The sequence below is a fragment of the Pseudomonas sp. AC229 genome, assembly GCF_979254655.1.
In genome coordinates, this window is record NZ_CEEDHK010000011.1 from 1 (window position 1) to 113,508 (window position 113,508).

Below are 113,508 nucleotides of genomic sequence, written 5' to 3' on the forward strand. Positions count from 1 at the left end.
CTTGGCTCAGCAATCGCAAAAAACTCTCAAATTAACGAGTGTTACTTGTGATGCTGATAATCTGGTGACTATCAGTCTTACCTCACAAGCACCCACACGAATTGCTTGATTCAGTTGTTAAAGAACAGTTGGTTAAGCCTTTCGTCTCAACCGAGGCGCGCATTCTACAGCAGCCTCTTATTCCGTCAAGCGATTTCGAAAATTTCTTTTCAAACTCAACCGCTTGCGCTTCAGATCAACTTCAGTCTCTCGTCAGCGGGAGGCGAATTCTACAGCGTTTCAAACCGCTGTCAACCACCTCATTTACCGCCTTTCGATCAACTTACTCGACCGACCAACAAGACCGAACCTCAACCTTGTCAGCCCGGCGCATTCTACGCAGATCGCTCTGCTTTGCAACCCTCAATTTCTACCTAACCTATTGATTAGAAATAACTTTTAGGAGCCTTCCGCGCCGGAAGAGGTGCGCATTATAAGCACCCAGGAAAAGCCGTCAAGGCATTATTTGACCTTTTACTCAGCTTTCAGCGTAACGCGAGCAAAAGCCTTTTTGCCGGCCTGACAAACATGCGTTGCGCCGACCTTATATATAAAGGTGCGATCAACAACTTCGCCATCAATGCGCACACTGCCGGCATTCAGCAGATCACGGGCGCCTGCTGCGTTCTTCACCAGCCCCGCCTTATTAAGGAGGGAAGCGATCGGCAGATCTTCGCCCGAGACAACCTCAACCTCAGGCAAGTCATCTGGCAGCTCGCCCTCTTTCATTCGGTTGCCAGCAGAGCGGTGCGCGTTGGCAGCCGCCTCCTCGCCATGGAAGCGCGCGACGATTTCCTCGGCCAGTTTGATTTTGACGTCACGCGGATTCGCGCCCGCAACAACCTCAGCCTTGAACGTTTCAATTTCTTCCATTGAGCGGAAGCTGAGCAGCTCGAAGTACCGCCACATCAGCGAGTCCGGGATCGAAACCAGCTTGTTGTACATAACCCCCGGCGCTTCCTGGATGCCGACGTAGTTGCCCAGCGATTTGGACATCTTCTTCACGCCATCCAACCCTTCCAGCAACGGCATGGTCAGGATGGTTTGCGCTTCTTGCCCATAAGCACGTTGCAGCTCGCGCCCCATCAGCAAGTTGAATTTCTGATCGGTGCCGCCGAGCTCAACGTCCGCCTTCAACGCAACCGAGTCGTAACCCTGGACCAGCGGATAAAGAAACTCGTGAATCGCAATCGGCTGATTTGCGGTGTAACGCTTACTGAAGTCATCACGCTCAAGCATCCGCGCCACGGTGTATTGCGAAGCAAGGCGGATGAAGTCGGCCGGGGTCAACTGATCCATCCAGGTGGAGTTTAACGCCACCTCGGTTTTTGCCGGATCAAGAATCTTGAAGACCTGAGCCTTGTAGGTTTCAGCGTTATCCAGCACTTGCTCACGGGTGAGCGGTGGACGAGTGGCGCTCTTGCCGCTGGGGTCACCAATCATGCCGGTGAAGTCGCCAATGAGGAACACAACCTGATGCCCCAACTCTTGAAACTGGCGCAGCTTATTAATAAGCACGGTATGGCCAAGGTGCAGGTCCGGCGCGGTCGGGTCGAAACCAGCCTTAATGCGCAGCGGCTGACCGCGCTTCAGTTTCTCGACCAACTCAGCCTCGACCAACACCTCTTCTGCACCGCGCTTGATCAGCGCCAGCTGCTCTTCAACCGACTTCATACCCGCCCCGCTACCACCTGATTTTCGAAGGGAACCAACCATACAAGATCACCAACTAATTACAAGTTTGTGCCTGCCGCTTATTCCTACGCTAAAACCCAGAAAACCGTAGGCTTGCCTCGGGGTGATTTTGGTTATATTTTATACAGTTATTTCATATTCATGATTTTCTTCATCTCTTCTTTTCATCTTTTCAAAGTCAAAATCACCTTATGACCTCTATTTCTAAAGCGCCTCCGCCGTATCCAAAAAGTCATCTGCTTGCGGCCAGCGGCATTGCCGCCCTTCTAAGCCTTGCATTGCTGGTGTTTCCCTCTCGAGAAGTTGAAGCAAAAAAAACCACGCTTAATCTCGACCTCAACGCTAGTGAACAGCTTGAAACCAATCCAAGCGAACAGCAGCCACGCCTGCCAGGCGAGACGTCGGCGTCGCCTTTTGCTCAAGTTGACCCACAGAACTCCGAGACACAACAAGCCGAGCAGCCTGCAGAAAGGCAGCAAGCTCCAGTTGCAGTGGCCGCGCCGGTAGATCCCTACACCAAGCTCATCACCGTGGCGAACGGGGACACCCTATCGACCGTTTTCCAGAAGGCTGGCCTGACACCCGCTCACCTCCACGAAGCGCTGAGCAGCAGCAACGACGCCAAGCGTTTCGGCCAGCTAAAGATCGGCCAGGTGCTTGAGGTCAAGCTCACCCAAGACGGCGGCTTGCAGCACCTGCAAAGCAAACTCAGCGACCTGGAAACGATCACGCTGGCAAAAACCGACAAAGGCTTTGAGTTCAAACGCGAGCTGACCAAGCCCACTATCCGCACCGCCTACGCGCATGGCGTCATCGACAGCTCTCTTTTCGTATCGGCCAAGCGCGCCGGCCTGTCGCATAACATGACGATGGATTTGGCGAACGTGTTCGGCTACGACATCGATTTCGCGCAAGACCTTCGTGAAGGCGACGAATTCGAAGTGATCTACGAGCAGAAGGTGGTGAATGACAAGAAGGTCGGCGACGGCAACATCCTCGCCGCTCGCTTCGTAAACCGTGGCAAACCTTTCACCGCGGTCCGTTACACCAGCAAACAAGGCTCCACCAGCTACTACACAGCTGACGGCAACAGTATGCGCAAGGCGTTTATCCGCACGCCGGTGGACTTCGCCCGCATCAGCTCGCGTTTTTCGATGGGTCGGTTCCATCCGATTCTGAACAAGATTCGCGCCCACAAAGGCGTGGATTACGCCGCTCCGAGAGGCACGCCCATCAAAGCAGCCGGCGACGGTCGCGTGCAGCTGGCGGGCCGCCGTGGTGGTTACGGCAACACCATCATCATTCAGCACAACAAAACTTACACCACGCTGTACGGCCATATGCAGGGCTTCGCCAAAGGCATCAAAACCGGCAGCATGGTCAAGCAAGGGCAAGTAATCGGCTATATCGGCACCACCGGCCTGTCGACCGGCCCGCACCTACACTATGAATTTCAGGTCAATGGCCAGCACGTCGACCCACTGAGCCAGAAGCTGGCCATGGCAGACCCGATTTCCGGCCCAGATAAAGCGCGCTTCATGCAAATGAGCAAACCGCTGATGGCGCAGATGGATCAAGAAAAGGCCACCATGCTGGCCTTGAACAAGCGTTAAGCCGTGCCGCGCTATATAGGAGTGATGTCCGGAACCAGCCTCGATGGGCTGGACATCGCTCTGATCGACCAAAGCGACACCACTACCCTTCTCGCCACTCGCTACCTGCCCATGCCGGACAACCTGCGTGCCGACTTGCTAACGCTTTGCAGCGCCGGCCCGGACGAGTTGGCCCGAAGCGCAGTCGCCGAAAACCAGTGGGCGCATCTCGCAGCTGACGGCATCCACGCGATGCTTAACGAACAGCAACTCACACCAAACGATATCCGCGCCATCGGCAGCCACGGCCAAACGGTTCGGCATGAACCCGCGCGCGGCTTCACCATTCAGATCGGCAACCCGGCACTTCTCACCGAGCTGACCGGCATCACCGTCGTCGCCGATTTCCGCCGGCGCGACGTCGCCGCCGGCGGCCAAGGCGCGCCTTTGGTTCCCGCGTTCCACGATGCGCTGTTCAGCGACGGGCTCAGCCGTCAGGCCATCCTCAACGTCGGCGGCTTCAGCAACCTCAGCCTGCTTGATCCGCAGCAGCCGGTGCACGGCTTCGACTCTGGCCCTGGAAACGTGCTGATGGACGCCTGGATTAGTCGTCACCAGGGCGTAAGTTACGACCGCAATGGCGATTGGGCAGCAAGCGGCACGGTGTCTGACGCGCTACTCGGTGCGCTCTTGAGCGACCCGTTCTTCACGACCAAAGGCCCAAAGAGCACCGGGCGTGAGCTATTCAACCTGCCGTGGCTGGACCAACACCTGAGCGAGCGCCCAACCATCAGCCCGGCGGATGTGCAGGCCACGCTGCTAGAGATGACGGCACAGAGCATCGTCGGCGCGCTGACCAATGTCCAGCAGAATACGGAACGGCTTCTGGTCTGCGGCGGAGGGGCCCGCAACCTTACGTTGATGAAACGCCTCGGCGAATTGCTGCCGGGCTGCAGCGTGCAGAGCACGGATGAGCACGGCGTGCCAGCCGACTGGGTAGAGGCCATGGCATTCGCCTGGCTTGCCCATTGCTGCCTGGAAAACACTCCCAGCAATCGCCCAAGCGTCACCGGAGCCAAAGGCCTGCGGGTGCTAGGCGCCATTTACCCGGCCTAATTGCAGAAACGAAAACGCCGCGCAATCGCGCGGCGTCGTTGTAGCAACCATTACTCAGATCGAGAAGGAAGATCCGCAGCCGCACGTGGTCGTTGCGTTCGGGTTCTTGATCACGAAACGCGAACCTTCCAGGCCTTCCTGATAATCAACTTCCGCACCTGCCAGGTACTGGAAGCTCATCGGATCGACCACCAGGCTTACGCCTTCGCGCTCAACGATGGTGTCGTCATCGGCAACTTCTTCATCGAAGGTGAAGCCGTATTGGAAGCCGGAGCAACCGCCACCGGTGACGAACACACGCAATTTCAGACGTGGATTGCCTTCCTCATCGACCAGGTTTTTGACCTTGTTCGCCGCGCCGTGCGTGAATTGCAGCGGAGTGGGGGTGAAGGATTCGACGCTCATGCTGTCTTTCTCCCGGCCAGTGGCCGACGTGTTACTTGGGGACGCGAGCATTATCCGCTTCCCCTACCAAAATGGTCAACTATTGAACGGCGACCGCCAGCTGCATGCCGCTCGGTCGCTTGGTCTATTACGGCAGCAACGCAGCGTGGGACAGGCCCAAACGCTCGTCCAGCCCAAACAGAATGTTCATGTTCTGTACGGCCTGGCCCGACGCGCCTTTGACCAGGTTGTCGATCACCGACAGCACCACCACCAAGTCACCACCTTGTGGGCGGTGCACTGCGATACGGCAGACGTTAGCACCGCGTACGCTGCGCGTTTCCGGGTGGCTACCGGCCGGCATCACATCCACAAACGGCTCGTTGGCGTACCGCTTTTCAAACAATTCCTGCAGATTGACGGACTTATCCGTCACCGTGGCGTACAGCGTGGAGTGGATGCCGCGAATCATCGGCGTCAGGTGCGGCACGAAGGTCAGGCCCACTTCACCGCCCGCAGCGCGCCGCAGGCCTTGGCTGATTTCCGGCAGATGGCGATGACCTTTTACCGAATACGCCATCATGCTTTCGCCGGCTTCGCAGAATAGCGAGCCCACTTTCGCGCCGCGTCCGGCACCGCTAACACCGGATTTGCAGTCAGCGATCAAGCGGCTGTTATCGGCCAAACCGGCTTCCAGCAAGGGAAGAAAACCCAGCTGTGTGGCGGTCGGGTAGCAGCCGGGCACTGCGATCAGGCGAGCTGTTTTGATTTGCTCACGGTTCACTTCCGGTAGCCCGTACACCGCTTCGCCCAACAGATCCGGCGCGCCGTGGGGCTGGCCGTACCACTTGGCCCACTCCTCGGCATCTTGCAAACGGAAGTCAGCCGACAGGTCGATCACCTTGGTGCCTGCCGCCAGCAATTCGCCGGCCAGGGCATGGGCGACGCCGTGCGGGGTGGCGAAGAACACCACATCGCACGCACCCAGGGTGGCGGGGTCCGGAACGGTAAAGCTGAGGTTGTCGTAATGACCGCGCAGGTTCGGGTACATCTCATCGACGCGGGTGCCCGCTTCCGAGCGCGAGGTGATGACCACCACCTCAGCCTGTGGATGCTGTGCCAACAGGCGCAACAACTCGACCCCGGTGTAGCCTGTGCCGCCGACGATACCGACCTTGACCATCACGAACCCCCTGTAAAACTGAATGCCCACTGCGCAACAGCGCTGCAGTCCTCCCCGAGTCGGGGAAAGCTGCCGATGATACGGCTGCATCCGTCAACGGCCAACCGCCTTGGTGACGTATGACCGGGATAACCTGTTTAATACGGCCAATTCAGGCGCTCAACCGCCGCTTCCTTCCTCCGCTCAGGAAACCCCGAATGCTCTACCTTTGGGTCAAGGCCTTTCACATCATCGCCATGGTTTGTTGGTTCGCCGGGCTGTTCTACCTTCCCCGCCTGTTCGTCTATCACGCCATGAGCGAAGACAACGTCAGCAAAGAACGCTTCTGCGTGATGGAGCGCAAGCTTTATCGCGGCATCATGACGCCCTCCATGCTCGCCACCGTTGGCCTTGGCATTTGGCTGCTGTGGCTCAATCCCAGCCTGCTCAGCCAAGGCTGGATGCACGCCAAGCTGACCCTGGTGGTGGCGCTGATCGGCTATCACCATCTGTGCGGCGCCATGCGCAAACGCTTCGCTGCCGGGCAGCAAAGCCGCAGCCACGTGTTTTATCGGTGGTTTAACGAAGCGCCGGTGCTGGCCTTGCTGGCTATCGTCATTCTGGTGGTCGTGCGTCCGTTCTAACTGCCTCCGTTGTAACTGCCACCGCTGCTGCCGCAGCACCCATGCGACCGATTTGGAGAACGCCCATGTCTTTGCCCGCCCTGCTCGAACAACGCCTACGTTTACCGGTAGTTGCTGCACCAATGTTTCTGGTCTCCAACCCGCAACTGGTATTGGCGTGCTGTAACAACGGCATCGTTGGCAGCTTCCCCGCGCTGAATCAACGCGAGAGCAGCGGTTTCAAAGCCTGGCTGGACGAGATTAACGCAGGCTTGAGCAGCGACGCCGCGCCTTACGCCGTCAACCTCATCGTGCACAACACCAACCCGCGCCTGCAGGCCGATCTGGCCATCTGCGTGGAGCAGCGCGTGCCCATCGTCATCACCAGCCTCGGTGCAGTAAAAGAAGTGGTCGACGCGGTGCACAGCTACGGCGGTCTGGTATTCCACGACGTCACCACCCGCCGCCATGCCGAGAAAGCCGCCGAGGCCGGCGTCGATGGTCTGATTGCCGTCGCGGCTGGCGCCGGCGGTCATGCCGGAACGTGGAGTCCCTTTGCCCTGGTCGCAGAAATTCGCCAGTTCTTCGACAAAACCGTGCTGCTGGCCGGCTGCCTCAACCACGGCCATGAAATTCTGGCCGCGCAAATGCTCGGGGCCGACCTCGCTTACCTCGGCACCCGCATGATCGCCGTTAAGGAAAACGACGCGCCGCAGGCCTACAAAGACATGATCCTCGGCGCCAAAGCTGCCGACATCGTGCACACGCCCGCTGTCTCTGGCGTGCCCGCCAGCTTTATGCGCCAGAGCCTGGAGCAAGGCGGCTTTGACCTGGCCAAGCTGCAAGACAAGGGCGCGGTGAACTACGGCGAAAAGCTCAAACCCATCAACGACGAAGCCAAAGCCTGGAAAACCGTGTGGTCGGCCGGCCAAGGCGTGGGCGACATCAACGACCTGCCCAGCGTCGCTGAGCTGATTCAGCGCCTGGACAGCGAATACCGCGCCGCCCAGCAACGCACCGTGCAACTGGGTCAGCGCTGGCCGCGATGAACCGTCGCCACCTGCTGGGCCTGGGCGCACTGGGCCTGCTGGGGGCCTGGGCCGCGCGTCCAGGCGACAACGGCCGCCCTTACGACGACTACTTCGCCACGCTCAACCGCCTGCTGAAACAGGACGGCGGCGGCGTGCCGCAGTTGGTGGTCGACATGCAACGCCTGGACGCCAACGCCGAGTTGCTGGCCCAGCGGCTAGGCCCGGCGCTGCCATTGCGTCTGGTCGCCAAGTCACTGGCCAGCGATGGCTTGCTCGGCTATCTCGCGCAAAAACTCGCCACGCGGCGCTTTATGGTCTTCCACCAGCCGCAGCTCAATGGCCTGGCTCGGTTGTTTGCTGATGCCGACTTGCTCGTCGGCAAGCCACTGCCGGTGAGTGCGGCATTGAGCTTATATCAGCAACCGGACGCCGCCTCGTCCTTCGAGCCGACGCGCCAAGTCACCTGGCTCATCGACACGCCGCAGCGTCTGCAGCAATACGCCGACCTGGCTGCGGCCCTCAAGCAACCACTGCAAGTCGCTTTGGAAATCGACATCGGCCTGGCGCGCGGCGGCTTCTCGACCCCGCAGGCACTAGGCGAGGCGCTCGCTAGGCTGCGCACCCATCATGCTGACTTACGCCTACGCGGCCTAATGGGCTATGACGCCCACGTCGCGCACTCGCCGCCGTGGGTCGGCCGCGACCGCGCGTTCGCCGACAGCAATGCCCGCTACCGCGCCTTTCTCGCCGCCGCGCAAACCTTCACCGACCTCTGGCCCGCTCAGCCCTTGCTCAATGGCGGCGGCAGCCTGACGTACGCGCTGCACGCGCGCGGCGATACGCCGCTGAACGAGGTGGCCGTCGGTTCGGCCTTGCTGAAACCCAGCGAGTTCGACACCGACTTGCTCAGCGGTCACACGCCCGCCCTGTGGATCGCCACCCCGGTGCTCAAAGCGCAGGCCGGCGAATTGCCCTATTTGAGCGGTATGCAAACTGCGCTGCAGACCTGGGACCGCAACCGCCAACAGGCCTACTACTTATACGGCGGTCGCTGGCCGGCCGAACCGGTCGCCCCCGCCGGGCTGAGCTACGACAGTTTGTTCGGTCGCAGCGCCAACCAAGAGCGGGTGAACGGCTCGCGGGCCACAGACCTGCACGTCGACGACTGGGTGTTCCTGCGTCCGCAACTCAGCGAAGGCCTCATGGACGACTTCAGCGCCCTGCGTCTGCTGCGCAATAACCGCTTCGTGGGGCGCTGGTTGCCAGAAAACATGGGCTGAAGCGTGATGCGCATCACGCGCGCGCTTGTCTGAACCTCACTCGGGCCAGTACGCTGTGCCCACTTCATCTCTAGTGCTGACAGGGACGTACGAATGACCGATCCACGCTTCAAAATCGTGTTCACCGGCGAACTGATGCCGGCGGCGGCATTGGATGCCGTCAAAGACAACCTGGCCCGCCTGTTCAAGAGCGACCGCGACAAAATTGACGCGCTATTCACCGGCAACCCGGTGGCGCTCAAACGCGACCTCACCGAAGCCGAAGCGGACAAATACGTCACGGCGCTGCAGAACGCAGGCGCCAAGGTTTACAAAGAGGCTGACCTGGCTTCCAGCCTCAGCCTGGTGGAAACCGACGACCACCGCACCACGCCTGCCGAGCCCACCGAAGAAACCACGCGCATGACCTGCCCCAAGTGTGGCCATGAGCAAGCCAAGGCCATCGAGTGCAGCGCGTGCGGCATCGTGATCGACAAATACGTTGCCCGTCAGACCCAACTGGCCGAAACCGCTCCCGTTGTGCCAGCGCCGAGCGTGGGCGCAGCAGCCGTTGCCACCGCGTCGCCTTACGCCACGCCGCAGGCTCAGGTGGGCGAAACCCTGCCGGAGTATTGCGAGCTGAACCTGTTCGGCATCGAAGGGCGAATCGGCCGCGTGCGCTATCTGGGCTGGAGCATGGGCCTGACCTTGCTGGCTCTGCCGGTGCTCGGCCTCGTCTTCGCCGGCGCCATGATGATCTCGCAAGTGCTCGCCATCGGCCTGATGGTGATCGGCTGGATCGCCTTGATGGTGGTCAGCGTCGGTTTCGGCGCCAAACGCTTGCACGACCTGGGCTGGTCCGCCTGGTTGCTCTTGCTGCTGCTGGTCCCGATTGTCGGCAGCGTTTTCCCGTTGCTCATGCTTATTTTGCCGGGCACGCCTGGCGCCAACCGCTACGGCTCCCCGCCTCCGCCTAACAGCAAAGGCGTGGTGGTTATGGCGTGGTCAATGCTGATACTGCCAGTGGTGATCGGCATCCTGGCCGCGATTGCCATTCCGCAGTACCAGAGCTATATCCAGGGCACTGAGGATTCCAGCTACGCGCAGCCTTACTCCGACGAAGACAGCGAAGAAAGCGCCGAGCCGTCTGCCGATTACGCCGAACCTGCCGAGCCGGTCGAAGTACCGGTCGAGCCAGCCGAAGACGCTGAGTCTGGCGAAGAGTAAGCACGCACCGTTGCACATCCCACTCGCCGCGCGGAGAACGTTATGCCCCGTTATGCATTGGTAACCGGGGCCTCCAGCGGCATCGGTCTGGCCTTGGCGGAAGCCCTGGCCAGACGCGGTCGGAACCTGATTCTGGTGGCCCGCCAGCGCGACGTACTTGAAAGCGTCGCCTGTGAGTTCACTCAGCGCTTCGGCGTCGAGGTGCTGTTTCGCACCTGCAACCTCGCCCACCCCACCCAACTCACCGGCCTGATCCTTGAACTGGAACAGGGCGAGCTGCCTATCGACCTTTTGGTCAACAACGCCGGCCTCGGCACATCAGGCCCATTCCTGGACAGCGATTGGGGCCGCGAACAGCAGCAGCTAGAAGTTAACGTGCTGGCCCTCACCCGCCTCAGCCACGCCCTCGGCAACAGCATGGCCGCGCTAGGCGGTGGGCAAATTCTGAACGTGGCGTCGATCGCCGCATTTCAGCCTGGCCCCTGGATGAGCAGTTACTACGCCAGCAAGGCGTTCGTGCTGCACTTTTCCGAAGGCCTGCGTGAGGAAATGAAAGGACGCGGCATTAAGGTATCGGTGCTCTGCCCCGGCCCCACGCGCACCGCGTTTTTTCGCGACGCCAACATGGAGGTCAGCAAGCTGGCGAACAGCAAGTTGATGATGAGCCCAGAGGAATTGGCGCTCTACACCGTGCGGGCGCTGGAGAAAAACCGCGCGTTGATCATTCCCGGCTGGCGCAACCGACTGATCGCCAGAAGCTCACGATTCGCCCCGCGCTGGCTGGTGCGCAAGCTGGCCGGCGTGGTCAACAAGCGCTTCAGTCGCCAGCCTTAACCCGCTGAAACCGTACGCCCCGACGCCCACGCGCGAAGCGCCGCCAGGTCTTCGGCCATCACCACCGACAACGGCGCCGTGCTGCTGATGTTACGCAGCAGCAAAGCCTGGTCGACCGCCTGTTGCTGTGCCTGGCCGGCGTACAGCGCACTGACCACCACTTGCTCGATTTCCGCGCCAGTAAACCCGTCGCTCACGGTCGCCAGTTGCGGCAAGTCGAAGGCGTTAGGGTCCAGCTCGCGACGCAGCAGGTGGATGCGGAAAATGTCGGCACGGGTCTCCGCGTCGGGCAGGTCGACGAAAAATAGCTCGTCGAAACGTCCCTTGCGCACCAACTCTGGCGGCAGGCGGTCGATGGCATTGGCGGTCGCGACCATAAACACAGGCGCTTTGCGTTCGGCCATCCAGGTCAGCAAGGTGCCGAGCACGCGTTGGCTGACGCCGCCGTCCTGATCACCGCTAGCCAGGCCTTTCTCCACTTCATCCATCCACAGCACGCATGGCGCCATCTGCTCGGCCAGGCGCAGCGCTTCGCGCAGGTTGCGCTCGGTTTCCCCGAAGAATTTGTTGTACAGGCAGGCGAAGTCCAAACGCAGCAACGGCAACCCCCACAGCCCGGCAACCGCTTTGGCCGCCAGGCTTTTACCGCCGCCTTGTACCCCGACCAGCAGCATGCCCTTGGGCAAATCGGCGGCCTTGCCGGCGAGAAAAATGTCCTGCCGCTCAGCCAACCAGCGCTTGAGATTGAGCAAGCCGCCGACTTCGGCGAAGCGCGCGGTGTCGTGCTCGAAACTGAGTACGCCTTCGAGGTCGAGCAGTTTGAATTTGGTTTTGTTCAGCTCTGGCAGGTCTTCCTGAGTGATCGCGCCGTCATTGCAGATAACCCCGCGCGCCAGCACCCGCGCTTCGGCGTGACTCATGCCGCGAAGGTTTTTCACCACCTGCTGCAACGTGCGGTTATCAGTACGCACGCGGGCACCACGGTTGCGCTCGCTCCAGCGGCCCGCCTCCTCGCGCACGATGGCCAGCAACTCGTCTTCCGATGGCAACGCCAGGCTGAAGCGCGCTGCGTAGCGCTGAACTTCCGGTGGCAACTTCAAGGCGTGAGACACCAACACCACCGTGGGTTTGTGCGCGCCCTCGGCCATGGCAATTTCTTTAAGCAGCCGCACCAACTTGGGGTTGTCCTCCATAAAGGGATGCAGGTCGCACAGCACGTAAAGATTGGGCATGGGGTCGTGCTTGATCAGGCGCAGGGCCGCTTCCGGCTCGAAGCTCGGCGCGTCACCCTGCGGGTCGCCGCCAAAGCCAAGCTTCTGCATGCCCTCGGTGACCGCCCAGGTGAACAAGCCCAGCCCGCGTTTCACCGCCAGGCTGGTGAGGGTTTCCATCACACGCTGCTCGTCCCAGGACTCGATCACCACCAGCTTCACCTTGGAATCAAGCACCAGCCCCAAGTCATGGATATCGTTCTTCACACCTGCTCCCTATCGTTGCCCGCCGCACGCGCACTCGCGGTGCCGCACCGGCCTGGTTAAACTCCGGCTTCCTATCGCCAGCTGGAGACCTGTCCGTGGACTGTCTGTTCTGCAAGATCGTCGCCGGGGACATTCCCGCGCGCAAGCTCTATGAAGACGACCATGTTGTCGCGTTTCACGATATTGGCCCGCAAGCGCCCGTGCATTTTCTGGTGATTCCGAAAAAACACATCGCCACGCTCAATCACCTCACCGAAGACGACAGCGCCCTGACCGGCCATATGCTGTTCACCGCCCAGCGCCTGGCCAAAGAACAGGGCTGCGAGCAAGGCTTTCGCGTGGTGATGAACTGCAACGAAGATGGCGGGCAAACCGTCTTCCACATCCACATGCATGTGTTGGGCAAACGCCAACTGGCCTGGCCGCCGGGCTGATGCGCCGTTTCCTATTTGGGCTGGCGGCGCTGGTCGCCGGTCACGCTCATGCCGTTGAAGCGTTTCACGACATCCTTGCCAACAACGAACCCGGGCCAGAGCTGGTTGTGGTGCCGGCGGGCCAATTCGTATTCGGCGACAGCAGTGGGCGCGGCAACTACAACGAGCACCCTGCGCAGTCGATCACCATTGATAAACCCTTCGCCATCGGCCGCTTCGAGCTGACCTTCGCCGATTGGCAGCGCTACGCCAGCGCGACCGGCAAAGCGCTGCCAGACAACGAGGGGTGGGGCTTGTCTGACCAGCGGCCGGTGATTCACGTGTCCTGGTTTGATGTGCAGAGTTACCTGCAATGGCTGTCGAAAAGCACCGGACACCGCTATCGCTTGCCCACCGAAGCCGAATGGGAATACGCGGCCCGAGGTGGCAGCAGCACGTTTTACTGGTGGGGCGAGCAGCTCGACAGCCCGGAAGACCAACCGCGCGCCCATTGCCGGGGCTGCGGTTCGCCGCGTTCTGAGCAATACAAAACCAGCCAGGTCGGCCAGTTCGCGCCCAACGCCTTCGGCCTGTACGACACGGCCGGCAATGTGTGGGAATGGACGGCCTCGCGGTTTGTCACACCTTTTGATGGCAGCGAGCAACAGGTTGCCGGGCCGCTGGACCAAAGCCCCCGCGTGGTCCGTGGCGGCGCGTGGAACAGCGGGCCCACGTATCTGCGCAGTAGCTTCCGTGACCTGAAGCAGCCGGGCACCGACGACTATGCTCTAGGTTTCCGCGTGCTCCGCGAACTGCCCTAAGTAAGACGGCGCGCCTTGCCAGCCGCCCGTCTAGCAGAGGAATTGGAGTAAACTGCCCGCAGACTTTTCCGGAGGTAATCCTATGACTACCGAACGCCACTACTCCCCCGTCGACCGCCTGTTGCTGCAAGCCGACGCCGCGCTGCGCACGTTGCTGCCGTTTAGCGGCCATCCGTATCGCCCCTCGCCCGGCCTGAACCAGCCGGACACCGAGCTGAGCCGCGACGACACCCGCCACGTTGCCGGCCTGATGCGCGTCAACCACACCGGCGAGGTATGCGCCCAGGCGCTGTACCAGGGCCAGGCGCTGACCGCCAAGTTGCCCCATGTACGCAAAGCCATGGAGCACGCCGCCGAAGAAGAGATCGACCATCTCGCCTGGTGCGAACAACGCATCCGCGAACTCGGCAGCCACACCAGCATTCTCAATCCGGTGTTCTACGGTTTGTCGTTTGGTGTTGGCGCGGTTGCCGGCTTGATCAGCGACAAAGTCAGCCTCGGCTTTGTCGCCGCCACTGAAGATCAGGTGTGCAAGCATCTGGACGAGCACCTGACGCAGATTCCCGCCGAAGACGAAAAGTCGCGGGCGATTCTGGAGCAAATGCTCACCGACGAAGCGCAGCATTCGGCCAGCGCCCTGGATGCCGGTGGCTTCCGGTTTCCGGCGCCGGTGAAGTTCGGGATGAGCGTGTTGTCGAAGGTGATGACCAAAAGTACGTATCGGATCTAATTTCCTGCAGCATAAAAAAGGCCGTTCACTGAACGGCCTTTTCTTTTGTCTGTTTTTGACCTTTCGATCTCAGCGACTCATGCAAATCCAGAACGAGCGAACTAGAACGGGGCAAGGCCAAGACGGCCCGGGCAAAAACGTTTTTTGAAGCGCAGTGGGCTGTAGCCCATGAGCAGTCAAAAAACGTTTTTAACGCAGCCCCGCCGACGCGCAGCCGTTCGCTTAGCCCACCATGTTCCTGGCGTAGAAGATCTCTAGCATCTCGTGCTTGACCCGCTTGGTAACCGTCTCGCGCTGTTCGGCCGACAGGTTCTGCGTGGCGTCGCCAAACAGGTAGTTATCCAGCTCGAACTCTTTGAGCAGCATCTTGGTGTGGAACAGGTTCTCTTGGTACACGTTCACGTCGGTCATTTGATAGGCCGCTTGCGTGTCGTCCGAGAGGTAGTTCTGGATCGAGTTGATCTCGTGGTCGATGAAGTGCTTCTTGCCCTGCACGTCGCGGGTAAAGCCGCGGACGCGGTAGTCGACGGTGACGATGTCGGAGTCGAACTGGTGAATCAGGTAATTGAGCGCCTTGAGCGGTGAAATTACGCCGCAGGTCGACACGTCGATGTCCACACGGAACGTCGCGATGCCATCTACCGGATGAATTTCCGGGTAGGTGTGCACGGTAATGTGGCTTTTATCCAAGTGCGCAAGGATGGTATCGGGCAGCGGGCCGGGGGATTCCTCGATCTGGCTGTCAGTCGGGGTAACCGGTTGCTCGGAGATCAGAATGGTCACGCTCGCGCCTTGCGGATCGTAATCCTGGCGGGCGATGTTGAGGATATTGGCACCAATAATGTCGACAACATCCGTGAGAATCTGCGTCAGCCGCGCTGCGTCGTACTCGGTATTGATGTACTGAACGTAGGCCTGCTGGTCTTCCGGCGTTTCCGCGTAGCAGATGTCATAAATGTTGAAGCTCAAGGTCTTCGTCAGGTTATTGAACCCGTGGAGCTTGAGTTTGCTTTTCACCGTTAGGAACTCTCTTTTTAACGATGCGGCGTGGCCGCGTGATCGAGCATGCCCGTCAGTTGTGAACGACACAGCTGCGTAGGACGGTTAACACCTCTTCGCTTTGGCGATTTTGGGTATGGGTGCGCGGCGCCGTTTCCAATAGACGACGCCCCGGAAAAAGGGGCGCCATTATGCAGAGGTCGGTTACCGGCTGCCAGCACCGTGTGACCCGCGCAATGCGGACCAGTGTGCGCTGGTTGTGTGAACGCTCGGTGTCGCGTTTCAGCCCAGTTCGATGATTTCGTAGTCGTGGGTAATTTCCACGCCACCGCGGCTGAGCATGATCGAGGCCGAGCAGTATTTTTCAGCGGAGAGTTCAACCGCGCGCTTGACCTGCGCTTCCTTCAAACCGCGGCCCTTCACCACAAAGTGCACGTGAATTTTGGTGAACACTTTGGGCTCTTCGCTCGCGCGTTCGGCTTCAAGAAACGCCTCGCAGCTTTCAACCGGTTGTCGGGATTTCTTCAGGATGCTGACGACGTCGTAGTTGGTGCAGCCGCCTAAGCCGATGAGCACCATCTCCATGGGACGCACGCCCAGGTTGCGTCCGCCGCTCTCGGGCGGGCCGTCCATGACAACAACATGGCCGCTGCCAGACTCACCGAGGAAAAGAGCTTCGCCAGCCCACTGAATCCGCGCTTTCATTGCCACGCCTCCGCTGTTAAAAGGGACGGGAGCTTATCACAAGCTCATAGACCAACTAGTTCAAGCCAGAAACGCTGATAGATAGCTGCCACTGTTAGCCACGTCTCAAAACCGATCAACGGCCATGAGTGTCTGTTAAGCTGGCGACAATTTACTGGCACACTTGCTCGAATAACTTATAAAAAAATTGCTGCTAGACAAAGGGTTGCATCTTATTTTTCTTCGGGGCTAGGGCATGGTAGCTATAACTCTCACACCAAAAATCAAGAACATCGACAAACTGCTCGCGCATTGTCATCGCCGTCGTTACACCGCCAAAAGCACCATCATCTACGCAGGCGATCGCGGCGAGACGTTGTTCTTTATTGTTAAAGGCTCGGTCACCATTCTTATCGAGGATGATGACGGTCGCGAAATGATCATCGCCTATCTCAACTCGGGCGACTTCTTCGGCGAAATGGGCCTGTTTGAAAAAGACGGCATCGAGAAAGAACGCAGCGCTTGGGTGCGAGCGAAAACCGAATGCGAAGTGGCTGAACTGAGCTACGCCAAATTCCGCGAACTGACCCAGCAAGACCCAGACATCCTCTACGCCCTCGGCAGCCAAATGGCTGAGCGTCTGCGCAACACCACCCGCAAAGTGGGCGACCTGGCGTTTCTTGACGTCACTGGCCGCGTTGCACGCACGTTGCTGGACCTGTGCAAACAGCCTGACGCCATGACTCACCCCGACGGTATGCAGATTAAAATCACCCGTCAGGAAATCGGTCGCATCGTCGGTTGCTCGCGGGAAATGGTCGGACGTGTCCTCAAGGCGCTTGAAGAACAAGGCCTGGTCAACGTCAAAGGTAAAACCATGGTGGTGTTCGGCACCCGCTAAGCCCATAAGGCTCGGATAAAAAAACGGACAATAAAAAGGCCAGCTGCGAGCTGGCCTTTTTATTGTCCGGTTTTTATGTCTGTGGGAGCGGCTTTAGCTGCGATGCTTTTGACTTCAACCGCATCGCGGCTAAAGCCGCACGCACAAAAGCACCCAATCAATCGATGCTGACCGGCCCCTTACGCTCCGGGAAGAACAAACGCTGCAATTCCTGGCCCGGATTGGCCGCGCGCATAAACGCCTCGCCTACCAGGAAGCCGTACACGTTGCTGATTTCCATCAGCTCCACGTCGGCGCGATTCAGAATGCCGCTCTCGGTTACCACCATGCGGTCACGCGGAATGCGCGGCAGCAGATCCAGCGTGGTTTCCAGGCTAACTTCGAAGGTGTGCAGGTTGCGGTTGTTGATACCCACCAGTGGCGTATCGAGCACCTTCAGCGCGCGGTCGAGTTCTTCGCTGTCGTGCACTTCCACCAGAATGTCGAGGTTGACCGACTTGGCTACCGCCGCCAGCTCGGCCATGCGCACATCATCCAGCGCCGAGACGATCAGCAGGATGCAATCCGCCCCCAGCGCGCGCGCTTCGACAATCTGATATGGGTCGATCATGAAATCTTTGCGAATCACCGGCAGGCCACAGGCCGCGCGGGCTTGCTGCAGGTAATGATCGGCGCCCTGGAAGAAGTCGATATCGGTGAGCACCGACAAGCACGCCGCGCCGCCCGCTTCGTAACTCTGGGCGATGGCCACCGGGTCGAAGTCTTCGCGCAGCACGCCTTTGCTCGGCGACGCTTTTTTGATTTCGGCAATTACGCCGGGTTCTTTGCGCTTGGTTGCATCCAGCAAGGCCGCCGCGAAACCGCGCGGCGCATCGGCGGTCCGGGCTTGCTCCTCTAGCTCGGCAAGGCTCACCACGGCACGGCGCGCGGCGACTTCTTCAACTTTACGGGCCAGGATTTTTTCCAGGACGGTAGGCACACTCACGCTTGATTCTCCTGGCGGAACACCGCCGTAAAGGACGCCAACTCTTCCATTTTTTCCCGCGCCAAACCGGTGTGCAGCGCGTCGTGGGCCAACTGCACCCCTTCATGCAGGCTAGTCGCTAAATCGGCGGCATACAGGGCCGCGCCGGCATTGAGCACAATCAAGTCGCCGGCTTTCCTGCCTGCCTCGGTTTTACGGCGCCCCAGGGCATCGCGGATCAGCTCCAGCGACGCCGCCGGGCTGGCGACTTCCAGCCCCATCAGCGTTTGGCTGGTAATGCCGAAATCTTCCGGACGTACATCGTATTCGCTGATCTGACCGTCTTTGAGTTCGGCCACATGGGTGGGCGCGGCCAGGCTGAATTCGTCCAGCCCATCACGCGAATGCACCACCAGAATGTGCTCACTGCCCAGACGCTTGAGCACCTCGGCGAGCGGACGGCACAGTTCCTGACTGAACACACCGACCACCTGATGCTTCACGCCGGCCGGATTGGTCAGAGGGCCGAGCATGTTGAACAAGGTACGCAGCCCCATTTCACGGCGCGGGCCGGCGGCGTATTTCATCGCCTTGTGGTGCACCTGCGCGAACATGAAGCCAACGCCAACGCTGTCGATGCAGCGCGCCACTTGCACGGGCGTCAGTTCCAGATAAATGCCCGCCGCTTCGAGCAGGTCAGCGCTGCCGCTTTTACCCGATACCGCGCGGTTGCCATGCTTGGCCACCTTGCCGCCGGCCGCTGCAACGACGAACGCCGCGGCCGTGGAGACGTTGAAAATGTTGGCGCCATCGCCGCCGGTGCCGACTACGTCAACCACATGCTTAAGCGTCGGCAATTCAACGTGCGCCGCCAGCTCGCGCATGACCGCGACGGCGCCAACGATCTCGTCGATGGTTTCGCTCTTCATGCGCATGCCCATCAGGAAGGCACCGATCTGCGCGTCGGTGCATTGCCCGGTCATGATTTCACGCATGACGTCCTGCATTTCCTCAGTAGTCAGGTCGAGCTGAGCGACCACACGGTTGAGGGCTTCTTTGATGTTCATGCGCGCACGCCCCCGCTTTGTTTGAGGAAGTTGGCAAACAGCTCGTGGCCCTGCTCCGACAGAATCGACTCTGGGTGGAACTGCACGCCTTCGATATTCAGGGTTTTGTGACGCAGGCCCATGATTTCGTCCACCGAGCCGTCCTCGTGTTGAGTCCAGGCCGTCACTTCCAGGCAGTCGGGCAAGGTGTCCAGCTTGACCACCAGCGAGTGGTAACGGGTGACGGTCAGTGGGTTGTTCAGGCCTTCGAAGACGCCGGTGTTGTTGTGGTACACCGCGCTGGTTTTGCCGTGCATCACCTGGCGGGCGCGCACCACGTCGCCGCCGAACGCCTGACCGATGCTTTGGTGGCCCAGGCACACACCGAGAATCGGCAGCTTGCCGCCGAAGTCCTCGATGGCTTCGATGGAAATACCGGCTTCGCTCGGCGTGCACGGGCCGGGCGATACCACGATGCGTTCGGGTTGCAACGCTTCGACTTCAGCCACGCTGAGCTCATCGTTGCGCACCACTTTCACGTCCGCGCCCAACTCGCCCAGGTACTGCACGACGTTGTAGGTAAAGGAGTCGTAGTTGTCGATCATTAACAGCATGGCAAGTGCTCCTTAGGCGTCGGTGGTGGTGGTGGACGAAGTGGGGACGGTCTGTTCAGCCAGGGCGACCGCGCGGAACATGGCGCGGCGCTTGTTCAGGGTTTCTTCCCACTCCAGCGCCGGCACCGAATCGGCGACGATGCCGCCGCCGGCTTGCACGTGCAGCTCACCGTCTTTGATCACGGCGGTGCGAATGGCAATGGCGGTGTCCATGTTGCCGTTCCAGGCCAGGTAACCCACCGCGCCGCCATACACGCCGCGCTTGACCGGCTCCAGTTCGTCGATGATTTCCATGGCACGAATTTTCGGCGCACCGGACAACGTACCCGCTGGCAGAATCGCCCGCAGCGCATCCATGGCAGTCAGCCCGCTCTTCAACTGGCCGGTGACGTTGGAGACGATGTGCATCACATTGGAATAGCGCTCGATCACCATTTTTTCGGTGAGTTTTACCGTGCCGATTTCGGAAACCCGACCGGTGTCGTTACGTCCCAGGTCGATCAGCATCAAGTGCTCGGCAATTTCCTTGGCATCGGCCAGCAAGTCTTCTTCCAGCGCGCGGTCGGCCTCTTCGGTGGCGCCGCGCGGACGCGTGCCGGCGATGGGGCGCACGGTGATCAGGTTGTCTTCAACGCGCACCAGCACTTCCGGCGAACTGCCGACGACATGGAAATCGCCGAAGTTGAAGAAATACATGTAGGGCGTCGGGTTGAAGCAGCGCAGCGCCCGGTACAGGTCGATGGGCGCGGCTTTGAAGTCGATGGACATACGCTGAGACGGCACCACCTGCATGCAGTCGCCCGCCAGGATGTATTCCTTGATGGTGTCGACCGAGCGCTCGTAATCCTCGCGGGTAAAGCTGGAGCGGAAATTCGGCTCGATGCCCGACTCTTTGGTGAAGTCCAGACCACGACGCGGGGTGATCGGCTGGCGCAGTTTTTCCAGCAGTTCTTCGAGACGCGCCAGGCCGTTTTCGTAGGCATCGGTTTGCGCTGGGTCGGCCAGCACAATCGCGTGCATCTTGCCGGCCAGGTTGTCGAACACAACCACGGCGTCGGAGACCATCAGCAGAATGTCCGGCACGCCAATCGGGTCCGGGTTCGGACAAGCGCCCAGGCGTTTTTCCACATAGCGCACGCAGTCGTAACCGAAGTAACCGACGAGGCCGCCGTTGAAGCGCGGCAGGCCAGCGATGGTCGGCACGTTGTAGCGGGCTTTGAAGGTTTCGACGAAGGCCAGCGGGTCTTCGCTTTCCAGGCTTTCGATTTCGACGCCGTCGTGGGTCACGCTGATGTGATGGCCATGCACTCGCAGCACCGTGCGGCACGGCAGGCCGATGATCGAGTAACGCCCCCACTTCTCGCCGCCCTGTACGGACTCGAGCAAATAGGAGTTGGGCTGGTCGGCCAGCTTGAGGTAGATCGACAGCGGTGTGTCGAAGTCGGCCAGGGTTTCACAGGCAAGGGGAATGCGGTTGTAGCCGTCAGCGGCCAGGCGCAGGAATTCTTCGCGGATCATGTAAACAGCCTCATGGCTTGAGGGTAAAAACCTGGCCGGGATGGCGAGCCGCTCGGGCTATCGGCAGTTACTCACTGCGCGCCCTGTTGGGGTACTCGCATCCGTCTTGCTCAGGTTTAGGGTCGTAATGGCAAACACGCAGGCCTTGCGGCCAGGCTCGGATCAGGCGCGCCAACGCCAGCGGGCCAGGGCCTTGAGGATTTTCATCCCGGATTTGACGAACCAGTGTTTGCGGGTGACCACCACGATGGCATCTCTTTGGCGGGGGGATTTGACGGCGTCGGGCAACATTATCTCAGCGGCCGATTCGGCGCAATCGGGCAGCAGTTCGCGCAGATCGTCGATCACCAGTGCCGGTTCTTCCTCGGCAATCGGGCGGCCGTGGTTGTAGCCATAACTCAGCGCCACACACACCACGCCGGCGGCTTTGGCGGCGTGCACATCGCTACGCGAGTCGCCAACAAACACCGCTTCGCCCGGCGACACTTCGGCCATTTGCATGACCACATTCAGCGCAGCCGGATCGGGCTTTTGCTGAGGCAGCGTGTCGCCGCCAATGATCCAGCGGAAGTAACGGCCGATGCGCATTTCATCCAGCAGCGGACCGACAAAGCGCTCCGGTTTGTTGGTGATCAGCGCCATCTCGATGCCTTGGCTTTTCAACCATTTCAGCGTTTCGCGCACGCCTGGGTAGAGCTTGGACAGCGAGTGGTTGTCGGCGTACAGCTCCATGAAAATCGCCAACGCCTGCTCGGTCTCTTCATCGCTCACCGCTGTGTGGTCGATGTTGCCGGCCAGGGCGCGACGCACCAGCACACGCACGCCGTTGCCGACCCAGGTACGAACCTGCTCGGCGCCCGCTGTCGGGCGGTTGAGCTGAATAAGCATGTGGTCAACGGCGGCGGCAAGGTCGGGCACCGAGTCGATCAGGGTGCCGTCCAGGTCGAACATCACCAGGCGCGGCAAGCGCCCGCCGAGCACCTGCGCAAAGCCACTCATGGGCGCGCGAGCGCCAGTTCGGCGCGCATCTGGGCGATGACGGCCGCGTAGTCCGGTGTGTTGAAAATGGCCGAACCGGCTACAAAGGTGTCGGCACCTGCCGCCGCGATTTCGCGAATGTTCTGAACATTCACGCCGCCGTCGATTTCCAGACGAATGTCGCGGCCAGAGGCTTCGATCAGGGCACGGGCTTCGCGCAGTTTGTCCAGCGTGCCGGGGATGAACTTCTGCCCGCCAAAGCCTGGGTTCACGCTCATGAGCAGGATCATGTCGACCTTGTCCATCACGTACTTGAGGCTGTCCAGCGAGGTGGCAGGGTTGAACACCAGGCCCGCCTTGCAGCCGCCCGCCTTGATCAACTGCAACGAGCGGTCGATGTGCTGACTGGCTTCGGGGTGGAAGGTGATGTACGTGGCGCCGGCTTCGATAAAGTCGCCAATGATGCGATCAACCGGCGAGACCATCAGGTGCACGTCGATGGGTGCAGTAACGCCGTACTTGCGCAGCGCCGAGCAGACCATCGGGCCGATGGTGAGGTTGGGCACGTAGTGGTTGTCCATGACATCGAAGTGCACGATGTCGGCGCCAGCGGCTAGAACGTTGTCCACTTCCTCACCCAGGCGGGCGAAGTCGGCGGAGAGAATGGATGGGGCAATAGCGAAAGGTTGCATGGCGCACCTCGGACAAAAATCGTGGCGCATTGTACCCGAGGATTTCTGGATTTCGCCTGCTGAGTATCAGGCGGCACGCTGCTGCTTTGGTAGCACTTGCTGGCCGCGCCTTGCGTCAGCCCTGCCATTCTGGATTCCGAATCGTCGGACCGCCGCCTTCGCGGGAATGACAGTAGTGTTTGCAAAATCCTCCGTCATTCCCGCGAAGGCGGGAATCCAGAGTCTCAAGCCGGACGAATAGAGCCGACCCTTCCTACTCACTAGCCGAGGTCCGCAACTTCTCACTCCGCCCCCGCAACCACTCCAACGTCAGCAACAACACAATCGAGAAACCAATCAGCAACGTCGCCGCCGCCGCAATGGTGGGGCTGAGGTTTTCGCGGATGCCGCTGAACATCTGCCGAGGCAAGGTCGCCTGGCCAGGCCCGGCGAGGAACAGCGTCACCACCACTTCATCAAACGAGGTGGCAAAGGCGAACAACGCACCGGAGATCACGCCCGGCGCAATCAGCGGCAAGGTCACGCGACGAAACGCGGTAATCGGCGACGCACCGAGGCTGGCCGCCGCACGCACCAGGTTGTAGTTGAAACCCTGCAAGGTGGCCGACACGGTGATGATCACGAACGGCACACCCAACACCGCGTGCACCACGATCAGCGACAGGTAGCTGTTGCCCAAGCCCAGCGGCGCGAAGAACAAATAACTGGCCACGCCGACAATCACCACCGGCACCACCATCGGCGAAATCACCAGGCTCATCACCAGCGCCTTGCCGCGAAACTCGCCACGGGTCAGGCCGATGGCAGCGAGGGTGCCGAACACCATGGCCAGCACGGTGGCGGCCGGCGCTACGATCAGGCTGTTTTTCAGCGAGCGCATCCAGTCGGCCGAGGCGAAGAAGTCCTGGTACCAGTGCAGCGAGAACCCTTGCAGCGGGTACACCAGAAAGCTGCCGGAGTTAAACGACAACGGCACGATCACCAGCACCGGCAGAATCAGAAACAACAACACCAGCGCACACAGACCACGCAGCGTGTAGTACCAAACGCGCTCAATCGGCGACATATAAGGGCTTTGCATCAGAGGTTCTCCTAATCAGCTCAAGCGCAGGCGACTTGCGCCCACCAGCCAGCTGTACACCACGTAAAGGGCCAGGGTTGCGAACAGCAGCAGGCCGCCGAGCGCCGTGGCCATGCCCCAGTTGATGCTGGTGTTGGTGTAGAAGGCCACAAAGTAGCTGACCATCTGATCGCTCGGGCTGCCCAGCAGCGCCGGGGTGATGTAGTAGCCAATGGCGAGAATGAACACCAGCAGGCAACCGGCGCCGACACCGGCCAGGGTTTGCGGGAAGTACACGCGCCAGAAGCTGGCGAAGGGGTGGCAGCCGAGGGAAATTGCCGCACGCATGTAGGTGGGCGAAATGCCCTTCATCACGCTGTAGATCGGCAAAATCATAAACGGCAGCATGATGTGCACCATGGCGATGTACACACCGGAGCGGTTGAACACCAACTCCAGCGGCTTATCGATAATGCCAACCGCCATCAGCGCGCTGTTGATCAACCCGCCCGATTGCAGCAGCACGATCCACGCGGCGACGCGCACCAGAATCGAGGTCCAGAACGGCAGCAGCACCAGAATCATCAACAGGTTGCTCTGGCGCGACGGCAGGTTGGCCAACAGATACGCCAGCGGATACGCCAACACCAGGCAGATGGCGGTGATCACCAGGCCCATCCAGAAGGTGCGGGCGAAAATATCCAGGTAAATGGCTTGGTCCGGCGTTGCCGGTGCCACTTCGCCGACGTCGTCGATGCGGTGATCGACGGCCGCCAACAAGTAGTAAGGCGTGACGCTCGAGGTATTGCGGCGAATCACCTGCCAATAAGCCGGATCGCCCCAGCGCTCATCCAACCCTTCCAGCGCTTCTTTATAAGAGGCCGGCGCTTCGGCGAACGGCAGCGCGCGGGCAGTTTTCATCAGCAGGCTGCGGTAGCCGGCCGATTCCATATTCAGGCGCTTGGACAAATCGCCCAAGACTTGGTTTTTGCGGGCTTCGCCCAGATCTTCGCTGATGGCCTTGTACACCGGCTCAGCCGGCAAGCCTTTGCCATCCCACTCGGCCACCGCCACCACGGTGCGCGGCAAGCCATTGACCACTTCCGGGTTGGCGACGCTTTTGTAGAGCAGCGCAATGATCGGCACCAGAAACACCAGGAGCAGAAACAGCACCAGCGGCGCGATCAGTGCCTGCGCCTTGAGGCGATTGACCCGCTCGGCACGCGCGAGGCGTTGCTTTAAGGTGGTTTCAGGAATGGCGACGGCCATATGGGCTACTCCAGAGAAATGAAACTACTGCGCTCGGCTATGCGGCGTTAAAAACAGACTCGCAATGCTCATTGGCTACAGCCAACTCCGCTTACTCGCCTGTTTTTGCCTTGCCTATCCTTCGCTCGCTACGTTTCGCGAGCATCGCTTAAGCGTCACCTGCATAAATGCAGGCGGCGTGCTTGCTAATACCCAGCAGATTACTTGGCAGCCCACGAGTTGAAGCGCTGCTCCAACTGCTCGCCGTTGTCGGCCCAGAAGGTCACGTCGATCTGCACTTGATCGGCGATGTTTTCCGGTGTGGTCGGCATGTCTTTCAGGATGCCCTTGTCCAGCAGGGCAACGGCTTTGGAGTTGGCCGGGCCGTAGGCGATGTTTTCCGAGTAGATTTTTTGCTGCTCAGGCTGAACCGAGTAGGCGATGAATTTCTTCGCTTCTTCGACGTTCTTCGAACCCTTCGGAATGGCCCAGGCATCGAAGTCGTAGATGCCGCCGGTCCATACCACTTTCAGGTTGCTTTCTTTCTGCACGGCGGCGATGCGACCGTTGTAGGCCGAGCTCATTACCACGTCACCGGAGGCGAGGTATTGCGGCGGTTGCGCGCCAGCTTCCCACCACTGAATGTTCGGCTTCAGCTCGTCGAGCTTTTTGAACGCGCGGTTCTGGCCGTCTTTGCTGGCCAGCACTTTGTAGACGTCTTTCGGCGCAACGCCGTCGGCCATCAGGGCGAATTCCAGGGTGTACTTCGCGCCTTTACGCAGGCCACGTTTGCCGGGGAATTTTGTCGTGTCCCAGAAATCGGCCCAGCTGGTAGGCGCGGTTTTCAGTTTGTCGGCGTTGTAGGCCAGCACGGTGGACCATACGAAGAAGCCCACGCCGCAGCTTTGGATGGCGCCCGGCACGTAGTCGGCTTTGTTGCCGAACAGCGCAGGGTCGAGGGTTTCGAACATGTCTTCGTCGCAGCCGCGCGACAGTTCCGGCGACTCCACTTCTACCAGGTCCCAGGACACGCTGTTGGTGTCGACCATGGCTTTGACCTTGGCCATTTCGCCGTTGTACTCACCGGCCACGATCTTGCCTTTGCCGGCCGCTTCCCACGGCTCATAGAACGCTTTGACCTGCGCGGCCTTGTTCGCTCCCCCGAACGAGATCACGGTCAGATCGGCCGCCATGGCCTGGCTGGCAACGGCCAGACCGAGTGCCACGCTGACGAGTTTCAGTGCTTGTTTCATTGTTGTTTTCTCCACAGTGCTGGGTTGAATAACGCGTTAACAAACTGCGAACTTCAAAGCGGTCAGGCTGTTTCCAATAGCGGATCCAACGCCCTGACGTGCTCCACCTGCCAACCGAGCGGAACCACGTCGCCCACCGCCAGCGCCGGATCGAGATCGGCGATGGGTTGCTTGACGTAGAAGTCGGCCTTGCCACACACCTCCAGGCGCACACGCACGTGGTCGCCCAGGTAGATAAATTCGGCCACGCGGCCGGAGAATCGGTTGCTGCACACGTCGCTGGCGCTATTGATCAGCACGCGCTCGGGGCGCACCGACAAGGTCACCGGCTCGCCCGGCTGACCCACATTGACCGCCAGTGCATTGACCTTCTCGCCACGTGCCAGCTCGACCACGCACCGGTCACCGTCGCGGCTGACCAGGCGGCCGTTGAGGCGGTTGTTCTCGCCGATGAAGTTGGCGACGAAGGTGTTCTTCGGCTCTTCGTAGAGCTCACGCGGCGGCGCGATCTGCTGGATTTCGCCCTGGTGAAATACAGCCACGCGGTCGGACATGGTCAGCGCTTCGCCTTGGTCGTGGGTCACGTACACCACGGTGACGCCCAGGCGCTGGTGCAGGTGTTTGATCTCCATCTGCATGTGTTCGCGCAGCTGTTTATCCAGCGCGCCCAGCGGTTCATCCATCAGCACCAGTTGCGGCTCGAACACCAGCGCGCGAGCCAATGCCACCCGCTGCTGCTGGCCGCCGGACAATTGACCGGGATAGCGATTGCGGAACGTGTCGAGTTGCACCATCGACAACGCACGCTTCACGCGCTCGCTGACGTCGGTCTTGTTCATGCCACGCACGGTCAATGGAAAGGCCAGGTTTTCCGCCACGGTCATGTGCGGGAACAAGGCGTAGTTCTGGAACACCATGCCGATGTCGCGCTTGTGCGGCGGCACGTTATTGATGGCGCGGCCGGCCAGAAGAATTTCGCCACTGGTGGGCGTTTCAAAGCCGGCAAGCATCATCAGGCTGGTGGTTTTGCCCGAGCCGGACGGCCCCAGCAGGGTGAGAAATTCGCCTTTGCGAATGTCCAGGTTGAGGTCTTTGACGATGAGGTTTTCGCCGTCGTAGCTTTTCTGAACGCCACGAAAGCTGACCAGCACATCGTTCACTTGCGACTCGCCCATGACCCCACCTTTTTTGATTTTGTACGTCGTGCCTTAAGGCTAGAGAAGCCTGGCGCGCGCGCAAATCGGCGGCTATGAGAGATTGCTATAAGCGCAGCGGAAGTCTGAGGGTAAGGATTGCCCTACCCCCTTGGCGCGTTTGAGCATTGCCAAACGTGCACGCCAGGAGCCAGAGCGGCGGCGCGGTTTGCTGAGGTCGCAAACAGGTAAACCGTGCGCAAACGCGGCCTACCCCACCCGTTCCAATTCGGCGCGCAGCACGTGCAGGTGGTCGTCCAGCACATCGCGCAGCACCTCCAGGGCAATGTCGCCGCGCTGCGCGGCCAGGCTCTGACGCGCCAAACCGTGCAAGCCGAAGTTTGCCGCGCTGCCCTGCAAACGGTGCAGCAATGCACTGCGCCGCGCCTGCACCGCCTCACTGCTCGGCGCGGTTAATAACTCCTGCACGCCTTCACGCACTTCCTCCAGCGAGGCCAGGAACGAGGGCAGCAAACGGTCGAACAAATTGGCGCCCAGCCACTGGCGCAACTGCTCGAAGCGCGGCGCGGCCAGGGCGCGCTCGTCACCACTGGCAAGGTCCGCGGCCGACGGCGCGAACATGTCTTCACCGCTCAGCAGTGCCTGTAAATGCCGACGTTGCAGCGGCTTGGCCAGCACGCCATCGAGCCCGGCCTGCAGGCAAGCCTGGCGGTCGAGGTCGGTGGCGTTGGCGGTGAGCGCCACCATCAGCGGGCCAACGTCGCCTTGTTGCTGGCGGATCATGCGGCTGGCTTCCAGCCCGTCCATGTCGGGCAAGCGCATGTCCATCAAAACCAAGTCGTAGTCATGTTCCTGGCAACTGGCGATGGCGCCTTCGCCGTCGACGGCGGTGTCGACCAAACAGCCCCAGCTGAGCAGCAGTTCGCGGGTCACTTCGCGGCTGACCGGCACGTCTTCCACCAGCAGCACGTACAGGCCGTCCAACGGCACTTCCAGGTTCAGCTCGGGCTGATGCCGCAACAACGGCGGCCACGGCAACGCCAGGCGGAAACACGAGCCGACGCCCACGCTGCTCTGCAGGCTGATTTCGCCCCCGAGTAATTGCACCAGCCGGCGCACGATGTACAAACCCAACCCCACGCCCGGCTGGTGGCTGTGCTGGTCAAGCCGGGTGAAGGCGGCGAACACCTGTGACTGCAAGTCATCGGGAATCCCCATGCCGGTGTCGGTGACCACCAGAATGAAACCTTCACCCTGCGCATCGGCCTGAACCCGCACATTGATGCCACCCTGCTGGGTGAACTTGATCGCGTTACCGAGCAGGTTGTAGAGCACTTGCCGCACGCCCACGGGGCTGCCTTCCACCCAGCAGCGCTCGCCCAGGTCCATGTGCAAACTGAGCGTCAGCTGCTTGGCCCCGGCTTGCAGGCGCATCACCTCTACACACTCACGCACCAGCGCGGCCAGGTCGAACGGCACGCGCAGCGGCAATTTCGCGGTTTCGCTGCGGGCCAGCGCCAGCAGGCCGTCGAGCACATCGGTGAGGTTGCGCGAGGCGTTCTGCACCGTGTCGAGCCGTCGGCGCATCGCCGCCTGCAGTTCATGCTGATCGAGCAGCAGGGAAATGTGTCCCTGAATCGCCACCAGCGGCGTGCGCAGTTCGTGGCTCAGCGTGGCGAGCAGTTCTTCGTTCTGCCGCGCCTCGCGCACGGCCTGGTCGCGCGCCTGTTCCAAGGCGAGCTGCGCGCACACCTCGCGGTCGATGTCTTCAATCACGCCAATCCAGTAACGCGGCCGCTGCGCACGGTCGAGAATGCAGCGCCCGCGCAGCGACACCCACAGCCAGTCGCCGTTGCTGTGGGCCAGGCGCAAGGTGCATTGCAGCTCGCCTTTACCGCGCCTCGCGCGCAGCACTTCGGTCATCAGCCGACTGCGTTCCTGCGGATGACTCAGGCTGAGCAAGTTCGGTGGGGCAATGGCTTCGCGGTGATAACCGAGCATGCTCCAGCAGCGTTCCGTGCCCTCCAACTGGCGCTTGTGCACATCGAATTTCCAATGGCCAATGTCGCCGCCCTGCACGCCGAGTTCGGCCAGGCGCTGGCTGGTGACATCTTCAAAGGTCGACACCCAGCCGCCATCCGCCAGCGAGCGTCGGCGCACATCGATAATCAGCCGATTGGCCAGTGGCAAGTCTTCCCGGGCGCGCAGCTCCTGGCCGATGGCGGGCAATAACAACGCGCACTCGCACGGGTCCAGCGCCAGCTCGGCTTGCCCCAGGCGCTCCAGTAATTGCTCGCGGGTAGTGACCTCGGCCGACATACCGAACAGCCGTCGAAAGCGCTGATTGATCGCCAGAATGGTGCCCTGCCCGTCTACCGACAGCAGCGCGGCGTCCATGTGTTCGAGCGTGCGGTCGAGCAGATCGCGGTTCTGCCGCAGCACCGCGGTGCGCTGTTCCACGCGCTGTTCCAACGACGTGTTCAGGCGCTGCAAGTGGTCCGACAGTTCCACGTTGTGCCGCAGCGCAGCGAGCATGCGCTGCCCCAGCACCACGCCGTGGGACAACAGCAAACCGAGCACGCCCAGGGGAAATACGCTAACCGTCACCAGGCCTTCGGTGTACAGCAGCACGTCGTTACACACCGCCGCCGTGACCACCAACATGCCGAGCAAAATGCTCTGCGCGCCATCGCGATGACGCAGCACGGCGTGAATGATGTTGCTGAGAAAATAGATACACGAGCCCACCACCAACACCGCCGCCAACTCGCGCGTGCCGGTGAACAGCGCGGGCGGCGTGAGCAGAATCAGCAGCGTGATCACCACCGCAATCGCCAACAACGCGCGCGCCACAATCAGGCTCGATTCCTCAGGAAACAGCCGGCGCAGCAGCAGCGCATATATCGCCGGGTAGAGAATCTGGCAGATGTACTTGATGTGATAGATCAGGCTGGTGGGCAACTCGAGGCTGTCCATCAGGCTGCTGTTGGCCGCTGCGCTCATCGCCGCCAAACCGAGCATCAAACTGAACGGGCCGCTGAGCATTTGCTGGCTGTTCCAACTGCCCAGCAGCAACAGATAGAACGCCATCAGAATGCAGCCGCCCAGCGTGAACAACTGCACGCCTTGGCCGATGGCGGCGCGGTGTTCGAGGTAATTTCGCGCGCCCACCAGAATCGGCATGTCGATGCCGCCTTCGCGATGGAAATGGTTCGACACCTCGATGCGCACCAACACACTGTCGGCCCCGATGGGCAGAGGAATGAGCAACGGGCGGATGCGCGCCTGCTCGACATCAGCCTCACCGACACGGCCGGCGGTGGCCACCAGCTGACCGTCCACCCAAACGCGCCCGGCGGACTTCAATGCATCGATATACAACGCCAGCGGCTCGTTGGAGACCGGCAGCAACAGCTGCGTGCTGAACTCCACCCGGCCGAACCCAACCTCGCCCCACCAGGTCGGCGTGCCGTTGTGCCAGGTAAACGGCAACGTCACCCGCTGCGGCGCATGGGCACCGTCGCGCCAGGTCAGCAGCCATTGGCCATTCATAATGCGCATCGGCTCGGCGTCCGGCGACCAGGCGCGCAAATCCACCGACCCTGGATACCCGGCCCACGCAGAGGCAGAACACGCCAGCAACAGCGACAACAGCAGCAGACGAAGAGCAGCCACGGAGGCCTCGCAGCGTGGGGGATGTAGAGGGAATGCACGCTACGCAAAAGCGTGGGGGGTTTCAAATTGGCAATAGATCAAAGGCCCCTCTCCCCAGCCCTCTCCCGCAAGCGGGCGAGGGGGCCGACCGAGTTGGCATACGCTCTGGCGATCACATCTGTAACCGGAGAAACTCGGTCGCCGCCCTGCGTCACCCCTCGCCCGCTTGCGGGAGAGGGGCTGGGGGAGAGGGGCCTTTGATCTTGCCCGCAACGCTGCCTAGCTACCCCGCTGCTGCAACCACGTCAAAAACCCTTCCTCACTCAATGGCTGGCTGAAAAAGAAGCCCTGCCCCAACGCGCAATCGAGCCCACGCAGGCTCTCGTACTGCGCGGCACTTTCGATGCCTTCGGCTACGCATTCCAGCCCAAGGTTGCGGGCGATCATCAGGATGGTTTCGACCAGCATCATTCCGCTGGCATCGTCGGGCAGGTCGTTGACGAAGCTGCGGTCCACTTTCAGTCGGTCCAGCGGCAGGCGCTTGAGGTAGGTGAGCGAGGAATAACCCGTGCCGAAGTCGTCGATGGCGAAGCGCACGCCGAGCGCTTTCAGCGCCTGCATGGCGGCGATGCACTGGTCGACGTCTTCGAGCAGCACGCCTTCGGTAATTTCCAACTCCAGCACACTGGCGGGCAGGTCGTAGCGGTTCAGGCAGTCGGCCACCCGCTGCACCACGTCGAACTGGCGCAGTTCGTGGGGACTGAGGTTGACGGCCAGCACCAGCTCCGGCAAACGCCAGTGCCAACGCGCGAGCGCGGCGCAGGCTTCATCGAGTACCCAGGCGCCGATGTCCAGAATCAGCCCGGTTTCTTCGGCCAGGGGAATGAACTGCGCGGGCGGAATTTCGCCACGTTCCGGATGCGTCCAACGCAACAGGACTTCAGCGCCCACCACCTTGCCGGTTTTCAGGTCCAGCTGCGGTTGGAAGGCCAGGTGCAGTTGGTCGCGGGCAATCGCCTGGCGCAGTTCGCCTTGCAATTGCAGACGTTGGTCGATAGCGGCCTGCATGGCCGGGGCGAAGAAGTGCAGCGCGTTGCGCCCGCCGCGCTTGGCGCGGTACATGGCGGTGTCGGCCTGTTTCAGCACATCGGCCGCGCCCTGGTCGCCCACGGGGTGAAGGGCAATGCCAATGCTGGCGCTGATGGACAGTTCGTGGCCGTCGATGTGGTAGCTGCCGAGCAAGCTTTGCAGCAACTTTTCGCCGACGTCGGCGGCGTGTTCGCCGGCAATTTCCGGGTTGTCGCCAATGCTTTCCAGCAGCACCACGAACTCGTCGCCGCCCAGGCGCGCCAGGGTGTCTTCGGCGCGCAGGCAGCCGGCCAGGCGCGTGGTGACTTCGCGCAACAAGGCGTCGCCAACCGGATGGCCGAGGCTGTCGTTCACGGTTTTGAAGTGGTCGAGGTCGATAAACAGCAGCGCGCCAAACGAGCTGTCGCGAATTTCGCGGGTCATGGCGTGTTGCAAACGGTCGAGCAGCAAGCGGCGGTTGGGCAAGCCGGTCAATTCGTCGCTGTAGGCCAGGCGCTCGATTTCCCGCTGGTAGCGCTGGCGCTCGGAAATATCGGTGACGCTGGCGCGAATCAATTTCTGCTCGCCGGGCATGCGCACCAAGCGCACCTCGCACGGCAACTGGCGCCCGGCGCTGTCGCGGTGCAACCACTCGAATACCGGCGCCGCGCCTTCCAGCGCTGCTGTGGTGTAGCCATTGCCCGCTTGTACCGACAAGCGCCCATCGGCCTGGCGGGCCGGGCTCAGTTCCACGGGACGACGACCAATCAACTCGTTGCGGCTGAGTTTGAACAGGCGCTCGGCGTTTTCGTTTACATCAACCAGGCCGCCGTCTTCGGTGAACAGCAAGATGGCTTCCGGCGCGTGTTCCACCAGCGTGCGATAGCGTGCTTCGGCTTCGTAGCGGGCGGTGATGTCTTCGATCAGCGCCAGGCACGCTTCCAGTTGCCCCTGCGGATCGCGCACTGCGCGCAGGCTCAGGCGCGTGTAAATGACGCTGCCGTCTTCGCGCAGGAAGCGTTTTTCCAGTTCGTAGTCGTCGCGCTCGCCCAGGGCCACGCTTTCAAACAGCGGTTGCTCGATCAGCAAATCGTCGGCGTGGGTGATTTGCGCCCAGCCGCAGTTGCGCAGGTAATCGCGCCCGCGCCCGAGTATCTGGCAAAGCTTGCTGTTGACCTCCAGCCACATGCCTTGCGGGCTGATCATGGCCATGCCGATCAGCGGCGCTTCGAAGAACAGGCGCAGCCATTCGTCCCGTTCGCGCAGCTGTTGCTCGGTGAGCTTGCGGGCGGAGATGTCCTGAATCGCGCCATAGATGCGGATCACCTGGCCTTCGTCCATTTCCGCCAGGCCCATCACGCGCAGAAACCGCGAGTTTCCTTTGGCGGTTATCAGCCGCACTTCCACATCGAACGGTCGGCCATCACTGAGGGTGTCGGTGACAGTCCGCCGCGCAATGGCCTGGCCTTCTTTATCGAGGTAGCTGATGGCCTGCTCGAAGTTCGGCGTGGCGCCGGTGGGGTCGAGTTCGTAGAGACGAAAGCAGCCTTCGCTCCAGAACATGTCCAGACCCGGCACTTCGAGCACCCAGCCGCCGATATCGGCGATGGCTTCGGTCTGCGACAGCAGATGGGTTTGGCGCAGCAGTTCTTCGCGGCGTGCGGACACTTCGCTGGCCAGGCGCTCGCGGGATGTCACGTCGTTTTGCAGGGCGATGTAATGGCTGATGCCTTGATCGTCGCGTAACGGTGACAGGGTGATTTCGTTCCAGAACGGCGTGCCGTTTTTGCGGTAGTTGCGCAGGATCACCTGCGTGGCCTCGCCGCGTTGCAGGGCAGCGCGCATGCGGTGCAGATCGGCCTGGTTGCGGTCGGTGCCTTGCAGGAATCGGCAGTTTCGGCCTTGCGCTTCGCTACTGCTGTAGCCGGTGATGCGCTCGAACATCGGGTTGCAGTAGATCAGTGGCAGGTCGGGCTGGCGCGCGTCGGCAATGGTGATGCCCAGCGGGCTGGCTTCCAGCGCCAGGTTGGCCAGGGCCAGTTGCTGTTGCATGTGGGCGCTGCGGCTGAGGGCCAGGCGCAGATCGCTGAGGCTGCGGCCGATCAACAAGGTGGCGACCGTCAGCAGCAGCACGCTGAGGTGCAATTCGGTGAGCGGCGCGTTCAACAGGGCGGCGGGACTGGGGCGCTCTTGCAGCAGCGGCAGGGCGAGCACCACCAAGCTGCTCATGATGGCGCCGCACAAAGCGCCGGGATAACCCCAGAGCATGGCCAGGCTGAGCATCACCACGCCGAGCAACGGCAGTTGCAGGGGAGCCGGCAAGATGTCGAGCAGAAACGGCAAGCCGAACATCAAACTCACCAGCAGCCACCAGGGCGGCGAACGGCGCAGCGGTTCAGCCAGCAGCTCCACGCGGTGATCGCTGCCCGTGCCGAACGGCGCCACCCAGCCGAGCCGGCGCAAGTACAGCGTGAGGTAACTGAGCATGGGCGTGACGATAACCAGCGTGCTGAAGCTGTCGGCCAGCCACATGTTCAGGCTGTCCATCGCCCAGTCGGTTTTCGGCGCGTGGAAGCAGACAAACAAGGCGGCCTGTTTGAGCAGCGCCAGCAGTGACACCGGCACCAGAACGCCCAACAGCAGATAGCGAATCACATGACTAAGGTCGGGCAAGGCGAAATCGAAGGGGCGCCGGTTTAGCAACCACCAGCCGGAAGCGACGGCGATAACCTCGGGTAAGCCAAACACCGGCCCCCATTGCCACGCCACACCCCACAACGGCGCGCTGGCGGCGGAGTTGATGTAGACGGCCAGCAACACCCGCGGCCCCCACCAATAGGTGAACACCAGACCGAGCGCAAACGGCAGGTACCACAGCGCGAGACCCGGTGTGAATTGGGTAGACAGCGAACACCACGTCGCCAGGTGCAACAGTGGCAATGGCAGCCACCAGGTCCACTTCGGGGGATGATTGAAAACAGCCGGCATGCGGACCTCGGGACAAGACGCTGCCATAGCATAGAACAGCGCCACGAAAGGCGTGGTGCTGTTTTGCCAGTACCGATAAGTCCGATGGTTGCGACTATGCAAACCGTGTCGGGTCGCCGAGGTTTGCAGGGTTCGCCAGCAAGCTGGCTCCTACAAGGCGGCCCGTGTCGGTGTTACACCGCGTCGCGCGGCAGCAGCAGGCCCAAGGGCAAGCACACCCGCGCTTCCAGCCCGCCACCCGAGCGGTTGCGCAGTTCTACGCTGCCGCCGTGCTGGGCGGCGATGCGTTTGACGATGGCCAGGCCCAGGCCGGTGCCTTTGCCGCCACGGGCGCGGTCGCCTCGGATGAAGGGGTTGAAGATGTCGCCCAGTTCGGCCGGATCAATGCCGTTGCCCCGGTCGAGCACGCTGAGCACCACGTACGGCGCGCTGCTATCGCCCGACACATACGCCGCCACTTCCACCGCATTGCCGCCATGGTGCAGGGCATTTTCGATCAGGTTGTTGAGCAGACGCTTCATCGACACCCGACGCAACGGGAACGGCGGCACGGGTTCCAGGCACAGGCGCACGTTTTCCTTGTCGTGGTTGAACGGCGCTACGGCGTCCGCGACCAGGTCGGCCAGGTCCACTTCTTCCAGGCGCTCGTCGCGACCGTCGCGAATAAAGGCCAGGAATTGGTCGAGGATGGCGTCCATGTCTTCGATGTCGCGCACCATGTCTTCGACCAGCTCGGTGTCGCTGTTGAGCAACTCCAGGCCCAAACGCAAGCGCGTCAGCGGCGTACGCAAATCGTGGGAAACCCCAGCCAGCATCAACTCACGCTCGCGGGCGGCTTGCTCCAAGCCGTCGGCCATCTGGTTGAAAGCGCTGTACACCTCGGTCATTTCGCTGGGCGTGTCGCTGATCGGCAAGCGTACGCTGCGGCCCTGGCCCAACTGGCGCGTCGCCGATACCAAGCGCTGCAGCGGTTGGTTGAGTTGACGCACGAAAATCCACGCCGCCGCCGTCGACAACACGCCGATGGCAAGAAACCAGCCCAGCACGCCCCAGATTTTCTGCCCGCGCAGCGGATGCGGATACAGCGGCACTTCCACCCACCCATCGCCCAACGCCGGCGCCCGCACCCACAGCGCCGACGGCTGGTGAATGCGCAGCCGCACTTCGGTGTCTGGCCCCAACTCCATGCGCATTTGCCGCTGGAAGATGCCGGTGTACGGCCAATGCTGCTCGCCCGGCGGCTCTTCAGCGTCGGAGGTCCAGCGCAGGCCGGCGGCTTTTTCGATAACGGCGCGCTTGTCTTCCTCGGTCGCCCAATAGGCGCGCAGCGTCAGCGCGGCGCCGTGGCTGTACTGGCGGTCCACCAGCACATCCTCGTTCATCATCAGATAAACCAGGGTCAGCGCTTTGGAAAACAGCACCACCACCAGCACCAACCACAGGGTGCGGGCGAAGAAGCTTTGGGGGAACCAGACGGGGGTTTTCATGGGGGGACTGCGGGTTCCGGGTTGAACGTTGGAATAAACCCTCTACACCGTCATTCCCGCGCAGGCGGGAATCCAGAATTGTGAGGAGGAGTACCGTTGTCGCCTCTTTCACCGCACCTGGATTCCGCACCGGCGGATCGCCGCCTGCGCGGGAATGACGGGGGGATTTAATTAGGATGCAGCGTTACTTATTACCATCCGGCACAAACACATAACCCACGCCCCACACGGTCTGGATATACCGTGGCTTGGACGGGTCCGGCTCGATCAACCGGCGCAGGCGGGAAATTTGTACGTCGATGGAACGCTCCAGCGCATCCCACTCGCGGCCACGGGCCAGGTTCATCAGCTTGTCGCGGGTCAGCGGCTCGCGGGCGTGTTGCACCAGCGCCTTGAGAACGGCGAACTCGCCGGTGGTGAGCATGTGCACTTCTTCGCCGCGTTTGAGCTCGCGGGTGGCGAGGAACAGTTCGTAGTCGCCGAAGGTCACGGTTTCGTCTTCGCTACCCGGCGCGCCCGGAACGGAAACGGTCTGGCGGCGCAGCACGGCTTTGATGCGTGCGAGCAATTCGCGAGGGTTGAAGGGTTTGGCCAGGTAGTCGTCGGCGCCCTGTTCGAGGCCTTGAATACGGCTGCTTTCATCGCCTTTGGCGGTGAGCATGATGATCGGCATCTGGTTGTTGGCTTCGCGCAAACGTTTGCAGGCCGAAAGGCCGTCTTCGCCGGGAAGCATCAGGTCCAGTACCAACAGTTGGAAGAGTTCGCGCGAGAGCAGACGGTCCATCTGCTCCACATTTTCCACCGCCCGAACGCGGTAGCCTTGCTCTTCCAGGAAACGTTCCAACAGGCGTCGCAGACCGGGATCGTCATCGACGATCAGGATTTTTTCGCCTTCCAGCGGGGCCGTATTGCTCATAGGTGCTCCTTCAAATCGTCGCGCATTATGGCGCAGAGACCGCGCAGCAGTTGCGCACCATTCGTTAGCAGATTTTTCCCGGTTGCAACAAAAGGGCCTGGGTATAATGCCGGCCCTTCACGTTTTCATGTCAGCTCGTCTTATTAAAGTGGGTCTTTTATTAATGGATAGCATCAACAACCGTATCGCCCAGGAACTGGGCGTTCGCCCGCAGCAAGTCGCCGCTGCAGTCGCTTTGCTGGATGAAGGTTCCACGGTTCCCTTTATCGCCCGTTACCGTAAAGAAGTCACCGGCAGCCTGGATGACACCCAACTGCGTAACCTCGAAGAGCGCCTGCGCTACCTGCGCGAACTCGACGACCGCCGCGCCAGCATCCTGGCCAGCATTGAAGAACAAGGCAAGCTCACCCCGGAGCTGACCCGCGAAATCAACCTCGCCGACACCAAGACCCGCCTCGAAGACCTGTACCTGCCCTATAAGCAGAAGCGCCGCACCAAGGGCCAGATCGCCCTGGAAGCCGGCATCGGCGAGTTGGCCGATGGCCTGTTCAACGACCCAACCCTTACACCAGAAACCGAAGCCGCTCGTTTTGTCGACGCAGAGAAAGGCTTCGCCGATGTAAAAGCCGTGCTCGAAGGCGCCAAGTACATCCTCATGGAGCGCTTCGCCGAAGACGCCAAGCTGCTCGACAAACTGCGCAGTTTCCTCAAGCACGAGGCCATCCTCAGCGCCCGCGTCGTCGCCGGCAAAGAGGAAGAAGGCGCCAAATTTCGCGATTACTTCGAACACGACGAACCGCTGAAAAGCATGCCCTCGCACCGCGCGCTGGCGATTTTCCGTGGCCGCAACGAAGGCGTTTTGAGCTCCGCGCTGAAAGTCGGCGACGAGACGCCCGGCGCCTTGCACCCATGCGAAGGCATGATTGGCGAGCACTTCGGCATTCGTAACGAAAACCGCGCCGCCGACAAATGGCTGGGCGAAGTGGTGCGCTGGACTTGGAAGGTCAAGCTCTACACGCACCTTGAAACCGACCTGCTCGGCGAGCTGCGCGACGGCGCCGAAACCGAGGCGATCAACGTTTTCGCCCACAACCTGCACGACCTGCTGTTGGCCGCACCGGCCGGCCCGCGCGCCACCTTGGGCCTGGACCCGGGCCTGCGCACCGGCTGCAAAATTGCCGTGGTCGATGCCACCGGCAAGCTGCTGGAATACGCCACCGTGTACCCCCACGTGCCGCAAAAGCAGTGGGACCAGACCTTGGCCATCCTCGGCGCGCTGTGCATCAAACACCGCGTCGACCTGATCTCCATCGGCAACGGCACCGCCAGCCGCGAGAGCGACAAACTGGCCGCCGAACTGATCAAAAAACTGCCCGAGCTGAAAATGACCAAAATCATGGTCAGCGAAGCGGGCGCCTCGGTGTATTCCGCTTCTGAACTGGCTGCAAAAGAATTCCCGGATCTGGACGTCTCGATTCGCGGCGCCGTGTCGATTGCCCGTCGCCTGCAAGACCCGCTGGCCGAGCTGGTGAAAATCGATCCGAAATCCATCGGCGTAGGCCAGTACCAGCACGACGTGTCGCAACTGAAACTGGCGCGCAGCCTGGACGCCGTGGTCGAAGACTGCGTGAACGCCGTGGGCGTGGACGTAAACACTGCCTCGGTGCCGCTGCTGGCGCGTATCTCCGGCCTCAACACCACGCTGGCGCAAAACATCGTTAACCACCGTGATGCCCACGGCGCGTTCAAAACCCGCGATGCGCTGAAAAAGGTGCCGCGCCTGGGCGACAAAACCTTCGAGCAAGCGGCCGGCTTCCTTCGCGTGATGAACGGCGACAATCCGCTGGACGCCTCGGCGGTGCACCCGGAAACCTACCCGCTGGTGGAGCGCATTGCTGCGGACACCGGCCGCGACCTGCGCTCGCTGATTGGCGACGCCAGCTTCCTCAAGCGCCTTGACCCGAAGAAATTCACGGACGAAACCTTTGGTCTGGTGACCGTCAGCGACATTCTCGCCGAGCTGGAGAAGCCCGGCCGCGACCCGCGTCCCGAGTTCAAAACCGCTGAATTCCAGGACGGCGTTGAAACCCTGCAAGACCTGCAACTGGGCATGATCCTCGAAGGCGTGGTGACCAACGTCACCAACTTCGGCGCGTTCGTGGACATCGGCGTGCACCAAGACGGCCTGGTGCACATCTCGGCGCTGTCGGAGAAATTCGTCAAAGACCCGCGCGAAGCGGTGAAAGCTGGCGACGTGGTGAAGGTCAAGGTGATGGAAGTGGACATTCCGCGTAACCGCGTCGCCTTGTCCATGCGCATGGGCGACACCCCCGGCGAGAAAATCGACGGCCCGCGTGGCGGCGACAAACGTGGCGGCGGCAAGCCTCGCCCGCAGGCGCAACCGACCACACAGCCGGCGCCAAGCAACAACGCCATGGCTTCGCTGTTCGCCAACGCCAAGCAGCTACGGAAGTAACACCATGACCCAGCCAGCGGACACACCTTCCAACGCCGAAGAAATCGGCAGCACAAGCGCTTTTGCTCGCTTGCTGGGTTTACACATTCTCAAGGCCGACGGCGGCGAGGCGATCATTCGCCTGAGCATGCATGACGGCCTGCGCAACCTGCACGGCAAGCTGCACGGCGGCGCGCTGTTCTCGTTGATCGACACGGCCATGGGCCAAGCCAGCCACAGCGTGGTTGGCGGGCCGGGCACGGTGACGCTGGAGAGCAAAATCAACTACATCCGCCCGGTAGACGAGGGCGACATCCTCTGCCGCGCGTGGGTGGTGCACGCTGGTCGGCGCACGCAAGTGATCGAAGCCGAAGTGCATCAAGGCGACAAGTTGGTGGCCAAAGCCCAAGCGACGTTCGCCTGCCTGTAAACGCCCCGCTCAACGACCGGCTGATAGCGGCTAGGTGAGTTCCGCCGGCGGTGCGGGTAATCTGTTGCGAAATTGCGTAAACCAGGCGACCACGCCAGTTGTTTCCCATTGCCCTTGCAGACCGTTGATCTAGCCCCCATATAGGGCCGACTGACGCGAAGGAACACAAAATTGAGCGACCTCCTCTCCCGCCGCTTGGCACTGCTCAGCAATCCCGCCCACCTGAATTTGCTTACCCAGTGCCTGCACGGGATCGAGCGCGAATGCCTGCGTGTCGACAGCCAGGGCCAACTCGCCCTGACGCCGCACCCCATCGCGCTGGGCTCGGCGCTCACCCATCCGCAAATCACCACGGACTATTCCGAGTCGCTGCTGGAGTTCATCACTCCGGCTGAAACCGACCCGGCCGTCACGCTGGATGATCTGGAACAGATCCATCGCTTCGCCTACAGCAAGCTCGACAATGAGTACCTGTGGAGCCCGTCGATGCCGTGTCCGCTGCCGGAAGAGGAGGTGATTCCGATTGCCCGCTACGGCAACTCGAACATTGGCCGACTGAAATACGTGTACCGCAAAGGCTTGGCGCTGCGGTACGGCAAGACCATGCAGTGCATCGCCGGCATCCACTACAACTTCTCGCTACCTGAAGCGTTGTGGCCGTTGCTGCAAGTGGCCGAAGACGACACGCAGAGCGTGCGCGACTACCAGTCAGAGCGTTATATCGCCCTGATTCGCAACTTCCGCCGCTACAGCTGGCTGCTCATGTACCTGTTCGGCGCCTCGCCGGCGTTGGACGCCGGCTTCCTGCGCGGCCGCCCGCACAAGCTCGAGCAACTGGACGCCGACAGCCTCTACCTGCCCTATGCCACCAGCCTGCGCATGAGCGACCTCGGTTACCAGAGCAGCGCCCAGTCCGGCCTCACGCCTTGCTACAACGATCTGGCCAGCTACACCGATAGCCTGCGCCAGGCGGTGTCGACGCCTTATCCGGCCTACGCCGAAGCGGGCACCAAGAAAGATGGCGAATGGCAGCAGCTGAACACCAACATTCTGCAGATCGAAAACGAGTACTACTCGAACATCCGCCCCAAGCGCGTGACCTACAGCGGCGAGCGGCCGATTCAGGCGTTGATGGCGCGCGGCGTGCAATACGTGGAAGTGCGCTGCCTGGACATCAACCCGTTCCTGCCCATGGGCATCGACCTGACCAGCGCGCGCTTCATCGACGCCTTCGTGCTGTTCTGCGCCCTGCAACACAGCCCGGAATTGGGCGGCGGCGAGTGCAGCGGCTGTACCGACAACTTCCTGACCGTGGTGAAAGAAGGCCGCAAGCCGGGCCTGCAACTGTGCCGCAACGGTGAGGCCGTGAGCCTGCAAGCGTGGGCCACGGACCTGCTGGACCAGATCGGCAAGATCAGCGCCTTGCTCGACCAGAGTCATGGCAGCGATGTGCATATCCAAGCGCTCGAAGCCCAGCGCGCAAAAATCGCCGACCCGGCGCTGACGCCCTCGGCCCAGGTGCTGGCGAGCCTCAAGGCTAACAACGAAACGTTTGCCCAGTTCTCGTTCCGCCAGAGCCAGGCCCACGCCGAGTACTTCCGCAGCCAGCCGCTGAGCGATGAACAGCGCGCAGCGTTTGAGCAATCGGTGCAGCAATCGCTGGCCGATCAAGCCGCAACGGAAGCCGAACAGAGCGGCGATTTCGACACGTTCGTGGCCGCTTACCAGGCCAGTATTCTGGCCCTGGCGGTTTAGTCGATACCGTCACAAAAAAAGCCAGCGGGGTAAAAGCCGGGACCGACGGTCAGTCGCTCCCGGCCGGGCACGGCTAGCATTAGCGCAGTTCCCCAACGTGAGTTCACCCATGGCGCCGCCCGAGGCCATTCCCAAGGAAGACGAACCGCAATGGAGCCTGGAAAGCCTGAACAAGGCCTACCAACAGGGCTACATGGCCGGTTTGACTGGCAACCCGATCACCAACCAACCCCACGCCGCCGATGTACTGGCTGCAGCCTGGGAAGCGGGTTGGGATGATGGGGAAGAGCAGTATCAGCTGCTCGCGCAGAAGACGGCATAACAAACTCGAATGCTCTGCACCCCTCGCCCACTTGTGGGAGAGGGGCCGGGGGTGAGGGCCGGGCTTTACTCGATCCGCCCTATCTAAAAAGCCCCTCTCCCGCCCTTCGGGCACCCTCTCCCGCAAGCGGGCGAGGGGAAATTTCACCACCGTGCTCGGCCGTTCTCCCCTCGCCCACTTGTAGGAGAGGGGCATCAGGTACTCGCTCAATCAACGCTCACTTGTAGGAGCCAGCTTGCTGGCGAAAAATCTTCGCCAGCAAGCTGGCTCCTACAAGTGAAACGCGACCCCAGCAATTTCCGAATATGGCCGCTACAGCTGCTTCTCAAATATCTGCGAATTACGCTGATAGTTATAAAGCGAAGCCCTCGCCGCTGGCAGGCGCTCTACACCACTTGGCTCAAACCCGCGCTCGCGGAACCAATGGGCGGTGCGGGTCGTCAGCACGAACAAGGTTTTCAATCCCTGCGCCCGTGCTCGTTCTTCGATGCGTTCGAGCAGTTCGTCGCCGCGCCCGCCATGGCGGTATTCGGGGTTGACCGCCAAACACGCTAACTCGCCACTGTCTGAATCGGCAATTTGATACAGCGCGGCACAGGCGATGATCAAACCGTCGCGCTCGACGATGGTGAATTGCTCAATCTCGCGCTCCAGCACCTCGCGCGACCGGCGCACCAGAATGCCCTGCTCTTCCAGCGGGCTGATCAGGTCGATCAGGCCGCCGACGTCTTCAATGCTCGCTTCACGCAGTTGCTCGAACTGCTCCTGGTCCACCAGCGTGCCGCCGCCGTCGCGGGTGAACAGTTCGGTGAGCAGCGAGCCGTCTTCGCTGTAGCTGACGATATGCGCACGCTTCACGCCGCCCCGGCATGCCTGCGCCGCCGCATCCAGCAGCTCGGCCTGGTAGCTGTTGCCCAGGCGCTGCAAATGGGTCGGCACTTGCTGCGGGCGCAGTTCGCGCACCAGCTTGCCGGCGTCGTCCATCAGGCCTTGTTCGTTGCCAAACAGAATGAGTTTGTCAGCGCCCAGGTCGATGGCAGCGCGCATGGCCACGTCTTCGCAGGCGAGGTTGAAAATCTCGCCGGTCGGCGAATAGCCCAGCGGCGACAGCAGTACGATGGAGCGCTCGTCGAGCAAACGGCCGATGCCTTTGCGGTCGACCCGCCGCACTTCGCCGGTGTGGTGGTAGTCCACGCCTTCAACCACGCCAATGGGCCGCGCCGTGACGAAGTTGCCGCCCGCTACCCGCAGGCGCGAGCCCTGCATGGGCGAGGCGGCCATATCCATCGACAACCGGGCCTCAATGGCGATGCGCAACTGGCCGACAGCGTCGATTACGCATTCCAGCGTCGGGCCATCGGTGATGCGCATGTCGCGATGGTAATGCGGGGTCAGGCCACGGGCGGCCAGGCGCGCTTCAATTTGCGGGCGCGAGCCATGCACCAGCACCAGGCGCACGCCCAGGCTGTGCAGCAACACCAGGTCGTGAACGATGTTGCCGAAGTTAACGTGCGCAACGCCGTCGCCGGGCAGCATGACCACAAAGGTCCGGTCCCGGTGGGCGTTGATATAGGGCGAAGCGTGGCGAAGCCAATTGACGTATTCGGGCATAGCGCGAAGAGCCTTTTATTCGTGATGAGAAAGCCAGTGCAGGTACAGCGGTTCAGTCAGCTTTATCGTCGGAATTGGGGCTGCAACACGCGGGTGCTCCTTGTCATTGGGGTAACGGGGCGGTGGGGGTCAGGCAGTAATGCTGGATCAGTTCGCGCAGCACTTTCACGGTGGGCTGCAAACGTGACAATTCCAAGAATTCGCCCGGCTGGTGCGCACAACTGATGTCGCCGGGGCCGAGCACAATGGTCTCGCAACCAAGTTGCTGAAGATAAGGTGCTTCGGTGCCGAATGCCACTGCCTCGGCGCGATGCCCGGTCAGCCGCTCAGCCACGCGCACCAGCTCGGCATCGGCGGCTTGTTCGAAGGCCGGCACGTGGGGAAACAATGGGGCGAAGTCGATTTTCACCTGATGGCGCTCGGCAATCGGTTGCAGCTTCTCGCGAATGGCAGCGCGCAGGTGTTCGGCATCCATGCCCGGCAACGGCCGCAGGTCGAACTCCAATGAGCATTGGCCGCAGATACGGTTGGGGTTGTCGCCCCCGTGGATGCAGCCGAAATTCAGGGTCGGCTGCGGCACGCTGAATTGTTCGTTGCGGTACAGGCGTTGCCATTTCTGGCGCAGGTTCATCAGCTCGGCCATGGACGCATGCATCGCCTCAAGCGCGCTGTGGCCCAGGCTTGGGTCGGAGGAGTGGCCGCTCTGGCCGAGAATATCGATGCGCTCCATCATCACGCCTTTGTGCAGGCGAATCGGCCGCAGCCCAGTTGGCTCGCCAATCACCGCCGCGCGACCGAGTGGCCGTCCTGCGGCAGCCAAGGCGCGGGCACCGGCCATGGAGCTTTCTTCATCGCACGTAGCCAGCACCAGCAACGGCTGCTTGAACGGATGAGCAAGCAGCGGCAGGACAGCCTCGATAACCAGCGCGAAGAAGCTCTTCATGTCGCAAACGCCCAGGCCGACCCAAGTGCCGTCCACCTCCGTGAGCTTCAGCGGATCGCTTTTCCACAACGCTTCATCGAACGGCACGGTGTCGCTGTGTCCGGCCAGCACCAGGCCACCGGGACCGGAACCGAAACTGGCCAGCAGATTGAATTTGCCGGGAGAGACTTGCTGCACGTCGCAGCTGAAACCCAAGTCGCCAAGCCAGGTGCTGAGCAGATCGATCACCGCCTTGTTCGACAGGTCCAGGCTCGGCTGCGTACAGCTCACCGAAGGCGCGGCGATCAGCGCGGCGAATTGCTCTTTTAGGGTGGGTAGTGGCATGCCGGGTCTCCAAAGCGAGGCCCATCATAGAGGTATCGGTGATCAGATTTAAACCGTAACGGCGTGGCGCGACCCCGGCCCATTCCCTTGTACGTCTCCCACAAATCGAGATCGAGCGAGCTAGAGTGGGGCAAGGCAAAAACAGTTTTTGAAGCGCAGTGGGCTGTAGCCCATGAGCATTCAAAAATTGTTTTTAACGCAGCCCCGCCGACGCGCAGCCGATCGTTGCCGAACGTCCTGTACACTGCGCGCTCTCTTAAGTTCACCGCGTTTGGACTCCCCGGCCATGCAGAAAGAAACCGAAATTAAACTCCGCGTCAGCCGCGAAACCCTCACTGCCCTGCGCGACCACCCGCTGCTGAAAAAGCGCAACAAAGCCGGTTGGGAGCAGCGCGAACTGTTGAATCAATATTTCGATACCCCCGAGCGCGACCTGGCCAAGGCCCGCATCGCCCTGCGCATTCGCCGTGATGGCGATCAATTCATTCAAACCCTGAAAACCCGTGGCCAAAGCGTGGCCGGTTTGTCTGAGCGCAACGAGTACGACTGGTACCTGACCAAACCCAAGCTTGACCTGAAAAAGCTCGACGACAGCTGCTGGCCTGCCGCGCTGGCTGAGCTTGACAAGAAGACCCTGCAAGTCATTTTCACCACCGATTTCACCCGCCAACGCGCCGAAATCGCCTGGGGCCGTGGCAAGGCCAAGGTCGTGGTAGAAGCGGCGCTGGACCTCGGCAAAGTGGTCGCCGATGGAAAGGAAGAGGAAATCTGCGAACTCGAACTCGAGCTGCGCCAAGGCGAGCCGCAAGCGCTCCTGGAACTGGCCGCAGAGCTGGCCGCCGACGTGGCGCTGATGCCATGCGACATCAGCAAAGCCGAACGCGGCTATCGCCTGTTCGACGCCGGCAGCTACTCGCTGAACCTGCCGCAGCCCGAACTGACCGTTGAACAGCCGTTGGACTCCGCCTTCGCCGCGCTGGCCTGGAACCTGCTCGGCAGCAGCCAGCGCCTGGCCGAGCAATACCGTTTCAACGGCCACTGGCGTTTGCTGGTGGAATGGCTGGAAAACCTCGTGGACCTGCGCGCGCTGCTCAGTAGCTTGGGCCAGGCCGCACCGCGCGCCAGCAGCCATGACCTGCGCGAGCGCCTTGACGCGCTGCTGAACGACTGGCGCCCGCGCGTGGTCGCCGGCTTGAGCGACGATGACGCCCGTCAAGCCGCGCCTGCGCTGTTCCAAGCCGAGCTGCAAGGCACGCGTTGGGGCCAGTTCTCGCTCAATACCTCGCTATGGCTGATGACCAACGCCTGGACTGCCGAGCGCAACAACCGTGGCAACCGCCAAGGCGCGGCGCCGCTGGGCAACTGGCTGCCGACCTTGTTGGCCGAAGAAGCGCGCAGTCTGCAACTGGGTCGTTACCAGCAACAGCCGGAAGATTTAGCTGAGCAACTGCCGCGTATCGAGCGCATCCAAGTGTGGTTGCGACTGGCGCGTCAGGTGCTGGTTGAAGTGCCAGAAGTGGACCGCCTGTACGGCGAGCTGAACAAACTGCGCGACCTCGCCCACCGCCCCATCGAAGACGACTGCCTCGACGCGCGCAGCCAGCAAGCGCAAACGGTGCTGACCACAAAAGCGTGGAAAACCTTGCTGCGCGGTTGAGGCCCCCTCCGACATTCTGCCCCCCGCCGCTCTCGACCCGTTCCCCTCGCCCGCTTGCGGGGGAGGGTGCCCGAAGGGCGGGAGAGGGGCTCTTCCCTGCAAATGCCAATAGCGCGCCAAACCTGTGGACTCGGTTTGGCGCCAGCCCACGCATTCGGGCATGCTTGCGACTATTCTTGATCTACCCCGGCACCGCGTTTAACAGGAGTTTGCATGTCTGCCTTCGCTTCTCAGGCCCAGGATCGCACGCTGGATCTCAATGACCTGCTGCGCGAGCTGGTGGCCCAAGGCCGCGTCGGCCAGGACACCGCCGAGCAGTTGATGGCGATTCGCCGCAGCTCCAGCAATACGCAACTGCATCCCCTCGAATTCATTGCCGCGCAGCAAGTCGACGACCTCACCCGTCCCGGTAAAAAACTCGACCTCGAAACCCTGACCATCTGGTTGGCCAACCTCGCCGGCCAGCCATATATGCGCATCGACCCGCTCAAAATCAACGTGGCTGCTGTAACGCCGCTGATGTCGTACGCCTTCGCCCAGCGCCATAAAATTCTTGCCGTGGCGGCAGATAACGACGCCGTCACCATCGCCAGCGCGCAGCCGTTTGTGGCGAGCTGGGAAGCGAACCTGACCCACGTGCTCAAGCGCCCGATCAAGCGCGTGGTGGCCAATCCGGCCGATATCCAGCGCTTCACCGTGGAGTTTTTCCGCCTGGCCAAGTCGGTCAGCGGCGCTTCGGCGGTCGATACCAAAAGCACCAACATTGGCAACTTCGAGCAATTGCTCAACCTCGGCGCCAGCGATCAGGAGCCGGACGCCAACGACTCGCACATCGTCAACATCGTCGACTGGCTGTTCCAGTACGCCTATCAGCAGCGCGCCAGTGACATCCATATCGAGCCTCGCCGCGAGCAAGGCACCGTGCGCTTTCGCATCGACGGCGTGCTGCACAACGTCTACCAATTTCCGCCGCAGGTCACCATGGCCATTGTCAGCCGCCTGAAAACACTGGGGCGCATGAACGTGGCAGAAAAACGCAAACCGCAGGACGGCCGGGTGAAGACCAAGACCCCGGACGGCGGCGAAGTGGAGCTGCGCCTGTCGACGCTGCCCACCGCGTTCGGCGAAAAGATGGTGATGCGAATTTTCGACCCGGAAGTGCTGCTCAAGAACTTCGACCAACTCGGCTTTTCGCCTGACGACTTACGCCGCTGGCTGGAAATGACCGGCCAACCCAACGGCATCATTCTGGTCACCGGCCCCACCGGTTCGGGCAAAACCACCACGCTGTATACGTCGCTGAAAAAGCTCGCCACCTCCGAAGTGAACCTGTGCACCATCGAAGACCCGATCGAGATGATCGAGCCGGCGTTCAACCAGATGCAGGTGCAGCACAACATCGACCTAACGTTCGCCAGCGGCGTGCGCGCGCTCATGCGGCAAGACCCGGACATCATTATGGTCGGCGAGATTCGCGACCTGGAAACCGCCGAAATGGCCATTCAGGCCGCGCTCACCGGCCACTTGGTGCTCTCTACCTTGCACACCAACGACGCGCCGAGCGCGATTACGCGCTTGCTGGAATTGGGCGTGCCGTATTACCTGCTCAAGGCCACGTTGCTGGGCGTCATGGCGCAGCGCCTGGTGCGCACGCTGTGTCCGCACTGCAAAGAGCCGGTCGACATTAGCGAAGAAGATTGGCAATCCCTGACCCGCCCGTGGAGCGCACCGCTACCAACCGGGGCGCACAAGGCCGTCGGTTGCCTGGAGTGCCGCGACACCGGCTACCGTGGCCGTGCGGGCGTTTACGAAATCATGCAACTGAGCGACAGCCTGAAACCCTTTATCAGCGCCGACACCGATTTGCTGTCGCTGCGTCGCCAGGCGTTTAAGGAGGGAATGCGCAGTTTGCGTCTCTCCGGCGCACAGAAGGTTGCGGCCGGGCTCACCACCATCGAGGAAGTGTTGCGGGTGACGCCGCAGAGTGAACAAAAGTAAGGTTCGACGCGGAACATCACCCCCCCAACAACAAGGATCCGTTATGCAAATCGGCAGTGTGCTTTTCCTCTTCGTCGGCCTCGCGGTCGCCATTCTATTCATGGGTTTCAAAGTGGTGCCGCAAGGCTTCGAGTGGACGGTGGAGCGCTTTGGTCGCTACACCAACACGCTGCGCCCGGGCCTGAACATTATCGTGCCGGTGATGGACCGCATCGGGCGGCGCATCAACGTGATGGAAAACGTGCTGGATATTCCGCCGCAGGAAGTCATCACCTCGGACAACGCCACAGTGCAAATCGATGCCGTGTGCTTCTTCCAAGTGGTGAACACCGCCCAGGCGGCTTACGAGGTCAACAACCTCGAACACGCCATCCGCAACCTGCTCCAAACCAACATTCGCACCGTACTCGGCTCCATGGAGCTGGACGCCATGCTCGGCCAGCGCGACGTGATCAACGAACGCCTGCTGCGCACCGTCGACGAGGCCACGGCGCCGTGGGGCATCAAGATCACCCGCATCGAGATCAAAGACATCAGCCCACCCGCCGACCTTATGGCCGCCATGTCCGGGCAAATGAAAGCCGAGCGGGTGAAACGCGCGCAAATTCTGGAAGCCGAAGGCCTTCGCGCCGCGGCGATTCTGACCGCCGAAGGGAAAAAACAGGCGCAAATTCTTGAGGCCGAAGGCGAACGCCAGGCGGCGTTTCTCGAATCTGAAGCACGGGAGCGTCAGGCCGAAGCGGAAGCGCGGGCCACGCAAGTGGTGTCTGAAGCCATCGCCACCGGCAACGTACAGGCGATCAATTATTTTGTTGCGCAAAAGTACATCGACGCGCTCGGCAAGCTGGCTTCAGCTAACAACAGCAAAGTGATTCTGATGCCGCTGGAAGCGAGCCAGGTGATCGGCGCGGTCGGCGGTATCGGCGAAATCGTCAAAGCGACGTTCGATCAAAACAATAAAAAGGCCTGAGGACGCGCGTCAGATGATGGATTTTCTGCAACACCTGTCCTTCTGGGACTGGCTCGCGCTGGGCACCTTGCTGCTGATTCTGGAAGTGTTCGGCGCTGGCGGTTATCTGCTTTGGACGGGCATGGCGGCCGCTGCGGTCGGGGTCATCAGTTACGTGTTCCCGGCCCTGCCGTGGCCGTGGCAGTTCCTGCTGTTTGCCGTGCTTTCGCTGGCCACTGCGGTGCTTTGGTGGCAGCGGCTGCGCGCGGGCAATAAAACCTCGCAGCAACCGGGCCTGAATCAACGCGGCCAGGAATTTTTCGGCCGTACGTTTGCGCTGCATGAAGCCATCGTCGGCGGACGCGGCAAGATCAAAGCAGGCGACACGCTGTGGCTGGTCAGCGGGCCTGACTTGCCCGTCGGTACGCCGGTGGAAGTGGTCGGTCAGGACGGCGTGGTGCTGAAAATAAAAGCCTGCACCTGAGCGCCCCCTGTGAAGCAAGTGGAACTCGCGCGTTGGGCTGGGAGTCGTAACTTCAGGCTCCACACACCCACGCGTTATCCGCCAGTTATCGCAGGAGAACCACCATGCACCGCAAACTCGTTGTTGCGTCCTTGTTGCTGATCGTCCCGGTTGCTTCGGCCACGGCCGACACGTTCTGGCGCAATGTGCTGTCATCCGGCGCCACCACCGGCTCGTTTTATCTGACCTCGCGCGACGACCACAAAGTGATCGTGAACGCTCAGGAAGACGCTGGCAGCTATATCGCCAGCAACGGCGCCATTCGCGGCCCGTACCTGGAAGCGGCGCTGCAGAAAGTGCGTGCTGAGCACCCAGGCCTGAAAGCCTCGGACGATGAATTGGCCCAGGCCATTCTGACGGCCGACCCGGCAAACAGCGCGCAGTAAGCTGATCGGACTGGATTGCCTACCGCGTCCGGTTGCGGACGCGGTGAATATGCGAGCATCGCGCTTCACTTCTATCGACAAGGACCGTTGCCATGGGCAATCCCATCCCGACCCTCAAGGTCATTCTGATCCTGATCATTGCTGTGAACGCCATCTGGTTCACCGACCGTTTGGTGTCACTGATCGGCCTCGACATTTTGACTTACCTGCCAACCGCCGTTTGGCAATTGCTGAGCGCCTTTAGTAGCGGCTTGCTGATCATCTTCAACGTGTTGCTGCTTGGGTTGCTGTCAAGGCTTCAGCTCAAGGACGAGTAAGCCGTTTGGATTGGTTGAGCAACGCGAAGCCCAACATAAGCCACACACAAAAAAGCCCCGACCATGTCGGGGCTTTTTGCATAGCGCGGATCGCTTAAGCGTCAGCGTCGGCCACCGCCTGGTAAGCGCCCGCATCGAGCAGCTTGTCCAATTCACTCACATCGCTCGGCTGCAGCTTGTAGAACCAAGTGCCGTAGGGGTCGCCATTCACGCTTTCTGGCGCGTCGGCCAGGGCGTCGTTAACGGCGGTGACGGTGCCACTGACCGGCGAGTAGATATCGGAAGCGGCTTTAACCGATTCCACCACACCGGCTTCCTGGCCGGCGGCCAGTTGCTTGCCGATTTCTGGCAGCTCGACGAATACCACGTCGCCCAGCGCTTCCTGCGCGTGGTCGGAGATGCCCACGGTCACGCTGCCATCGGCTTCAAGGCGGGCCCATTCGTGGCTGGCGGCGTAACGCAGGTCGCTGGGGATATTGCTCATGTCTTGGTCCTCAAGTCGGGAGGCGGAACGTCCGCCTGGAAAATTTAGCAGGTTGTGGCGCGTCGCCGAAACTGGCGTAGCACTGCATCACAATCGATCAGATCAACGCCTTGCCGTGGCGCACGAAATTAGGCCGAACCACCCGCACCGGGTACCACTTGCCGCGGATTTCCACCTCGGCTCGTTCGCCAGTGCTCGCCGGAACGCGCGCCAGGGCAATGGATTTCCCCAGCGTAGGCGAAAAGCTGCCGCTGGTGATCTCGCCCTCGCCAACGCCTTCAACCCGCACCACTTGATGAGCGCGCAACACACCACGTTCCTCAAGCACCAGGCCCACCAGTTTGGGCTGGTCGCCGGCGTCGCGCTGGGCTTGCAACGCCTCACGGCCGATGAACTGGCGACTGGTCGGTTCCCAGGAAATGGTCCAGGCCATGTTGGCGGCCAGGGGCGAAACGCTTTCGTCCATATCCTGACCATAGAGATTCATGCCCGCTTCCAGGCGCAGCGTGTCACGTGCACCCAAGCCAATCGGGGCGATGCCGGCGCCGACCAGTTCGTTGAAGAAGCCCGACGCATCCTCGACCGGCAACACAATTTCCAGGCCGTCTTCACCGGTATAACCGGTGCGGGCGATAAACCATTCGCCATCGGCGAAGCCCTGGAACGGTTTGAGGTCGGCAATCAACGTGGCGCGGCTGGACGACACCAACTCCGCCACCTTGGCGCGGGCGTGGGGGCCTTGAATCGCCAACATCGCCAGTTCGCTGCGCTCGTTGAGCTGCACATCGAAGCCAGCGGTTTGCGCTTGCATCCAGGCGATGTCTTTGTCGCGGGTGGCGGCATTGACCACCACGCGGTAGCCGGTGGCGGTGAGGTAGACGATCAGGTCGTCGATCACGCCGCCTTCTCGGTTGAGCATGGCGCTGTAAAGGGCTTTGCCGAGGTCTTGCAGGCGCTCGATATCGTTGGCCAGCAAGTGCTGAAGGTAGGCCTTGGCCTGGGCGCCGCTGACGTCGACCACCGTCATGTGCGACACATCGAAGACGCCGCAGTCGCGACGCACTTCATGGTGCTCCTCAACTTGCGAGCCGTAGTGCAGTGGCATATCCCAACCACCGAAATCGACCATCTTGGCACCCAATGCAAGGTGCAGATCATAGAGGGGCGTGCGCTGTCCCATGGGTTTCTCCTTCCGGGCTTGGCGAAGGTGTGGGCGAAGCGTGAAACGCGGCTGAGCCTACGGAAACGGGCACTTGCACGAGGTTTCAACACGACGGTCTGGATGACGTCCTACACCGAATGGCGCGCATTGTAGCCGCAAGACTCCCGCCTGCACACACGCCTTACAGACCAGGCGTTCAATGCCCGAAGCGGCGCGCGGAACGACGGATAAGACCGATCACTGGCAGCAAGCCGACCAGTACCAGCGTCAGCGCCGGCAACGCGGCACGCGCCCATTCGCCCTCGCTGGTCATCTCGAAAATACGCACGGCGAGGGTGTCCCAGCCGAACGGGCGCATCAGCAAGGTGGCAGGCATTTCTTTCAACACATCGACAAACACCAACAGCGCCGCGCTCAGCGCACCCGGCACCAGCAGCGGCAGGTAAACCCGGAAGAACAACCCATAACCGGACACGCCCAGGCTGCGAGACGCTTCTGGCAGCGACGGGCGAATGCGCGCCAGTGCGCCTTCGAGCGGTCCGTAGGCCACGGTAATAAAGCGGACCAGGTAGGCCAGCACCAGCGCCGACAAACTGCCCAGCAGCAACGGTTTGCCGGCGCCACCGAGCCAGGTCGACAACGGCACCACCCACGCGCGATCCAGGTAGCTGAACACCAGCATGATCGACACGGCGAGCACCGAGCCGGGCAAGGCGTAACCGAGATTGGCCAGGCTGACGGCGCTGCGGATCGGCCGCGTTGGCACCAGGCGCCGAGCGAACACCAGCAGCAACGCCACGGCGACCGTCACCGCAGCGGCAATGGCGCCCAAGTAGAGCGTGTGGAGAATCAGGCCGATGTAGCGCTCGTCGAGGTCAAAGCGCCCGCGCTGCCAGCACCAAACGATCAGTTGCACCAGCGGCACCAAAAACGCACAGGCGAACACCAGTACACACCACGTACTGGCCGCTAGCGCCTTCCAGCCGCGCAGGTGATAAAGCGCATACCCGCGCGGCCGCTCACTGGCCGGCCGGCTGGCGCCTCGGGCGCGGCGTTCGCCGTATACCACCAGCATTACCGCCAGTAGCAACAGGCTGGCGAGTTGCGTGGCGCTAGCCAGGCTGTAAAAGCCGTACCAGGTTTTGTAGATGGCGGTGGTGAAGGTGTCGAAATTGAACACCGACACGGCGCCGAAATCCGCCAGGGTTTCCATCAACGCCAAGGCGATGCCCGCACCAATCGCCGGCCGCGCCATGGGCATCGCCACCCGCCAGAACGCTTGCCACGGGGTTTGCCCGAGGATGCGCGCGGCCTCCATCAGTCCTTTGCCCTGAGCCAGAAACGCGCTGCGCGCGAGCAGGTAAACGTAGGGGTAGAAAACCAGCACTAACACCACGATCACGCCACCGGTGGAGCGCACGCGCGGCAAGCGCACACCGGTGCCGAACCACTCGCGCAACAGCGTTTGCAGCGGTCCGGCGAAATCCAGCAAGCCGACAAATACAAAGGCCAGGACGTAAGCGGGAATGGCGAACGGCAGCATCAGCGCCCAGTCGAGCCAGCGTCGACCGGGGAACTCACACAGGCTGGTGAGCCAGGCCAGACTCACGCCGAGCAGCGTGACGCCAACGCCAACGCCGATGACCAGCACCAGCGTGTTGCCGAGCAGGCGTGGCATCTGGGTATCCCAGAGGTGGGCCCAGATTTCGTGATCAATGGTTTGCCAGGAGAGCAGCAGAACGGAGAGCGGCAACAACACCAGCGCGGCGATGGCGAAAGAGATGAGATACCAGCGACGTTGGTGAACCACGGGTGAGCCTGGTTGGAATGGAGTAAGGGCGCAACTATACGTTTGCAGGGATCGCGGCTAAAGCCGCTCCTACAGACGAGGCAAACCCTGTAGGAGCGGCTTTAGCCGCGATGCTGTTAATACCAGCCAGCGCGGTCCATCAATTTAATGGCTTCGGCCTGGCGCTTTCCGGCGACCTCAACCGGAATGGTATCGGCCTTGAACGCTCCCCAACTCGCCACCTCATCCGACGGCTTAACGCTGGGATTAGCCGGATATTCCTGGTTCACACCGGCAAAAATCGCCTGCGCTTCGGGGCCAGTCATCCATTCAACCAGCGCCTTGGCGGCAGCCGGGTGCGGCGCGTGCTGGGTCAGGCCAATGCCGGACAAATTGACGTGCACGCCACGGTCGCTCTGGTTCGGCCAGAACAATTTCACAGCCAGACTCGGATCTTGTTTGTGCAGGCGCCCGTAGTAGTAGGTGTTGACGATGCCGACATCGCACTGCCCGGCATTGATGGCTTGCAGCACGGCGATGTCGTCGGAGAACACATCGGTGGACAGGTTGTTCACCCAGCCCTTGAGGATTTCTTCGGTCTTGGCCGCGCCATGGGTTTCGATCAGCGTGGCGGTCAGCGATTGGTTGTAGACCTTTTTCGCCGTGCGCAGGCACAAACGCCCTTCCCACTCTTTGCCCGCCAGCGCTTCGTAGGTGGAAAGCTCTTCGGGCTTCACCCGGTCAGTGGCGTAGGCGATGGTGCGCGCGCGCAGCGACAGGCCGGTCCAGCTGTCGGTGGAAGAACGGTATTGGCTGGGAATATTGGCGTCGATAACCGGCGAGTCGAAGGGTTGCAAAATGCCCATGTTCTCGGCTTGCCAGAGGTTGCCGGCGTCAACGGTAAGCAGCAGGTCGGCGGTGGCGTTGCTGCCTTCGGCCTTGATGCGCTGCATCAGCGGCGCTTCCTTGTCGGTGATGAACTTGACCTTCACGCCGGTTTTGGCGGTGTACGCGTCGAAGACCGGTTTGATCAGTTCATCGATACGGGAGGAATACACCACCACTTCGTCGGCGGCTTGCGCGGTCGCTGCGGCCATCAGTACCAGCAGGGAAAAACAGGTGCGGCGAATCTGCACGGACAACGTCCTCGTAAAAACCAGAAGGTCGCAAATGATAGTTAACCTCAGTTGGCGACCGGCGATCGACGTGTGTCGGAATGTTGCGATGCGCCGCTCAGCCGCCTCAAGCCTTGGCTAACGCCGGAAGGTCACCCGACAAGCCCAGCGCCTGGCGCACGAACAGCGCTTTGCCTTCGGCTAAGCCGTCCACCAGATTCAAGCCGCTATTGCGCAGCCAGCGCAGGGGCAGCGGATCGGCTTGGAACAAGCGCTGGAAGCCTTCCATTGCCGCCATCATCGCCAGGTTATGCGGCATGCGCCGGCGCTCGAAACGGCTGAGCACGCGCGTGTCCGCCAGGCTTTCGCCACGCTCAACCGCATGCAGCAGCACTTCGGCCAGCACGGCGGCGTCGAGGAAACCGAGGTTGACGCCCTGCCCCGCCAGCGGGTGGATCGTGTGCGCGGCATCGCCGATCAGCGCCAGGCCGGGCTCCACGTAACGCTTGGCGTGACGCTGGCGCAGCGGAATGCATAGGCGCGGATCAACCTCCAGCACCTCGCCCAAGCGCCACTCGAAGGCTTTGCCAAGTTCTGTTCGGAAGGCTTCGTCGTCCAACGCCATCAGCCGTTCGGCCTGTTCCGGCGTCGTCGACCAGACGATGGAGCACCAGTGTTCAAGCGCGCCGTCACGGGCCAGCGGCAAAAAGGCCAGCGGGCCGTCATCAGTGAAACGTTGCCATGCCGTGCGTTGGTGTGGCTGGCTGCAGCGCACGCTGGTGACGATGGCGTGGTGCAGGTAATTCCACTCGCGGGTGGCGCAACCGGCCAGCCGCCGTACCGCCGAATTGGCGCCGTCAGCGGCGATCACCAAGGGCGTACGCACGGTGCGGCCATCGGCGAGGGTGAGCAGCCAATCGTCGCCGGAATGGCGAAGCTGTTCGAGGCGCGCATCGGCCAGCAAGCCAATATCGGCATCGTGCAGGCGCTCAAGCAACGCATCCTGAATCACACGGTTTTCGACGATATGACCAAGCACATCGGCGTGCACGCTGGCGGCGGAGAAATGGATCTGGCCCGTTCCGGAACCGTCCCACACCTGCATGTCACCGTAAGGGCTGCTGCGCCGGGCTCCGATACCGGACCAGGCGCCAACGCGCTCAAGAATGCGCTGGCTGGCCATGGACAACGCGCTCACGCGAGGCTCGAATGCGGCGGCGCGGTCGAACGGTTTGACGCTCAGAGGACTGCCATCGATCAGCAGAATATTCAGACCGCTGTGTTGCAGCGCCAAACCCAGCGCACTGCCGACCATACCGGCCCCGACTATCACCAAATCTGCTCGCATTTCCATGCTGTGGGCCTATGCGTGGGCGGCTATTGGCCGCCAGAAAAAGAATTCAACCGTTACTGCGCGTGCCGATGCCCATGGCTTGCCGGGCAAACCAGCGCTTGGCAGGCGGCAGCATGTCCAGGCCCAGCAGGCCCAGATTGCGGCCGGTGGCCAGCAGCGGTTCGGCGGTACTGAACAGGCGCGTAACGCGGTCGGAAAAGCCGACGGTCAGGCTCTGGTCCAGTTGCTGCCTGTTGTAGTACTGCTGCAACGAGGCGAAGTCGCCCGGTATTGACGGCCCGGCGAGCAGCACCTCAGCCAGTGCTTGTACGTCACGCAACGCCAGGTTGTAACCCTGCCCCGCGATGGGGTGCAGGCTGTGCGCGGCGTTGCCAAGAATGACCAGATGCGGACGCACTTGTTCCTGCGCTTCGACCAGCGCCAGCGGGTAAACATGCCGCGCACCGACTTTACGCAACGCGCCGAGTCGGTAGCCAAAGGTGGTTTGCAGCTCGGCGAGAAACGCCCGGTCGTCCAGGGCCAGCAAGCGCTGAGCGTCGTCGCCTGGGCGGGTCCAGACCAGGGCGCTGCGGTTGTCCGAAAGCGGCAGCAAGGCCATGGGGCCTTCATCGGTGAAGCGCTCGAACGCCTGACCGCCATGGGGCTGGCTGATACCGATGTTGGCGATCAGCGCGTTTTGCTCATAGGCGGTGGTTTTGACTGTGACGCCCAACTGCTCGCGCAAGCGGGAGCGGCCGCCGTCGGCCAGCACGGCCAGGTCGCAGTCCAGCAAGGTGTCGTCGTTCAGAGTCAGGCGGTAACCGCTGCGGCCTTCTTCGAGATCAACCGCTTGCATGGCCACCACTTCGGCCGGGCAGCGCCAGCTCACCACCTCAGGATCCAGCGCTTGCCAGAGGCAATGGCCGAGCCAGGCGTTTTCCGCCACATAGCCCAGCGCCGGAACGCCCTCTTCTTCCGCGCTCAATCGTGCGGCGGCGAAGCGCCCGCGGTCGGAGACGTGAATGTGCCGAATGGCTTCGGCGCGCTCGGCCACTTTCGGCCAGATGCCGAGGCGTTGGTAGATTTGCTGGGTGCCGTAGGACAACGCCGTAGAACGGGCGTCATAACTGGGCTGATAGGTGTCGCCGGGGGCGAACGGCTCGATCAGCACAATCGACCAGCCGCGCGCCTTGGCGCCGGCTTGCAGGGCCAGCGCCAGGCTGGCGCCCACCAGGCCGCCACCGATTATTGCGAGTTGGGCGCGGCCGCCAGTCACCGACGCGCTCACGCCGCCTGCACGCGAGCAGCGGCCATCAAGGCTTCGATTTCCGCCACGGTTTTCGGCGCGTCTTTGGTGATGATTTCGCAACCGGTTTTGGTCACCACCACGTCGTCTTCAATGCGCACACCGATGCCGCGCCATTTCTTCGCCACGTTCTGGTTATCGACGGCGATATAAATGCCCGGCTCAACGGTCAGCGCCATGCCAGGCTCCAGCACGCGCCATTCGCCGCCGACTTTGTAATCGCCGACGTCGTGAACATCCATGCCCAGCCAGTGGCCGGCGCGGTGCATATAAAACGGTTTATAGGCTTCGCTGGCGATCAGCTCGTCAACGTCGCCTTCCAGCAGACCGAGCTCAACCAAGCCGGCAGTAATGACCCGCACGGTCGCCTCGTGGGCTTCGTTCCAATGTTTGTCGGGGCCGATGGCGGCGAATGCCGCTTCCTGAGATTTCAGCACCAACTCGTAGATGGCTTTCTGTTCGGGTGAAAACTTGCCGCTCACCGGGAAGGTGCGGGTGATGTCGCTGGCGTAGCAATCGATTTCGCAGCCTGCATCAATCAGCACCAGATCGCCGTCTTTCAGCGGCGCGTCGTTTTCACGGTAGTGCAGGATGCAGGCGTTGCGGCCGGCGGCAACGATGGAACCGTACGCGGGCATTTTCGCGCCGCCTTTACGGAATTCGTAATCCAGCTCGGCTTCAAGGTGGTACTCGCTCAAGCCGGCGCGGCTGGCTTGCATGGCGCGGATGTGCGCGCGGGACGAGATTTGCGCGGCTTCGCGCATCACCTTCACTTCGTTGGCGGACTTGTACAAACGCATGTCGTGCAACAGATGCGTCAGGGCCACGAATTCGTTTGGCGGCTGAGCGCCCTGGCGGGCTTTGGAGCGGATGACGTTGATCCACTCCATCAGGTGCCGGTCGAATTCCTGGTTGGTGCCCATGGCGTAATACACGCGGTCACGGCCTTCGATCAGGCCAGGCAGAATTTCGTCGATGTCGCCGATGGGGAACGCATCGTCCGCACCATAGGTGGTGATGGCGCCGTCTTGCCCGGAACGCAGGCCGTCCCACAATTCGCGCTCAGGATCACGCTCACGGCAGAACAGCACGTACTCGCCGTGCTCGCGGCCGGGGATCAAGGCAATCACCGCTTCCGGTTCTGGGAAGCCGCTGAGGTACTGGAAGTCGCTGTCCTGACGGTACACATGCTCGACATCGCGATTGCGGATGTACACCGGCGCGGCCGGCAGAATGGCGATGCTGTTGGGTTCCATCTGCGCCATCAGCGCCTTGCGCCGACGAGCGTATTCCGACTTGGGGATGCTGATCATGGACGGACTCATCTGGTCAAAAGTCTGGGACGAAAATCAGTGCAACGAAGGTTTCGGCGCAGCAGGCGCAGCGGGCTTCACGCATTCGGTGAACAGCAACAATGGCGCGACGCGCAGGTATTCCATCACTTCCATATAGTCGTTTTCGCCGTCTTCGGATTCTTCCAGCGCTTCTTGCACCTGGGCGATGGCGGCGAGATCTTGCAGCACTTCCATCGCTTCGCTGCTCAACGCGGCATCACGTGCGGTGAGGCCGAAACCAGCGAGAAAGCCCTGGCACCATTGGCCCATGGCGGCAGCACGTTCGGCCAGCGGCGCGTCATCAGAGGGCAGCAGCAGAACGACGGCAATGTCTTCGCCAGAGAGTTCGCCTTTGACCATTTCCTGCAGACCGACCAGCGCCGCTTTAATGTTGTCTTGCGGCTCGGCGGTGAACAGGTCGGCGGCGTCGACCAGCCAGGCATCGGTTTCGAAGCCGGCACCGGCGCAGCTGCGACCGAGCAACAGGCCGTGCAATTCAGCAGGCGAAACAGGTTGACCGCTGCTGGCGAGCAGGGCGGCGAAAGCGCTATACGGGGAATTTTGAGTGGGCATTGGCAACTAGGCGCCAGGGGGCGCAATGACTAGAATGGAGGCCTTGTATCCTAGCACCGGCAAGCGCGCCAAAACCATTGGCGGCTATCAACAGGTTTGTACCAACGTCGGCGCCTTCCGATATAGTTTCGCCGCTTCGACACTCCACCACATGCATCACACACGCCCTAGCGAGAGCCCATGGAAGACGCCGATCTGCACGCGCTGACCATCAAGCTGGAACTGCTTATTCAACGCGTCGAGCAGCTCAAAGCGGACAACCGCGCCTTACGCGCAAGCGAGCAGGCGTGGCGCGAAGAGCGCGCCCATCTGATCGAAAAGAACGAAATGGCCCGGCATAAGGTCGAATCGATGATTTCGCGCCTCAAAGCCCTGGAGCAGGACTAATGACCTCGAACACCGTTACCGTTCACATCCTCGACAAAGACTATTGCATCGCCTGCCCGGCGGACGAACGCGCCAACCTGGAAAGCGCCGCGCGCTACCTGGACGGCAAGATGCGTGAGATCCGCAGCGGCGGCAAAGTGATCGGCGCCGACCGCGTTGCCGTCATGGCAGCCCTCAACATTACCCACGACCTGCTGCACAAACAGCAGCGCCTTGATCAAGACGTCAGCTCCACCCGCGCTCACGTGCGTGACTTGCTTGAGCGAGTCGACGGCGCCCTGGCCACCGATCAGGACAGCAGCCATAGCTGATTGCAGAGCGGCGGATTGGGGTATACTGGCCGCCGCTCCCTGGAGTGTGCGCCAGTCGGTGATGTCCCTGAGCCGATACGCACAAACCCGGGGGTTGCAAGTTGGAGCCGGTGTGCATGTCCGCCTGACGGAAAGCCTTAACGCTCCCTGCAACCTCCACCTTGAACTTTCGGGTTCAAGGGCTAAACCGACAGCGGCACGCCGGGGGGTCTTATTTTTTAGCGTTGCGCTCACCCTGTTGAGCCACGCCGCTGCTACCGGTTCGCGCCTGCGCACCGCAGCCAGCATCCCATGCTGAGCGCCGCTTCCCTTTCCCGACCGCAACTTCGTCGCTTACTGCGCAAAACACGCCGTGCGCTTAGCGCCAGCGCTCAACGCATTGCCAGCAAAAACCTCTATCGCCAACTCGCCCAGCATCCGCTGTTTCGTCGCGCGCGGCATATCGCTTTGTACTTACCGGCCGATGGCGAAATCGATCCACGGCCATTAATGCGCGCCGCACAACGGCGCGGCAAAGCCACGTACTTGCCCGTTCTCAGTGCATGGCCGCGAACGAAAATGGTGTTTCAACGGGTACGCCCGAATGAGCGTCTGCGCCCCAACCGTTTCCGAATCCCCGAACCTACAGCCAACCGCAATCGGCAGCGCAAGGTGTGGACGCTAGACCTCGTCATGCTGCCGCTGGTGGGGTTTGACGTGGAAGGCGGACGCTTAGGAATGGGCGGTGGTTTTTACGACCGCAGTCTGGCGTATTTGCAGAGGCGCAAAAATTGGCACAAGCCGACATTATTGGGCTTGGCTCACGAGTGTCAGAAAGTGGATCGCCTGGCGCTGGCCAGTTGGGATGTGAAGCTACATGGGACGGTGACGGACAGCGCATGGTATGCGGGCGCCGCACTCACTGCGACGTCCACAAACCCTGGCGAGTAGCGGTTAAGGCTGCTGCGATAGCGTGACGGGAGCCTCGTTCTGACGGTCCCAAAGACTCTGGGTGTAACCGGTGGTCACGACGCCCAGGCCAAACAAAATGACTAATACCCACAACAAATCTGGTTTACGTTTCTTCATCGATTGCCTCCCCCCTTCCAGGCAAATTTCACACGATGGCCGGCGACATTTCTTGTTCTTAGGCCGTCCGGCAGCGGTACATTCAGCAGGGCGGCATTGTCCTGCATGGTGTCTGCATGTGCAATTACGACGCCAACCGGCGGTCGAGTAAACGAGGGCAAATGCCCACAATGTTGTAATCCACGAGCGAAGAGCAAAGTTCATGCCTCATTGGCTGATGAAGTCCGAACCCGAAGAACTTTCCATTCACGACCTGCAGCGCCTCGGTCACGCCCGGTGGGATGGCGTGCGCAATTACCAGGCACGCAACTTCGTGCGCAGCATGGCGGTCGGCGACCTGTTCTTCTTTTATCACTCCAGTTGCCCAGAGCCGGGCATCGCGGGTATCGGCCGGATAATTGCTTCAGCCTACCCGGACCCGACTGCGCTCGACCCGCACAGCCATTACGTCGATGCCAAGGCCAGCGCCGAGAAAAACCCGTGGAGCGCGCTGGACGTCGAGTTTGTTGAAGCGTTCACCAAGGTCATTCCGCTGGCTACGTTGCGGGAACTGCCCGGCCTGGTTGATTTACCCTTGGTTAAAAAAGGCAGCCGGCTTTCGGTGATGCCAGTCAGTGCTAGCGAATGGGCGGCTATTTGCGCTCTGCATTAAGCAACACGGACCCGGTGCATGGAACAACATAGCTTGCACGACGCCACGTCGACCTCGACCGCGCGCCCCGCCTGGCGTGCTCGCCTGGCGTTGGTGGTACTGGCCATATCGTTGCTGGGCGCGAGCCTGCTGTTGTGGCAGAAAATGCTGACCATCGAGCGCGCCCACGCCAACGAACGCGTTGCCGCGCAAGCTCGCTTACTGACGCGACAATTGGAAAGCAGCCTGAACACCCAGGCGCAGGATCTCTATCGCCTTGCCGAGCGTTGGAATCATCGGGGCCGTTTGAGCCGCGAAGAATGGGAGCTCGAGGCGCGCTTCTCGCTCGAGCATTTTCGCGGTTACCAGGCTATTCAGTGGGCAGACAGCACCCTACGGCTGCGCTGGATCCTGCCTATCGCCGGCAACGAAGCGGCACTTAATTTTCAGCTCACGCCTGGGCATCCCAACTACCTGCTCGCCATGCAGGCCAAGACCCAGGGCACGGCGGTGTTTTCCAACAGTTTCGAACTGGTGCAAGGCGGCCGTGGATTCGCGCTTTACACGCCGCTATACGTAATCGACCAGCAGGGAAACCGCGCGTTTGATGGCTTCGTTCAAGCCATCTTCCGCGTGCAACCGCTGATGGATGAGCTGCTCGACACGGTCGACAGCGCGGGCTTCAACGTACGCCTTTCCGAGTTCGGCCATCCGTTATACAGCCGTGAGCAAGCTGACTTCAGCGCGGGCCTGCAACAGGAATTGCCGCTGCACCTGCTCAACAATCGCAACTTCACCCTGCAACTCAATCCCACGCGGCAATTGGCGCAGCAGCTGTCCAGCCCTCTGCCTTTGGTGGTGTTGATCGCCGGACTGACGACTACGTTCCTACTGGTGGCCGCCCTATGGCTGGCCTTAGAAAATGCCCGCCGCGCCGGTGCATTACTGGCCAGCAACAGCCGGCTAAACCAAGAAGTGGGCAATCGCGAATTGATTGAGCAAGTGCTGCGCGAGAGCCGCGAGCGCCTGCAACTCGTGGTCGACCTCACCGACTCCAGCCGCGACGGGCTGTTTATCATCGACCCGCACAACCGCAATATCCTGCACATGAACAAGGCCACCCACAGCAGTTTGGGGTACAGCGCCGACGAGTTTCGCCAGCAGTTGCTCGATCAGCCGGAAAATCTACTGCTGGGCTTTCACGCATGGGTGGATTTAGTGCGCCAGGCGCAGCAAGACAACCAAGGCAAAATCTTTCAGCGCGAAATGCGCCGACGCAACGGCACGCTGCAACCCGCCGAAATCAGCGCGCAGCTGGTGCAGGTCAACGGCCACGAATACCTGATCGGCGTGTCGCGCGATAACAACGAGCGCTTGCAGCTGGAAGCGCAGCTTCAGCATTTGTCCCAACGCGACGGCCTTACTGGTCTGTATAACCGCCGTTTCTTCGACCATCAATTGCACAGCGAATGGCGCCGCTTGCAGCGCATCGGTGCGCCGATGAGTTTGCTGATGTTGGATGTCGATCACTTCAAAGCCTACAACGACCAACTCGGGCACCTGGCCGGCGACGATGCGCTACGCAAAGTGGCGGCGGCGTTGCAGGGCTGTTTGTTACGCGATGGCGATGCGGTGTGTCGGTACGGCGGCGAAGAGTTTGCGGTGATTCTGGCCAACACCGACCAGGCCGGAGCCGAGGTAATCACTGCACGTATCCATACGGCGCTGGCCGAGCTGCAACTGCCGCATCCCGGCAGCCCGCTGTCGCGCTTAACCGCCAGTATCGGCCTGAGTACCGTTACGCCGAACCGTGACGGCCACCCCGATAGTTTGGTGGCCCACAGCGATCAGGCGCTGTACCAGGCCAAGCATCAGGGGCGCAACTGCACCTGCGTGTGGTCCACCACCTGAACGGGCGGCGTAGCTCATTTCGCAATGATGTTATTGAACGATCAGGTTGTTGAAGAGCAAGTCGTCCACCAACGGCTTGCCCTCTTCCTGGGTCAGCACGTCCTGCACTTGCTTTAAGGCTTCCTGGCGCAGCTTTTCCTTTGACTCGACATTGCCCATGGCATCGTCGGTCTGCTGGGAAAACAGCATCACCAGCTGATTGCGGATCAGCGGCTCGTGGTGTTCTACCTTAGCCTCCGCCTCGCTGCCTTTTACTTGCAGCGCGATGTCGGCCTTGAATACCTTCAGCCGTGGCCCAGTGCCATAGTTGCCCACCAACGCGGGCACCAGGCTGATATAAGCCACCGCAGGTTCTTTTCCCTCTTTCTCGCCTTCACCGCCGCCCTCCTCATTGGCCAACGCCGCAAACGGGAGAGACAGAGCCATCACCACTACAAACCAAGCTTTCACAGTGCGCATCCTCGACTGGGTATGTGCTCTAGCATAGCGATAGCCCGGCGCTTATACACCTTTATCAGGCCAGGCCATGCTCGTTGACCCTTGCGACCACGCACCTACACTGCCAAGCCATAACTCTGCGAGGAACACTCCAATGAAAGCCGTGTTGTGCAAAGCCTTCGGCCCTGCCGAAACCCTGGTCCTGGAAGAAATCGCCAGCCCGGAACCGAAAAAGAACGAAGTGCTGCTCGACGTTCATGCCGCCGGCGTGAACTTCCCGGACACGCTGATCATTGAAGGCAAGTACCAATTCAAACCGCCGTTCCCGTTCTCGCCGGGCGGTGAAGCGGCGGGCGTTGTCGCGGCCGTTGGCGAAAAAGTTACCCACGTGAAGCCCGGCGACCGCGTTATGGCGCTCACCGGCTGGGGCAGCTTTGCCGAACAAGTGGCGGTGGCAGGTTACAGCGTGATGCCGATTCCGGCCGGCATGGACTTCGCCAGCGCGGCAGCGTTCGGCATGACGTACGGCACCTCGATCCACGCCCTAAAACAACGCGCCAACCTGCAGCCCGGCGAAACCCTGCTGGTATTGGGCGCTTCCGGTGGTGTTGGCCTGGCCGCCGTGGAAATCGGTAAAGCCATGGGCGCCCGCGTAATCGCCGCCGCCAGCAGCGCCGAGAAACTCGAAGTGGCCAAAGCGGCCGGCGCCGACGAGCTGATTAACTACAGCGAAGGCGGCCTGAAAGACAAGCTCAAGGAATTGACCGGCGGCCAGGGCGTTGATGTGATTTACGACCCGGTCGGTGGCGACCTGTTCGAAGAAGCCTTCCGCTCCATCGCCTGGAACGGTCGCTTTCTGGTGGTCGGTTTCGCCAGCGGCACCATCCCTTCGCTGCCGGCCAACCTGACACTGCTCAAAGGCGCATCGCTGGTCGGTGTGTTCTGGGGCGCGTTCGCGCAGCGCCAGCCGGCCGACAACGCGGCGAACTTCGAGCAACTGTTCACCTGGTTCGCGGAAGGCAAGGTTAAACCGCTGGTCTCGCAAACCTTCCCGCTAACCGAAGCGGCTGGCGCGATCAATGCGCTGGGCCAGCGCAAGGCGGTCGGTAAAGTGGTGGTGCAGGTGCGTTAAGCGCCGGGCATTTCTTCACCCAATAAAAAACCGCCTTGAGGCGGTTTTTTATTGGGTATGGGCTTTTCGGGATCGCGGCTAAAGCCGCTCCTACAGGCTTTGTTTTAACGCGGCGCGTAGGCGAATACATCGGCGCGCATCTGGTGCGCGTCCATTCCTGCTTCCACCAATGCATCCAGCGTGGCGTACACCATCATCGGCGAGCCGCTGGCGTAAACATGCAGTGGTTTCAGATCGGCGAAATCTTCACGTACGGCTTCGTGCAGCAAGCCGCAGCGGCCTTGCCAACCACACACGTCGCTCACCACTTGGTGCAGGTGCAAATTGGGCATCGCCTGCCAATCTGCCCAATGCGGCAACTGATAAAAATCTTCCGGACGACGTGCGCCCCAGTACAAGTGCACCGGGTAGTCAAAGCCGGTGGCTCGGCAATGCTCAATCAGGCTGTGCATCTGCGCCATGCCGGTGCCGGCGGCAATCAGAATCAACGGCCCAGCGGGCAACTCGGCTAAGTGTGCGTCACCAAACGGCATCTGGATTTCCACCATCGGCTCCCGCTGCAGCTGTTCCAGCAAGCTCAGCGCACTGTCTTCACGCCCGAGAATGTGCAGCTCCAGCTCGCGGCCTTGAGAAGGCGCCGAAGCGAGGGAAAACGCCGATTGCTCGCCGTCATCCCGGCGCACCATCACGTATTGCCCCGCGTGATAACGCGGCACTTTGCCGGCCGGCGCACGCAGGTTCACCCGCCACACATCGCCGCCAACAGGCGTGCACGCCACCACCTGACAGCGCAGCGTGCGCACCGGCAATTCGCCGGGCGCCAATACGCCATCCCAATGCAAGACGCAGTCTTCAAGCGGCTCGGCCAGGCAGGTGAACAGTTCCCCCTGGGTGCGCGCCTCGCCGTTCTGCTGCACGGTGCCCTCCACCAGCAGCGCCGCGCAGATGTGGCAATTGCCGTTGCGACAAGCCTGCGGGCAGTCGTAGCCCAGACGCCGAGCGGCATCCAGAATGCGCTCGCCGGGGTTCACGTCGAGCACCGCGCCGGAAGGTTGCAGGGTTACTTTCATCACTCTATTCCAAGGTCCTTCCACATCGCATCGACGCGCTGGGTTACCGCATCATCCTTGACGATCACACGACCCCATTCGCGCGTGGTTTCGCCGGGCCATTTGTGCGTGGCGTCCAGGCCCATCTTCGAACCCAAGCCGGAAACCGGCGAGGCGAAGTCGAGGTAGTCGATCGGTGTGTTGTCGATCAACACCGTGTCGCGCTTGGGGTCCATGCGCGTGGTAATGGCCCAGATCACGTCGTTCCAGTCCCGCGCATTGATGTCGTCGTCGGTCACGATAACGAATTTGGTGTACATGAACTGGCGCAAAAACGACCACACACCGAGCATTACGCGCTTAGCGTGCCCCGGGTATTGCTTCTTCATGGTCACCACCGCCATGCGGTACGAACACCCTTCAGGCGGCAGGTAGAAATCGGTGATTTCCGGAAACTGCTTTTGCAGAATCGGCACAAACACTTCATTCAGCGCCACGCCAAGAATGGCCGGTTCATCGGGCGGGCGACCGGTGTAGGTGCTGTGGTAAATCGGTTTCTGCCGCCGGGTAATACGTTCGACGGTGAACACCGGGAAACGATCCACCTCGTTGTAATAGCCGGTGTGATCGCCATACGGGCCCTCGTCCGCCATTTCGCCCGGATGAATCACCCCCTCCAAAACGATTTCGGCACTGGCCGGCACTTGCAGTTCGCTGCCTCGGCACTTGATCAACTCGGTGCGGTTACCGCGCAGCAGCCCGGCGAAGGCGTATTCGGAAAGGCTGTCGGGAACCGGCGTAACGGCGCCGAGAATGGTCGCCGGATCGGCGCCCAACGCCACGGCCACCGGGAATGGCTGGCCAGGGTGTTTATCGCACCACTCCTTGAAATCCAGCGCGCCGCCGCGGTGGCTGAGCCAGCGCATGATCACCTTGTTGCGGCCGATCACTTGCTGGCGGTAGATGCCGAGGTTCTGCCGATCTTTGTTCGGCCCTTTGGTGACAGTGAGGCCCCACGTGATCAGCGGCCCGACATCGCCCGGCCAGCAGGTCTGTACCGGCAAGTTACCGAGATCGACCGCTTCGCCCTCTTCAATCACTTCCTGGCAAGGTGCGTCTTTCACCACCTTGGGCGCCATGGAAATGATTTTTTTGAAAATCGGCAGCTTCGACCAAGCGTCTTTCAGGCCCTTCGGCGGCTCGGGCTCTTTGAGGAATGCCAGCAATTTGCCGATCTCGCGCAGCTCGCTTACCGCCTCTGCGCCCATGCCGAGCGCCACACGCTCAGGCGTACCAAACAGGTTTCCGAGTACCGGCATATCGAAGCCGGTCGGGTTTTCGAACAACAGCGCTGGCCCTTTGCGCCGCAGGGTGCGGTCGCAGATTTCGGTCATTTCCAGCACAGGCGAGACGGGCACGGTGATGCGTTTGAGCTCGCCACGTTGTTCCAGGCCACGGATAAAGTCGCGCAGATCGCGATACTGCATGCTTGAGCCTCGTTTAGGGCGCTCGAGAGAGGGTGAAAAGTTTAGCCTGTTGGCGCAGCACAATGCGCGCCGCCCAGGTAGCAAAAAGCCGGGTTTCCCCGGCTTTTGCCTGTCTTCACGATGTTACTTGCGCTTCATCGACTGGAAGAACTCGTCGTTGGTTTTGGTCGCTTTCAGGCGATCAAGCAAGAACTCAATAGCGGCGATTTCATCCATCGGGTGCAGCAACTTACGCAGAATCCACATGCGTTGCAGCTCGTCTTCGGCCGTCAGCAACTCTTCGCGGCGCGTGCCGGAGCGGTTGATGTTGATGGCTGGGAAAACACGCTTCTCGGCAATGCGACGGTCCAACGGCAGCTCCATGTTGCCGGTGCCTTTGAACTCTTCGTAGATCACTTCATCCATCTTCGAACCGGTTTCAACCAGCGCGGTGGCGATGATGGTCAGCGAGCCGCCTTCTTCGATGTTTCGTGCCGCACCGAAGAAACGTTTCGGCTTCTCCAACGCGTGGGCATCAACACCACCGGTGAGCACCTTGCCGGAGCTTGGAATCACGGTGTTGTAGGCGCGCGCCAGACGGGTGATGGAGTCGAGCAGGATGACCACGTCTTTCTTGTGCTCAACCAGGCGCTTGGCCTTTTCGATCACCATTTCGGCAACCTGCACGTGACGGGTTGGCGGCTCGTCAAAGGTCGAAGCAACCACTTCGCCGCGCACAGTGCGCTGCATTTCCGTCACTTCTTCCGGGCGCTCATCGATCAGCAGAACGATCAGATGGCACTCAGGGTTGTTGCGGGTGATGTTGGCCGCGATGTTCTGCAGCATGATCGTTTTACCGGCTTTCGGCGGTGCCACGATCAGACCGCGTTGACCCTTGCCGATAGGGGCACAAAGGTCGATAACACGGCCGGTCAAGTCTTCAGTGGAGCCGTTGCCGGCTTCCATGATTAGGCGCTTGTTGGGGAACAAGGGCGTGAGGTTCTCGAACAGAATTTTGTTCTTGGCGTTCTCGGGGCGGTCGAAGTTGATGGTGTCGACCTTGAGCAACGCGAAGTACCGCTCGCCTTCTTTGGGCGGGCGAATCTTGCCAACGATGGTGTCGCCAGTGCGCAAGTTGAAGCGGCGGATCTGGCTAGGTGAAACGTAAATGTCGTCCGGACCGGCCAGGTACGAGGCATCGGCGGAACGAAGGAAGCCGAAGCCGTCCTGGAGGATCTCCAGCACGCCATCACCGGAGATTTCCTCGCCGCTCTTCGCGTGCTTTTTCAACAGGGAGAAAATCACGTCCTGCTTGCGCGAACGGGCCATATTTTCTATGCCCATCTGTTCGGCCATTTCGAGCAGTTCGGTAATCGGCTTTTGCTTGAGTTCAGTCAGATTCATATAGGAATGACGTATTCGAAAAGGAGGGGAAATAAGCGCTTAGCTTATGAGGCCGGACTGCGGAGAACGCAGCATGATCGCCTGCTTGTTTATCGATAGGTATCGAGTAGGAATGCGTCGGCGACGGCTTACAGAGAGCAACGGAGGAACCGTTGCGAGGCCGAATGTACCATCGGCTTTGCGGAGCGTCTAGTGTTGGCGCAATGAAAAAGCCCCGCATAGGACGGGGCTTTCAGGCGCAAAGGAGAAAATCCTTACGACTTAGATGTTGCTGTCGAGGAACGCAGCCAGCTGCGATTTCGACAAGGCGCCTACTTTGGTCGCTTCGACCGCGCCATTCTTGAACAGCATCAGGGTCGGGATACCACGCACGTTATATTTAGGCGGAGTGTCCTGGTTTTCGTCGATGTTCAGTTTGCAGATTTTCAGTTTGCCTTGGTAAGTCTGGGCGATCTCGTCCAGAACCGGGGCGATCATTTTGCACGGGCCGCACCATTCAGCCCAATAATCGACCAGAACCGGGCCATCAGCCTGGAGCACATCCTGTTCAAAGCTGGCGTCGCTGACGTGGGTGATGAATTCGCTCATGGAAACTCTCCAGGGTCGCAAGGATGTAAAGTGGCGCCATCATAGCCCGGCTTTGCCAACACCGAAAGCGCCTACCGATTGAGCTTCGCTATGATGCTGCGCGCAAATACTGATCGCCCGTTGAACTTAAAACCGCCGCCGTTGCTCCGTTTCTGTACGCCTGGCGCATGACATTGGTCATAAATACGACGTACACCACCGGCATACTGCGCGGCCAAAACCTTGTCACGGCCCGACCTGCGGCTATAAAGAACAACTCCAGCATCGACATCACACACTGCCGAATTCCCCGTCGCGTTGGCGCAATCGCCTGATCGTGGCACGATGTCGCGCTACAGCTCTGAGACCATCACACCATGCCGCAAAGCCCTGCCAAGCACTTCTCCATGATCGCTGCCATCGACCTTGGCTCGAACAGCTTCCATATCGTTCTGGCAAAAGCCGATCACGGCGAGATCCGCATTCTGGAGCGCATGGGCGAAAAGGTGCAGCTGGCCGCCGGGATCGATGAACAACGCGAGCTGAATGAAGAGGCCATGCAACGCGGCCTCGACTGCCTGCGCCGCTTCGCCCAACTGACCAACAGCCTGCCGCCCGGCGCGGTGCGCGTAGTGGGCACCAATGCCTTGCGCGAAGCTCGCAACCGTTCGGTGTTTATCCGCCGTGCAGAGGAAATTCTCGGCCATCCGGTGGAAGTGATTTCCGGGCGAGAAGAAGCGCGACTGATCTATCTCGGCGTCTCCCACACGCTGGCCGACACCCCCGGCAAACGCCTGGTGGCCGACATCGGCGGCGGCAGCACCGAGTTCATCATTGGCCAGCGTTTCGAACCGCTGTTGCGTGAAAGCTTGCAGATGGGCTGCGTGAGTTTTACCCAACGTTATTTCCGCGACGGCAAGATCACCCCTGCCCGCTACGCCCAGGCCTACACCGCCGCGCGCCTGGAATTGATGGGCATTGAACACAGTCTGCGCCGCCTCGGCTGGGATGAAGCCGTGGGCGCCTCCGGCACCATTCGCGCGGTTGGCCTGGCCATCAAAGCCGGCGGCCACGGCAACGGCGAAGTGACCGCCGAAGGCCTGGCCTGGCTGAAGCGACGCGTGTTGAAACTGGGCGAAGCCGACAAGCTCGACATGGACGGCATCAAGCCCGACCGCCGCGCGATTTTTCCTGCGGGCCTGGCGATTCTCGAAGCCATCTTCGATGCGATGGACCTGCACACCATGACGCACTCCGAGGGCGCGCTGCGTGAAGGTGTGCTGTATGACCTGCTGGGTCGCCATCACCACGAAGATGTTCGCGAGCGCACCCTGAGCGCGCTGATGGAGCGTTACCACGTCGATCTGGAACAGGCGCAACGCGTCGAGGCCAAGGCACTGGAAGCGCTCGATGACGTCGCGGCCTCCTGGGGGCTTGAAGATGAGTGGCACCGCGAGCTGTTGAGCTGGGCCAGTAAAGTGCACGAAGTAGGGCTGGATATCGCCCACTACTCCTACCACAAGCACGGCGCTTACCTGGTCGAGCACTCGGACCTCGGCGGCTTCTCGCGCCAGGACCAACAGATGCTCGCCCTGCTGGTACGCGGCCATCGCCGCAATATTCCCAAAGATAAGTTCGGAGAATTCGGTGACCACGGCGTCAAGCTGATGCGCCTGTGCGTGTTGCTGCGCTTCGCCATCCTGTTCCACCACATTCGTGGAACGCAGGAAATGCCCAAGGTGAAGCTACGGGCCAGCGATGACTCCCTCGACCTTGAGTTCCCGGATGGCTGGCTAGCCGCCAACCCGCTTACCCAAGCGGACTTTGAAGCCGAAGCCGAGTGGCTCAAACGCATCGGGCTGACGTTAAGCGTTCGCTGAGTAGTTCAGCCACGAAAAAGCCGCTCAATTGAGCGGCTTTTTCTTGTTCAAAATTATCGAGGCTAAAGCCCCTCCCACAACAAGCAGGCTTTTGTGGGAGAGGCTTCAGCCTCGATGTTTACGGCCAGTGTCAACGAACACTAAGCGGCGGATTGGTCAGCTTTTCCAACAACCCGGCCTGCGCACTGCGCGGGTTCTGGTTGCCGGTCGGGCTGGAGCGAACGTAACGGCCGTCCGGCTGCAGCACCCAGCTTTGGGTGTTGTCGGTCAGGTACGACTCCAGCTCTTTCTTCACCCGCGTAACCAACTTTTTGCCTTCGACCGGGAAGCAGGTTTCCACGCGCTTATCCAGGTTGCGCTCCATCCAGTCCGCGCTCGACAGGTAAATCTTCTCGTCGAAATCGTTGAGGAAATAGAACACGCGCGTGTGTTCAAGGAAGCGGCCGATGATCGAGCGCACGTGAATGTTGTGCGACACCCCGGCGATGCCCGGACGCAGGCAGCACATGCCGCGCACCACCAAATCGATACGCACGCCGGTCTGGCTGGCTTTGTACAACGCGCGAATAATTTTCGGATCGGTCAGCGAGTTGAACTTGGCAATGATGTGCGCCGGCTTGCCTTCAGCGGCCAGCGCGGTTTCGCGGGCGATCATGTCCAGTAAGGTTTTCTTCAGGGTGAACGGCGCATGCAGGAGCTTTTTCATGCGCAAGGTTTTACCCATGCCGATCAGCTGACTGAACAGCTTGGACACGTCTTCACACAGCGCATCGTCAGAGGTGATCAAGCTGTAGTCGGTGTACAAACGCGCGTTGCCGGCATGGTAGTTACCGGTACCCAAATGGGCGTAACGCACGATCTCGCCGGCTTCGCGGCGCAGAATCAGCATCATTTTGGCGTGGGTCTTAAAGCCCACCACCCCGTAGATCACCACCGCACCAGCGGCCTGTAACCGGCTGGCCAGTTGCAGGTTGGATTCTTCGTCGAACCGCGCACGCAGTTCGATGACCGCCGTCACTTCCTTACCGTTACGCGCGGCATCCACCAGCGCGTCGACAATTTCCGAGTTGGCGCCGCTGCGGTACAGCGTCTGCTTGATGGCCAGCACGTGCGGGTCTTTGGCGGCCTGGCGCAGCAGGTCGACCACCGGGGTGAACGATTCAAACGGGTGCAGGAGCAAAATGTCCTGTTTGCTGACCACGTTGAACAGGTTGTCGCTGTTCTGGAGCAGCTTGGGAATAACCGGTGTAAACGGCGCGTATTGCAGCTCAGGGTGACTGTCCAGACCGGTGATGCTGAACAGTCGAGTGAGGTTGACCGGGCCATTTACGCGGTACAGCTCGCTCTCGCTGAGGCTGAATTGCTTGAGCAGGTAATCGGCCAGATGCGCCGGGCACGTGTCCGCCACTTCAAGGCGCACGGCGTCACCGTAGCGACGGGAAAACAGCTCGCCGCGCAGGGCGCGCGCCAGGTCTTCAACGTCTTCTGAATCGAGGGAAAGGTCGGCGTTACGGGTCAGTCGGAACTGATAGCAGCCCTTCACTTTCATGCCCTGGAACAAGTCGTCCGCATGGGCGTGAATCATCGACGACAAGAACACATGGTTATCGCCAGGTCCGCCCACTTCTTCAGGCACCTTGATGACGCGCGGCAACAGGCGCGGCGCCGGAATAATCGCCAGACCGGAGTCGCGGCCGAAGGCATCGATACCTTCCAGCTCAACGATGAAGTTCAGGCTCTTGTTCACCAACAACGGGAACGGGTGCGTCGGGTCAAGGCCGATGGGCGTGATGATCGGCGCGATCTCGTCGCGGAAATAACGACGCACCCACGCTTTGATTTTGGTCGTCCAGTAGCGACGACGAATAAAGGTGATGTTGTGCTTGGCCAGCTCGGGGAACAGTACGTCGTTGAGAATCGCGTACTGGCGGTGCACTTGGTCGTGCACCAGCGTGCTGATCTGCGAAAGCACTTGGTGCGGCTGCAAGCCATCGGCACCGGCTTGTTCGCGGGCGAAGGTGATTTGTTTCTTCAGCCCGGCCACGCGAATTTCGAAAAACTCGTCGAGGTTGCTGGAGAAAATCAGCAAAAACTTCAGGCGTTCCAGCAGCGGATACGATTCATCCAGCGCCTGTTCCAGCACGCGAATATTGAACTGCAGCTGCGACAGCTCGCGATGAATATACAAGCTGCTGTCATCCAACCCGGGAATCGGCAGCGGAGCCGGCACGGGTTCTGGGGCGGCAGCAACCGGCTCTTCCGCAACTGGTTCGTGCGCCGGCTCAGCAGCGGCTTTGTCAGTGGCCGATTTTTCGGCGGCGACTTTTTCAGGCACGGCTACTTTTTCAGCCACGGCCTTGGGCTCGGCGGCCTTCTCAGCGCCAACCTTGTCGACGCTGGCCTTTTGCGCAGCCACTTTTTCCGCCGCCTTGCCGCTCACGGCCTTCTCGATCACTGCCTGTCCCGCAACGGCTGAGTCTTTCAGCTCATCCGCTTTGCTGAGTCCTTCGCTGTTCATCACGTATTCCCAAGCGGGCTTACTGCCCTTGTTTTAATAGTTGCGCCGCACGCACGGCGAAGTAGGTCAGGATGCCATCAGCACCGGCACGTTTGAAGGCGGTGAGTGATTCCAGAATCACGGCCTCGCTGAGCCAGCCGTTCTGAATCGCGGCCATGTGCATCGCGTACTCACCGCTGACCTGGTAGACAAAGGTGGGTACGCGGAATTCCGCCTTCACCCGGTAAAGAATATCGAGGTACGGCATACCTGGTTTAACCATGACCATGTCGGCGCCTTCAGCCAGGTCGGCGGCCACTTCGTGCAGCGCTTCGTCGCTGTTGGCCGGGTCCATCTGGTACGACGCTTTGTTGGCCTTGCCCAAGTTCAACGACGAGCCGACCGCGTCGCGGAACGGGCCGTAATAGGCGCTGGCATACTTGGCCGAGTAGGCCATGATTCGCACGTTAGTGCGGTCGGCCAGCTCCAGCGCTTCACGGATCGCCTGAATGCGGCCATCCATCATGTCCGAGGGCGCAACGACCTGCGCGCCCGCGTCGGCGTGGGACAACGCCTGGCGCACCAGCGCATCGACGGTAATGTCGTTTTGCACGTAACCGTGCTCATCGAGAATGCCGTCCTGGCCGTGGGTGGTGAAGGGGTCGAGTGCGACGTCGGCGATCACGCCCAGCTCCGGGAATTTCTCACGCAGCGCGCGGATGGCGCGTTGGGCGATACCGTCAGGGTTCCAGGCTTCACGGCCGTCGAGGGTTTTCTTCTCGGCAGGCGTCACCGGAAATAGCGCCACCGCTGGAATACCCAAGGCCACCCACTCTTCAGCTTCCTTGAGCAGCAAATCGATAGACAAGCGCGCCACGCCGGGCATCGAGGTGACTTCCTCGCGGGCGTTTTCGCCATCGAGCACAAACACCGGCAGAATCAGGTCATCAACGGTCAGCACATTTTCGCGCACCAGGCGGCGGGAAAAATCGTCGCGGCGATTACGGCGCAGGCGAGTGGCGGGAAACAAACGATTGGCGGGGGTAAAGCTCACGGCAGACTCCTGGGCCCGCACAGGCGGGCTAGCGTGACAGTTATAGGCGTCCATTATGACCAAAGAATGACAGTTGCTGGCAGCTATGTGACCGCGCGCCGCAGCCGACGGCCATGAGCCTATGAATAGACTAAGGGCTTACGCGTCACGCTTTCCCCTGACGCGCCGTCAGGTTAGGCTGCGCGTTCATTTCGCCGTGCACGCTGACGATGCTCCAACAATTCCTGCAGGACTTCGGTTACCTCGCCTTATTTCTTGGCACCTTTTTCGAAGGCGAAACCATTCTGGTCTTGGCCGGCTTCCTCGCGTTCCGTGGCTACATGGACATCAACGCGGTGGTGGTCACAGCCTTCTTCGGCAGTTATGCCGGCGACCAGCTCTGGTACTACTTGGGCCGCAAACATGGCCGCCGCTTACTGGCGCGCAAACCGCGGCTGCAGAAGATGGGCGATAAGGCGCTGGGCTATATCCAACGTCATCCGGACCTATGGGTGCTGAGCTTCCGCTTTGTGTACGGCATGCGCACGGTGATGCCGGTGGCAATCGGCTTGTCCGGCTACCCGCCGCTGCGCTACCTCATCCTCAACGGCATCGGCGCCATCGTCTGGGCCATGGCGCTGGGTTACGCCTCGTTCCACTTCGGCTCGGTGATGGAAAGCATTCTGGGCAACGTGAAGAAATACGAGCTGTGGGTGCTCGGTGCGCTGCTGCTGCTCGGTGCGGCGCTGTGGTTGCGCCGCTACCTTAAATCCCGCAAGGGCTGATTACCCCGCCACGGCGCGAGCCGGCCGGCGACTTATCATGAGCAATGCCACAGCGCTGACGGCGCTGTACCCCAACAGCACGCCCCAGCCCCATGCACTCATCGGCAGCAAACCGGCCTCCTCCGCCAGCCATAAAGCGGGCGCATTGAGCAGCAAGCGAAGCGCTTCCAGGCCCATCGCGTAGGGACGGCTTTCCAGCCAGACACCCAGCACATACAAGCCAAACGCCATCCAGGCGCAACTGCCGAGCAGCACGCCCAACGCTTGCGTGTCGCCATTGGCCAGCAAAAAACTGCCCGCCGCGACATAGCCGACAAATTGCACCGCGACATACGTCTGCTCGGATCGACCCAGCGGCACATGAAATTTCTCGAAGCCGGCGAGATCGGTCTTGGCCAGCGGGTAGCTCGCAGCCACATCGGCAGGTCGCCAACCGGTGCGCATAAACCAGATGCGGCCTTTGTCCCACCACGACCCGGCCCTTGTCGCGTCACGCCAGAGCACCGCATAGAACTGCAAGTTGGCCCACAGCGGATTCCAACTTGCCAGCGGAGTGGTCACGCCGAACACCACCGGCTCCTCATCCAGTTCTTCCTGGAACGTGCCGAACAGACGATCCCACACGATGAAAACGCCACCGTAGTTGCGGTCCATGTACACCGCGTTCTGAGCGTGATGCACGCGGTGGTTCGACGGCGAGATAAACACCCACTCGAACCAGCCAAGCTTGGGCACATGCCGGGTGTGAACCCAGAACTGATACAACAGATTCAGCGCGGCGACCGTCAGAAACACCACTGGAGGAATGCCCAACAACGCCATCGGCAAGTAGAAAATCCAGCCGAAAATCCAGCCCGTACTGGTCTGGCGCAATGCGGTGGACAGGTTGTATTCCTCACTTTGGTGATGCACCGAGTGCGCCGCCCACAGCACATTGCGCTCGTGGCCCAAGCGGTGATTCCAGTAGTAGCAAAAATCGTAGAACACAAACGCAAACAACCACACCCACAGTTGCTGCGCCGACAGCTCCAGCAACCCCCAGTGTTGCCAGGCGAACGTATACGTCAGCAGTCCCACCACTTTGGTGAGCAAGCCAACGGTGGTCGACAACACACCCGCGCTAAGACTGTTAATGGCATCGGCCAGGCGATACGTGCGAACGCCGCGCCAACGGTCAGCCAGCAGTTCAAGGGCAATCAGCAAAAAGAAAAAAGGCACCGCATAGAGGACGTAATTCATGACTCACCCGTCTTTATTGTTGTTCGGTCACTTACGCGACCCGGGGGTGATGCTAGCGCCGAGGCTCGTAGTACCTCGTAACGTCGGGTGACAACACGAGCGGCATTTGACGACAGACGCCTCTGAAACCGGTTGGCGCTCGGCAAAAATGACAATTTCATAACGCCGTTTCCGGCAAACTGCGGTCCAAACTTTTACCAGCCGGGCAGCGACGGCAGGTCGAGGGCGCCAGACATCAACAGGCGCCCGGAACCGGCCGCTGCGCCACGGGCTAAGGGCCGCATGCTCGGCCCACCCATCGAGGAAGGGGAATCGCCATGCACAAAAAAGTCGCTGTAATTCTTTCTGGCTGCGGCGTCTACGACGGCGCGGAAATCTACGAAAGCGTGATTACCCTGCTGCGGTTGGACCAGCGCGGCGTCGACGTCCAATGCTTCGCCCCCAACATCACCCAACATCACGTCATCAACCACCTGACCGGCGACGAAATGCCGGAAACACGCAACGTGCTGGTGGAAGCCGCCCGCATCGTGCGCGGTGAGATCAAAGACGTACGCGAAGCGAGTGCCGATGAGTTCGATGCGCTGATCGTCCCCGGCGGCTTCGGCGCGGCGAAAAATCTTAGCGACTACGCCGTCAACGGTGCACAACTAACCGTGCAGCCCGACGTGCTGGCCCTGGCGCAAGCCTTCGCCGCCGCGAACAAACCGGTCGGGCTGATCTGTATTGCACCGGCGATGGCCGCGAAAATCTTCGGCCCCGGCGTGGTCTGCACTATTGGCAACGATGCCGACACCGCCGCCGCACTCACCACCATGGGCGCTCAGCATGAAGAATGCGCCGTCGATGACATCGTCGAAGACCCGCAATACAAGCTCGTCACCACCCCCGCCTACATGCGTGCGCAATCCATAAGCGAGGCCGCATCGGGCATCAATAAGCTCGTAGACCGTGTGCTTGAACTCAGCAACAGCGAGGCCTGACGGCGGCACTACCTTGCACCCATCTCTCTAAACGGCCAGGACGGCCCCCTGAAACAAGGACGTTTCGCTATGCAACCTTTCCACGCCCGTGGTTTTTCCCTGACCGAGCTGCTGATCATTCTTTGCCTGGTGGCAATCGTCAGCAGCATGGCCGTGCCCAACCTCAATCAATACGTGCAGAACAACCGCCACGACAATCTACGCCACAGCCTGCAAAGCCACCTGAAGACCACGCGAAGCGAAGCCATCAGCCTGATGCGCCGCGTTGAACTGTGCGGGTCCAGCACTGGCCAGCAATGCGATCACGCCTGGAACCAAGGCTGGTTGATTCGCGACGTAGCGACCGGCTCCACGCTGGCCTACACCCGCCAAGCCGAGCCCACAAAAGGCGGCGGCCGCCTCCGCTGGGCCGGAACGGGCGCCTCCAGCCAAACCATTCTGTATCAGGCCAACGGCACCACCGCAGCCAGCAACGGGCGCTTCATCCTATGCGGTGGCGACGACACAGTGGTCTGGCAACTGGTCATCAACCGTCAGGGTCGCGTGCGCCATAACAGCGGTTTGGAAGCGGGTCAGAACGACGGCGCGCTGTGCCGCTGAATGCACCTTGGCTGCCCAAGACCTGAGCAATCGCTAAGAGGCTTCCTACGGAGGAAATGCAACCAGCCGGCATTTCCGCTCAGCCATTGGTAAACAATCGAGACGCCCGCCGGAGCTGACCAGCATCGGCGCAGCAAGGAGCTACACCTCGATTACCACTGGCACAGGGAGCGCCACGATGAACAGTCCATGGAAGGTTTCAACAGCCACTCGCAACGCAACACCTCCCCTCTGCGCACGTTCCGCGTTTAACGCATCAGGCTTCAGCCTGGTCGAAGTGCTGATAACCGCCTTACTGATCGGCATCGGCATGCTTGGCATGGCCGCCCTGCAGGGCCGAGCGATTGCCTACACCACCGAGACCGTAAAGCGCACCACGGCGGCCATGCTGGCCAACGACATGCTGGAACTGGTGCGCGCCACCCCTGACCACTGGTCCCGCTACTTGCAAGCGGGCCTACAGCAGCCGGGGAACGCCTCAGCGTGCCGGCCAACGCCGGCCCAACCGGCCGCGCAATTAGCATGTTGGCTAAACGAAGTGGCCACACTCTTGCCCAGTTCCGCCGATTTGCCCAACGGCACCTCACATGTATGCCGCGCCCCGACGCCCGGCACATGCGCCGCGAGCGGCTCGGTCGTCGAAGTGCAAGTGGCGTGGAAAGGCTCGCACGGTGAATGTTTGGGCGCCGAAACGTACTGCCACCACCGCATCCGCAGCCAATTGTAGGAGTGCGCAGCATGAGAACAATGCAGCGTGGACTGTCCCTGGTTGAGCTGCTGGTGGCCCTGGCTATCGGCTCTTTTTTGATGCTCACCTCCGCTCAGGTCGTTATCGACAACAAACTTAGCTACCTCTTTCAACGGGCCCAGGCCGACAACCAGAACAATGCCCGTTTCACCATGCAGTGGCTGGACAGGCAACTGGCCAGAACCGGGTTCAAGCGTCGGCCGGAGCAGGCCATGGAGGCGGCTTTTCCGGCACTCGATGAAGCCGGTTCCGGCGTGCCAGGCTGCGTATTCGCCGCCGGCCAGGTGGTCGTTTCGGTAAACGCCAAAACCCTGTGCATCCGCTATCAACCCAGCGACCGGCAGGAACTCGATTGCCTGGGTAATAGCCGGCCAGCCAACACGGCGAGCCTGGCCATTCCGTATGCCGAACCGGTCGAAGCGTATGTCGAGAAACTGTCCATCAATGCCACCCAGCAACTGATGTGCACCAGCAAAGACGGCACCGCCACGCTGATCGAAGGCATCACCGATGCTCGTTTTGACTTCGGTGTAGCAGCAGCCGGCGCGCTCGACGTTCTGGCCTACACCGCCACGCCTGCGCCCGCCGACTTGGTTCGCAGCATTCGCTACGCGGCGCTTATAAGCGCAGCAGTGCCCGGTGGCACGGCAGCCAGCAACGCTCTGGCCTGGCGCTATTGGTACGAAAAGGACTTCCCCGCAGCGCCCACATTGCGGCTTTACCAAGTGGTGAAAGGCACCGCCACCTTAAGGAATGTACTGCCATGAACCCCACCCACGAGCGAGGCAGCGTTCTGTTGATAACGCTGATTTTAATGGTGGTGGTGACGACGTTAGCGGTGTCCGGCGTTCACGATATCGCCATGGAAACACGCACCCTCACCCGCGACCTGGAGCAGCAACGCTTGCTCAACGCCGCCGAAGCCGGGCTGCGTGAAGCCGAGCGCCACATTAACCAGGCACCCGGCCCCCTGCAAACGTGCGGCACGCAACCATGCTTGCAAGGAATTGCCAGTCATAACGGCGTAGATTTTTCAGCCGCCACTTCCTATCAGGCGGCGCTAGGCCCAACACGCACCGGGGCCACCGCGCGTTGGTATATCCGGCAAATTCCTTCGGCTAGCCAGCAGTCGGCCGATGCTTCGTATGGCGACGCCGCCAAGGCCGGCGGCACGTATTTCTACGAAGTCAGCAGCCAGGCGTTTTTTGCGCATTTGGTATCGCCCGACTTGCCCCTTCATAACAACTGCGCGGTTGCGGCCATTTGTTTGCGTTCCGTCGTGGCGCGCACCTTTCTGGACGGCCGACCATGAGCGCTTTTCATCTGCGGTTTACCGCCTGGGTGCTTGCCGGGCTCAGCTGTCTGTTTGCACCCAAAACCTTGGGCAACGGTGACGACTATTTCCAGAACCGGTTGTGTACCCGGCCGCCCACGCCCACCAGCATGGTGACCTCGCTCGTACCCAGCGTGCGCTACTGGACGCACTTCAACCCGCTGAGCTGGTCGGGCGAGCTGAGCAAAGAGCGGCTCGCCACGGCGACACCAACCACGACACTGTGGCGCGCCAGCGAACACATGCCCCGGCCGCGCCGCCTGCTACTCGCCGGCAGCCATGGGCAATCTGCACTTAAAGACTTTCGCTGGTCAGCGCTCAACGAGCAAGAACGCGCGTTGCTAAATCTTGGCGCCGATGGCGAACCCGACGGATACGGCGCCGCCCGCGTAGCGTTGCTGAGCGGTGAGTCATGCGAGGGTCTGGACGGTTGCGCGCTGCTACGGCCAGGGTTACCCGTACTTGGCGACATCATTAATTCAGTCCCGCTGGTGGTCGGCTCGCCTGATCGTATAGCCAAGGTCATGGACACCTATGACGGATCGCCCGGCGCATACGCCGCGTTTAAGACCAAGCCGCGTCGAGCTCAAGTGTATGTGGGCGCGAATGACGGCCGGTTGCACGCATTCGATGCCGCGACGGGCGAAGAACGCTGGAGCGTTGTGCCCTCGGCGCTATTGCCCAAGCTCGTGACACTGATGACGGTCACCTACGGCATGCAACACGGTGATCCGCACCGCTACTTCATTGACGGCCCATTACTTAGCCAAGACGTTTATTACGACGGCGCCTGGCACACCGTTCTGCTCGTTAGCTTTGGCGCGGGTGGACGCGGGTTGCTGGCGCTGGATGTCAGCGAACCGGACCTGCCTGTTCACCTGTGGGAATACACCGCCAGTAACGACCCGCACCTGGGCCATGTGTTAACCGCACCGACCATCGCCCGCCTGCATACCGGACAGTGGGCCGTCGTTCTAGGCAACGGGATCGACGTGCCAACCGATACGGCTGCCCTGCTGCTGCTCGACATTCGCACTGGAGCGCTTATTCGCCGAATCGTCACACCCCGACCAGCGCCGGGTCTGGCAATGCCGCGAGTGGTCGACACCAATGGCGATGGCAACGCTGATTACGCGTACGCCGGAGATAACCTCGGCAACCTGTGGCGTTTCGACTTATTCGATACAAGCGTGGGCGGGCTGGACAAGCCTGCGCCGCCACACACCGTCAGCCCCGACAATTTCCGCCTGGCGTTCGCCGGCACCCCGCTATTCAGCGCACCGACTCGTACGAGCGCCTCGGCTGCGCCGCCAATCACCATGGCGCCGTCAGTGGTCAGTCACCCTTCAGAGCAGGGCTACTTGATCCTGTTTGGCACAGGGCAAAACCACCTGAATCCAGATGTCGATCAGCACAGCCTGTATGCCGTTTGGGACCGCCAAACCCGAGGTGAAAAAACCGGGGCTGCCGACGTCGTCCGTTTCGAGTCGCTACAGCAACAGCAGATCAGCCCACCGCTGCGTTTAACCAACCATGCGGTGAGCTGGCAGCTTCCTGGCGCTGCGACTGGCGACAAACGCGGTTGGTATATCGACCTGCAACCGGGCACCGCAGGGGCCGGCAGCGAGCGCCTGACTGATCCGCCAGAGAAACACGGCGAGTTGCTGTTTGTGCGCACCCGCATCCCGTCCATTGCCCCCTGCCAGCGCGACGTCGAGCGCCGTCTTTACGCGATCAGCTCAGGCACCGGTAGCGGCGCGCTGTTCCCCGTGTTTGATTTCAATCACGATGGCCGGGTAGACGAGCAAGACACACGAGAGGGTGACCTGCCCTCTGGCATCAACGTTGACGAAAACGTGCACATCGTCGTCGACCCTACGACAGGCGCGCCGTGTGTGCTGGGTAATAACGGCTGTGCATCGATTTCTCTCGGCCCTCGTGCGAACGGGCGGCAAAGCTGGAGGGTGATCACCGATGTCACACCGTGAACCAACCCTCGCGCGACGTTTCGCCGGCTTTAGCTTATTGGAGCTGATGGTGGTGCTGACCATCATGGGCCTGCTGTATGCCTTCGCAATGCCGCAGTACCGCCAATACGTGCTGCGCACTAATCGCACCGAGGCGCAGGCTCTGCTGGTCGACACGGCTGCTCGACAGGCCCGCTATTACGCGCAAAACCAGCTGTACGTCACCACGGTGGCGTCGCTGCGCGAACTGCAATTGCCCCACACCGACGGCGACGTTGTGCTGAGCGCCAATGGCCTGTACCGCTTAATCGTCGAGCCGGGCGACGGCGGCTACCTGCTGCGGGCCGAACCGACTGGCGCGCAGCAGGCAGACACCGCCTGCGCCTCGCTGCTGCTCAATGGCGCTGGAGTCACCGGTTCGACGGGTAATGCGACACCGCAGGAATGCTGGAAGTAATGGCCAAAACGGCCCCACCACGGCGATAGCGGATGCCCGCTGCTTGCGGCACGCTAAGCCACACCCCTAAGAGCGAATACGCCATGCCCGACTCGACATTCGAACTCACCCCGGAACTCAAGCAAGCCGTGCATAGCTTCTTTGAGCGCATTCCGTTTAATCAAATGTTGGGGATACGTATCGACGATCTCTCGACCGAGCAGGTGTTGATGTCGTTACCGATGCAGCCGGCGCTGGTAGGCAACTTTGTTCACGGCATTCTTCATGGTGGTGTCATCTCGGCCCTGCTCGATGTTACCGGTGGCGCCATGGCCTTGATCGGCGCGTTTGAGCGGCATCAGAACCTGGGCACTGCCGAGCGTATGGAGCGGTTGTCCAAGCTCGGCACCATCGATTTACGCGTGGACTATCTGCGGCCGGGACGCGGTGAGCACTTCGTCGCCAAAGCCGTGCTCCTGCGCTCCGGCAATAAAGTCGCGGTGGTACGCTCGGAACTGCATGCCGACGATGGCACGCTGGTGGCGGTGGGTACCGGTACTTACCTATGCGGTTAGCTGGGTCGAACAGGGTTTACGTGCGCCCTGCCCGAACCGACCAAAAGCGTGGCGTCCACTCGTGCCGCCCTTTAAGATGCCAAAAAATGGCAATGCGCCACTATTGATGGCCGTGCCGCCTAATCTTGGTTGGAGCTTGTGATGCCCTTGCTGCACTTCCTCGCGGACATGCCGGCCAACCAGACGGTCCTCCTCGACTGCCGACACGATCCCAGCCTGGTGTTATTGGCCTATCTGGTCGCCAGCGCCGCCGGTTTCACTGCCCTGGCTATGGCCAATCGGGTCAGCAGCAGCCGCACCATGGGCGGACGCGAACTGTGGCGCTGGATTGGCGCCTTCGCTCTGGGCGGCGGTATCTGGTCGATGCACTTTATCGCCATGTTGTCCTTCAGCGCGCCGCTGCACATCGGCTACAACTTCTATATCACCCTGCTCTCGCTGCTCATTGCTGTTGCCGTGTCGTATGCGGTCATGTGGGTGATCAGCCGCAAACGGCTGGCGCCGTGGCAATACGTGGCCGCCGCCGTCACGGCGGGTGTTGGCATTGCCACCATGCATTACAGCGGCATGGCCGCTATTGAGTCTGCCGCCACGCTGTACTACGACCCCACACTGTTTGCCGTGTCGATACTGATCGCCATCGGCGCTTCGCTCGCAGCCTTAGTGCTGGCGTTCTATTTTCGCGGCAAGACTGGCGAGCGCGCACACTGGCTGCGCATCCTGGCCAGTCTGGTGATGGGCGGCGCGATTGCCTCAATGCATTTCACCGGCATGGCCGCCATGACCCTGGCCGTGCCGTCAGACCTGTATGCCCACGTGCTGCGCCCCGTGGCGGAAACCGGCGAGCAAACGGTTCTGGCTGTGTCAATTGGCCTGATTGCGCTGATGATCATCGTCGCCGGCATCGGTGCCAGTTGGGCCGACCAGCGCCTGCGCGAACAACACGCCAAGTTGCGCCAGGTGGCGCAGGAACTGAACGCCGTTACGCAGTACGACCCGCTGACCAACCTGTTCAATGGCCGTGCGTTCACCCAGTTGGCCAACCGTGCATTGGGCGCCGTAGAGCCACAGCAGCGTTGGGCGCTGCTGTTTATTGATCTGGATAATTTCAAACGCATCAACGACAGCCTCGGCCACGCTACCGGCGACCATTTGCTGCAACTGGTTGCCCAGCGCATTCGCTCCGCGTTGGGTGGCGAGGATGTACTGGCGCGTTTTTCTGGTGACGAGTTTTGCGTGCTCGCCCGCGTTGAGCACGGCTACCAGGCTGAACAGTTAGCCAGCCGCATCGTCGACCAACTGCAAACGCCGTTCAGCCTGGCCTGCGGCCAGATTACCCAAACCGCCAGCATTGGCCTGAGCCTGTTCCCGCAGGACAGCGCCGACTACGACGCCCTGTTCAAACACGCCGGCCTGGCCGTGGGCTATTGCAAGCAGAACGGGCGCAATCGCAGCCTGCGGTTTAGTCCGGATCTGGAGCGCCGCGCCCATATGGACCTGACGCTGGAGCAGGACTTGCGTCGCGCGCTCAACGAAGACGGGCTTCACGTTCACTATCAGCCCATCGTCTCCAGCGAGACCGGGCAGGTGATGAGCCTTGAAGCACTGGCGCGCTGGAATCACCCGGAGCGCGGCGCCGTCAGCCCGGAGGTGTTCGCGCCGCTGGCCGAGCAGCATGGTTTTATCGTCGAACTGGATTTGTGGGTGGCCGAACGCGCTTGCCGCGATCTGATGGCGCTGCGCAAGGCCGGCTTCCCCGAGTTGCGCGTGGCGTTCAACTGCTCCGCCCTGAACCTGTCGAACCGGGCGCTCCCTGCCGCCATCGGGCACATTCTGGCGCGCACCGAACTGGATTCCTCCGGCTTGGTGATGGAGGTGACCGAGAATGCGCTGATGAACAACCTCAATACGGCGGTTGAAATCCTCGAAGAAATCCGCCGGCTCGGGGTGAAAATTTCCATCGACGACTTTGGCAGCGGCTATTCCTCGCTGGCCTACCTGCGCAAGTTGCCGGTTAACAGTTTGAAAGTGGATCGCTCGTTTATCCGTGAAATTCCGGCACAACCGAACGATATGGCGATTACCGCAGCGATTATCGCCATGGCCCACAAGCTCCAGTTGAAAGTAGTCGCTGAGGGCGTGGAGACCGAGGAGCAGTTGGACTTTCTGCGCGCCAACGACTGCGATCTGATTCAGGGCTATCTGTTCAGCCGACCCCTGTCGCTGGAGGCGCTGCAGCTTTGGCTTACGCCGCCGCAAGCCTCGCCTCAGCTCAGCGCCTGACGACTCAGGCGCGTGAGAATGCGGTCCAGGCTGTTGGCAAATGCCTGCTTTTCGCGCTCGCCGTAAGGCCCCTGCCCGCCGCCAACCTGGCCCTGCTCACGCAGGTCAGTGAACAAGTTTCGTACGGCCAAGCGCTCGCCCATATTCCCGGCGTCGAACTCGCGGCCTCTGGGGTCGAGGGCCGCCACGCCCTTTTTTACCAGCCGGTCGGCCAGTGGTACGTCGCTGCAAATAACCAGATCACCAGGCGCCGCGTGTTCGACCAGGTAGTCGTCGGCGGCATCCGGGCCGCTGGGCACCACGATCAGCCGCACGCAGGCAAACGCAGGTTTGGTCTGGCTTTGGCCTGCGACCAGCAGCACCTCGAACTGGCGTTTCAAGGCGAACTTGACCACCTGATCTTTCGCCGCTTTGGGACACGCATCGGCATCGATCCACACGCGCATACAACACTCCTGTCATTCGAAAACGAAAACGGGCGAGCAGTGTGACACTGCTCGCCCGTTCGCCTAACCGCTGCGTTTAGCTGGCGCTAGCCGCCTGCTCACGCTGGCGCGCCGTGACGAAACTGCGGCCATAGAGCAAGGCGATGGCGACAAGGGCAATCGCCTGCGCCGACAACGAGTAAAGATCGGCATGAATACCCAGCCACTCGAATTCGATAAATGGAACCGGGTGCGTGCCGAACACGCCGGCCTCTTGTAGCGCTTTCACGCCGTGGCCAGCGAACACCACCGACAGCGCGCAGAGCAACGCGGCGTTGATGCCGAAGAACACGCCCAGTGGCAGACGCGCGGAACCGCGCAAAATCACCCAGGCCAGGCCGACCAGCAGCACACACGCCGTGGCGCCACCGGCCAACACCGCCGTGTGGCCGGCTGGACCGGCCTGCAGCCAGAGGGTTTCGTAAAACAGGATGACTTCGAACAGCTCGCGGTACACCGAGAAGAACGCCAGGATCGCAAAGCCGAAACGCCCGCCGCCGCCAACCAGGCTGCTCTTGATGTAATCCTGCCAGGCAGCGGCGTGACGACGGTCGTGCATCCACACGCCCAGCCACAACACCATCACGGCGGCGAACAACGCCGTGCAGCCTTCGAGCAGTTCACGCTGTGCGCCGCTGACGTCGAACAAATAAGCCGCCGCCGCCCAGGTGAACACGCCGGCCAACATCGCCAGGCCCCAACCAATGTGCACGCTACGCTCGGCAGATTGCTGGCCGGTGTTGCGCAGGAAGGCGAGGATGGCGGCCAGCACCAGAATCGCTTCCAGGCCTTCGCGCAGCAGAATCAGGAGTGCCGAGATAAAGCTCAGCGACTGGCTCAAGCCATCGCTGCCCAACAGCTTGGCCGACTCCTGCAGTTTCGTTTTGGCGAACTCGAGCTTCTGCGCAGCCTGGGGCAGTGGAAGGCCGTCTTGCAGCGATTGCCGATAGGCCATGAGCGCTTTTTCGGTGTCTTTTCGCACTTGCGCGTCGACGTTGTCGAGCGAGCTTTCTACCAGCTCGAAACCTTCCAAATAGGCAGCCACTGACAGGTCGTAAGCCTGGTCGTGATCACCGGCGCCATACGCAGCGAGACTCTTGTCCAGGGTGACGCTGGTGTAGTCGAGCAGTTGCTGCGGACCGCGTTGCACCACCGGAGGCTGTGCGCGTTGACTGCGGAACAACGCAGCCGCCGGTTCGCCTTGGCTGGCGGCGATCTCGTCGGGGGTCTGTCGAGCCAGTTCGGCGAGGTCGAAGGTTTTTTCTTTCGCGCCGTCGGCAGCCGGGGCTGTTTTCGCCGCGCTGAAGCTGGCGATGTACACCGCCAGGTCCCAACGCTGACGCTCATCCAATTGGTCGGCAAAGGCCGGCATGTCGGTGCCTTCGATGCCCAGGGTGGTGGCGCTGTAGAGGTCGTACAGGCTGAGGCGGCCGAGGCGTTTGGCATCCGTCAGGTTTGACGGCGCCGGTTCCAGGCCGATGCCGGCCGGGCCATCACCCAGCCCGGCATCACCGTGGCAGACCGCACATTGCTGCGCGTAAATGGGTGCGCCGCGGGTTGGGTCCGGCGTGATTACCGGTGCCTGGCTAACTTCGTAAGCCGCTGCCACCTGGGCGCTGAGCTGACGCGCCTGACGACTGACCGTGGCGGGTTCTTGCTGCTTGGCCATGGCGTCGTGCAGGGCTTGTGCGCCCTGCTCAATGTCACCGCGCTGCGGGCGCGCCGGCAGGGCGACGATCAAGCCTTGCAGCGTGGTCAAAGCATCAAGTTGTTTTTGGTAGCCGTCGGCGTTGATGACCTGACCGGCATTCACCGAATCGGCATAGTCGGCGCTGATGTAATCCAGCAAATGTATGGCTTGGGCGGTTCCTTCCACCGGGTCAGCGAATGCGTTCAGGCTCAAAACAGACAACAGCGAGAGGAGGCACAACAACACGCGGGAAGAGGTAAACATGATTCCATCCCAAATAAGAATGGCTGACATTGTTACCTTCCTATCGTTCTCACTCAAGCCTTGTAACAAAGCTTTTCGTAATCGCGGCGATTAGGAATCGGCGGAATTCGCAAACGTAGAAGGGAAAAGGGCGCGATCCGCTTGGAACGCGCCCCGAAAAGTAAAGGCAGGCTTAACTCACCGCTCGGCGGACGCTGGCCAGCAAACCGGCCGCGCCAATGAACAGCGCGCCAAAGGTGCGGTTCATCACCCGTTGCTGACGCGGCGTGCGCAGCAAGCGCAGCACACGAGAGGCCAAGCCGGTGTAGCCGGCCATCACAATCAGGTCGACGGTAATCATGGTCGAGCCCATGGTCAGGTATTGCATCAGCTGCGGCGCTTTCGGGTCGATGAATTGCGGCAGCACCGCCAACATGAACACCACGGCTTTGGGATTGCTGACGTTCACCAGGAAACCGCGAAGCACCAATGTCAGCGGACGACCAGACGGACGCACTGCCGCCTCATCAGCCAGATCGCTTGGCAGCGCCCGCCACTGCTTGATTCCCAAGTACACCAGGTAAATCACGCCAAACCATTTGATCAGGCTGAAGGCTAATTCCGAAGCCGACAAGATTGCGCCCACGCCCGCCGCGACAATCGCAATTTGCAGGGCCAAGCCAAGTTGCAAGCCCAACGCGTTCCAGTAGCCGCGCCAAAACCCATATTGCAGGCCGGCCGACATCGAGGCGATTGCGCCTGCGCCAGGGGAAAGACTGATTAACCAACAGGCCACGAAAAACGCCAACCAGGTTTCGAGCAACATGGCTGCGAACCTCAACGATAGGGGGGCGCTTACGGTAACGCGCTGTGTGGCGACTGACTAGCACAGTCACCACACAGTTGAGGAGCACAGCGCCGCTTAGGCGTCCGGGCTATTTTTGCGCAGTTGCACAGCGTCAACATTCTTGCTCGCCGCCCGAGCCCGGGCGGTGCGCATTTTGATGTTGATGGCTTCCACTGCCAGCGAGAACGCCATGGCGAAGTAGACGTAGCCTTTTGGCACATGCACTTCGAAGGCTTCGGCGATCAACACGGTGCCGACGACGATCAAGAACGACAGCGCCAGCATTTTCAACGACGGGTGCTTGTCGATGTATTCGCTGATGGTGCTGGCTGCCAGCATCATCACGCCCACGGAAATCACGATGGCCGCGATCATCACTGGTACATGTTGCACCAGGCCGACGGCGGTGATTACCGAGTCGAGGGAGAAGATGATGTCGATGATGGCGATCTGCGTGATGATCCCCATAAAGCCGTACACCTTGCCGCCGGCTTTGGCCTCTTCTTCAGCGCCTTCAAGGCCGTGATAAATCTCGGCGGTGCTTTTGAACAGCAGGAACAGGCCACCAAAGAACAGAATCAGGTCACGCCCGGAAATGCCTTGCTCGAACACGGTGAACAGATCCGTGGTCAGGCGCATCACCCAGGTGATCGACAGCAGCAACAGAATTCGGGTGCCCATGGCCAGGGCTAGGCCGAAGAAGCGTGCTTTGGGTTGTTGCTCGATCGGCAGTCGGCTGACCAAAATCGAGATGAAGATGATGTTGTCGATGCCAAGGACGATTTCCAAAGCGGTCAAGGTCAGAAACGCGACCCAGATCTCTGGACTCATTAGCCATTCCATAGTGTTGCCTCAAAAGGGGTAAGTGGTGGTCCGTCAGGTTCTTTGCTTTCAGTCGACTTGGGCCAGTTGTTGCTCGAGGCTTTCCAGGTGTTCCAGCGCCAGCATCCAAGCCTCTTCCAGCTCGCCTTCACGGACCTTCATTTTGGCTTGTTCGGCAAGAAGATCGCGCAATTCGTCTTTACGCGATGTTTCATAAATCGCCGCATCACCGAGTCGCTCTTGAACCTTAGCGAGCTTTTCGTGCAGCAGCCCCAGCTCTTTTTCCAGCTTTTCTGCTTCACGCTTGTGCGGCGCCAGTTGCTGACGCAACGCAGCAGCGGCTTGGCGTTGGGCGCGCTTGTCGGTCTTGTCACCGGCCGGCGCGCTGCTGCTGACGGGCGCCTGGCGCGCACGGTAGTCGACGAGCCAACGCGCGTAATCTTCTAGATCGCCATCGAACTCCTGAATGCGCCCTTCGGCGACCAGCAGGAATTCATCGGTGGTGCTCTTGAGCAAGTGGCGATCGTGAGACACCACCACCACGGCGCCCTCGAACTCTTGCAAGGCCATGGTCAAGGCCAGGCGCATTTCCAGATCGAGGTGGTTAGTGGGTTCGTCGAGTAGCAGCAGGTTAGGCTTTTCCCAGGCGATCAGCGCCAAGGCCAAGCGTGCTTTCTCGCCGCCGGAGAAATTCACCACCGGTTCGTCGCAGCGCGGGCCACGGAAGTCGAAGCCGCCGAGGAAATCGCGCAGCGTTTGCTCACGCTCAGTCGGCGCCAGGCGTTGCAGGTGCAACAGCGGGCTGGCTTTGTTATCCAGCGAGTCCAGTTGGTGCTGAGCGAAGTAGCCAACCACCAAGTTCTCGCCACGAACCAGGCGCCCGCCAATTACCGGCAATTCGCCGACCAGAGCTTTAATCAAGGTGGATTTGCCCGCACCGTTTGGCCCCAGCAAACCGATTCGCGCGCCCGGCACCAGGCCGAGTTTTACTTTCTCCAACACCACCTTATCGCCGTAGCCCAGGCGGCCATCAGACAGGTTAAGGAGCGGGCTGGAAATCTTGTCGGCTTCACGGAAGGTGAAGTCAAACGGCGAGTCGACATGGGCAGCCGACAGCTCCTCCATACGCTCCAACGCCTTGATCCGACTTTGGGCCTGACGCGCTTTGGTCGCCTGTGCTTTAAAGCGGGCGATGTACTTTTCCATGTGCGCGCGCTGCGCCTGCTGTTTCTCATACGCCTGTTGCTGCTGGGCCAACCGCTCAGCCCGGGCACGTTCGAACGCGGTATAGCCGCCGCGATACAGCACAAGTTTGCGCTGATCGACATGGGCAACGTGATCGACCACAGCGTCGAGGAAATCGCGGTCGTGGGAAATCAGCAGCAGCGTGCCGGGGTAACTCTTCAGCCACTCTTCAAGCCAGAGAATGGCGTCGAGGTCCAAGTGGTTGGTGGGCTCGTCGAGCAAAAGCAAATCGGAGGGACACATCAGCGCCTGGGCGAGGTTCAGGCGCATCCGCCAGCCGCCGGAAAAACTGCCGACCGGGCGGTCCATCTGCTCATTGCTAAAGCCTAGGCCTGCGAGCAATTTGCGCGCGCGGGCATCGGCGGTGTAGCCGTCGGCAGCGTCCAGCTCGGCGTGCAGGCGCGCCTGCGCAGCGCCGTCGTGCGAGGTTTCGGCAGCGGCCAGGTCGGTTTGTACTTGGCGCAAGCGCACATCGCCATCAAGCACATAGTCCACGGCGATGCGCTCAAGGGTATCGACCTCTTGGCGCATGTGCGCGATGCGCCAATCGGCAGGCAGAAAGCAGTCGCCGGAATCGGGCGTCAACTCGCCGCGCAGCAACGCAAACAGGCTGGATTTGCCGGCGCCGTTGGCACCGATTAAACCGGCTTTATGGCCGGCGTGCAGCGTCAGCTCGGCGTCTTCTAACAAACGCTGAGGGCCACGCTGTAAAGTGAGGTTTTGTAGTCGAATCATAATGGCGGCGGAGTCTACCAGCTTCGTTCGCACATCGCCTGGAAAGACCATGCCCTCTGACCTGTGGAGTTTTGCCAATACCTTGTACGCCGTCGCTGGCGTCGAAACCGCGTGCCTGCGTTTGCAAGCGCAAGGTGCCGATGTGTGCCTGGTGTTGTGCGCCGCATGGCTGGATCGACGCCGCGTCGCCTGCACACCATTACGTATTCAGGCGTTAACGGATCTAGCCACGCCCTGGCAGCAAACCGTAATCACGCCACTGCGCCACCTACGGCAACGCTGGCGCGAAACAGCCGCCCACGATCATGCCGTCGCCGACCTGCGCGAGCACATTAAAACGTTGGAATTGCAGAGTGAGCGTGAGCTGCTCGAACGCTTGCAGCAATTAGCGAGCGAATGGCCAACAGGGGAAACAGAGGACGATTGGCTGACTGCCGTGGCCGGCCAGCATGACCGCGACGCGCTGGCATTGCTGCGCGTCGCGGCCAGTCACACTTAGGACAAGCTCGGCACGCCGCTACCGTTGGTAGTAGGTGTTGCGGCAGCGGGTGCTGCCGGAGCAGCCACTGGCGCAGGCGCCGCGGCCGGTTTTACCGGTGCCGCTGGCTTGGCTGCGACCGGCTTGGCAGCAGGTTTGGCAGCAGGTTTTGCTGGTGCCTTGGCAGCGGGCTTCGCAGCAGGTTTAGCAACGGCTTTGGCCGCCGCTTTTACCGCAGGTTTAGCAGCCGGTTTGGCGGCGACCTTGGCAGCTGCAGGCTTAGCGGCAACGGCCGGTTTGGCTGCTGGTTTAGCTGCGGCAGGCTTGGCGGCGGCCTTCGACGCTGGTTTGGCGGCTGCCTTGGCGGGTGCTTTAGCAGCAGGTTTTGCTGCTGGCTTAGCAGCCGGTTTGGCGGCGGCTTTCACCGGTGCTTTGGCGGCAGGTTTGGCTGCGGTCGACGCGGCTTTTACCGGTGCTTTGGCGGCTGGTTTGGCTGTGGTGGACGCGGTCTTCGCAGCCGGTTTCGCGGCAGCTTTCACGGGCGCTTTTTTCGCAACGGGTTTGGCCGGTGCTTTGGCAGCTGGTTTAGCGGGTGCTTTGGTGGCGGGCTTGGCGGCGGCTTTTACCGGCGCTTTGGCAGCGGGTTTAGCAGCCGGCTTGGCCGCCGCTTTTGCCACGGGAGCTTTGGCAGTTGGTTTGGCGGGAACGGGTTTGGGCGCCGCGCTGCGGGCACTCAGTGCTTTGGCAACGGACTCTTTCACCTTGCCAACGCCTTGGGCCAATTTCAGGCTTTCCTGGGCATCGCGCTTGAGCTGCACGATGTAGTTACGCGTTTCGGCCTGGCTGGCTTTAAGGGTGTCGAGCAACGTCTCCAGTTCGGCGACGGCTTGCTTGGCTTTGTTCTGTGCTTTGTTCTTGCCTGCGGTGGTCGCGGCTTGCAGCAAGCTGCGCGCGTCGTGCAGTTTTTCCTGGGCTTTGCCGCGCTGTTTTTCCAGTTTGGCGAGCAGCTTTTCAGCGTCGACCAAAGCTTGGGAGCAAGCACTTTCGAGATGATCCAGCAGGCTTTGAGAAAGCTGCTGCAGCAGATGCAAAGGAGTGGTTACCGATTTCTTATTGGCCGACATGACGCGCCTCCTGGCGAACGTTGGTGCGGCCCATACTAGCCGGCCGTTTCGCCGCTCGCCAGTTCCGCGATGAGTGCTGGCATAATCGCCGCACTCGTCGCTCGGAGAACGCCAATGTCGCGTTATCTTTTACCGCTGTTTTTCCTGCTCGCACCGCTCGCAGTCAGCGCCACAGAGGCGCAGGAAAACCAGCACGACCTGGCTTATAGCCTGGGCGTAAAACTGGGTCAGCGTCTGCGCGAAGAAGTGCCCGATTTGCAGCTGCAAGCCTTGCTTGACGGGCTGCGCCAGTCCTATCGCGGCGAGCCGTTGCAGCTCGATGCCAAGCGCATGGAACAGCTACTGGCCGAGCACGAAACCCAACTCGCCGAAGCTCCTGTCGATGATCAAAAAGCGCGGCAGGCGGAAACGCGCTTCATGGTCAATGAAAAGGCCAAGAATGGGGTACGCGAATTGCCCGGCGGCGTGCTGTACAACGAACTGCATCGCGGCCAGGGACCTGTGCCAAATGCAAACGGTCGCGTGCGAGTGAAGTACGTGGGGCGTTTTGCCGATGGCAGCGTGTTTGACGAGAGTGCGCAGCCAGTGTGGTTCAAGCTCGACAGCGTGATAACCGGGTGGCGAATTGCGCTGCGGGAAATGCCGGTGGGCAGCAAGTGGCGTTTGGTGATTCCGTCTGCCCAGGCCTATGGCGCCGAAGGGGCCGGCGATTTGATTGCGCCCTACTCGCCCTTGGTATTTGAACTGGAATTGCTTGAGGCCGCCGACTAAGCGACGGCCCCGTTAACCACTCAACAACGGCTTAGACGACTGGCGCCGCCTGTTGTTGATGCGCGTTGTGCAGCACTTCGATCAAACAGTCTTCAAGCTCGAAGCGCTCGTGAAGCAATTGCCCTAAACGCTTCAACTCAGCGGCCACCAGAGCGGCGTCGCTGCAGTCACCTTTGTCGCAACGATCATTGAAGGCCAGCGCCACTTCGGTAATGGCTTCAATGCGTGGATAAATCTGTTTGGCCAACTCCAGCCCGCGATCGTCACCAAAGGCCTTGGCTTCATTGGTGAGTTGTTCGTAAACCTCGAAGTGACCAGCCGACACGTAATCTACCAACACTTCACAAAACCGTTGCAGGGCCTGTTCGTTGGCTTCCTTCGAAGCGGCTTCGTCGTGCAATACATCAAAACTACGGACCAATTCGTGGCGTTCTTGCAGCCAGCGGTCGATTAGTAGATGCACCCCACCCCAGCGTTCTTGGGCGTTCTGACAGCTCTCGAGCATGATGACTCACTCCCCTTGATTCAATGCTGTTTCTACGTCTGCTCCGAGACGGTTTTTTGTCATTCGGCGCTTTACAACGGCATTTAACCGACGCTTTGTGCTGGCCAGATTATGCCCGCCCGCTACGCCCTACAAGGCGCCACAGGAGAAAGTTTCATACGCCCGTTTGATCGCAATGCCGCATGCGGCTTGGCCTGAGCAATCGCACAGGCCGGGAACACAGCGGCCTTGAGCCGCTGAGAAGGGTGGGGTCAGGCGCGGCGCAGGAACTGATACGCCGAGAAGATCACCATGCCGACAAAGGCCAGCAGGCACCATTCGGCGAGGCTCATGCCGAACAGTGTCCAGGTCACTTCGGCGCAATCGGCGGTGCCGTGAAGCACGCGGGAGACGAACTCCTGAAACGGCAGGTTTTGCAGCATGTAGTCAAAGTTGCTGGGCATGCACGACGCCATGGGATCGGGCGGTGTGTTCTGGATCCAGATCTGCCGGCAGGCAGCGGCGGCGCCGGCCGCTGCGGACAAGAAGGTCAGCGAGGCATATACCCGACGCCCGCCACGGCCGGGGTTGTGCAAGGCGGCCAGCAACGCAAAGGCGCCGAACGCCATCACGCACAGGCGCTGCACGATGCACAGGGGACAGGGCTCCAGGCCCACGACATGTTCCAGATACAACGCGCCGCCCATCATGGCGACGCAGGCAAGAAAGGCGAGGAAGAACAGCGAACGCGGGCTAGCCAGCGACATGACAACTCCGGAGGAGGCGAGGAAAGGCGGTACGTTAGTGGAAAGCGCCTCGCCGATACAAGCCGGCGCCGCAGTGCAACCATCGCCCTGCCGGCACCGCACGTCCGGTGGCAGGGCGCCGCGTCAGTTACGTCACGGCGCCCTACGCCTCAGGCGCTTTTATACGCGGACCCATTGTCGCGGCTTCAGACGCCAGTAGTCGCTGGAACAAGAGGCGCAGTCACCCGCCGATCCAGCAACTGCATGCCTTCTTCGTACAGCTCGTTGCTGCGTTGCAACTCACCTTGCTGCGCCAACAGGCGCGCCAATTCTGCGCACGTTTGCGGCGTACGGGCGAAGCTCAGGCTGCTTTCAAAGTACTCGCGAGCCTTGCCCCACAGGTTGTTGTGCAAACACAGACGCCCCAGGCAGAGCAGTAGCACAGGGTCGGTCGGATAAGTCTTCAACCAGCCCTCAGCAGTTTGCACTTGCTTGGCGGCATCGCGACCGCGGACCTGCCCGTAAAGCTCCACCAGGCGACTGTCGTATTGACGTGTGATGGCCGCACGTAGAACCTCTTCGGCTTCCTCCGGCGCACCCAGCACACGCAACTGCTCGGCGTACACGGCCACCAACTGCGGTTCACTGCGCTGCGCTTTGGAGAGGTGCTGCCACGCCTGCGTCAGGGGCTGCAGCGCGATTTCGCCATTGTTCAAACCGTCGGTGGCAGCGCTGGCCAAGCGGGCGCTCCAGGCTTGTTGTTCGAGGGCGCTGAGTTCGGCATCGCCCAGCACCTTGTCTTTGCGCAGGTCCGGCAACAGGGCAATCACCGCAGGCCAATCGCCGCGCTGCTGATGCACCTGTTGAAGATGCTTGAGCACCTGGCGATGGTGGGGGTGGCGGTCGCGCATGACCTGCAGCGTTTCCAATGCGGCTTCAGCTTGCCCGCGCGCTTGCTGCAACTCGGCATGGGCCAACGCAATCGCCAGCTCGGCGTGGGGTTGGCGCTCCAAGGCCTTTTCCAAGAAGCCATCGCTCTGTTCGTAGTCGCCCAATTCGTTCGCGGCACGCGCCGCACCGAGGTAATAAATCAGCGGTTGTTGCTCGCCCTCGGCCGCGCGTTGCAGGTGCCGCACCGCGCGTGCCCAGCGCCCTTCGGCGAGGTCGAGCAGCCCCTGTTCGCTGGCCAGTTGCACGCGGCGTTTGCGGTTGCGCCGCGACCATGGATTGACCACGCCGCCCGACACAAACACCAAACTCAGCAGCAAGCGAATCAGGTAAACCGCCAGCCACACCACGGCGATCAGCGCAACCGCAGCCCACAAGCTGGACTCGTAGCGGAAGTTTTTGTAGGCGATCAGCACGTAGCCGGGGTCTTCAACCACGGCCAAGCCAATCAACACGGCCGTCGCGACCAGCAACAGCAGAATCAGCAGCGCACGTCTCATGGGCTGACTTCCTCCAGCTCGTTATCAGCTGCGGGTTGATCGCTCTGGGACTGCCGCTCTTCTTGCAGTTTCTGGCTCGCGTTCTGACGCTTCTGCACGTAGGCGCGCACGGCGTCGGTGGCCGGTGTGAGGTCCGGCATCTGCACCGCCACTGGCTGACCGATGAGCTCGTCGATGCGCGCCAGCAGCGCCTGGCTGTCGGGATTCTGCGCATTGAAGTAGCTGTCGAGCACGTTGCGCGCCTGGGTCATGGCTTGGCGATAAACCTCAGGTTTGCCATTCAAGGCGGCCCATTGCGCTTGTTCCAGGGCGAGGGTCAAGGCGAGGCGAACTTGGGTCAGGCTCTGTCCGGCCAACAATGGCCGTACATTCTGGTCGGCGTGGAAGTCGATGCGGATGTAGCGCGACAGTTTTTCCAGCCACTCCGACCACCAGCCTTGGCCGTCGCCTTCGGCGGCAAAATTGAATTGCTCGCCTTTGCTGGTGAACGCCGGCACCAGCGAATTAAGCTCCGCCGCTTGCTCGCGCATGGCGCCCAGTTGCAAGAACAGGCCGGTGCGATCCAGCGCCGTAATGCCGCGCAACGCCACCAAGGCCTTGGCCAACTGTTCGCGAGCGGCATAGGAAGCGGAGTCGTCCTGGTCTCGCAGAATCTCGTCGGCGCCCTGTACCAGTACGGCGGCGCTCCCCACATCCTGCAATGCCGAGAGGCGCAACGCGGCCAAACGCAGCAAGTGCTCAGCTTCGGCCAGACGCCAATCCTGGCGGCTCGCGCCCAACACGCTTTCGACGCGCTGACTGAGCTGCTGTTGATCGCCTTGCAACTGGGCCAACAAACGGCGGCGACTTTCGAGTTCTTGAGGGTCGGGCAGCGCTGCCACGCGGTCGGTCAGGCCCTGCTCACGTTGCGATAACAATTGGGTTTGGCTGCGAGCCTGTTCGAGTTGGGACAGCTGCTCCCGATCATGGCTTTGCAGCATTCGAACCTGCCAGACGCTCCAGCCGCCGGCCGCTATACCCGCAGCGCCGATCAACAGCGCCAGGGCTGCCAGCCCCGTGCCCCGTCCTTTTGCAGGCGGCGGGGCAACCGGTTCGGTGCGGGGAGAAGTGGGCGCAGTAAGCGCAGGTTGAGTGTCATCTTTCGGGGAGGTTGCTTCGCTCACGTATCCGTCCTGTGCATCAGAGGGCAGCCGGGGCATGGTCCCGCAAAGCTGCCAGCAACGCCGCGGCACTCGCACCACGACAGTCCACAACCGCACGAGCCCCGGCGGCAGTCGCCATTTCAGCAACCCGCGGGCTCGGTACAAACAAGGGTAGCCGCGCCAGTGTCGGCCATTCGGCGCCAGCCAGAGTCAGCAGGTGTTGAAAACCCTGCCCACTGCTGACCACCAGACCATTCAAGCGTTCAGCGTAAACACGCTCTGGCAAGGCCGCCACCGCATAGTGCGGCAACGCGCGGCGATACAGTGGCAGATAATCGACCTCTACGCCTTGGCCGCGCAAGCATTCAGCGAGGGCTTCACGGCCACCCTCTCCACGCAGAATCAGTACGCGTGGTGAGGCGCTCGTGGCCAATGCGGCTTGCAATTGCGGCAGCGCCAATAAGGCTTCGCTGTCATCACCCTGTGCGGGATAGCTTACGGTCAAGCCATGCTCGGTCAGGATCTGGCCAGTGGCGGCACCAACAGTGAACCACGCGACATGCGCGGGCAGCTGCGGCCAGTAGCGGTTGAGCAAGGCCAGCCCCAGTCGAGCAGCCGGCTTGCTGACGACGATAACCGCGCAGTAGCGATCCAGGTGTTCCATCAAGCGGTGCTGTTCAGGCGATTCAGCAAGCGGCTGTATATCCAGCAATGGCAGGCTGCTGCTGAATACGCCGTGCTCGGCGAGCGTGACGGCCAGGGCCGCGCACTCTTCAGCCGGGCGGGTGAGCAGCAACCGCCAGCGGGTCACTCGGGCTTAGCCTCACCGTAGACGGCTTGCAGAATGGCGGCGGCGCCTTGTTGCAGCAGGTCTTGCGCGACGCTGACGCCCAGGGCGTTAGGGTCTTTCACCGTGCCGGTAGCTTCGGCGCGCAGCAGCAAACCGCCGTCGGGTTGACCGACCAAGCCACGCAGCCACAACTGCTCGCCTTGCAATTCGGCGTAGCAAGCAATGGGCACCTGACAGCCGCCATTCAAGGTTTTATTCAGGGCTCGTTCGGCGGTTACGCGCAGGGCGGTTTCGTGGTGATGGAGGGCGGCGAGCAGCACGTGGATATCGCTGTCAGCGCTGCGGCATTCAATGCCCACGGCGCCCTGACCGCCAGCCGGCAGGCTGTCGATGACGCTGATGCTGGAGCGAATGCGGTCGGCAAAGCCCAGACGAATCAGGCCAGCCGCAGCGAGGATGATGGCGTCGTACTCGCCGGCGTCCAGCTTGGCCAAGCGGGTGTTGACGTTGCCGCGCAGGAAGCGGATTTGCAGGTCCGGGCGCATCGCCAACAACTGGGTTTGCCGGCGCAGGCTAGAAGTGCCAACCACAGCGCCTTGAGGCAAGGCGGCGATGCTTTCGTAGGTGTTGGATACGAAGGCGTCACGCGGGTCTTCGCGCTCGCATATGCAGTAAAGGCCCAGGCCTTCAGGGAAATCCATCGGCACGTCTTTCATCGAGTGCACGGCGATGTCGGCTTCGTTTTCCAACAACGCGGTTTCGAGTTCTTTTACGAAAAGCCCTTTTCCGCCGATTTTCGACAGCGGTGAATCGAGCAGTTTGTCGCCACGACTCACCATCGGCACCAAGCTGACGACGAGCCCAGGGTGAGCCGCCTCCAGGCGAGCTTTTACGTATTCAGCCTGCCAGAGGGCCAGGGCACTTTTGCGGGTAGCGATGCGGATTTCGCGGGACGACATGACGGCTCTCGAACGGAATTAACCCGCGCATAGTAAGGCAGCCGCGCAGGTGGTGCACCCGCCGTCAGGGTGACGGGCTGCCGCAGCAGCCGTTCGGGTGAGTTAGCTCAGAGGCTGTTCATCAACTTGCGCACGCCGGCCACATGGCGGCGGCTGACGATCAGGGCGTCGCCATTCAAGCCTTTGAGGTAAAGCTGGAAATGACCGAGCGGGGTGCGCTGCAAGCGTTCGATACGCTCACGGGCCACCAGCGCGTTACGGTGAATGCGCACGAAGCGGTCACCGAATTCGTCTTCCAGGGCTTTAAGGGGTTCGTCCAGCAACACCTCACCGCCCTCGTGACGCAGGGTCACGTACTTATGGTCGGCGATGAAATAGATCACTTGATCCAGCGGAATCAGCTCAATGCCTTTACGGGTACGCGCGCTGATATGAGTACGCGGGCCGCTACCGCTGTCGGCGGCTGGACGGGTAAGCGCGACAAGCTGTACGCGATTGGGACGTTCGGCTTTTTTCAGCGCCTCGATCAAACTTTCCGGGCGTACCGGCTTGACCAGATAACCCACGGCACTGACCTGAAACGCATCGATGGCGAACTCATCGTGCGCGGTGCAGAAAATCACCGCTGGCGGCGCCTCGCGCTCGCAGAGTTTGGCGGCGACCTGCAAGCCATCCAGACCCGGCATGCGAATGTCGAGTAACACTACATCGGGTTTAAGACTATCGATCAGGGTCAATGCCTCTTCGCCATTGCTGGCACAGGGCTCCAACACTCGGTAACCATCGAGCTCACCGACCATACGGCTGAGGCGCTCGCGGGCTAGGGGTTCATCGTCGACGATCAGGACATTCATATTGCTCGGGCTTCCTGCGTGAGTCTCGCACAAGGATAGCGTAGACAGGTGAAGTGGCGCCCGTCACGGCGATCCACGCTGAGACTCGCGCGAGGGCCAAAAAGTGCCGCAAGACGCGCATCTATATTCACCAACGCTTGCTGTGTACCACGAGAGGGTTTGTGCTCACTGCCCTCCTTCTCCGGGTCATAAGGGTTGCTGACACTCAGCTCGAACACCCCGTCTTTGTAGTCTGCTTCTATGCGTACCACGCCCCCTTCGATGCGCGGCTGAATACCGTAGATCAAAGCGTTCTCCAACAATGGCTGCAAGGTGAGCTGCGGAATTGGCAGGTCGGGCGGAACATTGTCGACCTGCCACTGCAACTGTAGACGCTCACCAAGACGATATTGTTCGATAGAAAGATAGCGCTTGCTCAGCTCCAGCTCCTCACTCCACGTCACCAGGCTGCCGGGCTTGGCCAGGCTGGCGCGAAACAGATCGGATAAATCCAGCACCGCTTGTTCGGCTTTATAGGGATCAATTACCACCAGGCTGGCGATGCTATTCAAACTGTTGAAGAGAAAATGCGGACGGATCCGTGCCTGCAATGACTCGATTCTTGCTGACAGTTCCGCTTGCTGCTGTCGTCGCCATTGGCTCTGCAAGTAGAAGTAGCGTAGCAGCAGCGCCGACATGATCAGACTAATCAGCGCATGGCGCAGATACAGGTTCACCTCGCCGGTACGCGGCAACGGTCCGCCCAGGCTGTAAAAATCGGCAATGGCCGTGCAGGTCAGCGTCAGCCCTACTACCAAAAGGCAGCACAGCAGCCCCGCCAGGGCTGCGGGCAAGCGCGCCAGCAGCGGCCGCAATTGGCACATGAGGCCCGCTGAGAGCAGCACGATCCATTGCACGAAAAGCGAGGTGAGTGCCAGGCGAATCCAGTTGAAGCCTGGCTGCATCGGCTCGGCCAATACCAGCACCAGCACCAGCAGCTCGGCCAGCAGCACCAGCACCAGCAACGCTTCGGGCAGGCACAGCTCGGGCAAGAAGAATTCGCCGGGTGCGGTTTTTTTCGATTTAAGCCATGAGATACGCATCGACACAGTTTCCGGGGCGACTTGCGCGGCAGCAAGCGGGCGGGCGCTGCACGGACTAAATAAAGCAGCAAATGGCCATCGCGTCGGCAAAACTGTGACCAGCCCTACATTGCCGTCGCCCTTTGCCGACGGCGCCGGGCATATCGGCACGACTAACCGGTGCCGCGAAGTTGCTGTCTACCCTGCTATTATCCGCACACTTTTTACGCCGGCCGCTTCCCGTGGCCTCCCGTTTTGCGCACCAGCCGAGTCATTGCCATGAGCACCGAAAAGACCAACCAATCGTGGGGCGGCCGCTTCAGCGAACCTGTCGACGCCTTTGTTGCCCGCTTTACTGCCTCGGTCAATTTCGACCAGCGCCTGTACCGCCACGACATCATGGGCTCCATTGCCCACGCCACCATGCTGGCCAAGGTCGGCGTGCTCACGGCCGATGAGCGCGACGCCATCGAAAATGGCTTGAAACAGATTCAGAGCGAAATCGAGGCCGGCACCTTTGAGTGGCGCGTGGACCTGGAAGACGTGCACATGAATATCGAGGCGCGGCTGACCGACCGCATCGGCGTCACCGGTAAAAAACTGCACACCGGCCGCTCGCGCAACGACCAGGTCGCCACCGACATCCGCCTGTGGCTGCGCGATGAAATCGACCTGATCCTCAGCGAAATCACCCGCCTGCAACAAGGCTTGCTGGAGCAGGCCGAGCGTGAAGCCGGCACCATCATGCCCGGCTTCACGCACCTGCAAACCGCCCAGCCAGTGACCTTCGGGCATCATTTGCTGGCCTGGTTCGAAATGCTCTCGCGCGACTACGAGCGCCTGGTCGACTGCCGCAAACGCACGAACCGCATGCCGTTGGGTTCAGCTGCACTGGCCGGCACCACGTACCCGATTCAGCGCGAAATCACCGCCGAACTGCTGGGCTTCGATGCAGTGGGCGGCAACTCGCTGGACGGCGTGTCCGACCGCGACTTCGCCATCGAATTCTGTGCAGCGGCCTCGCTGGCAATGATGCACCTGTCGCGCTTCTCCGAAGAGCTAGTGCTGTGGACCAGCGCGCAGTTCCAGTTCATCGATTTGCCTGACCGTTTCTGCACCGGCAGCTCGATCATGCCGCAGAAGAAAAACCCTGACGTGCCAGAGCTGGTACGCGGCAAATCCGGGCGCGTATTCGGCGCGCTGATGGGCCTGCTGACCTTGATGAAAGGGCAACCGCTGGCCTACAACAAAGACAACCAGGAAGACAAAGAGCCGCTGTTCGACGCCGCCGACACCCTGCGCGACAGCCTGCGTGCGTTTGCCGACATGGTGCCGGCAATCAAACCGAAAACCGCCGTCATGCGCGAAGCCGCCCTGCGTGGTTTTTCCACGGCCACGGACCTCGCCGACTACCTGGTTCGCAAGGGCCTGCCCTTCCGTGATTGCCACGAAATTGTTGGCCATGCGGTGAAATACGGCGTGCAAACCGGTAAAGACCTGGCGGAAATGAGCCTTGAGGAGCTGCGCACGTTTAGTGAGCAGATCGAGCAGGACGTGTTCGCCGTGTTGACCCTCGAAGGTTCGGTGAACGCCCGCGACCATATCGGTGGCACAGCGCCGAATCAGGTCAAGGCTGCCGTGGTTCGCGGCAAGGCGCTGTTGGCCAGCCGCTAACCGCATTTCCCTTCTCGACCCATCGCGGCTGATCCGGCATTCCGATCAGCCGCGAGCTTTCGACTTACTTCTTGCCTCGCGCCATCGCCAAAAACTGCTCCATCTCGGCGTCTTTGTCCGCCGCCACCTTCTGCACATTCGGATTCTGCTTCAGCAGTTTGAACAGCGCGGCCGCCTGCGGAAAATCGGCCAGCACATCCGTGGCGAAGAGCTTGCCCATTACCGTGCTCGCCAAGTCCAGGCTGTACAGAAAATAAAGGTCAGCCAGGCTCAAGGTGTCACCGGCCAGGTACGGCGAAAACGCGCCGTGGCGTTTCAGGCTGGCCAGCCCAAGGTTCAAATCTTCCAAGCTTTTGGCTTTGATCGCCGGATCCACTTTGCCGCCGAAAAACGCCTCCAGGTAACAGGCGCGTGCCGGCAGTTCGATATACAGCTCAATCTCGCGCATCAGCGAACGCACGTAGGCACGCGCCTGCGGGTCGCTCGGCAGCAAAGGCTTGGCGGGGTGGGTTTCTTCCAGGTACTCGAGAATGACGCTGGTCTCGTTGATAAAGCCCTTCTCGGTTTGCAGCACCGGCACTTTGCCGCGCGGGCTGATGGCCAGAAACTCTTCGCGCTGGCCGCCGTGAACGGCGACCGCTTCGAAGGGGATGCCTTTTTCCAGCAAGGCCAGTTTCACCATGTTGTAGTAGTTGCTGACCGAAAAACCGTGCAGTTTGAGCATGACAATCTCCGTTCCTGGTGGAGTGGGCGTTGCACCTTATAAACCGTGACGAGCCAGGCGCCCAGCCGAATCCACCCCATGAATGCGTACGCCATAGCGCACGGACCGTGGCACACTGCGGCCTTGTTTTCCGAGGAGCGCGCCATGAGCGACATTGATGAGAGCGAAGAATCCTTCGCTGAAGCAACTCTGGTTCAAGCCATTGAAAATCAGCTCGAAACCGACACCCCGCCTGCCGCTAACGCCGCCTTCAACAAGCTGACGCTGGTGGGCTATCCACGTGAAGAGGCGTTGCGTTTGATGGCGCTGGTGTTGGCCTTCGAAATTGACGCCATGCTGGATGAAGACCGCCCGTTCGACACGACCTGGTACGAACAAGCCCTTCGCGCGCTGCCCGAATTACCTGAAGGTTCGGAAGACACTGACTAATACCTAAGCAGCGCTTGCCTTGACTCAGCGCAGCGGATTAGCCTCGTGGTCATAGCATCCTGCCATGGTCCCGCCCAACACTTGGGCGGTCCCCGAGCCTGAATCGATGACCCATCGCGTCTATTTCAGCAGTTGGACAACCTTGTGTGCGGCCCTGCTGGTCGCCGCCCTCGGCATTTCCCGCGCTCAGGCCGAACCCATCCAGATCGGTGCTGAAGACGACTGGTACCCGTACACAGCCCTTCGCGATGGTGAAATTTCCGGCATGTCGGTGGACATCGTCAACGCGGCCTTCGCCGCGACTGGCACGGACATTCAACTCGTCTCCTTTCCCTATACACGCTGCATGCAACTGGCCCTGCGCGGTCAGATAGTGGCGTGCTTCAACACCTCGCCCAACGCGCAAATCGCTGCCGATTACCGTTTGCCCACCCACCCCTTGTTCAGCGAATCGATTCTGCTGTGGGCGCGCAATGACAGCGCCAAGCCGGTGAGCAATCTGGATCAGTTGGCGGGCAAAACCGTGGCGGTCACCAATGGCTACGAATACGGTGCCGAGTTTGACAACGACATCCGCGTGAACCGCATCATGGTGCGCAAAGACCTCAACGGCTTTTTGATGTTGCAACGCTCGCGGGTGGATTACATGCTGGCATTTCGAGGAACCGCGCTGCAGCTGTTCGAGGAGCACCCGGAGCTGCGTGGGCAATTTATCCCGGTCATGACCGTGCACCGCCCTGATCTTTATCTATCCTTTTCCCGACACCATCCAGACGCTGAAAACCTGCTCAAACGTTTCGATCAAGGAATGCGCTTAATCGAAAGCGACGGCCGCTATCAACAGATCATCGACACCTGGAGGAACAAGCAGAACGCCGCGAAGTGAGCGGCAGCCACCCACCACCCCCTGCCCGCTAGTTGGGGTCCACGCTGCCAACGACTCAATGCTGAGCCTTGGCGCACTACAAGAAATCTGGAGCAAACATGTCATTTACCCCCGAACTGATTGCTGAGCTGGAAATTCTTGCCCTGTACAACCTTTCCAACACCAAGGAAGGCCTCAAGGTTCACCATATCGCCTCGCCCACGGCCATTGCCGCGACCCAGCGCCTGCATGACAAAGGCCTGGTGACGCTGCCAGATGGCGGCTACCTGACCAGTCTCGGGCTAGACGCCGCCCAGCATGCCCAAGACCTATTGACCATCCTCACCGTTGAAGAAGCGGCCTAACCCTCCGTGCCGCAGGCAAAGGCGGCGACCCGCTGCTTTTGCCTGCTCTGCCCCACCGCCGTAAATCGAGCCACAGCCCCCTGCCCCCGGCGTTTCGCGGCTGCTAATCTAGCCCCACCAACCGGCAAGAGTTAGCTATGACGCGCACCCAGGAAATTCGTCCCGACATTGACGAGGGTATCGACCGCAAGGTGCTGACGCAGCTGCGCGCGCGCTTTCTCCAAGTCAACAGCGGTCGCCTGGACCGCGCTATGCAAGGGTTGTCGACGCGCCAGCAACTGGTGCTCAAGCTGTTGCCATTGCTGTTTCATGTTAATCACCCACTGCTTCCCGGTTACGTTTCTGGCCAGACGCCCGCAGGCTTATCCGGCTACGAACCCGACGATGACCTGCTGAGCGAAGCCCAGCGTCTGACCCGCTCGTTCGTGTACAAAGCGCGGCGCGGCAATCCGCCTTTACCGATCCACGGTCTGTTTCTAATGGGCAGCCTCGGCACTGTCGCCCAGGCCGAGCAGAGCGATATGGACGTGTGGGTGTGCCACGCCCCAAACCTCAGCGCGCAAGAGCTGCAAGAGCTGGCGCGCAAATGCACGCTGCTGGAAGTGTGGGCAGCGACCCAGGGCGCCGAGGCGCATTTCTTCCTGATCGATCCGGCGCGCTTCACCGTCGGGGACCGCGAAGCCCACCTGACCTCCGACGATTGCGGCACCACGCAACATTACTTGTTGCTGGACGAGTTCTACCGCACCGCCATCTGGCTGGCCGGACGCACGCCGCTGTGGTGGCTGGTGCCGGTGTACGAAGAAAAACGCTATGCCGAATACACCCATCAACTGCTGAGCAAACGATTTATCCGCGCAGACGAAGTGCTGGATCTTGGCCATCTGGCGACCATTCCGCCGGGTGAATTCATCGGCGCTGGCATGTGGCAACTGTTTAAGGGCATCGAGTCGCCTTACAAGTCGGCGCTCAAATTACTGCTGACCGAGGTGTACGCCAGCGAGCACCCAAACGTTGAATGCTTGAGCCTGCGCTTCAAACAAGCCGTGTTCAGCAACCAGCTCGACCTCGACGAGCTGGACCCGTACATCGTGGTGTACCGCCGCCTTGAGGAATACCTCAGCGGCCGGGGCGAAACCGAGCGCCTGGAACTGATTCGCCGCTGCCTGTACCTCAAGGTAAATAAGAAAATCAGCAACCCGCCGCGTAACCGGCGCAAAAGCTGGCAGCGCCTCTTACTGGAAAAACTCACGGCGGGCTGGGGCTGGCAGCAGCGGCAACTGGCGATGCTCGATAGTCGCAGCCAGTGGAAGGTACGCCAGGTCAGCGCTGAGCGCCGCGTGCTGGTCAACGAGCTGACCTACAGCTACCGCTTCCTCTCGCAGTTCGCCCGCACTCAACAAGTCGCCAGCTCGCTCAACAGCCGCGACCTCGGCGTATTGGGCCGGCGCCTGTATGCCGCCTTCGAGCGCAAGGCTGGCAAAATCGAATTCATCAACCCCGGCATCGCCCCCGACCTGGCCGAAGACAACCTGACGTTGGTGTTCAACAGCGACAGCACCGATGACAGCCAATGGGCCTTATTCAACGGCAGCCTCAGCGGCCAGGAATGGCGCGACTTCGCACCACTGAAACGGGCGCGCGAACTGATTGAGCTGCTGGCCTGGTGTCACCGCAACGGCGTGATCGACAGCAGCACGCGCATCGCCTTGCACCCTGGCGACAGCGACCTGACCGAGTTCGAATTGGCCAATCTGCTCACCAGCTTGCAACAAGCTGTGCCGCTGCCGTTGCCGAGCGTAAGTGAAGATGCGCTTCTGCACAGCAGCGCGCCAAGCGAGGTGTTGTTGCTGGTTAACGTCGGTATCGACCCGCTCAAACAGCACAGCCAGCTCAACGTGCACATGACCACGGGCCGCACGGATTCCCTGGGCTATTCGGGTGTGCGCGAAAACCTGGTGTTGACCCTCGACCAAGTCAGCCTGAACAGCTGGAACGAGTTATCGGTCAGTCGATACGACGGCCCTCATGCCCTGCTTGATTGCTTGCGCGACTTTCTTAACAGCCTGCCGCCCGGCGGGGCGTTGCCTGTGTTGAAAGTGCGGTGTTTTTGTCGCAACCGCGCCCAGGCGATTGCCGAGCGTGTGGAAGAATTGTTCCGCGATATTCTTTCGCACTTCGTGGGCGAACGCGGGCAACGCTATTTGGTGCAGATTCAGCAGCAATACCACGTGCTGCAATTAACGCCCGGCCATGTCGACCATGTGGCACTGAACAACTTGCCGGCGTTGCTGGAGCAGTTGGGCAGCGAGCTGAACAGCTACAGCCCGTTGCATTTGGACCGCCATGCCTTGGAAGGTGAAGACCTGGCGATGATTCTGCCGCTGGGCCGTCCGGACTGCATTCAGGTGTTCTACCGCTTGCATGAAGATACCGCCGAGTTGACCGCGCTGGATGAACGCAACGCGCTCTGGCGCCAGCGTCTTCCGTTCCGCGATGAGCAAAGCTTGCTTACGCCGCTGCACCGTTTTCTCCAGTCGGTGCTGTACCGCCGCAACGCGCAGCTGCCGCTGGATACCGACCCGGTTTTGGCCGACACCCTGGAAATTCTGTATTACGAAGTGCTGCCGCCGGCGCCTTCCCGGGCGCAATTTCTGGAGCGCCGCCCGGCGCCCCAATCGGCGGTCAGCCATCCGTTTTACGACGTTCAGGCGATTGTCGAACCCGCCGAGCAAGGACGGGTGCACGTCACCCTGTTCTGTAACCACCGGGAATTTTCCGAGTTGGAATACGGCAATGAACTGTTCAGCGCTGTGGCCCGCCACATCCTTTCGCAACGTAGCGGCCACGAGCGTTATCCGTGTTACATCACCGACCTGGATCTGTCGCGGGTGCTTGGTGAGGGGCAAACGCAGACCATTCATTACCTGCGCTACAAAACCCGGCTGGAGGCTGCGCTCAATAGCGCCTTGCAACGTGCGTAACGTGTTGGCGCGTCGGGCTCATCGCGGCTGAAACCGCCCCCACAGTGAAAACAGTGAGCATCGGCTCACGCCTTCATGGGCGCCTGCGGGTTATTGAGTGCGTACAGATAGCTGCCTGCCAAGCTGTGGTCGCCCAACACGCTGGCGTAGCTGGCGGTGAACGTAATCGCCTGGCCAACATGCTGGTACAGCCACGTGCCGCTGACGCCCGGCGGCACTTCTGGAACCAGGTCGCTGTCGTTGACCACCCGAAAAGTCGGCACCTGCAGGCCGTTGTAGTACGCGGCGAACGAGGGCGACGCCAGGCGCGGGCTGGCAAAGTTGTAGTGTTGCAGCGCTAAGCCGGGCCAGCGTTCGCGCATATCCGGCACGGCCAGCGTCGACAATGTGCTACCCAAACTATGACCGCAAACCCACAGCGGGCCCTCGGGACGCATGTCATCGAGCGCCTGCAAGGCCAGGTCGCGAAGCGAGGTGTAGAGCTTCAAGAAGCCGTCGTGCACAAGGCCAACGTCGCTCTGCCACGGGTAGCTGCGCTGCGGCACATCCAGATCATCGAGCCAGTCTTGCGCCGTGTCGGTGCCGCGAAACACCAGGTAAACGGCGCCTTGCGGGTCGCGCGCAGCAAAGCCGAAAGGCTCGGACTCGTTGAGAAAATGCAATTCGCTGAGCACGCTCCACACCGGCGATGAGAACTGCCAGCCGGGCATGTCCGGTAGCTGCCAGTGGAAATCGTCAGGCTTTCGCGGCTGCTGCTGCGCCATCCACTGGCCGTACTGCTGATAAGCGCAGTCGACCAATTGGGCGCAGAGCAAGGCTTGAGAAAGGGAAAACGCAGGCGGGAAGTACATCGGTAGGCTGGGCATCTCGGCCTCCTTGCCACTGAATGAACGCCTACTCTAAAAGCGCCTGGCGATTACTGGCTATAGGCACCGGCTGCTTCTGGTTGGTACTCGACTGCCAGCAATGTCAGCTGAATCAGTTTGCCAGCCGGGGTTGGCCAGTCGATGTGTTGGCCAACCGACAACCCCAACAGCGCGCTGCCTACGGGCGCCAGAACCGATACGGTGCCCTCGCCGCCCGCCTCGTTCGGGTACACCAGCGTCAGGTGGTATTCCTTACCGCTGCTTTCTTCACGGCATACCACCCGCGAGTTCATGGTCACCACGCCGGCCGGCACTTCGTCATGGCCGACCACATTGGCGCGCGCCAGCTCCTCTTCGAGGGCTTGGGCGCCTGGGCCGAAATCGTCGAGGCTTTCGAGCAGACGCTCAAGGCGTTGCAGGTCCAGACGGGTGATGGTGATGGCTGGAGCGGTCATAACGCAGTACTCATAGTCAGTGGCAGCCAGGCAGCGGCTACCAGCGGAACGTCGCGGCCCGATGCGGGCGGCGGCAAATTCCAGGCGGCAATTAAAGAAAAACCCCGACCGAAGCCGGGGTTTGCAAGCGCCTCATTCAGGGGAGGCAGGTGCCGACCGTAGCACAAGACATGACTGCGTGGTCAAGACTGCCGAAAAGGTGACGGCTTCACGCGTGCTTGCGCCAACTCGATTATCTGCCGCCGGCGCTGGCTGTCAGCGGCTTTCCATTCGCGGATTTCAGCGAGCAAGCGCCCGCAGCCTAAGCACACGTCGTCGTCATCAAGGCAGCATTCGCGGCGACATGGCGACAGCACCACGTCAGCGTCTTGCGCCTGAGGCTGGAAAATTTGTGGAGCATTCATGTCAGAGCTCATCGAACTCGATCGCTTCGCCGGCTTGTTCAAGGGTGATGCGCGCCAGCATTTCGCCGAGCAATTCGTCGCTGGTGTCGCAGATCCAGCGCTCGCTGGCGCCGTCGTAATCGAAATGGAAACCGCCCGAGCGAGCCGCCACCCACAATTGGCGAATCGGCACCTGCCGGCTGAGGATCAGCTGGGAGCCATTGGCAAAACGCACGGTGAGAATGCCGGCGGAATTTTCCAGATCGAGGTCCAGGCCGCTGTCATCGAAAATGTCTTCTACCGATTCCTGGGTGGCGTCCACCAGGTCGTGAAAACGCGCTTCGGTCAAACTCATAACGGGCACCTCAGGCAAAAAATAAGGCAACGACGCAGGTGCGTTGCGACAAGTTGTAGGCATTAGCCGACTAGTGTGCGGCGGTACTCGGCGGGGCTCTGTCCGGTCCAGCGGCGAAACGCGCGAGCCAACGAACCGGCTTCGCTGAAGCCGACAAAAAACGCGATGTCAGCCAGCTCGAGCGTTGGATCGCGTAGGTAATTGAGCACCAACTGCTGGCGAGTTTCGTCGACAAGTTGGCTGAATGATAACCCGGTCTCGCGCAGGCGGCGCTGCAAGGTGCGTGGACTGAGCGCCAAAGCGTGCGCCAGGCGCTCCAGGTCCGGGCCCTGTTCGGCGAGTTGCCTGGCCAGTTCCAGGCGCGCGCGGTCCAGCACGTTTTGCTCGTGGCGCAATTCCGTGAGCAGGCGGTCGGCATAGCCGTCGAGCATCTTGCGCACCTGCGCATCGGCCTGACCAAGCGGCGCGAGCAGTAGGCGCTTGGGGAAGACCAGGGCGTTGTCGGGTTGGGAAAACAGCACCGGGCAACGAAAGATGCGCTGGTGTTCGGCCGTATCAGCAGGTGCCGCGTGCTGGAAGCGCACTTCGGTGGGCGGAACATCAAGGCCGCTGATCCAATGCCCAAAGGTGGTCCAGCCCGCCAGCGTTTCCTCGCACAGGTGCCGTTGCTGCTGCGGCAACAGCGGCTGCCAGCTGTGGGCGACTTGCGGTTCAAGGCCGGGCCGAGCGGGCTCATCGGCCAGGTCGACATGCCCAAGGCTGCCAACCAAGGTGGCGTAGCGCGCCTGGCGGTGCAGCGCGTCGCCCAGGGTCGCGCAGCTCATCAGCAAATAGCCGAGCACGCCGTAGTAACCCGGCCGCACCGCTTCGCCGAGGTGCAGCCCGAAGTGCGCATCGCCCGTCAGCTCAACGCCTTTTTCCATCACTGCCAGATACACCGAGGCGGCCACGCGTTGATCACGCTGGGCCAACAGCTCGGGGCTTACGTGCAAGGGCGCCAGCAACGTTTCGGTGGCGATTCCCTGGCGCGCCAGGTAGTCCAACAGGCCTTGGAAATAGGCGACCGAGACCGAACCGGACAGTGGCGCAGGTGTGTGCATCAGAGCTCCTGTTAGGGCTTGAAGGGACGAACAGTGGAGCACTTACGATAGCGTCAAGGCCCGCTGCGCGGGAGCTGCGCTCTATCGCCCGGCGCATAGGCAAGGCGCCGGGCGGCCGGTATACTCCGGCGCAATCACTGCTTTTACAAGGAATCCGCCATGAAGCGGCTACTGACTGCCCTTATCGCGCTCGTCGCCATTTCGTCTCTGCTTACCGGCTGTGGCCAAAAAGGCCCGCTGTATCTGCCAGGCGAAGATCAACCTTCC

The 113,508-nt window shown here is 61.1% G+C and carries 105 protein-coding genes and 1 other RNA gene (1 of these 106 only partly in view); 47 read left to right on the plus strand and 59 right to left on the minus strand.

Annotation, left to right across the window (positions count from 1 at the left end):
• Positions 1-513 precede the first annotated feature (513 nt).
• Positions 514-1,713 carry a tyrosine--tRNA ligase gene (tyrS, locus tag AC0IW7_RS15780; RefSeq protein ID WP_471819269.1) on the minus strand — a complete coding sequence of 400 codons (1,200 nt, stop codon included), beginning with the start codon at positions 1,711-1,713 and terminating at the stop codon, positions 514-516.
• A 212-nt stretch (positions 1,714-1,925) separates the two neighbouring features.
• Between tyrS and AC0IW7_RS15785 the strand changes: the two genes are divergently transcribed.
• The gene (locus AC0IW7_RS15785; RefSeq protein ID WP_471819271.1) at positions 1,926-3,347 is read left to right on the plus strand and encodes a peptidoglycan DD-metalloendopeptidase family protein; all 1,422 of its coding nucleotides are present in this window, start codon (positions 1,926-1,928) and stop codon (positions 3,345-3,347) included.
• Between the two features lie 3 nt (positions 3,348-3,350).
• A complete protein-coding gene (locus AC0IW7_RS15790; RefSeq protein WP_471819273.1) occupies positions 3,351-4,442 on the plus strand; it encodes an anhydro-N-acetylmuramic acid kinase in 1,092 nt (363 codons plus the stop codon).
• Positions 4,443-4,496: 54 nt separating this feature from the next.
• On the opposite strand, the gene erpA is transcribed toward AC0IW7_RS15790, so the two are convergent.
• Both erpA and argC read right to left on the minus strand, forming a co-directional pair.
• A complete protein-coding gene (erpA, locus tag AC0IW7_RS15795) occupies positions 4,497-4,847 on the minus strand; it encodes an iron-sulfur cluster insertion protein ErpA (protein WP_108099340.1) in 351 nt (116 codons plus the stop codon).
• A 127-nt stretch (positions 4,848-4,974) separates the two neighbouring features.
• Positions 4,975-6,009: an N-acetyl-gamma-glutamyl-phosphate reductase gene (gene argC, locus AC0IW7_RS15800; RefSeq protein ID WP_471819275.1), complete on the minus strand. Its 1,035-nt coding sequence runs from the start codon at positions 6,007-6,009 to the stop codon at positions 4,975-4,977.
• A 197-nt stretch (positions 6,010-6,206) separates the two neighbouring features.
• Here argC and hemJ point away from each other — a divergent pair, with 197 nt between their 5' ends.
• The 5 genes from hemJ (at position 6,207) to AC0IW7_RS15825 (ending at position 10,962) form a co-directional block, all read left to right on the plus strand.
• Positions 6,207-6,632: a protoporphyrinogen oxidase HemJ gene (hemJ, locus tag AC0IW7_RS15805; RefSeq protein ID WP_471819277.1), complete on the plus strand. Its 426-nt coding sequence runs from the start codon at positions 6,207-6,209 to the stop codon at positions 6,630-6,632.
• Positions 6,633-6,697: 65 nt separating this feature from the next.
• Positions 6,698-7,660, plus strand: a complete 963-nt coding sequence (locus AC0IW7_RS15810; RefSeq protein WP_471819279.1) for an NAD(P)H-dependent flavin oxidoreductase — start codon at positions 6,698-6,700, stop codon at positions 7,658-7,660.
• Complete coding sequence (locus tag AC0IW7_RS15815) at positions 7,657-8,922, plus strand: alanine racemase (RefSeq protein ID WP_471819281.1); 1,266 nt, start codon at positions 7,657-7,659, stop codon at positions 8,920-8,922. Before AC0IW7_RS15810 ends, AC0IW7_RS15815 begins: the two co-directional genes overlap by 4 nt.
• A 93-nt stretch (positions 8,923-9,015) precedes the next feature.
• Entirely contained in the window at positions 9,016-10,128 is a 1,113-nt protein-coding gene (locus AC0IW7_RS15820; protein WP_471819282.1) for a DUF805 domain-containing protein, read from the plus strand.
• A gap of 42 nt (positions 10,129-10,170) precedes the next feature.
• Positions 10,171-10,962 (plus strand): SDR family NAD(P)-dependent oxidoreductase, encoded by a 792-nt coding sequence (locus AC0IW7_RS15825; protein ID WP_471819284.1) that lies wholly within the window; start codon positions 10,171-10,173, stop codon positions 10,960-10,962.
• Here AC0IW7_RS15825 and AC0IW7_RS15830 read toward each other — a convergent pair.
• Complete coding sequence (locus tag AC0IW7_RS15830) at positions 10,959-12,440, minus strand: AAA family ATPase (RefSeq protein ID WP_471819286.1); 1,482 nt, start codon at positions 12,438-12,440, stop codon at positions 10,959-10,961. The two genes, AC0IW7_RS15825 and AC0IW7_RS15830, sit on opposite strands and share 4 nt — an antisense overlap.
• Positions 12,441-12,535: 95 nt before the next feature.
• Here AC0IW7_RS15830 and AC0IW7_RS15835 point away from each other — a divergent pair, with 95 nt between their 5' ends.
• The 3 genes from AC0IW7_RS15835 to coq7 all read left to right on the plus strand — a co-directional run bounded on the left by AC0IW7_RS15835 (position 12,536) and on the right by coq7 (position 14,404).
• Positions 12,536-12,874, plus strand: coding sequence for a histidine triad nucleotide-binding protein (locus tag AC0IW7_RS15835; RefSeq protein ID WP_122497348.1), 339 nt, complete (start codon positions 12,536-12,538; stop codon positions 12,872-12,874).
• A complete protein-coding gene (locus AC0IW7_RS15840) occupies positions 12,874-13,674 on the plus strand; it encodes a formylglycine-generating enzyme family protein (protein ID WP_471819288.1) in 801 nt (266 codons plus the stop codon). Before AC0IW7_RS15835 ends, AC0IW7_RS15840 begins: the two co-directional genes overlap by 1 nt.
• Positions 13,675-13,756: 82 nt before the next feature.
• Complete coding sequence (gene coq7 / locus AC0IW7_RS15845) at positions 13,757-14,404, plus strand: 2-polyprenyl-3-methyl-6-methoxy-1,4-benzoquinone monooxygenase (protein ID WP_471819290.1); 648 nt, start codon at positions 13,757-13,759, stop codon at positions 14,402-14,404.
• 222 nt (positions 14,405-14,626) lie between these two features.
• On the opposite strand, the gene speD is transcribed toward coq7, so the two are convergent.
• The gene (gene speD, locus AC0IW7_RS15850) at positions 14,627-15,421 is read right to left on the minus strand and encodes an adenosylmethionine decarboxylase (RefSeq protein ID WP_463540896.1); all 795 of its coding nucleotides are present in this window, start codon (positions 15,419-15,421) and stop codon (positions 14,627-14,629) included.
• 264 nt (positions 15,422-15,685) lie between these two features.
• On the minus strand, positions 15,686-16,108 hold the full coding sequence (locus AC0IW7_RS15855; RefSeq protein ID WP_108099318.1) for an OsmC family protein: 423 nt from the start codon (positions 16,106-16,108) through the stop codon (positions 15,686-15,688).
• 235 nt (positions 16,109-16,343) lie between these two features.
• Between AC0IW7_RS15855 and crp the strand changes: the two genes are divergently transcribed.
• Positions 16,344-16,988 carry a cAMP-activated global transcriptional regulator CRP gene (gene crp, locus AC0IW7_RS15860; protein ID WP_108099316.1) on the plus strand — a complete coding sequence of 215 codons (645 nt, stop codon included), beginning with the start codon at positions 16,344-16,346 and terminating at the stop codon, positions 16,986-16,988.
• A gap of 157 nt (positions 16,989-17,145) precedes the next feature.
• Here crp and trpC read toward each other — a convergent pair whose 3' ends face one another.
• From trpC to ompR, 14 genes are all read right to left on the minus strand, one after another.
• On the minus strand, positions 17,146-17,973 hold the full coding sequence (gene trpC, locus AC0IW7_RS15865; RefSeq protein WP_471819292.1) for an indole-3-glycerol phosphate synthase TrpC: 828 nt from the start codon (positions 17,971-17,973) through the stop codon (positions 17,146-17,148).
• A complete protein-coding gene (gene trpD / locus AC0IW7_RS15870) occupies positions 17,970-19,019 on the minus strand; it encodes an anthranilate phosphoribosyltransferase (RefSeq protein WP_471819294.1) in 1,050 nt (349 codons plus the stop codon). The genes trpC and trpD overlap by 4 nt, the downstream gene beginning before the upstream one ends.
• A complete protein-coding gene (locus tag AC0IW7_RS15875; RefSeq protein WP_471819296.1) occupies positions 19,016-19,612 on the minus strand; it encodes an aminodeoxychorismate/anthranilate synthase component II in 597 nt (198 codons plus the stop codon). Before AC0IW7_RS15875 ends, trpD begins: the two co-directional genes overlap by 4 nt.
• Positions 19,613-19,624: 12 nt before the next feature.
• Complete coding sequence (gene trpE, locus AC0IW7_RS15880; protein ID WP_471819298.1) at positions 19,625-21,130, minus strand: anthranilate synthase component I; 1,506 nt, start codon at positions 21,128-21,130, stop codon at positions 19,625-19,627.
• A 162-nt stretch (positions 21,131-21,292) separates the two neighbouring features.
• Positions 21,293-22,129, minus strand: coding sequence for a phosphoglycolate phosphatase (locus tag AC0IW7_RS15885; protein ID WP_471819300.1), 837 nt, complete (start codon positions 22,127-22,129; stop codon positions 21,293-21,295).
• Positions 22,126-22,800, minus strand: coding sequence for a ribulose-phosphate 3-epimerase (rpe, locus tag AC0IW7_RS15890; protein WP_122497366.1), 675 nt, complete (start codon positions 22,798-22,800; stop codon positions 22,126-22,128). Before rpe ends, AC0IW7_RS15885 begins: the two co-directional genes overlap by 4 nt.
• A 253-nt stretch (positions 22,801-23,053) precedes the next feature.
• On the minus strand, positions 23,054-23,881 hold the full coding sequence (locus AC0IW7_RS15895; protein WP_463551231.1) for an ABC transporter permease: 828 nt from the start codon (positions 23,879-23,881) through the stop codon (positions 23,054-23,056).
• Between the two features lie 15 nt (positions 23,882-23,896).
• Entirely contained in the window at positions 23,897-25,129 is a 1,233-nt protein-coding gene (locus tag AC0IW7_RS15900; protein ID WP_471819301.1) for an ABC transporter permease, read from the minus strand.
• Positions 25,130-25,329: 200 nt separating this feature from the next.
• The gene (locus tag AC0IW7_RS15905; protein WP_471819303.1) at positions 25,330-26,361 is read right to left on the minus strand and encodes an ABC transporter substrate-binding protein; all 1,032 of its coding nucleotides are present in this window, start codon (positions 26,359-26,361) and stop codon (positions 25,330-25,332) included.
• 62 nt (positions 26,362-26,423) lie between these two features.
• Positions 26,424-27,536, minus strand: coding sequence for an ABC transporter ATP-binding protein (locus tag AC0IW7_RS15910; RefSeq protein ID WP_471819304.1), 1,113 nt, complete (start codon positions 27,534-27,536; stop codon positions 26,424-26,426).
• Positions 27,537-27,764: 228 nt separating this feature from the next.
• Positions 27,765-31,190, minus strand: coding sequence for an ATP-binding protein (locus AC0IW7_RS15915; RefSeq protein WP_471819306.1), 3,426 nt, complete (start codon positions 31,188-31,190; stop codon positions 27,765-27,767).
• 258 nt (positions 31,191-31,448) lie between these two features.
• The gene (locus AC0IW7_RS15920; RefSeq protein ID WP_471819308.1) at positions 31,449-35,225 is read right to left on the minus strand and encodes an EAL domain-containing protein; all 3,777 of its coding nucleotides are present in this window, start codon (positions 35,223-35,225) and stop codon (positions 31,449-31,451) included.
• Positions 35,226-35,398: 173 nt separating this feature from the next.
• Entirely contained in the window at positions 35,399-36,712 is a 1,314-nt protein-coding gene (locus AC0IW7_RS15925; protein ID WP_122497387.1) for an ATP-binding protein, read from the minus strand.
• A 184-nt stretch (positions 36,713-36,896) separates the two neighbouring features.
• On the minus strand, positions 36,897-37,628 hold the full coding sequence (gene ompR / locus AC0IW7_RS15930) for an osmolarity response regulator transcription factor OmpR (RefSeq protein ID WP_122497389.1): 732 nt from the start codon (positions 37,626-37,628) through the stop codon (positions 36,897-36,899).
• Between the two features lie 163 nt (positions 37,629-37,791).
• Here ompR and AC0IW7_RS15935 point away from each other — a divergent pair, with 163 nt between their 5' ends.
• The 4 genes from AC0IW7_RS15935 to rmf all read left to right on the plus strand — a co-directional run bounded on the left by AC0IW7_RS15935 (position 37,792) and on the right by rmf (position 42,590).
• Positions 37,792-40,104: a Tex family protein gene (locus AC0IW7_RS15935; protein ID WP_471819310.1), complete on the plus strand. Its 2,313-nt coding sequence runs from the start codon at positions 37,792-37,794 to the stop codon at positions 40,102-40,104.
• 4 nt (positions 40,105-40,108) lie between these two features.
• Entirely contained in the window at positions 40,109-40,513 is a 405-nt protein-coding gene (locus tag AC0IW7_RS15940) for a PaaI family thioesterase (RefSeq protein ID WP_463384556.1), read from the plus strand.
• 171 nt (positions 40,514-40,684) lie between these two features.
• Positions 40,685-42,268 carry a glutamate--cysteine ligase gene (gene gshA / locus AC0IW7_RS15945; RefSeq protein WP_471819312.1) on the plus strand — a complete coding sequence of 528 codons (1,584 nt, stop codon included), beginning with the start codon at positions 40,685-40,687 and terminating at the stop codon, positions 42,266-42,268.
• Between the two features lie 109 nt (positions 42,269-42,377).
• A complete protein-coding gene (rmf, locus tag AC0IW7_RS15950; protein WP_471819313.1) occupies positions 42,378-42,590 on the plus strand; it encodes a ribosome modulation factor in 213 nt (70 codons plus the stop codon).
• Positions 42,591-42,902: 312 nt separating this feature from the next.
• Here rmf and argA read toward each other — a convergent pair whose 3' ends face one another.
• A complete protein-coding gene (gene argA, locus AC0IW7_RS15955) occupies positions 42,903-44,201 on the minus strand; it encodes an amino-acid N-acetyltransferase (protein ID WP_463551224.1) in 1,299 nt (432 codons plus the stop codon).
• A gap of 103 nt (positions 44,202-44,304) precedes the next feature.
• Positions 44,305-45,468 carry an acetylornithine deacetylase gene (gene argE / locus AC0IW7_RS15960; protein ID WP_471819315.1) on the minus strand — a complete coding sequence of 388 codons (1,164 nt, stop codon included), beginning with the start codon at positions 45,466-45,468 and terminating at the stop codon, positions 44,305-44,307.
• A 286-nt stretch (positions 45,469-45,754) separates the two neighbouring features.
• Here argE and AC0IW7_RS15965 point away from each other — a divergent pair, with 286 nt between their 5' ends.
• The 6 genes from AC0IW7_RS15965 to AC0IW7_RS15990 all read left to right on the plus strand — a co-directional run bounded on the left by AC0IW7_RS15965 (position 45,755) and on the right by AC0IW7_RS15990 (position 51,298).
• Positions 45,755-47,125 carry a CYTH domain-containing protein gene (locus tag AC0IW7_RS15965; RefSeq protein ID WP_471819317.1) on the plus strand — a complete coding sequence of 457 codons (1,371 nt, stop codon included), beginning with the start codon at positions 45,755-45,757 and terminating at the stop codon, positions 47,123-47,125.
• A 213-nt stretch (positions 47,126-47,338) separates the two neighbouring features.
• On the plus strand, positions 47,339-49,123 hold the full coding sequence (tfpB, locus tag AC0IW7_RS15970) for a type IV pilus assembly ATPase TfpB (protein ID WP_471819319.1): 1,785 nt from the start codon (positions 47,339-47,341) through the stop codon (positions 49,121-49,123).
• 43 nt (positions 49,124-49,166) lie between these two features.
• The gene (locus AC0IW7_RS15975; RefSeq protein ID WP_471819321.1) at positions 49,167-50,093 is read left to right on the plus strand and encodes an SPFH domain-containing protein; all 927 of its coding nucleotides are present in this window, start codon (positions 49,167-49,169) and stop codon (positions 50,091-50,093) included.
• Between the two features lie 13 nt (positions 50,094-50,106).
• Positions 50,107-50,556 (plus strand): NfeD family protein, encoded by a 450-nt coding sequence (locus AC0IW7_RS15980; RefSeq protein ID WP_471819323.1) that lies wholly within the window; start codon positions 50,107-50,109, stop codon positions 50,554-50,556.
• 104 nt (positions 50,557-50,660) lie between these two features.
• Positions 50,661-50,981 (plus strand): DUF2388 domain-containing protein, encoded by a 321-nt coding sequence (locus AC0IW7_RS15985; RefSeq protein ID WP_471819325.1) that lies wholly within the window; start codon positions 50,661-50,663, stop codon positions 50,979-50,981.
• A 92-nt stretch (positions 50,982-51,073) separates the two neighbouring features.
• On the plus strand, positions 51,074-51,298 hold the full coding sequence (locus tag AC0IW7_RS15990) for a hypothetical protein (protein ID WP_463384550.1): 225 nt from the start codon (positions 51,074-51,076) through the stop codon (positions 51,296-51,298).
• A gap of 94 nt (positions 51,299-51,392) precedes the next feature.
• Here AC0IW7_RS15990 and gcvH read toward each other — a convergent pair whose 3' ends face one another.
• From gcvH to AC0IW7_RS16030, 8 genes are all read right to left on the minus strand, one after another.
• On the minus strand, positions 51,393-51,782 hold the full coding sequence (gcvH, locus tag AC0IW7_RS15995) for a glycine cleavage system protein GcvH (protein ID WP_471819327.1): 390 nt from the start codon (positions 51,780-51,782) through the stop codon (positions 51,393-51,395).
• Positions 51,783-51,879: 97 nt separating this feature from the next.
• On the minus strand, positions 51,880-52,962 hold the full coding sequence (gcvT, locus tag AC0IW7_RS16000) for a glycine cleavage system aminomethyltransferase GcvT (protein ID WP_471819329.1): 1,083 nt from the start codon (positions 52,960-52,962) through the stop codon (positions 51,880-51,882).
• A gap of 178 nt (positions 52,963-53,140) precedes the next feature.
• Positions 53,141-54,754, minus strand: a complete 1,614-nt coding sequence (locus AC0IW7_RS16005; protein WP_471819331.1) for an ABC transporter permease — start codon at positions 54,752-54,754, stop codon at positions 53,141-53,143.
• A 116-nt stretch (positions 54,755-54,870) separates the two neighbouring features.
• Positions 54,871-55,830: an extracellular solute-binding protein gene (locus tag AC0IW7_RS16010; protein WP_471819540.1), complete on the minus strand. Its 960-nt coding sequence runs from the start codon at positions 55,828-55,830 to the stop codon at positions 54,871-54,873.
• A 145-nt stretch (positions 55,831-55,975) separates the two neighbouring features.
• The gene (locus AC0IW7_RS16015) at positions 55,976-57,196 is read right to left on the minus strand and encodes a 2-octaprenyl-3-methyl-6-methoxy-1,4-benzoquinol hydroxylase (RefSeq protein ID WP_471819542.1); all 1,221 of its coding nucleotides are present in this window, start codon (positions 57,194-57,196) and stop codon (positions 55,976-55,978) included.
• Between the two features lie 52 nt (positions 57,197-57,248).
• Positions 57,249-58,469, minus strand: a complete 1,221-nt coding sequence (gene ubiH, locus AC0IW7_RS16020; RefSeq protein ID WP_471819333.1) for a 2-octaprenyl-6-methoxyphenyl hydroxylase — start codon at positions 58,467-58,469, stop codon at positions 57,249-57,251.
• Positions 58,466-59,800 (minus strand): Xaa-Pro aminopeptidase, encoded by a 1,335-nt coding sequence (pepP, locus tag AC0IW7_RS16025; RefSeq protein WP_471819335.1) that lies wholly within the window; start codon positions 59,798-59,800, stop codon positions 58,466-58,468. The genes ubiH and pepP overlap by 4 nt, the downstream gene beginning before the upstream one ends.
• Before the next feature lie 36 nt (positions 59,801-59,836).
• Entirely contained in the window at positions 59,837-60,394 is a 558-nt protein-coding gene (locus tag AC0IW7_RS16030; RefSeq protein WP_471819337.1) for a YecA/YgfB family protein, read from the minus strand.
• A 180-nt stretch (positions 60,395-60,574) separates the two neighbouring features.
• On the opposite strand from AC0IW7_RS16030, the gene AC0IW7_RS16035 reads away from it, so the two are divergent.
• From AC0IW7_RS16035 to AC0IW7_RS16050, 4 genes are all read left to right on the plus strand, one after another.
• Positions 60,575-60,781 carry a TIGR02449 family protein gene (locus AC0IW7_RS16035; RefSeq protein ID WP_122449701.1) on the plus strand — a complete coding sequence of 69 codons (207 nt, stop codon included), beginning with the start codon at positions 60,575-60,577 and terminating at the stop codon, positions 60,779-60,781.
• Complete coding sequence (locus tag AC0IW7_RS16040) at positions 60,781-61,092, plus strand: cell division protein ZapA (protein ID WP_108097941.1); 312 nt, start codon at positions 60,781-60,783, stop codon at positions 61,090-61,092. Before AC0IW7_RS16035 ends, AC0IW7_RS16040 begins: the two co-directional genes overlap by 1 nt.
• 33 nt (positions 61,093-61,125) lie before the next feature.
• A non-coding RNA gene (gene ssrS / locus AC0IW7_RS16045) (6S RNA) lies at positions 61,126-61,304 on the plus strand.
• Between the two features lie 79 nt (positions 61,305-61,383).
• The gene (locus AC0IW7_RS16050; protein ID WP_471819340.1) at positions 61,384-62,022 is read left to right on the plus strand and encodes a 5-formyltetrahydrofolate cyclo-ligase; all 639 of its coding nucleotides are present in this window, start codon (positions 61,384-61,386) and stop codon (positions 62,020-62,022) included.
• 3 nt (positions 62,023-62,025) lie between these two features.
• Here AC0IW7_RS16050 and AC0IW7_RS16055 read toward each other — a convergent pair whose 3' ends face one another.
• Positions 62,026-62,160 (minus strand): hypothetical protein, encoded by a 135-nt coding sequence (locus AC0IW7_RS16055; RefSeq protein WP_122449699.1) that lies wholly within the window; start codon positions 62,158-62,160, stop codon positions 62,026-62,028.
• A 202-nt stretch (positions 62,161-62,362) separates the two neighbouring features.
• On the opposite strand from AC0IW7_RS16055, the gene AC0IW7_RS16060 reads away from it, so the two are divergent.
• A complete protein-coding gene (locus tag AC0IW7_RS16060; RefSeq protein ID WP_471819342.1) occupies positions 62,363-62,812 on the plus strand; it encodes an EVE domain-containing protein in 450 nt (149 codons plus the stop codon).
• A gap of 18 nt (positions 62,813-62,830) precedes the next feature.
• Entirely contained in the window at positions 62,831-64,702 is a 1,872-nt protein-coding gene (locus AC0IW7_RS16065) for a sensor domain-containing diguanylate cyclase (RefSeq protein ID WP_471819344.1), read from the plus strand.
• Positions 64,703-64,732: 30 nt separating this feature from the next.
• Here AC0IW7_RS16065 and AC0IW7_RS16070 read toward each other — a convergent pair whose 3' ends face one another.
• On the minus strand, positions 64,733-65,152 hold the full coding sequence (locus tag AC0IW7_RS16070; RefSeq protein WP_122497712.1) for a flagellar basal body-associated protein FliL: 420 nt from the start codon (positions 65,150-65,152) through the stop codon (positions 64,733-64,735).
• A 142-nt stretch (positions 65,153-65,294) separates the two neighbouring features.
• Here AC0IW7_RS16070 and AC0IW7_RS16075 point away from each other — a divergent pair, with 142 nt between their 5' ends.
• Positions 65,295-66,272, plus strand: coding sequence for an NADPH:quinone oxidoreductase family protein (locus AC0IW7_RS16075; protein WP_471819346.1), 978 nt, complete (start codon positions 65,295-65,297; stop codon positions 66,270-66,272).
• A gap of 104 nt (positions 66,273-66,376) precedes the next feature.
• On the opposite strand, the gene AC0IW7_RS16080 is transcribed toward AC0IW7_RS16075, so the two are convergent.
• The 4 genes from AC0IW7_RS16080 to trxA all read right to left on the minus strand — a co-directional run bounded on the left by AC0IW7_RS16080 (position 66,377) and on the right by trxA (position 70,779).
• The gene (locus tag AC0IW7_RS16080) at positions 66,377-67,342 is read right to left on the minus strand and encodes a CDP-6-deoxy-delta-3,4-glucoseen reductase (protein ID WP_471819347.1); all 966 of its coding nucleotides are present in this window, start codon (positions 67,340-67,342) and stop codon (positions 66,377-66,379) included.
• Positions 67,342-68,808 (minus strand): 4-hydroxy-3-polyprenylbenzoate decarboxylase, encoded by a 1,467-nt coding sequence (ubiD, locus tag AC0IW7_RS16085; protein WP_471819349.1) that lies wholly within the window; start codon positions 68,806-68,808, stop codon positions 67,342-67,344. Before ubiD ends, AC0IW7_RS16080 begins: the two co-directional genes overlap by 1 nt.
• A 123-nt stretch (positions 68,809-68,931) precedes the next feature.
• A complete protein-coding gene (gene rho, locus AC0IW7_RS16090) occupies positions 68,932-70,191 on the minus strand; it encodes a transcription termination factor Rho (protein ID WP_122449691.1) in 1,260 nt (419 codons plus the stop codon).
• Between the two features lie 261 nt (positions 70,192-70,452).
• The gene (trxA, locus tag AC0IW7_RS16095; RefSeq protein WP_122449690.1) at positions 70,453-70,779 is read right to left on the minus strand and encodes a thioredoxin TrxA; all 327 of its coding nucleotides are present in this window, start codon (positions 70,777-70,779) and stop codon (positions 70,453-70,455) included.
• Between the two features lie 356 nt (positions 70,780-71,135).
• Here trxA and ppx point away from each other — a divergent pair, with 356 nt between their 5' ends.
• Positions 71,136-72,638, plus strand: a complete 1,503-nt coding sequence (ppx, locus tag AC0IW7_RS16100; RefSeq protein ID WP_122497443.1) for an exopolyphosphatase — start codon at positions 71,136-71,138, stop codon at positions 72,636-72,638.
• A gap of 130 nt (positions 72,639-72,768) precedes the next feature.
• Here ppx and ppk1 read toward each other — a convergent pair whose 3' ends face one another.
• Positions 72,769-75,156 (minus strand): polyphosphate kinase 1, encoded by a 2,388-nt coding sequence (gene ppk1 / locus AC0IW7_RS16105; protein ID WP_471819350.1) that lies wholly within the window; start codon positions 75,154-75,156, stop codon positions 72,769-72,771.
• Positions 75,157-75,175: 19 nt separating this feature from the next.
• The gene (gene hemB, locus AC0IW7_RS16110) at positions 75,176-76,189 is read right to left on the minus strand and encodes a porphobilinogen synthase (protein ID WP_471819352.1); all 1,014 of its coding nucleotides are present in this window, start codon (positions 76,187-76,189) and stop codon (positions 75,176-75,178) included.
• A gap of 209 nt (positions 76,190-76,398) precedes the next feature.
• Here hemB and AC0IW7_RS16115 point away from each other — a divergent pair, with 209 nt between their 5' ends.
• On the plus strand, positions 76,399-76,953 hold the full coding sequence (locus AC0IW7_RS16115) for a DedA family protein (RefSeq protein WP_122497447.1): 555 nt from the start codon (positions 76,399-76,401) through the stop codon (positions 76,951-76,953).
• Here the strand turns inward: AC0IW7_RS16115 and AC0IW7_RS16120 are convergent, their stop codons facing one another.
• Positions 76,954-78,192 carry a sterol desaturase family protein gene (locus AC0IW7_RS16120; RefSeq protein WP_471819353.1) on the minus strand — a complete coding sequence of 413 codons (1,239 nt, stop codon included), beginning with the start codon at positions 78,190-78,192 and terminating at the stop codon, positions 76,954-76,956.
• Positions 78,193-78,509: 317 nt separating this feature from the next.
• On the opposite strand from AC0IW7_RS16120, the gene elbB reads away from it, so the two are divergent.
• The 9 genes from elbB (at position 78,510) to AC0IW7_RS16165 (ending at position 87,117) form a co-directional block, all read left to right on the plus strand.
• Positions 78,510-79,175: an isoprenoid biosynthesis glyoxalase ElbB gene (gene elbB, locus AC0IW7_RS16125; RefSeq protein WP_471819354.1), complete on the plus strand. Its 666-nt coding sequence runs from the start codon at positions 78,510-78,512 to the stop codon at positions 79,173-79,175.
• 69 nt (positions 79,176-79,244) lie between these two features.
• A complete protein-coding gene (locus AC0IW7_RS16130) occupies positions 79,245-79,775 on the plus strand; it encodes a GspH/FimT family pseudopilin (protein ID WP_471819356.1) in 531 nt (176 codons plus the stop codon).
• A gap of 178 nt (positions 79,776-79,953) precedes the next feature.
• The gene (gene pilV, locus AC0IW7_RS16135; RefSeq protein ID WP_471819358.1) at positions 79,954-80,502 is read left to right on the plus strand and encodes a type IV pilus modification protein PilV; all 549 of its coding nucleotides are present in this window, start codon (positions 79,954-79,956) and stop codon (positions 80,500-80,502) included.
• Positions 80,503-80,513: 11 nt separating this feature from the next.
• Entirely contained in the window at positions 80,514-81,290 is a 777-nt protein-coding gene (locus tag AC0IW7_RS16140; RefSeq protein WP_471819360.1) for a PilW family protein, read from the plus strand.
• Complete coding sequence (locus AC0IW7_RS16145; protein WP_471819361.1) at positions 81,287-81,835, plus strand: pilus assembly PilX family protein; 549 nt, start codon at positions 81,287-81,289, stop codon at positions 81,833-81,835. Before AC0IW7_RS16140 ends, AC0IW7_RS16145 begins: the two co-directional genes overlap by 4 nt.
• Positions 81,832-83,844, plus strand: coding sequence for a pilus assembly protein (locus AC0IW7_RS16150; protein WP_471819363.1), 2,013 nt, complete (start codon positions 81,832-81,834; stop codon positions 83,842-83,844). Before AC0IW7_RS16145 ends, AC0IW7_RS16150 begins: the two co-directional genes overlap by 4 nt.
• A complete protein-coding gene (locus AC0IW7_RS16155) occupies positions 83,831-84,280 on the plus strand; it encodes a type IV pilin protein (RefSeq protein ID WP_471819364.1) in 450 nt (149 codons plus the stop codon). Before AC0IW7_RS16150 ends, AC0IW7_RS16155 begins: the two co-directional genes overlap by 14 nt.
• 83 nt (positions 84,281-84,363) lie before the next feature.
• Positions 84,364-84,834: a thioesterase family protein gene (locus AC0IW7_RS16160; protein WP_471819544.1), complete on the plus strand. Its 471-nt coding sequence runs from the start codon at positions 84,364-84,366 to the stop codon at positions 84,832-84,834.
• Positions 84,835-84,975: 141 nt separating this feature from the next.
• Positions 84,976-87,117 (plus strand): putative bifunctional diguanylate cyclase/phosphodiesterase, encoded by a 2,142-nt coding sequence (locus tag AC0IW7_RS16165; protein ID WP_471819366.1) that lies wholly within the window; start codon positions 84,976-84,978, stop codon positions 87,115-87,117.
• Here AC0IW7_RS16165 and AC0IW7_RS16170 read toward each other — a convergent pair.
• From AC0IW7_RS16170 to AC0IW7_RS16190, 5 genes are all read right to left on the minus strand, one after another.
• Entirely contained in the window at positions 87,102-87,563 is a 462-nt protein-coding gene (locus AC0IW7_RS16170; protein WP_471819368.1) for a YaiI/YqxD family protein, read from the minus strand. The two genes, AC0IW7_RS16165 and AC0IW7_RS16170, sit on opposite strands and share 16 nt — an antisense overlap.
• A gap of 76 nt (positions 87,564-87,639) precedes the next feature.
• Positions 87,640-89,556, minus strand: a complete 1,917-nt coding sequence (locus AC0IW7_RS16175; protein WP_471819370.1) for an FTR1 family protein — start codon at positions 89,554-89,556, stop codon at positions 87,640-87,642.
• A gap of 172 nt (positions 89,557-89,728) precedes the next feature.
• Entirely contained in the window at positions 89,729-90,361 is a 633-nt protein-coding gene (gene rhtB / locus AC0IW7_RS16180; RefSeq protein WP_471819372.1) for a homoserine/homoserine lactone efflux protein, read from the minus strand.
• A 96-nt stretch (positions 90,362-90,457) separates the two neighbouring features.
• On the minus strand, positions 90,458-91,225 hold the full coding sequence (locus AC0IW7_RS16185) for a TerC family protein (protein ID WP_122497473.1): 768 nt from the start codon (positions 91,223-91,225) through the stop codon (positions 90,458-90,460).
• Between the two features lie 48 nt (positions 91,226-91,273).
• Entirely contained in the window at positions 91,274-93,184 is a 1,911-nt protein-coding gene (locus tag AC0IW7_RS16190; RefSeq protein ID WP_471819373.1) for an ATP-binding cassette domain-containing protein, read from the minus strand.
• A 49-nt stretch (positions 93,185-93,233) separates the two neighbouring features.
• Between AC0IW7_RS16190 and AC0IW7_RS16195 the strand changes: the two genes are divergently transcribed.
• Positions 93,234-93,683 carry a TIGR02444 family protein gene (locus tag AC0IW7_RS16195; RefSeq protein ID WP_471819375.1) on the plus strand — a complete coding sequence of 150 codons (450 nt, stop codon included), beginning with the start codon at positions 93,234-93,236 and terminating at the stop codon, positions 93,681-93,683.
• On the opposite strand, the gene AC0IW7_RS16200 is transcribed toward AC0IW7_RS16195, so the two are convergent.
• Positions 93,680-94,786, minus strand: coding sequence for an AlgP family protein (locus AC0IW7_RS16200; protein ID WP_471819377.1), 1,107 nt, complete (start codon positions 94,784-94,786; stop codon positions 93,680-93,682). The genes AC0IW7_RS16195 and AC0IW7_RS16200 overlap by 4 nt on opposite strands.
• A 114-nt stretch (positions 94,787-94,900) precedes the next feature.
• Between AC0IW7_RS16200 and AC0IW7_RS16205 the strand changes: the two genes are divergently transcribed.
• A complete protein-coding gene (locus AC0IW7_RS16205; RefSeq protein WP_471819379.1) occupies positions 94,901-95,557 on the plus strand; it encodes an FKBP-type peptidyl-prolyl cis-trans isomerase in 657 nt (218 codons plus the stop codon).
• Between the two features lie 31 nt (positions 95,558-95,588).
• On the opposite strand, the gene rsd is transcribed toward AC0IW7_RS16205, so the two are convergent.
• The 8 genes from rsd to AC0IW7_RS16245 all read right to left on the minus strand — a co-directional run bounded on the left by rsd (position 95,589) and on the right by AC0IW7_RS16245 (position 103,062).
• A complete protein-coding gene (gene rsd, locus AC0IW7_RS16210) occupies positions 95,589-96,062 on the minus strand; it encodes a sigma D regulator (RefSeq protein ID WP_471819381.1) in 474 nt (157 codons plus the stop codon).
• Positions 96,063-96,313: 251 nt separating this feature from the next.
• A complete protein-coding gene (locus AC0IW7_RS16215) occupies positions 96,314-96,808 on the minus strand; it encodes a disulfide bond formation protein B (RefSeq protein WP_122497483.1) in 495 nt (164 codons plus the stop codon).
• Positions 96,809-96,993: 185 nt separating this feature from the next.
• Positions 96,994-98,235 carry a heme biosynthesis HemY N-terminal domain-containing protein gene (locus tag AC0IW7_RS16220; protein WP_471819382.1) on the minus strand — a complete coding sequence of 414 codons (1,242 nt, stop codon included), beginning with the start codon at positions 98,233-98,235 and terminating at the stop codon, positions 96,994-96,996.
• Entirely contained in the window at positions 98,232-99,398 is a 1,167-nt protein-coding gene (locus AC0IW7_RS16225) for a uroporphyrinogen-III C-methyltransferase (RefSeq protein WP_471819384.1), read from the minus strand. The genes AC0IW7_RS16220 and AC0IW7_RS16225 overlap by 4 nt, the downstream gene beginning before the upstream one ends.
• 16 nt (positions 99,399-99,414) lie before the next feature.
• Entirely contained in the window at positions 99,415-100,188 is a 774-nt protein-coding gene (locus tag AC0IW7_RS16230) for a uroporphyrinogen-III synthase (RefSeq protein WP_471819385.1), read from the minus strand.
• Positions 100,185-101,126, minus strand: a complete 942-nt coding sequence (gene hemC, locus AC0IW7_RS16235; RefSeq protein WP_471819387.1) for a hydroxymethylbilane synthase — start codon at positions 101,124-101,126, stop codon at positions 100,185-100,187. The genes AC0IW7_RS16230 and hemC overlap by 4 nt, the downstream gene beginning before the upstream one ends.
• Positions 101,127-101,233: 107 nt before the next feature.
• A complete protein-coding gene (locus AC0IW7_RS16240) occupies positions 101,234-101,980 on the minus strand; it encodes a LytR/AlgR family response regulator transcription factor (protein WP_471819388.1) in 747 nt (248 codons plus the stop codon).
• A complete protein-coding gene (locus tag AC0IW7_RS16245; RefSeq protein ID WP_122497495.1) occupies positions 101,977-103,062 on the minus strand; it encodes a sensor histidine kinase in 1,086 nt (361 codons plus the stop codon). Before AC0IW7_RS16245 ends, AC0IW7_RS16240 begins: the two co-directional genes overlap by 4 nt.
• 258 nt (positions 103,063-103,320) lie before the next feature.
• Here AC0IW7_RS16245 and argH point away from each other — a divergent pair, with 258 nt between their 5' ends.
• Positions 103,321-104,715, plus strand: coding sequence for an argininosuccinate lyase (gene argH, locus AC0IW7_RS16250; protein WP_471819389.1), 1,395 nt, complete (start codon positions 103,321-103,323; stop codon positions 104,713-104,715).
• 64 nt (positions 104,716-104,779) lie between these two features.
• Here argH and AC0IW7_RS16255 read toward each other — a convergent pair whose 3' ends face one another.
• Positions 104,780-105,439: a glutathione S-transferase family protein gene (locus AC0IW7_RS16255; protein ID WP_471819391.1), complete on the minus strand. Its 660-nt coding sequence runs from the start codon at positions 105,437-105,439 to the stop codon at positions 104,780-104,782.
• 144 nt (positions 105,440-105,583) lie between these two features.
• Between AC0IW7_RS16255 and AC0IW7_RS16260 the strand changes: the two genes are divergently transcribed.
• From AC0IW7_RS16260 to AC0IW7_RS16275, 4 genes are all read left to right on the plus strand, one after another.
• Positions 105,584-105,868 carry a hypothetical protein gene (locus tag AC0IW7_RS16260; RefSeq protein ID WP_471819393.1) on the plus strand — a complete coding sequence of 95 codons (285 nt, stop codon included), beginning with the start codon at positions 105,584-105,586 and terminating at the stop codon, positions 105,866-105,868.
• Between the two features lie 106 nt (positions 105,869-105,974).
• Positions 105,975-106,754 carry a substrate-binding periplasmic protein gene (locus tag AC0IW7_RS16265; protein ID WP_471819395.1) on the plus strand — a complete coding sequence of 260 codons (780 nt, stop codon included), beginning with the start codon at positions 105,975-105,977 and terminating at the stop codon, positions 106,752-106,754.
• A 98-nt stretch (positions 106,755-106,852) separates the two neighbouring features.
• On the plus strand, positions 106,853-107,098 hold the full coding sequence (locus AC0IW7_RS16270; protein ID WP_471819397.1) for a TIGR02647 family protein: 246 nt from the start codon (positions 106,853-106,855) through the stop codon (positions 107,096-107,098).
• Between the two features lie 137 nt (positions 107,099-107,235).
• Positions 107,236-110,082, plus strand: a complete 2,847-nt coding sequence (locus AC0IW7_RS16275) for a class I adenylate cyclase (protein ID WP_471819398.1) — start codon at positions 107,236-107,238, stop codon at positions 110,080-110,082.
• A gap of 65 nt (positions 110,083-110,147) precedes the next feature.
• Here the strand turns inward: AC0IW7_RS16275 and AC0IW7_RS16280 are convergent, their stop codons facing one another.
• From AC0IW7_RS16280 to AC0IW7_RS16300, 5 genes are all read right to left on the minus strand, one after another.
• Positions 110,148-110,948 carry a lipase family protein gene (locus tag AC0IW7_RS16280; protein ID WP_471819399.1) on the minus strand — a complete coding sequence of 267 codons (801 nt, stop codon included), beginning with the start codon at positions 110,946-110,948 and terminating at the stop codon, positions 110,148-110,150.
• Between the two features lie 50 nt (positions 110,949-110,998).
• Complete coding sequence (rnk, locus tag AC0IW7_RS16285) at positions 110,999-111,403, minus strand: nucleoside diphosphate kinase regulator (protein ID WP_122497510.1); 405 nt, start codon at positions 111,401-111,403, stop codon at positions 110,999-111,001.
• Positions 111,404-111,585: 182 nt separating this feature from the next.
• Positions 111,586-111,807, minus strand: coding sequence for a DUF1289 domain-containing protein (locus AC0IW7_RS16290; RefSeq protein ID WP_471819401.1), 222 nt, complete (start codon positions 111,805-111,807; stop codon positions 111,586-111,588).
• Position 111,808: 1 nt separating this feature from the next.
• Entirely contained in the window at positions 111,809-112,141 is a 333-nt protein-coding gene (gene cyaY / locus AC0IW7_RS16295) for an iron donor protein CyaY (protein WP_471819403.1), read from the minus strand.
• A gap of 62 nt (positions 112,142-112,203) precedes the next feature.
• Positions 112,204-113,241, minus strand: a complete 1,038-nt coding sequence (locus AC0IW7_RS16300; protein WP_471819404.1) for an AraC family transcriptional regulator — start codon at positions 113,239-113,241, stop codon at positions 112,204-112,206.
• Between the two features lie 159 nt (positions 113,242-113,400).
• On the opposite strand from AC0IW7_RS16300, the gene lptM reads away from it, so the two are divergent.
• Positions 113,401-113,508 carry the 5' portion of an LPS translocon maturation chaperone LptM gene (gene lptM / locus AC0IW7_RS16305; protein WP_122449649.1) on the plus strand. Its footprint extends 18 nt past the window's final position, so the window shows 108 of its 126 coding nt (coding positions 1-108); its start codon is at positions 113,401-113,403; its stop codon lies off the right edge, out of view.

What these genes read in the sequence shown, in the direction of transcription:
- tyrS (WP_471819269.1), bottom strand. Translation starts at nt 1,713, where the DNA reads ATGAAGTCGGTTGAAGAGCAGCTGGCGCTGATCAAGCGCGGTGCAGAA.
- AC0IW7_RS15785 (WP_471819271.1), top strand. Translation starts at nt 1,926, where the DNA reads ATGACCTCTATTTCTAAAGCGCCTCCGCCGTATCCAAAAAGTCATCTG.
- erpA (WP_108099340.1), bottom strand. Translation starts at nt 4,847, where the DNA reads ATGAGCGTCGAATCCTTCACCCCCACTCCGCTGCAATTCACGCACGGC.
- argC (WP_471819275.1), bottom strand. Translation starts at nt 6,009, where the DNA reads ATGGTCAAGGTCGGTATCGTCGGCGGCACAGGCTACACCGGGGTCGAG.
- hemJ (WP_471819277.1), top strand. Translation starts at nt 6,207, where the DNA reads ATGCTCTACCTTTGGGTCAAGGCCTTTCACATCATCGCCATGGTTTGT.
- AC0IW7_RS15810 (WP_471819279.1), top strand. Translation starts at nt 6,698, where the DNA reads ATGTCTTTGCCCGCCCTGCTCGAACAACGCCTACGTTTACCGGTAGTT.
- AC0IW7_RS15815 (WP_471819281.1), top strand. Translation starts at nt 7,657, where the DNA reads ATGAACCGTCGCCACCTGCTGGGCCTGGGCGCACTGGGCCTGCTGGGG.
- AC0IW7_RS15820 (WP_471819282.1), top strand. Translation starts at nt 9,016, where the DNA reads ATGACCGATCCACGCTTCAAAATCGTGTTCACCGGCGAACTGATGCCG.
- AC0IW7_RS15825 (WP_471819284.1), top strand. Translation starts at nt 10,171, where the DNA reads ATGCCCCGTTATGCATTGGTAACCGGGGCCTCCAGCGGCATCGGTCTG.
- AC0IW7_RS15840 (WP_471819288.1), top strand. Translation starts at nt 12,874, where the DNA reads ATGCGCCGTTTCCTATTTGGGCTGGCGGCGCTGGTCGCCGGTCACGCT.
- coq7 (WP_471819290.1), top strand. Translation starts at nt 13,757, where the DNA reads ATGACTACCGAACGCCACTACTCCCCCGTCGACCGCCTGTTGCTGCAA.
- AC0IW7_RS15855 (WP_108099318.1), bottom strand. Translation starts at nt 16,108, where the DNA reads ATGAAAGCGCGGATTCAGTGGGCTGGCGAAGCTCTTTTCCTCGGTGAG.
- crp (WP_108099316.1), top strand. Translation starts at nt 16,344, where the DNA reads ATGGTAGCTATAACTCTCACACCAAAAATCAAGAACATCGACAAACTG.
- trpD (WP_471819294.1), bottom strand. Translation starts at nt 19,019, where the DNA reads ATGAACATCAAAGAAGCCCTCAACCGTGTGGTCGCTCAGCTCGACCTG.
- AC0IW7_RS15875 (WP_471819296.1), bottom strand. Translation starts at nt 19,612, where the DNA reads ATGCTGTTAATGATCGACAACTACGACTCCTTTACCTACAACGTCGTG.
- trpE (WP_471819298.1), bottom strand. Translation starts at nt 21,130, where the DNA reads ATGATCCGCGAAGAATTCCTGCGCCTGGCCGCTGACGGCTACAACCGC.
- AC0IW7_RS15885 (WP_471819300.1), bottom strand. Translation starts at nt 22,129, where the DNA reads ATGAGTGGCTTTGCGCAGGTGCTCGGCGGGCGCTTGCCGCGCCTGGTG.
- rpe (WP_122497366.1), bottom strand. Translation starts at nt 22,800, where the DNA reads ATGCAACCTTTCGCTATTGCCCCATCCATTCTCTCCGCCGACTTCGCC.
- AC0IW7_RS15895 (WP_463551231.1), bottom strand. Translation starts at nt 23,881, where the DNA reads ATGCAAAGCCCTTATATGTCGCCGATTGAGCGCGTTTGGTACTACACG.
- AC0IW7_RS15900 (WP_471819301.1), bottom strand. Translation starts at nt 25,129, where the DNA reads ATGGCCGTCGCCATTCCTGAAACCACCTTAAAGCAACGCCTCGCGCGT.
- AC0IW7_RS15905 (WP_471819303.1), bottom strand. Translation starts at nt 26,361, where the DNA reads ATGAAACAAGCACTGAAACTCGTCAGCGTGGCACTCGGTCTGGCCGTT.
- AC0IW7_RS15910 (WP_471819304.1), bottom strand. Translation starts at nt 27,536, where the DNA reads ATGGGCGAGTCGCAAGTGAACGATGTGCTGGTCAGCTTTCGTGGCGTT.
- AC0IW7_RS15920 (WP_471819308.1), bottom strand. Translation starts at nt 35,225, where the DNA reads ATGCCGGCTGTTTTCAATCATCCCCCGAAGTGGACCTGGTGGCTGCCA.
- AC0IW7_RS15925 (WP_122497387.1), bottom strand. Translation starts at nt 36,712, where the DNA reads ATGAAAACCCCCGTCTGGTTCCCCCAAAGCTTCTTCGCCCGCACCCTG.
- ompR (WP_122497389.1), bottom strand. Translation starts at nt 37,628, where the DNA reads ATGAGCAATACGGCCCCGCTGGAAGGCGAAAAAATCCTGATCGTCGAT.
- AC0IW7_RS15935 (WP_471819310.1), top strand. Translation starts at nt 37,792, where the DNA reads ATGGATAGCATCAACAACCGTATCGCCCAGGAACTGGGCGTTCGCCCG.
- AC0IW7_RS15940 (WP_463384556.1), top strand. Translation starts at nt 40,109, where the DNA reads ATGACCCAGCCAGCGGACACACCTTCCAACGCCGAAGAAATCGGCAGC.
- rmf (WP_471819313.1), top strand. Translation starts at nt 42,378, where the DNA reads ATGGCGCCGCCCGAGGCCATTCCCAAGGAAGACGAACCGCAATGGAGC.
- argA (WP_463551224.1), bottom strand. Translation starts at nt 44,201, where the DNA reads ATGCCCGAATACGTCAATTGGCTTCGCCACGCTTCGCCCTATATCAAC.
- argE (WP_471819315.1), bottom strand. Translation starts at nt 45,468, where the DNA reads ATGCCACTACCCACCCTAAAAGAGCAATTCGCCGCGCTGATCGCCGCG.
- AC0IW7_RS15965 (WP_471819317.1), top strand. Translation starts at nt 45,755, where the DNA reads ATGCAGAAAGAAACCGAAATTAAACTCCGCGTCAGCCGCGAAACCCTC.
- tfpB (WP_471819319.1), top strand. Translation starts at nt 47,339, where the DNA reads ATGTCTGCCTTCGCTTCTCAGGCCCAGGATCGCACGCTGGATCTCAAT.
- AC0IW7_RS15975 (WP_471819321.1), top strand. Translation starts at nt 49,167, where the DNA reads ATGCAAATCGGCAGTGTGCTTTTCCTCTTCGTCGGCCTCGCGGTCGCC.
- AC0IW7_RS15980 (WP_471819323.1), top strand. Translation starts at nt 50,107, where the DNA reads ATGATGGATTTTCTGCAACACCTGTCCTTCTGGGACTGGCTCGCGCTG.
- AC0IW7_RS15985 (WP_471819325.1), top strand. Translation starts at nt 50,661, where the DNA reads ATGCACCGCAAACTCGTTGTTGCGTCCTTGTTGCTGATCGTCCCGGTT.
- AC0IW7_RS15990 (WP_463384550.1), top strand. Translation starts at nt 51,074, where the DNA reads ATGGGCAATCCCATCCCGACCCTCAAGGTCATTCTGATCCTGATCATT.
- gcvH (WP_471819327.1), bottom strand. Translation starts at nt 51,782, where the DNA reads ATGAGCAATATCCCCAGCGACCTGCGTTACGCCGCCAGCCACGAATGG.
- gcvT (WP_471819329.1), bottom strand. Translation starts at nt 52,962, where the DNA reads ATGGGACAGCGCACGCCCCTCTATGATCTGCACCTTGCATTGGGTGCC.
- AC0IW7_RS16010 (WP_471819540.1), bottom strand. Translation starts at nt 55,830, where the DNA reads ATGGCCGCAGCGACCGCGCAAGCCGCCGACGAAGTGGTGGTGTATTCC.
- AC0IW7_RS16015 (WP_471819542.1), bottom strand. Translation starts at nt 57,196, where the DNA reads ATGCGAGCAGATTTGGTGATAGTCGGGGCCGGTATGGTCGGCAGTGCG.
- pepP (WP_471819335.1), bottom strand. Translation starts at nt 59,800, where the DNA reads ATGATCAGCATCCCCAAGTCGGAATACGCTCGTCGGCGCAAGGCGCTG.
- AC0IW7_RS16030 (WP_471819337.1), bottom strand. Translation starts at nt 60,394, where the DNA reads ATGCCCACTCAAAATTCCCCGTATAGCGCTTTCGCCGCCCTGCTCGCC.
- AC0IW7_RS16035 (WP_122449701.1), top strand. Translation starts at nt 60,575, where the DNA reads ATGGAAGACGCCGATCTGCACGCGCTGACCATCAAGCTGGAACTGCTT.
- AC0IW7_RS16040 (WP_108097941.1), top strand. Translation starts at nt 60,781, where the DNA reads ATGACCTCGAACACCGTTACCGTTCACATCCTCGACAAAGACTATTGC.
- AC0IW7_RS16050 (WP_471819340.1), top strand. Translation starts at nt 61,384, where the DNA reads ATGCTGAGCGCCGCTTCCCTTTCCCGACCGCAACTTCGTCGCTTACTG.
- AC0IW7_RS16055 (WP_122449699.1), bottom strand. Translation starts at nt 62,160, where the DNA reads ATGAAGAAACGTAAACCAGATTTGTTGTGGGTATTAGTCATTTTGTTT.
- AC0IW7_RS16060 (WP_471819342.1), top strand. Translation starts at nt 62,363, where the DNA reads ATGCCTCATTGGCTGATGAAGTCCGAACCCGAAGAACTTTCCATTCAC.
- AC0IW7_RS16065 (WP_471819344.1), top strand. Translation starts at nt 62,831, where the DNA reads ATGGAACAACATAGCTTGCACGACGCCACGTCGACCTCGACCGCGCGC.
- AC0IW7_RS16075 (WP_471819346.1), top strand. Translation starts at nt 65,295, where the DNA reads ATGAAAGCCGTGTTGTGCAAAGCCTTCGGCCCTGCCGAAACCCTGGTC.
- AC0IW7_RS16080 (WP_471819347.1), bottom strand. Translation starts at nt 67,342, where the DNA reads ATGAAAGTAACCCTGCAACCTTCCGGCGCGGTGCTCGACGTGAACCCC.
- ubiD (WP_471819349.1), bottom strand. Translation starts at nt 68,808, where the DNA reads ATGCAGTATCGCGATCTGCGCGACTTTATCCGTGGCCTGGAACAACGT.
- rho (WP_122449691.1), bottom strand. Translation starts at nt 70,191, where the DNA reads ATGAATCTGACTGAACTCAAGCAAAAGCCGATTACCGAACTGCTCGAA.
- trxA (WP_122449690.1), bottom strand. Translation starts at nt 70,779, where the DNA reads ATGAGCGAATTCATCACCCACGTCAGCGACGCCAGCTTTGAACAGGAT.
- ppx (WP_122497443.1), top strand. Translation starts at nt 71,136, where the DNA reads ATGCCGCAAAGCCCTGCCAAGCACTTCTCCATGATCGCTGCCATCGAC.
- ppk1 (WP_471819350.1), bottom strand. Translation starts at nt 75,156, where the DNA reads ATGAACAGCGAAGGACTCAGCAAAGCGGATGAGCTGAAAGACTCAGCC.
- AC0IW7_RS16115 (WP_122497447.1), top strand. Translation starts at nt 76,399, where the DNA reads ATGCTCCAACAATTCCTGCAGGACTTCGGTTACCTCGCCTTATTTCTT.
- AC0IW7_RS16120 (WP_471819353.1), bottom strand. Translation starts at nt 78,192, where the DNA reads ATGAATTACGTCCTCTATGCGGTGCCTTTTTTCTTTTTGCTGATTGCC.
- elbB (WP_471819354.1), top strand. Translation starts at nt 78,510, where the DNA reads ATGCACAAAAAAGTCGCTGTAATTCTTTCTGGCTGCGGCGTCTACGAC.
- AC0IW7_RS16130 (WP_471819356.1), top strand. Translation starts at nt 79,245, where the DNA reads ATGCAACCTTTCCACGCCCGTGGTTTTTCCCTGACCGAGCTGCTGATC.
- pilV (WP_471819358.1), top strand. Translation starts at nt 79,954, where the DNA reads ATGAACAGTCCATGGAAGGTTTCAACAGCCACTCGCAACGCAACACCT.
- AC0IW7_RS16140 (WP_471819360.1), top strand. Translation starts at nt 80,514, where the DNA reads ATGAGAACAATGCAGCGTGGACTGTCCCTGGTTGAGCTGCTGGTGGCC.
- AC0IW7_RS16145 (WP_471819361.1), top strand. Translation starts at nt 81,287, where the DNA reads ATGAACCCCACCCACGAGCGAGGCAGCGTTCTGTTGATAACGCTGATT.
- AC0IW7_RS16150 (WP_471819363.1), top strand. Translation starts at nt 81,832, where the DNA reads ATGAGCGCTTTTCATCTGCGGTTTACCGCCTGGGTGCTTGCCGGGCTC.
- AC0IW7_RS16155 (WP_471819364.1), top strand. Translation starts at nt 83,831, where the DNA reads ATGTCACACCGTGAACCAACCCTCGCGCGACGTTTCGCCGGCTTTAGC.
- AC0IW7_RS16160 (WP_471819544.1), top strand. Translation starts at nt 84,364, where the DNA reads ATGCCCGACTCGACATTCGAACTCACCCCGGAACTCAAGCAAGCCGTG.
- AC0IW7_RS16165 (WP_471819366.1), top strand. Translation starts at nt 84,976, where the DNA reads ATGCCCTTGCTGCACTTCCTCGCGGACATGCCGGCCAACCAGACGGTC.
- AC0IW7_RS16170 (WP_471819368.1), bottom strand. Translation starts at nt 87,563, where the DNA reads ATGCGCGTGTGGATCGATGCCGATGCGTGTCCCAAAGCGGCGAAAGAT.
- AC0IW7_RS16175 (WP_471819370.1), bottom strand. Translation starts at nt 89,556, where the DNA reads ATGTTTACCTCTTCCCGCGTGTTGTTGTGCCTCCTCTCGCTGTTGTCT.
- rhtB (WP_471819372.1), bottom strand. Translation starts at nt 90,361, where the DNA reads ATGTTGCTCGAAACCTGGTTGGCGTTTTTCGTGGCCTGTTGGTTAATC.
- AC0IW7_RS16185 (WP_122497473.1), bottom strand. Translation starts at nt 91,225, where the DNA reads ATGGAATGGCTAATGAGTCCAGAGATCTGGGTCGCGTTTCTGACCTTG.
- AC0IW7_RS16190 (WP_471819373.1), bottom strand. Translation starts at nt 93,184, where the DNA reads ATGATTCGACTACAAAACCTCACTTTACAGCGTGGCCCTCAGCGTTTG.
- AC0IW7_RS16195 (WP_471819375.1), top strand. Translation starts at nt 93,234, where the DNA reads ATGCCCTCTGACCTGTGGAGTTTTGCCAATACCTTGTACGCCGTCGCT.
- AC0IW7_RS16200 (WP_471819377.1), bottom strand. Translation starts at nt 94,786, where the DNA reads ATGTCGGCCAATAAGAAATCGGTAACCACTCCTTTGCATCTGCTGCAG.
- AC0IW7_RS16205 (WP_471819379.1), top strand. Translation starts at nt 94,901, where the DNA reads ATGTCGCGTTATCTTTTACCGCTGTTTTTCCTGCTCGCACCGCTCGCA.
- rsd (WP_471819381.1), bottom strand. Translation starts at nt 96,062, where the DNA reads ATGCTCGAGAGCTGTCAGAACGCCCAAGAACGCTGGGGTGGGGTGCAT.
- AC0IW7_RS16215 (WP_122497483.1), bottom strand. Translation starts at nt 96,808, where the DNA reads ATGTCGCTGGCTAGCCCGCGTTCGCTGTTCTTCCTCGCCTTTCTTGCC.
- AC0IW7_RS16220 (WP_471819382.1), bottom strand. Translation starts at nt 98,235, where the DNA reads ATGAGACGTGCGCTGCTGATTCTGCTGTTGCTGGTCGCGACGGCCGTG.
- hemC (WP_471819387.1), bottom strand. Translation starts at nt 101,126, where the DNA reads ATGTCGTCCCGCGAAATCCGCATCGCTACCCGCAAAAGTGCCCTGGCC.
- AC0IW7_RS16240 (WP_471819388.1), bottom strand. Translation starts at nt 101,980, where the DNA reads ATGAATGTCCTGATCGTCGACGATGAACCCCTAGCCCGCGAGCGCCTC.
- AC0IW7_RS16245 (WP_122497495.1), bottom strand. Translation starts at nt 103,062, where the DNA reads ATGCGTATCTCATGGCTTAAATCGAAAAAAACCGCACCCGGCGAATTC.
- argH (WP_471819389.1), top strand. Translation starts at nt 103,321, where the DNA reads ATGAGCACCGAAAAGACCAACCAATCGTGGGGCGGCCGCTTCAGCGAA.
- AC0IW7_RS16255 (WP_471819391.1), bottom strand. Translation starts at nt 105,439, where the DNA reads ATGCTCAAACTGCACGGTTTTTCGGTCAGCAACTACTACAACATGGTG.
- AC0IW7_RS16260 (WP_471819393.1), top strand. Translation starts at nt 105,584, where the DNA reads ATGAGCGACATTGATGAGAGCGAAGAATCCTTCGCTGAAGCAACTCTG.
- AC0IW7_RS16265 (WP_471819395.1), top strand. Translation starts at nt 105,975, where the DNA reads ATGACCCATCGCGTCTATTTCAGCAGTTGGACAACCTTGTGTGCGGCC.
- AC0IW7_RS16270 (WP_471819397.1), top strand. Translation starts at nt 106,853, where the DNA reads ATGTCATTTACCCCCGAACTGATTGCTGAGCTGGAAATTCTTGCCCTG.
- AC0IW7_RS16275 (WP_471819398.1), top strand. Translation starts at nt 107,236, where the DNA reads ATGACGCGCACCCAGGAAATTCGTCCCGACATTGACGAGGGTATCGAC.
- AC0IW7_RS16280 (WP_471819399.1), bottom strand. Translation starts at nt 110,948, where the DNA reads ATGCCCAGCCTACCGATGTACTTCCCGCCTGCGTTTTCCCTTTCTCAA.
- rnk (WP_122497510.1), bottom strand. Translation starts at nt 111,403, where the DNA reads ATGACCGCTCCAGCCATCACCATCACCCGTCTGGACCTGCAACGCCTT.
- AC0IW7_RS16290 (WP_471819401.1), bottom strand. Translation starts at nt 111,807, where the DNA reads ATGAATGCTCCACAAATTTTCCAGCCTCAGGCGCAAGACGCTGACGTG.
- cyaY (WP_471819403.1), bottom strand. Translation starts at nt 112,141, where the DNA reads ATGAGTTTGACCGAAGCGCGTTTTCACGACCTGGTGGACGCCACCCAG.
- AC0IW7_RS16300 (WP_471819404.1), bottom strand. Translation starts at nt 113,241, where the DNA reads ATGCACACACCTGCGCCACTGTCCGGTTCGGTCTCGGTCGCCTATTTC.